The organism is Acetobacter sicerae (assembly GCF_011516765.1).
GTDB classification, from domain to species: domain Bacteria; phylum Pseudomonadota; class Alphaproteobacteria; order Acetobacterales; family Acetobacteraceae; genus Acetobacter; species Acetobacter sicerae.
The window spans coordinates 1-109,159 of the sequence record NZ_JAAABN010000012.1 but is presented as its reverse complement, the minus strand read 5'-3'; the positions used below and the strand labels follow the sequence as shown (position 1 = coordinate 109,159).

The following is a 109,159-nucleotide window of genomic DNA, read 5'->3' as shown; positions in this document are numbered from 1 at the left end:
ACTCTGTCTGCATCGGGTTTTCTTATAGCTTACGAAAATTTCTTTTCTACAAAACAGACTTTTTCATAATCTAACCCGATGTACAACCCTTCTGTGAGATTTCCGCGTCGAGAGACAGACATGCGCAAACCACCCTGCAAGAACAGGCGTGATCAGATAGCGGACCTGCGCTTTGGCGCGACGGATTTTTGGAAAGGCGAGAAGTTTTGACTTTTTTGGAAACAGGCAAAAAACCATAACTGCCACCAGATCGGTAGCATCTATTCCCGTTCCTCCCGAATGAACGATATGGCTCTTCTCGAACCAGTCCGCGACCATTGTGCCAACAGCCACGGAAACGACATCCAGACCGCGAACGGTCATTGCCAGAATACTATGGAGGTAGGGATAAGGCTCCCTCAATAACTGGCGTATAGCCGGGACCTCCACCAACGGCTGAGCGCCCTCGATGTCAGAAGCCACGTAACCTGAATCCACAACCAAGCGTCGGTCACTCATCAGCATCCACTCTCCCGACACATAGCGGACAGCTTATAACACCAAGATCAATCATCGTGACTGAACGGTTAAGAACGATACAACCCAGCTTCCAGCACCTCAAGAGATGTGGGCAGGCATGCCATTACCAAACCGTTTATAACCGTGTCTCTACACGATGCGAAACGAATATTTCAAATCGCTGAGACCTGTTTTTATCCTGACGCTTCAAAAAAAGCAGCTTAAAAAACGTCAAAAAAACATCCGCGCATTCATTTGTCTTAGTGCTGGTAAACTGCCCCCATTCTCAGGGAATTAATAAAAACGACGAAAGGGCAGCAGCTTTCCGCCGTTTTCACATAACCTGAGTTATTTCCTCAGGCATCAGCCCCCATACGGGTCTGATCGACAAATTTTTCAGTATCATCATCCAGAGTACGGGATTTGCGTCCCCCCGGACCGTGAACATACAACTCCTTGACGTTCATCTTATCAACCACATCCGGCTGGACAGGCATCTCATAACGCGGCCTGCGCATATGATCCGCCAGTTGCAGTTTGGGATTGAAAACGGAATTGAACTTCCAGATCATTTTAACAAAGTTCGTCTGCCCTTTGCTCAGCAGACGGGCTGCGATTCCGACCGTATCCCGAAGAGCTGACCACCCCATGTGCTTGGTGTTCAGAACCTGCTGGGTTTTCACCAGTTCCTCGTAGAACTCGGGCAGGGACAATGTCGTCGGTAAAACCGCATGCTGGATATCAAAAAGACGATAATCTCGCGTTGTGAGACGACGCGCTTCCTTGTGCCAGATCTCCGTACCCGGATAAGGCGTCGTCACCGAAATATTGACGATATCCGGAATCTCAAGACACCACTGACGGATCGTCTCAAACCGCTCTTTTGTCCATGACGGATCCGCAATGAGATTGATCGCCACCATCAGTCCCAGTGAACGGGCATATTCAAGCGCTTCAAAATTGCGGTCCACAGAAACACGCTTACGGAATTTTTTCAGTCCTTCCTCATCGACAGCTTCAAGACCAATGAAGATGTAACTGAGGCCGATCTCACTCCATTCCTTGAAAACTTCCTTGTTGCGGAGGAGGACATCCGCGCGGGTTTCAAGGTAATATTCCTTCTTGATCCCACGCTTGCGGATTTCCGCAGCAATCGCCAGACCGTGCTCTGCATGAACAAACGCGACGTCATCAACAATGAAGACGCCCGGCTCCTTCAGAGCTTCCAGTTCATCGGCGATAACTTTCGGATCAGCCGTGCGGTAGGAACGACCATAAAAAGTCCAGGCGCTACAGAACGTGCAGTCCCAGGGGCAACCACGCGCGAATTCGATGGAAGCTGCCGGATCAAGCGTACCAATAAAATATTTGTTCCGGTGACGTAGCAGATCACGAGCGGGCCGCACTTCGTCAAGACTTTTGACGAATGTCGGAGGCGGCCCCTCGAACTCCGTCGTCACAACGCCCGGCACCTGGGAAATATCACCATTCAGCCAGCCTTCAAGCAACGGACCGATGCTGGGCTCGCCTTCACCCTTGAGAATACAGTCGATCGCGCCTTCCGACAGACCAAGAACATCCTGCGGAATGAAAGAAACGGAATGACCGCCTACAATGGTGAAGCAATCCGGAAAACGATCTTTCGTCTCTTTACAAAGATCGACAATTTCGGGGATGTTCGCGAGATAATTTCCGCAGAAGCAGACAGCGTCAGGCCGAAATTCCTCGACCAGCTTCCAGTAATCCTTATGCTTCTCAACCTGCAGATCTATGAGCTGCACATCGTGACCTGCGTTTCTCGCAGCACCCGCCACCAGTTCCAGCCCAAGAGGCTCCAGTCTTAGAAACACTCTTGTGTACATCAATGCACTGGGATGTACCGCCAAAAGTTTCATGAGGTCGCCTCCGGGATTTCACTTCAGTATTCTTGTTACGTATTGTCGACCGAATAAGGAGCATTGTCACACGTTTTCGGGAAATACCTCCTATTCATTGACAGGTTACCGTGGTTTGTTCTGCCCTGAATCCGGTTTACCATATGTGACTTCAGTATCAGGGGTCGCATTGGACGTGCCGGGTTTCGGCAGCGCCGTGCCTGCATAAGGCGCGGGCTCATAGCCCTCCCTTACGCCACCCCCCGCAGGCGGCGTCTGATAATTCGCCTCCCGCTCATGGCGTTCCTCCGCTTCGGCTGCTTCAGGGATATTGCGACCGGGGCGCTCCGGCGGGACATCAATATTGTCACCGGCCCTCGGATCAGTGCCGGACAGTCCGCAGGACGCCAGAAAGGCGACAGGCGTGAAGATCAAAACCCATCGCGACACATTCATTATGGCCGGGCGACACATTGTACTTTCTGAACCGAAACGGTCCGGATCAAAGCTTGCGGGCTTCTTCCGGCAGCATGATCGGAATTCCATCCCGAACCGGAAAAGCCAGACCGGCACGCTCGCTGATCAGTTCCGAAGCCTCACGATCATAGATCAGCGGCCCTTTTGTCACCGGGCACACGAGAAGAGACAGAAGCCGCTGATCCAGAGGGGGTGAAATCTCGGTGGTCGTCATGACTGTCTCCAAAAAAAAACAAACAGAAATTCTATACAGGCCGGGCGCCGCCGTTCTGCGATCCGGAAAGATCAAGAAGAGACTGCAGCACCCGCGCCCGCTCGGTCAGCGTATCCGCCTCAAGCAATGCCTGCTTTTCCGGAGAAGGGAAAGGACAGATCATCGGCAGCGCAACCAGAAGGGCGTCATCCGCCATCTGATCGATCACTTCCCACCGTACGCCCATGCCGCGGGACTCAAAATACTCCTTGAGCGATTCCAGCAGCAGTTTCCGGTCAAACGGCGCGGAGGGAATCTCATTCAGATCACCCGCATAAGCGGAAACATCGATACGCGCGCGACGATATCCGCGCGCGCCTTCACTCTCACGCAGATAACGAAAACGGCTGATACCCGTCAGCGTAATGGCGTACGTATTGTCCAGTCGCTCCACGAAAGATGTGATTCGACCGATGCACCCCACCTCGAACAGATGTGGTTCCGCCGCAAAGTCCTCATCATCGTCAATCTCGCTGAATGGCTGGATGATGCCGATCAGCCTCTGATCAGCCAGAGCATCCTCGATCAGCCCGACATAACGCGGCTCGAAGACATTCAGCGGCAGCTTCCCCCGGGGCAGCAACAGAGTGCCGAACAGAGGGAAAAGCCCTATTTCCGCCGGAAGATCCGCCAGGGTGATGTCACCGAGGCGGGGAACTCTCCGCGGCGTATTGTCATCGAAAAAGTGAGAACCTGTAGCCAGACCCATTCCTCCTCAGGAGAACAGCATGGAAGAAAGACGACGACGCGACGACACTGTTGCCGGGTCCGTATGTCCCCACGCTTCAAAGAACTTGAACAGCAGCTGTTTGGCAGCGCCTTCTTTCCACTCACGGTCCGCCTTGATGATCGCCAGCAGTTCGGAAGCCGCCTCTTCGCGGTGACCGGCGACATTCAGCGCATTGGCAAGATCCATCCGTGCGTCAAAATCATCCGGGTTAGCCGCAATGCGCTTGCGAAGCTCATCAGCTTCACCCGCCACCTTCCGGCCCTCACGCTTCAGTTCCAGCTCCGCGCGAGCGCCTTCGACCTCCGGATGCGCTGTGATGGCCACAGGCACATCGGCCAGCGCCGCAGCCGCCGCTTCCTCATCGTCCAGCGCCAGCATGGCGCGGATGAGACCACCCCACGCCGCCGGATTCTCGGCTTCATCTTCCAGCACCGCGGAATAAAGCTCGGCGGCACGGGCAGGCTCTCCCGCCTCCATCGCCACACCGGCCTCCACCAGCAGATCGGCGCTCGGAAGCGTGCCGCCACCAGCGGCCTTCAGCACAGTCTCAACGAACTGCTTGACCTGACTTTCCGGAAGCGCGCCCTGGAACAGGTCCAGAATCTGACCTTTCCAGAAAGCCGCCACCATCGGGATGGACTGAAGCGGCAGCCCCAGACGGGTCAGCTGCGCGGCAAGGTTGCGGTTGGCTTCGATATCGACCTTGACGAGTCTGATCCGGCCCTTGGCCGCCGTGACAACGCGCTCGATGACCGGCGTCAGCTGCTTGCAGGGGCCGCACCAGTCCGCCCAGAAATCAACCAGAACCGGCACATTGCGGCTGGCTTCCAGCACGATCTGCATGAAATTGGCTTCGGTTCCATCCATGATGATGTCGCCGCCAGCCTTCTGACCGGGAGCCACCGAAGCCCCACCATGCGGGCCGGCTCCGCTACCGGCGGGAGGCGCTGAACGGTTCTGGCCGATTATATAATCCATCGTCTGCAATCCTGCCTTCCTGCAACCGTCACACGCCTGCCTGCACCAGGCTCAGGTTTAGCCATGGCTCAGGTTTAGCGCAGGGACGCGAAAACAGAAACCCGCCTTCAGAGCGAACGTCCTCCTCCGGCAGGCTTCCTCAAAACACCACTGCACCGCCACGCTCTTCAGAAAGAAAAACGAGCAGCGACAGTTCTGCCTTTCAGGTGGATTGAAGACAGGATCGTTTCAAGAGGGGGACAGCCATGACACGAAAGGCATATCCCCGCTCTTGCCGCAATCAGGCCAGCAGTCCGCCATCCACGGGGATGGCCGCCCCGGTGACATACCCGGCATCCGGTCGGGCGAGGAACGCCACCATGCGGGCAATGTCTCCGACATGACCATAAGCGCCGGTCGCGACGAAGCCTGCAAGCGCCGCCGCGCCCTCGGCATCCGCCGGGTTCATGTCTGTGTCGATCGGGCCCGGCTCCACTACGTTGATGGTGATGCCTTTCTTACCGAGGTCACGGGCAGCGCCCTGCGCAAAGCCACGCAGCGCGGCTTTGGTCGCGCCATAGAGAGACAGGCCGGGGAAAGGCAGACGCCCCGCAAAGGCCGACCCCATCAGGATGATGCGACCACCACTCTTCATGTGCTGGAGCGCTTCCCGTGTCTCGATCATGACGCCACGGACGTTGAGGTTCAGAACTTTCTCAATGTCTTCGATACTGGCCTGATCGATGGTTGTGTAAGGATAAGCGCCAGCATTGCACACCAACGCATCAATCCGCCCAAAATGCTTCACGGTTTCGGCGATGATTTTTTTGTTGCCTTCAACGGTCGCGCCATCGGCCTGAATGGCCTTGGCTTTCCGCCCGATCTGCTCGATTTTCCTGCACAACTCATTAGCCTGCGCTTCGCTCCGCGCATAGGAAAACGCGATATCGAATCCGTCTCTGGCGAGATGTTCGGCCACAGCCGCGCCAATTCCACGGCTTCCACCGGTAATGACAGCAACACGATCAGTCATGGTTGATATCCCTGTTCTCAATGATGTCGAGAGAGGCTTCTGGCCATAGGTATGATGAGAAATCCACAATCCCTGCCTTCCCGGCCACGCAGAACGGTGACAGGCAAGGTGGGACATCAATATCACGACACCTCGTTTCCTTGCCGTTTCCGCCTGTCCTCATGCTGTGAGGTTTGCGCTCAAAAGGCATGAATGGGATAGAATGATCTTCCTAAAAAATTGCCTGATTTTCCACAGCGCCAATCGCCCGGACTATTTTCATGACTTCTGATACCCTCAGAAAAATCCAGTCGCGCGTCGCTGCTCTCTGTCAGGATAAAGTCGTCAGGACCGCCATAAACTGCCTGACCCTCTATAAATCCGAGCGGAAAACCGATCCCGTTCTCTTCGTTTACGAACCCCGTATCTACATCGTCGTGCAGGGCAGCAAGCAGGTCTCTCTTTACGACAGAATCTACGACTATAACGAGCGTCAGTATCTCGTCTCAACAGTCGATCTGCCGGTCTCAGGCATGATCACAGAAGCCTCACCCGAAAAGCCCTATCTCGCAGCCTGCATCTCTTTCTCTCCACTGGATATTCTGGAAGTGATCGAAGCATGCGGCTCAGAGGCCCTGCCGCGTCCCTCTTCCCGTTCAGGCATGGGGCTCAGCGCATTGACCGATGATCTGCTCGATACGGTGCTGCGTTTACTGAACTGTCTGAATTCGGAACAGGATATCCATTTTCTCGCGCCTCTGATCAAAAAGGAGATCATTTACCGGATGCTTGCGGGGGAGCAGGGAAAAACACTGTATGACATTGCCAATGACAGAAGCGATCTGTCCGGCGTCAATCGGGCCATTGCCTTCCTGAGGCAGAGTTTCACTGAAAATGGAGACATGACCGCCCTTCCCCATCTTGCCGGGATGAGCCGCTCCCGATTCTACAAGAAATTCCAGCAGGCCACCAACCTCACCCCCCTGCAGTACCGCCTTCGCCTCCGGATGCAGGAAGCCCGCCGTATGCTGCTCCATGACGCGATGTCCGTGGCTGAAATCGGATTTCGCGTGGGATATGAAAGTCCTTCCCAGTTCAATCGGGAATACAGGAAGGTGTTCGGCCTGCCGCCTCATGCCGACATGAAACGTATCCGCACGATCGGCATCGACCGTTACAAGGATGAGAACGAAGCGATCTGGCGGTAGGGATTTTGTAGACTTTGCTCCTTCCTCACCAACGGCTTGCTTTTGGACACTGCTATTCCCGACTTATCAGGAGCACGCGCTCCTTGCTGGACGTGACCAGAGCCCGCATTGGCAAGAAACGGCCAGACGTCAAAACGCTTCAGCCCTTTTGCGATGATCGCTTTCTGCCACCCGCTTTCCGCTGGTTCGCCGGGTCATCCACGCGGTTCCACCAGCCGCCACCCAGCGATTGAAACAGCCCGACCGTATCGGACAATCTCGCGCCCTGCGCCTGCGCCAGAGCCAGTTTCGCCTGCAACTCGGCCTGCTGCGCATTCAGCATTGCCACCCGGCTGACATCACCCAGACGAAGCTGCGCCTGTGAGATGCTGGCGCTTCTCGTCGCCGCCTGCGCCGCGTTCTCTGTCTGGATCAGCATCTCGGAATCATTGTGAACAGCATTCAGACTGTCAGCAACGTCCTCGACCGCCGTGGTGATGGTCGAGCGATACTGCGCGGCCGCTTCATCGTAACGGCGGCGCGCCCCGGTTTCCTGATGCTGCAATTCAAATCCGTCGAAGAGCGGCTGACTCAACATTGCCGCCAGTTCCCACTGACCAAAGCCCGGCGCCGCCATCTGAGCGATGCTTGCCGCCGCAAAGCCCGGTGAGAACCCAAGCTGCACGTTCGGCAGACGGTTGGCGATCGCCACGCCCACATGCGCGCAGGCAACGTGATAGTAGGCTTCAGCGGTTTTTATGTCCGGCCGCTGATTGATGAGCTGTGCGGGCAGACTGACGGGCAGTTCGGCAGGCAGCGTAAAGCGGGCCAGTTCGAACTCCGGCGTCGGCTGATCCGGCGGATCGTTCGCCAGCGCCGCGATCTCGTCATGCAGGGCGTCCAGCGTCTGCCGGAGGGTCGGCAATGTCGCGCGGGTCTGCGCCAGAAGCGTCTGCTGCTGCGCCAGATCGGCCATCGACACATCGCCCAGCTTCTGCTGCATCTCCATGGAATGCAGCACCCTCTCCTGCTGGTCGATCAGCACATTGGTGACAGCGATTTCCTCACGCACCATCGCATAGGAAATGGCCGCATCCACGGCGGAACTCGTCAACGTGAGCCAGGCCGCTTCAAGCTGGTATTTCTGCGCCTCCCGCTCGGCAGCGGCAGCTTCGACCTGACGGCGCACCCCGCCCCACAGATCCGGCGAATAGGAAATATTCAGCTGCGCCGTATGCATGTTGTAAAGCCATGAATTGGCCATCGGCACGTTGGAATAGGCCCGAGACGTCTTGAAACGGGCCGGATTGAAGTAACCGCTGACCGACGGATACAGCGCGCTTTCCGAAGCCAGCTTGTCCTGCTGGGCGGCGTAGAGCGACTGTTTCGCAGCTTCCAGAGACGGATTGCGCGCCAGAACCCGTTTCAGAAGCTGATCGAGTTCCGGATAATGGAACAGCCGCCACCAGTCGGCGGGGATGTCCGCGCCGGGCTGGAAAACCTGATCGCCATCCTGCGCCGACTGTGATCCTGCCCGCCCACCGCTGCTCTTGGGCAGACCGCCCTGCACATAAGCCGTCACGGGCGCGGCTGGTCGGTGGAAGTCCGGTCCGACCGCACAGCCCGCCAGTATCAGGACGCTGAGCGACACTCCGACATAACGAGGCAGAGTGCTGAAACGGCCGTTCCACGTCATGACCGGTCTCCCGCGTCGCCGTTCTGGAGCGCGTCCATCCGGCTCTGACGCCGCCGTTCGAACATGGCTTCCATCTCGGCGTAATAGGTCGGCAGAATGAACAGGGTGAGGATGGTGGCGATCCCCAGTCCGCCCACCACGACCGTCGCCAGACCGCGCTGCACGTCCGTGCCAATGCCGGTTGCGATCGCGGCCGGCAGCATACCGACGGAAGCGACCGTCGCCGTCATCAGAACAGGACGGAACCGCTCGCCCGCTCCTTCCAGCACGGCGTCGCGCAGGGAATTACCTTCCGAGCGCAGTCTGTTGATGTTGGAAATCATGATGATTCCGTTCTGGATCGCCACGCCGAACAGCGCGATGAAGCCGACCACGGTGGCGACGTTCAGGGTCTCCCCGCGCACATGCAGCGCGATCAGGCCGCCCAGCGTGGCGAGAGGCACGACGGCCAGCACCAGCACGGCCTGACGGAACAGGCGGAATTCTCCAAACAGAAGCATGAGCATCACGGCGAACATGATGGCCAGCGCCACGCTCAGCCGGGCCTGCGCCCGCTGCTGCTGCTGGAAGGTTCCCGCCCATTCCAGACGATATTTCGTGGTGTCGAAATGCACTTCACGATCGATATGGGTCTGGGCATCCGTCAGATACTGTGACAGTGGCCGGTCGCCATTGTTCACGCGGATGGTGATCTGACGCCGGTTATATTCATGGGCGATATTGCTCTCGCCTGTTTCCAGCCTGATTTTCGCCAGCGCTTCCAGAGGAATGTGATCGCCCGACGTGCCGGTCAGAGGAAGGTGCCCCAGCTTCTGAAGATTGGCCGTCTCGTCAGGCTGGAACCGCACCGTCATGTTGTAGGTCCGGTCACCGACATAGACCTGCGTGACGGGCGCGTCGCCGATGCCGTTCTGGATGACCGCCATCACGTCTGATACCGAAACGCCATAACGGGCGATGGCCGGACGGTCCACGGCAATGGAGAGTTCCGGAATTTCCGGTCCCTGAAAGATCGAGGCGTCGCGTGTGCCGGGAACGGCATGCAGAATACGCACGATCTCGTTGCCGATCCGTCGCAACTCTCCGAAATCCTGACCATAGACACGCAGAACCAGTGGTGAATGAGCGCCGCCGACAAGGTCGTTCATGCCGTCTTCAATCGGCTGACTGATATCGAAGCTGATGCCGGGAATCTGCCGCAGCCGGTCGCGGAGACGGTGCTCGAACTGCGCCTTGGTCTCGCCAGAGGGCCATGTGCTGTAGGGCTTCAGCCCTACCGGCATTTCAATATGGGATGGCGTCCAGGGGTCTGTGCCGGAATCATTCCGCCCAAGCTGCGTGATGGCGTAGGAGATTTCAGGAAACTCCTTCACGGCCTTGCGGATTTCGCTCGCCATGGCGCTGGCCTTGTCGAGCGAGATGCCGGATGGCAGTCCCACCTGAAGCCACAGCGCGCCCTCGTCCAGTTCAGGCAGAAACTCGCGTCCGGTGCTGAGACCCAGCACGATCACCAGAGCAAAGGCCGCCCCACCCCCGAGATAGGCCAGAAACGGCCGATCCACGATATGACCCAGCCAGCGGATATACTGGTGATGCAGCCATTCCAGCGGCCGGTTGTGGAACAGCCGATGCGGATTGCGCATGGCCAGCCACGCGAGAGCAGGCGTAAGCATCGTGGCGCTGAGCAACGCACCGAACAGCGCGAAACTGACTGTGAAGGCCATCGGGCGGAACAGCTTGCCTTCCGCTCCGTCGAACGCGAACAGCGGGCTGTAGGCCACGATGATGATCAGCGTGGAGAACAGGATCGACCGACCGATATGGTTGGTGACGCCAAGAATGTCCTTCATCTGGATCTTCTGCGTCGGCCGCTCTTCGCGGATGCGCAGGATCGCTTCCGTCACCACGATGGCGCCGTCCACCACCACGCCGAAATCAATGGCGCCCAGCGAAAACAGATTCGCGGGCATCCCCGCCAGATCCATGATCACGAAGACCATCGCCAGCGCCAGCGGAATGGTCACCGCCGCCACCAGTGCGCTGCGCGGACTGCCGAGAAACACCAGCAGCACCACGACCACCAGCAGAACACCCTTGAAGACGGTGTCCATCACCTTGTCGGTGGTCGCGTTCACCAGCGTATCGCGGTCGATATAGGGGACGATCTTCACGCCCAGCGGATCAAGCTGCTTCTGCAGCAGCTTCACCTGCGCATGAACCTTTTCCAGCACCAGCGAAGCGTTCTGACCGCTGAGCATCGTCACGATGCCCTCGATCGTGTCCGGGTTGGAATCCTTGCCCAGAATGCCTTCCCGCACCTGATGCCCCATCTGGAGACGCCCCAGATCGTTCAGCAGGATCGGCACGCCGTGATGCTGGTTGACGGCAATCTCGCCCATGTCGTCCAGCGTCCGGACGAGGCCGGAACCACGGACCACGTAAGACTGCTCGCCGCGCGTCACCCGTCCGCCGCCGGCATTGGCGTTGTTGTTCTGCATCGCCGTGATGACGTCGTTCAGGCCGATGCCGTAACGCTGCAACGCGCCGGGATTGAGGACGAGCTGATATTCCTTGGTGAAACCGCCGAAATTATTGACCGCCGCGATGCCGGGGATCTGCTGGAGCGCCGGCATGACGATCCAGCGCTGGATATCCGAAAGCTGCATCAGGTTGGCGCGGTCGGATTCCAGTGTGTAGCGGTAAATCTCGCCGGATGGGCCTGTGACCGGCCCGAGGCCCGGCGTCGCGCCATACGGCACCGTGACCTGCGCCAGTTGCTCGGTCACACGCTGCCGGGCGAAATAGACGTCCGTGCCGTCCTTGAAGATCAACGTGATCAGAGAAAGCCCGAACGTGCTGCTGGAACGCGTGTCCACGATCCCCGGCGTGCTGGCGAGCTGACGCTCGAGCGGAATGGTGATCTGCTGTTCGATCTCCTCGGCGGCCAGACCCGGCACCTGTGTCGAGACCTGCACGGTCGCCGCTCCAAGATCGGGATAGGCTTCGATGGCGATGTTGCGCCATGCGAACAGGCCGGCGACAGCCAGAATGAACGCACCCAGAAAAACGAGTTTACGCTGACGCAGGCATCCCGCGATGATGGCGTTAATCATCGTTGAGCAGGATCGCGCCGGTGGTCACGATACGGGCGCCGGGAGCAAGCCCGGAGGTCACCCGGCACAGAGCGCCGTCATCATAAATGACCTGAACCTCCCTGCGCTCGAACACATGCGGGGCCGTCTCCACGAACACCGTCACCTGATCGTTGTTCATGACCAGCGCCGACTGCGGCACGGAAATGGTTTCCGGCTGCGGGGCCATGACCGTCATGTTGGCATACATGTTCGGATGCAGCTTGCGATCCAGATTCTGGAGAATGACGCGCACCATCAGCACCTGCGTATCGGCCTGCATGATCGGCTCGATACCCGACACGGTGGAATGGAAGATCTGGCCGGGAAAGGCGGGAAGCGTCAGATTGACGGCCTGCCCGAGTTCCACGTTGCGGATGTCGCGCTCGGGAACACTGGCGACGGCCCAGACCTCCGCGATGTTGGTCACCACCGCCAGAGGCTGCGTCAGATCCACGACATTCATGCCCGCCGTGGTGTTGACGCTTCCGACCGCGCCCTCGATGGGCGATCGCAGCGTGATGACGCCGCCCGCATTCACACTGGTGGAGAGGGATTCAAGATGCGTGCGGGCGCGCTGCTCTTCGGCCTGCGCCTGCGCGTAGCCGGTCTTTGCGGTCTCTACATCCTTGACCGCCTCACCTCCGGCGGCCAGCACGCCCTGCGCACGGCGAAGCGTCCGGCTGGCGAGATCGAGCGCCGCCCGCGCCTTCAGTTCGTCGGCGGACGCCTGCGCCGCGTCAGCCGAGAGAATGTGAGCGATTTCGTCTCCGACATCCACATGCTCGCCCACCCGAACAGCGACATCGAGCACCTTTCCGGCCGCAGGCGAGAAGACCGTGACGTTTCGGGACGGTTCCGCCACGATGACGCCGGGAGCGGTCGTGCCACGGTTCCAGTGACTGACACTGACCGCAGCAACCGCCAGTCGCCGGTCCACCGGCGAGCCTTCCGGCACCACGATCCGTCCGTCCGATCTGTGCTGCACGGGCGCCTGTCCATCCGCATGCGCCGAACCAATCGCCAGCACGCCCATGCACAGCAACGCGGCGGCCTGTCTGGCCATACGCATCAATGCCTGTCGGCTCCGGACAGACCAGCCGAAGACAGAACCGGCCGCCGAAAGAGCGACCTTGAACCGCACGATACAGGGGTCATGAGTCTTCATTGCAACCAAAGGGAAAACCAGAGAATGGAACATCGGGCGGAGCAAATTCTCTGATGCAATGGCCGGAGACCTGCCTGAGAATGTGTCCCTGCACCTAGAACACAGAGGCAGTCAGCGCAACGGGCGACCGGGCATCAGACTCGTATCACTGCTGCAACAACAATGACATTTACATGACGATCATGGTTTTCTGATGAACGCGGAACACCCCCTCTACCTTTTGGGCGCGATCATTTCCTTTTCAGGATAAAGGCAGTCTTTCGTCGCCGCGCAGCGCCAGCACTCAGGCCTCCGGGCTTTGCAGACATACCGTCCCTGCAGGATCAGCCAGTGATGCGAGTCCCGCAGCAGCTCACGCGGGATGCGCGCCTCCAGCGCGTTCTCCACATCCAGAACCGTCTTGCCACGCGCCAGCCCCGTCCGGTTGGCCAGCCTGAAACAGTGCGTATCAACCGGCATGGCCGGAAGTCCGTAGGCCACGTTCAGGATGACATTCGCCGTCTTGCGACCGACGCCGGGCAACGCCTCCAGAGCGTCACGGTCCGCGGGTACTTCGCCATTGTGACGCTCAAGCAGATCACGCGACAGGGCGACGATGTTCTTCGCCTTGTTCCGCCACAGGCCGATGGTCTTGATGTGCTCGCCGACCGCTTCCTCACCGAGCGCCACCATTTCCTTAGGACCGGGCGCGACCGCAAACAGCGCGGGTGTCGCCTTGTTGACGGAACTGTCCGTCGCCTGCGCCGCCAGCGCCGTCGCGACGAGAAGCTGATAGGGCGAGCTGAACACAAGCTCCGTTTCGGCATCCGGCCATGTCTTCGCCAGATCGGCCAGAAAGCGGATGATTTCCGGCTTTGTCATGTCGCGGGAGGCGATGGCGGTCCCGTTGGGGAGACGGGGAATGTCTGCTTTTACGGGTGCGGTTTTTTTGGAGCGCGTGGAGGCCATGCTGCTGTTATTGGTCAGAATGGAACGTTCGTCAAAAGCAGAAGAATGCGCATTTATTCCGGATGAATGGCGAACTTAGGCAGAGAGATATCGACCGCCTTATTTCCGGACGGGAAAACTATATCCATGCAGGCGAACTGGGCGAGTACATATGAGGCTGTGGTGCGGCCCAACCCTTCCCTCCAATTATTCGTCAGATGTCAATTCAATACGCCGCATATTACCAGAGCAAGAATCATGGAGAGTGACTGATGATGGATATCGAAGAGAAAAAAATAGACGACCGGTCTAATTTATATAGACACCTCATTCAGTCAGGCCTATACACATCATCATGAAGATCGCGGACAAACATCGCGCTGCTCGACAGCATATACTGGAAGCGGCCAGACCGCTGATCGGCCTGCGAGGTTTCTCTGCGGTTGGTCTGGCGCAGATACTGGATGTCGCAGGCATTCCCAAAGGGTCATTCTACCATTACTTCGAATCAAAAGAAGCCTTTGGCGAAGCTCTGCTACAGTCATACATCGAAGACTATCTGATAAAAATGGATGACATCATCAGAAATGATGATGAAAGCGCTATAGAACGGATCACGCGTTACTTTACATTCTGGCGTGATACACACATCGACGGGCAGATTGGAAACAAATGCCTGATCGTAAAATTGGCAGCAGAAGTATCAGACTTATCTGAACCCATGCGGGCTATTCTGAATATTGGCACGCGTGCTGTTATTGACCGCCTCAGCACCCTTATCGCCAGGGGTCAGGCGGAAGGGTCGATCCACAGCAAGCAACCCGCACAGATGCTGGCTGCGTCACTGTATCAGCTCTGGCTGGGCTCGACGCTTTTAGCAAAGATTACGCGCAACTCCCCGCCGTTTGATCATGCCTGGATGGCAAGCAGGCAACTACTGGACATCTAGCTTCCGAAGCAGAGCGTGGCAATTTGTCCTCTCATTTTAATAGACGACCGGTCTAATATAGTCGACCGGTCTAGTAGGTGTGAAAATGCAGAACTTTGAATTCTACAACCCCACCCGGATACTGTTCGGCAAAGGCATGATTGCCCGGCTTGACGAACAGCTTTCACCTGAAGCCCGCGTGCTCGTGCTGTATGGCGGCTCAAGCGCAGAACGCAGCGGCACGCTGGCCGAAGTAAGGGCCGCACTGGGCAGCCGGACATTCCGTGAATTTGGCGGCATCGAAGCCAACCCAACCTATGAAACCCTAATGAAGGCCGTGGTTCTGGTGCGGAAGGAAAAGCTCGACTTCCTTCTCGCCGTCGGTGGCGGATCAGTCATGGATGGCACCAAATTTGTCGCAGCGGCCGTGCCGTATGAAGGCGAGCCGTGGGACATTCTGGTCAGCAAGGGTGAAGCCGCGAAAAAGGCGCTCCCGCTGGGCACGGTCGTCACGCTGCCCGCGACCGGTTCCGAGATGAACTGCCTGAGCGTAATTTCGCGCCAGTCCACCGGTGACAAGCTGCTGTTCTCCAACCCGCTGGTCTATCCGCGCTTTTCCGTGCTGGACCCCATGCGCACCATGAGCCTGCCTATGAAGCAGGTCATCAACGGTGTGGTGGATTCATTCGTCCATGTGATGGAGCAGTACATGACCTATCCGGTCGATGGCATGGCTCAGGACCGTTTCTCCGAAGGGCTGCTGTCCAGTCTGGTCGAGATCGGGCCGCGCATTGTAGCGACACCGGATGATTATGATCTGCGTTCCAACCTCATGTGGGTCGCCACTCTCGCCCTGAACGGCCTGATTGGCGCAGGCGTGCCGCATGACTGGACCACTCACATGATCGGTCATGAAATCACGGCGAAATACCACATCGACCACGCTCGTACTCTGGCCACGGTGTTCCCTGCCCTGCTGAAGGTTCGGCGCAACGAAAAGCGCGCCAAGCTTCTGCAATATGCAGCGCGGGTATGGAACATCACCGATGGCACAGAGGATGAGCGCATCGACGCCGTCATCCGCAAAACCGAGGAATTCTTTGAAAGCCTCGGTGTACCGACCCGTCTGTCTGCCTACGACATCGGAGCCGAAGGCATCAACGATCTGGTCAGACAGCTTGAAGATCACGGCATGACTCATCTGGGTGAAAACGGTGATGTCACGCTCGATGTCAGCCGCAAAATTCTGGAAACCGCCGCCTGACCTGCAGATCACGACCATCGGGAGCGCGAACACACCCGTTCTCCCGACATCAATAAGTTGACAAGAAAGAGGCTTTAAATGGCTTACGCCACGACCAATCCCTATACCAACGAAGTTGTCGCGACCTTCTCCGATGCTACGGATACAGAAGTCCAGACCGCACTGACCGAGGCCCATGCCGCCTTCGAAGTCTGGCGTGACACGTCCTTCGCAGAGCGTGCGAAGGTGATGAACGCCGCAGCCGCCATCCTGCGTCGTGACATCGACAAATATGCCCGACTCGGCACGCTGGAAATGGGAAAACTATTTGAAGAATCAAAGAAAGAAGTGATTCTTTCTGCCGAAATTTTCGAATACTATGCCAATCACGCCGAAGAACTGCTTAAGCCTGAAATACTGCCTGTCGCTGATCCGGCTGAGGGCAAACCTGTTCTGGTTCACGAACCGCTGGGCATCGTGCTGGCGATTGAACCGTGGAACTTCCCTTTCTATCAGGTGGTTCGCATCATCGCGCCGCAGCTTTCCGCCGGTAACGCCGTCCTGCTCAAGCACGCCTCCAACCTGCCGCAGTGCGCCGCTGCCTTTGATACGCTGATGGCGGAAGCCGGTCTGCCCAAAGGTCTGTTCCGTAACCTCTATGCGGCACGCCCGCACACCGCCATGATCCTGAATGACCCGCGCGTCTGCGGTGTCGCCCTGACGGGATCTGAAGGTGCTGGCACGGTTATCGCCGGCATTGCCGGTAAAGCTCTGAAGAAAGCCACCATGGAACTGGGCGGCGCGGATGCCTTCATCGTGCTTGAGGATGCCGATGTGGAGAAAGCGGCTCGCTGGGCGGTGATCGGTCGTCACTGGAACGCCGGTCAGGTCTGCGTTTCCGCCAAACGCCTGATTGTGGCTGACGCCATCTATGATCGCTTCGTTGCTCTCTACAAGGAAGGTGTCGCGGCTCTCAAAGCTGGCGATCCGATGGACCCAACGACCACGCTGGCTCCTCTGTCATCCAAGGCAGCGGCCGATGATCTGCGTGATCAGGTAACACGAGCGATGGATCTTGGCGCAAAGGTTGAGGTGATTGGCGCGCCTGTTCCCGAACAGGGAGCTTTCTTCCAGCCGCTTCTGATGTCCAATCTGGATGAGAAAAACGCAGCTCGACACTGGGAGTTCTTCGGTCCCATCACACAGATCTACCGTGCGAAAGACGAAGCGGACGCCATTCGAATCGCCAATGACTCCCCGTATGGTCTGGGCGGCAGCGTCTTCACAAAGGACGAAGCCCGCGGCGCCCGCGTGGCTCGCGCCCTCCGCACGGGCATGGTGGTCATCAACCATCCGCTCTCGCCCAAGGCGGACCTGCCCTTCGGCGGCATCAAGAACTCAGGCTATGGCCGTGAACTGATCGGTCTGGGCATCAAGGAGTTCGTCAACCACAAGCTCATCAACGTGGTGGATATCGACGCAGCGTTCTGATGAGATCAGGGGGATCGGGCAACAGAATCAGTTCCCGATCCCTTCTACAATTAAAACCACTGCCTATCAGGGAATACTGGCGAATGTTCTGTGCGCGCCTTCGGGAAATTACGAGGGTCGCCGAAACAGCAATCACGCAATCCTCCCATGATCCGTACTTCGCTCCTGTTCCTGCAGGCTCCTTTCATTTACCGTAATCAGCATTGACCGGCCCAAACCATCGCATCCAAGTTTCCACGGAGCACACCATGAGCAAATCCTTCCCTTCAGACTCTTTCATGGACGCCTCCGTTGCTGATGCAGGCCATGAACTGGAACGCCTCATTCAGATCATGGCGCAGTTGCGTGACCCGGAAACCGGATGCGCGTGGGATGTGCAGCAGACACCGGCAACCGTGGCTCCTTACGCAATAGAGGAAGCCTACGAGGTGGCGGACGCCATCGAGCGGGAATCGTGGGATGAGACGGCGGATGAACTCGGTGATCTTCTGTTGCAGGTCGTGTTCCAGTCCCGGATTGCCGAGGAAAAGCAGCGTTTCGATTTCGCAGAAGTAACGCGCCGTATCGCCGACAAGATGGTGCGCCGTCATCCGCATGTGTTTGGCGAGGCGCAGGATATCCGCGACGACCGGGCCGCTCTGACCGCGCAGTGGGAACAGAACAAGGAGCAGGAACGGCAGAAGCGTTCGGAGCATGGCGCGCTGGCGGGCATTCCGCTGGCGCTCCCTGCCTTGCTCCGCGCCAGCAAGCTGGCGTCCCGGGCCGCGCGTGTCGGGTTCGACTGGCCGGATATCAGCGGAGTTGTCGCCAAGGTGCATGAGGAACTGGCCGAGGTGGAGGCGGAAATCGCGTCCGGCGATAAGGCGGCTCTTCAGGACGAGGTGGGCGATCTGCTCTTTTCCGTCGCCAGTCTGGCCCGCAGGCTCGATCTCGATCCGGAGACCTGCCTGCGACAGGCCAACGGCAAGTTCACCCGTCGCTTCGAGGCCGTCGAAAGCCTGCTCGCCCTGAAAGGTCTGACACCGGCGGAGTGCGATGTGGAAAAGCTCGACGCAGTCTGGAACGAAGTCAAGAAGCAGGAAAAATCCTGACACCTCACCGGATTTTCCGAATAATTATGGCGTACGACTGGCGATGAAGGATCGCAGAGCTTCCGCCACTCTGGCGATCGGTTCCCGCCAGGCGATGTCCGGTCTGTCCGCCGTTTCCTGAGCAAACAGCCGCGCCTGTGGATACCAGAGATGGCGGCCTGTCTGCCGGTCCCAGTTACCCCCCGCCCAGCGCCAGTCGCCGCCGAACCGGTTCAGGAGCCACAGCGGCGCACCCATCGCGCCCGCGAGATGAGCGATGGCGGTATCGACGGAAATCACCAGATCAAGTGTGCTGATTCTGGCGGCGGTCGCAGCCATATCGCCGTCTTCCGGCAGGAGTTCAAAGCCTGAGGGAGCCGGACCTCTGTTCAGAGAAACCCACTGCACACCCTCAATTTCCAGAAGCGGCTCAAGCAGGTCCGACGCAATCGAGCGTCGTCGATCGAAGCGGTAGCCGGGATTACCCGACCAGCACAGTCCGATGCGTGGCCGCTGTCTGTCCTGCGAAACGCGCGACTGTGCAGCACAGAGATAGGGCGCTGTTTCCGACGGTCGCCCCACGTTCAGAAGACAGGGCAAACTTAGAAGAGAGGCTTTCGCCACCACGGTTTTGTCACTGGCCGAGGTGATGAGTTTCAGCCTGCCGCCTTCATAAATCCGCTTCCAGACGGGAAGCGTCAGAGACTGCTCGACCAGTGCTGCCAGACTGTCCGGCGCCAGCAGATAGATGGGCGCGCGCTCTGCCGCCACCGGCACAAAACGCAGGAACTGAATGTAATCGCCCAATCCCTGCTCACCGCACAGCATGACCGGTTTTTCTGATGGACTGCCATCCCAGTCGGGGAGATCCGGCCGGGGAAGAGGCTGAAGCAGCAGACGCCGTGCTTCGAAATCCTGCCAGCCTTCAGGGAAACGGCCTTCTGCAAGCTCCACAGTAGCAAGATTGAAACGCGCTCTTGTCGCATCCACTGTTCCCGCAGCGTTTTTCATGACCTGCCGGAAGAGGGTCGCCGCTTCTTCCCGACGCCCCAGATCATTCAGCAGCGTCGCCTGATTGAGCATAACGCGGAGGTCACCGGGTCCTAGCGCAATCGCTTTGGAAAAATCTTTTTCTGCCTCTACAAGATGACCAAGCGCAATATGCACAAGCCCGAGGTTGGTCAGTGTCTCGGCTGTGGGCAGACCGAGCACCGTTGCCTCTTCCAGTGCGGCGCATGCGTCATCCAGACGACCGAGTTCAAACAGCATGGCTCCATGATTGGCCCATGCAGCCGGATCGTTGGGACGAAGGTTACAGATTTCCGCAAACCGCGTTTCAGCTCCAGCATGATCGCCTGATGCATTGAGCAGGGTTGCTTCGTGTTGCCGTGTCGTGACGTCATCGGCGGCTGCCAGTCGTGTGGCGCGCCGCGCCATGGTGAGCGCCTCGGCGAAATGACCATGTCGCGCCAGAAACTGCGACAGAACCAGCGGATAGCCCGCTTCCAGAGGCCGTAGATCCAGCGCCATACGGAGCGCCGCTTCTGCCTCGACAAGCTGTCCGGCCATCTCGCAGGCTTCAGACAGCGCCAGTTGTGCGGAGGGATTGCTCGGGTCCGTCAGCACGGCGACCCTGAGTGCGCCTTGGGCGGCTTCGACATGGCCTAATCGGAGAAGCGCCAGCCCGAGGGTGACGTGAAATTCAGCGCGGGGATCAGCTCTGATAGCCAGCCCCGCATAGCCGACGGCCTGATCGAACCGTCCCTGCGTGAAGGCCGCTTTCGCAATTCCATGCAGCAGAAGCGGATCACCGGGCTTCTGGGCCAGCAAAGCCTTCAGTTCATCATAGGAAGCTTCTTCCGCCATATCGAAGGAAGTCGGGAAGTGATCCTTCAATTAGGCCTCCACGAAACAGAAGGCTGTGCGTATAGCAGGTTTTTGGCGGGGTTTCGAGCGAAGGAGAGGCGTGAAGCGTCGCATCTCTCCGGACAGATGATGCACAGCGACACAGCCAAAAGGCTGAGATCGGAAACATATCAGTTTTCAGGGATTTTCATTGCTGGGGCGAACGACGGGGATTGAACCCGCGACAACCGGTACCACAAACCGGCGCTCTACCAACTGAGCTACGTCCGCCACACAGCGGGCCTGCTAATAGAGAATTGCGAGGCACCCCGTCAATAGAAAATTTGCTATTTTCTATCCCCGCCCGATGCGATCCCGCAAACGCGTGAGCGCCTGCTCCAGAATGATGGGCTTCTTGCAGAATGCAAACCGCACCAGATGGGAAGGAGCGCCCGGCAAGGCTCCGTCATAGAACGCCGAAACAGGAATGACCGTCACCCCGGCCTCAACCGTCATACGCCGACTCCATTCCAGATCGGTCTCGGCTCCTGTCATCAGTTCCCCGACCCCACGAATATCTGCGGTCAGAAAATAGGTTCCGTCACAGGGAAGCACGGAAAAACCCATCTCCCTGAGACCAGACGCCAGAATATCCCGCCGCAGCTGCATCTCGGACGCCAGCGTCTCAAAGTAGGCGGCATCCTGATCCAGCCCGACAGCCACGGCGCGTTGCAGATTCGGAGCCGTGGAAAAGGCGAGATTCTGATGGGCCCTGGCAATGACGGTCGCCAGAGCAACGGGCGCGGTAATGTATCCGACCTTCCAGCCCGTCATTGAAAAGCTTTTTCCGGCGCTGCCGATGCGGATGCAGCGTTCACGCATTCCCGGCAGGGTCATCAGCGGAATATGGCGCGCCCCGAAGGTCAGATGTTCGTACACCTCATCACACAGCGCATACACATCATGCCGGGCGACCAGCCCCGCGATGAACTGCAACTCATCCTCAGAAAAGACCTTCCCTACAGGATTCATCGGCGAGTTCAGAATGATCGCCTTGGTGTTCGGTCCGAAGGCGGCTGCCAGTTCATCGCGGGGCAGTGACCATTCCGGCGGCGTCAGGCGCACCAGCTTCGGGATAGCGCCCAGAAGCCGGATCATGGGGAGATAGGTGTCATAAGCTGGCTCAATGACCACCACCTCATCGCCGGGATTCAGCAGGGCTGCGAGTGATGAAGCCAGCCCCTCTGTCGCGCCGGACGTCACGATCACTTCACGCGCCGGATCGATCTGCAATCCATAAAAGCGTACGTTCGACCGCGCGACCGCCTCGCGCAACTCCGGCAGGCCCGTCAGAGGCGCATACTGGTTGCGACCGTCCAGAAGCGCCTGCGCCGCAACTTCAGTCAGATGGGCCGGTCCTTCCGTATCAGGGAATCCCTGCCCCAGATTGATAGCGCCATGTTCTGAGGCCAATGCGGACATGACCGTGAAGATGGTCGTCGGCAACTGCGTCAACTGATGGTTCAATGGCTTCACGGTGACCCCCGGGCCTGACTGATGAAAAGAAGGAGGCGTTCTCTGCGACATCCGCTCCACTGCGCTGAGAGCGGGAGGGACTGGAAATAAGCCCTGCGTTCAGGTCTCCGTCAACAATCGGCGGCTACCGCCCGGATGACAGGATTATTTCGGTGTCAACCCGATTGCCCGCAAGACAAACCCGTGCAACTGTTCTGCCTGAACCGCAGTTCAATCGCTGCCGTTCGCATGCTAGAAGCTTGGCCGCAACAGACATTGGTGTGACGACAGGGACATGAAGAAGATTGAGGCCATCATCAAGCCATTCAAACTTGACGAGGTGAAGGACGCACTTCACGAACTCGGTCTTCAAGGTATTACCGTGATCGAAGCGAAAGGTTTCGGGCGCCAGAAAGGGCACACCGAGCTTTATCGCGGCGCGGAATATATCGTTGATTTCCTTCCCAAGATGAAGATCGAAGTCGTCTGCCCCGATGATCTGGCGGAACGAGCGGTAGAGGCGATTTCCAATGCAGCGCGCACCGGACGAATCGGTGATGGAAAAATTTTCATCATTCCGGTCGATGACGCGGTCCGTATTCGCACAGGCGAACGCGGGGGAGACGCCATCTGACGGACAATCCGCAGGCTGGATGATTTTTGCGTCTTGCTAGGATGTCCGGCATAGGACAAAAAAGTTTCGGTGCGGTATCGATCGACCCTTCTCAGGATGGAACGGCGAACCGCAAATCTGAAGGCCGCGATGGCGGCGCTAACAGGCAGGTAGAGGCACTAATGGCGAAAAAAGAAACCGGTTCGACCAAAGCGTCGTCGGAAGCAGTAGCCCGGGTTTTTGAGCTCATTAACGAAAACTCCGTCGAGCTGGTCGACTTGCGCTTCACCGATCCTCGCGGAACGTGGCATCACACCACGCAGTATATTACGACGATCGAAGAAGACACCTTCACAGAAGGTTTCATGTTTGACGGTTCCTCCATCGGCGGCTGGAAAGCCATCAATGAGAGCGACATGGTCCTGCTGCCCGACCCGACGACAGCCGTCATGGACCCGTTCTCCGCAAAGCCGCAGCTGATCCTGATCTGCGACATCGTCGATCCGGCGACAGGCCAGCTCTACAACCGTGACCCACGCTCCACCGCCAAGCGCGCCGAGCAGTACCTGCAGTCCACCGGTCTGGGCGACACGGCCTTTTTCGGTCCGGAAGCTGAATTCTTCATCTTCGACAACGTCCAGTTCGGCACAGGCCCGAACTACGGCAAGTATCAGCTCGACAGCATCGAAGGTCCCGGCGCTTCCCTGAAGGAATACCCCGAGGGCAACCTCGGCCATCGTCCGGGCGTGAAGGGTGGTTACTTCCCCTGCGCTCCTGTCGACAGCGAGAACGATCTCCGCGCTGAAATGCTGACGACGATGGGCGAGATGGGCCTGCCGATCGAAAAGCATCACCACGAAGTCGCACAGTCCCAGCACGAGCTCGGCACGAAGTTCGACACGCTGGTCCGCTCGGCCGACTTCATGCAGATCTACAAATACTGCATCCACAACGTCGCTGTTTCCTACGGCAAGACGGCAACCTTCATGCCGAAGCCGATCTATGGCGACAACGGCTCGGGCATGCACGTTCACCAGTCGATCTGGAAAGCCGGCAAGCCGACCTTCGCTGGCAACGGTTATGCTGATCTGTCCGACACGGCGCTCTACTACATCGGCGGCATCATCAAGCACGCCAAGGCGCTGAACGCGTTCACCAATCCGTCCACCAACTCCTACAAGCGTCTGATCCCTGGCTTTGAAGCTCCGGTTCTGCTGGCTTACTCTGCCCGCAACCGTTCCGCTTCCTGCCGTATCCCGTATGCGACGAGCCCGAAGGCAAAGCGCGTCGAGGTTCGCTTCCCGGATCCGACCGCCAACCCTTATCTGGCGTTCTCCGCCATGCTGATGGCTGGTCTGGACGGCATCAAGAACAAGATCCACCCGGGCGACGCCATGGACAAGGATCTGTATGACCTGCCACCGGAAGAGCTGAAGCAGATCCCGACGGTTGCCGGTTCGCTGCGTGAAGCCCTTCAGTCTCTGGAAGCTGACTACGAGTTCCTGCTTGCAGGCGGCGTCTTCACGAAAGACCAGATCGAGAGCTACATCGAGCTGAAGTGGAAAGACGTGTATCGCTTCGAGCACACCCCGCACCCGGTTGAGTTCGAAATGTACTACTCCGTCTGATCCTTTCAGACAGAGTTAGACTTTCAAGGAACGCGGTCTTAACAGGCCGCGTTTTTTGTTGGGTAATGCGTCCTGAGCTTTCGGAATAAACATATCAATCCGATGAACGGACAGGGGCCTGTTTACTTCGGGTATTGAGCACAGACCACCGTCAGCGCCCAAGAAATACCAGCTTTTTGGAAAAATCGTCCGTCAGGTTTCATTCGAAACCAAAGATTCTGCTTCAAACATTTCTGGGCTACAGATGGCGTGCTGGCAGTCGCAGGCTCTCAGCAGCAGTCAGAATATTCAAATCCACCGAACAGCAGGATCAACTAAGTGCCGTTTCTTTTTTGCAAAAGTTAAACTGCTTCAAGAGAGTTTCAAAAGACCCCTGAATACTTTGCAGGATGATTTTCCAAGGTTTTGCTCCGGATCCCACAAAGGAACGCGGTCCCTTTGATCCCAATTGGTTAAATAAAGGGATGAAAAGGCAGAATCCTGTCTTCCCTCCTGTTTGCAAAACGAGCGTCTTACAAAAAAGCCCCTGCAACCATTTCCACAATCAAGCTTCTGCACTCCGTGGAAATGGTCCCGCAAGTCTGCCCTCTACCGGCCCATCAACCTCAGTTTCGGTCAGAACCCGTTGCATACCCACTGCCACGCGGGTCAACCCAGCCGAAGCAGTGATTACTGCCACCCGGCAATCCGTTGCGGCATGAAATCGCATTGGCGCGACCGTTAGCTGTGGCCGCCTTGATGTCTCCGGCCAGAGCGCCGGACAACGCGGCGCCAGCAGCGTCAGCCGCATCCGCCTGCCCGGATGCTGTCGCCGCTGCCAGAAACTCCCCTTCCTGATGCGCAATTCCGGCAGGCAGGATCGGACGGGGACGATGGGCGGCAGACGCTCCCAGCACGATACCGGTTGAGCCTGCGACACGCCCGGTGCCAAACAGATTGTTCATCGAAACAGCACAGGCGACAGCTTCACCCTTTCTGTCCACCACAGCAAAAGACGTCGAAGCCGGCAGGTTCGGCAGGCTGCTTCCTCCCGGCATTTTGCCGGAATCAAGCAGCGCCTGCGCACGAGCGGTCAGAGTAGAAATGGAAGCGCGGCCTTCTGCTGCACGCCAGCCTGCGACGGCCCGGGCTCCGGTATCTCCAGCAGTCTGGCCGTTTTCAACCGCTTTCCAGGCGGCGGCCATACCATAGCCTCCGTCTGCAGTAGGCGGCACAAAGGATACCTTCACATTGCCGATGGTCGCGGTCAGAGGCGTCGTTTCGATCGGAACAGCCCCTCGCAGCCCGACCATAGTCAGACCTCCGCCGGTTGTCTCATTCGACGCCACCAGAACCTGAGCCAGCGCACCAGTATAAAGATCACCCGAACCGGCCGACCGTATGCGCTCAAGAGTGCCGGTCAAATAACGCTGGGTGAAGATGTCTCCAGCCTTCAGCACGGTGCCGTCAGAGCGTCCGAAAATACGACGCGCGCCCTCATCCGCCAGAAGCGGCGCCTGCACTACGGCCAGATCAGCCGCCAGCTGTGAACCCACTTCGATACCGTTTCGGGCCAGCGTGATGGCCGGCTGTGTCGTCTCGGCAAAATCAACGCTGCCGTAACGCAACTGCATCAGGAAGAGACCACGTGCGAGCATGGGGATCGAGGCAGGCCTGTCGACGCGGTTCCTAACGCCCGACACAGGATCAGCCGGCGCATCGCCCGTCGGCATGAACAGAAAAGCACGGCCAGGGCCACGATCCTCGGGACGCCAGGCCACACAAGCGCCGCCAGAGCCGAGAGAGGCACGGGAAGGCAGTGTCACCGACAACGCCAGACCGAGAGCGGATGCGGCATCGGCCGCGTTTCCGCCCCGCTGCAGGACGGTCATCGCGGCCAGAGCGGCATGCGGCTCGTCAGCGACGACATTGCCCACATACCCCGTCAGCATCTTCGACCCGGCGCCATACAGGGAGAGAACCGGATGTTCGTCAGCCTCGCTCTGGGACGGTGTCCCGAATATCCACGAACAGCCGGACATCATGCCGGTCATGGCCAGCAGGAGGCCGATGCGCCGGGCCACCGCTACCTTCCGACCAGCGCCCCTCACAACAGGCGTCTCGCCGCACGAAACAGAACGAAAGCTTACGGGACGTTCACGCACGCGAGAGACACTCCATTATTGCTGCTGGCCATCATCACAGTTTGACTGCCCGACATCTTACTGAGGCCGGACAAGGCCTTTTGACTTGGTTAGCTTTCTTCCCGCAATGCGGCAACGGGGCAAGGCACGGTTTTCCCACTCCGGAGCAAAGCCATGCCCCGAAAAAGAGCCGTTCAACTCACTTCGATACAAAAGAAGCTGTCACCCCATGCTCACGGTTGTAGGCAACCTGCGTATGGTTGAGCTGGAATCCGACCTCAAAACGGTAATTGTTGTCGAGCGTGGTCGGCTTGATCGGCAGATCAACGGTCACAAGACGCGTATCGACCGCAACAGCATCCTGTCCGGCTGGAAACGTGACTTTCTGCTCGAAAACGTGTTTTCCGACAATCTTGTCATTATGCACCACAGCGACAAACCACGGCAGTGTAATCGTCTCTCCGGGAGCAGCCGGCCCCTTGCGGACCACCATGTGCACGCCCAGCCGGGTTCTCAGATTCTTGCGTCCGCTCGCCATGCAATCGCCGCTCAGACTGCTGAGACTCGCATGCGTCACCAGATGATCGAATGAAGGCCCCTTGGCGGAGTAATTATAATAATCCGCCACTTCCGAGGGGATATGCATCTCCGGGCAGCTTGGAGCGAAGACATTGTCATCAGTCTCCGTGCAACCGGTCAGCGCCAGAGGCAGCATCAGCGCAGCAAGTCCCGTGACGCCCCATTTCATGAACCACACGCGACTCGATAGATGATCACGCACCGCGAACGAGCGGAGAGAATGCAGAAACACAAGCGGAGACCGGGCCATGCGACAATCCAGACTGACAGGTTACACGACCTGACGCCACATTTCCCCTCACACGGAGGCGTCATGCAGCGGACACAGATCACTGCGCGAGTATCGACCAGAAATGCGTCCACGAAAACCGGGGCTGCCTGAAATCATGCACAAAAAAATAAACAGTCACATGAGATATGGGGCAAACGGCCTGTTTTGTGTCATAAGAGCAGGATAGCTCTTTATCACGATACGGCTTGCGCGATCCGCCCGTCTTGCGTAGGGCGGGGCAAAACAGATCCTGTGGCCAGCCGGTGCTTCTGCCGGTCGCCCCGTAATGTCGCCCGCCGAATGTTTGGGGAACACCATGCCCGACCAGTCCACTCTCTCCCTGAAACCTGTCGAAACGCAGGACCAGACACGCGCCCTGAAAGTGCTTCTGGCCGGTCCCCGCGGTTTCTGCGCCGGCGTCGACCGCGCGATCCGCGTGGTGGAGGAAGCCATCCGCGCTTATGGCGCTCCGGTCTATGTGCGTCACGAAATCGTCCATAACCGGACCGTGGTTGAGGAGCTTGAGGAAAAAGGCGCGATCTTCGTCGAGGAACTCGATGAGGTTCCCGCCGACGGCCATGTGGTCTTTTCCGCTCACGGCGTTCCCAAGACCGTTCCGGCCGAAGCCGTGCGCCGCAACCTGCTTTATCTTGATGCGACCTGCCCGCTGGTGTCCAAGGTCCACCGTGAAGCCGAGCGTCATTACGCCAATGGCGGACCGGACAGCCGCCACATCCTGATGATCGGTCACGCAGGCCATCCGGAAGTGATCGGCACGATGGGCCAGCTCCCTCCGGGCGCTGTGACGCTCATCAACGACGCGGAAGAAGCCCGGACGGTGCAGCCTGCCGACCCGACGCGTCTCGCCTTCATCACCCAGACGACGCTCTCGGTCGATGACACGGCTGAAATCGTGGACATTCTGCGCGACCGGTTCCCGCTCATCGAGGGACCGAAGCGTGAAGACATCTGCTACGCCACGACCAACCGTCAGGAAGCCGTGAAGGCCATCGCACCCGAGTGCGATCTGGTCATCGTCATCGGATCGCCCAACTCCTCCAACTCGCAGCGCCTACGTGAGGTTGCCGAGCGCTCCGGCACCAAGCGCGCCCTGCTCGTTCCCAAGCTGGCCGCCCTCGACTGGTCCGTGCTGGAAGGCGTGAAAACGCTGGGCATTACAGCGGGCGCCTCCGCGCCGGAAGCGCTGGTGCAGGAAATGGTCAACGAGCTTGCCAAGCGCTACACGCTGCAGATCGACGAGCGCACTGTGAAGGAAGAGAACGTCACCTTCCGCCTTCCCGCGCCGCTCGGCTAACGCAAAGAGACTCATGGCCGTCTACACAGAAATTACCGACGAGGAGCTTTCCGCGTTTCTCGTCGGTTACGATATCGGGCATCTGACAGCCTTCCGCGGCATCGCGGAAGGTGTTGAGAACAGCAACTTCCTTCTGCGCACCGAAAAAGACGGCAAGGAATCCGATTACATTCTTACGCTTTACGAAAAGCGTGTGAATCCGGACGATCTCCCGTGGTTTCTGGGCTTCATGCGTCATCTGGCGACCAAGGGCGTGTCCTGCCCCCTGCCCGTCTGCGGTCGGGATGGTGAAGCGCTCCGCACGCTGGCGGGTCGACCTGCCGCGATCACGACATTCCTCTCCGGTGTCTGGCCACGCCATATTCACAGTGAACACTGCCGTCCGCTTGGTGAGGCGCTTGCCCGGCTGCATGTCGCCGGGAGCAGCTACGCGCCAGTCCGCGCCAACAGCCTCGGTCCCGACGCATGGCGGCCTCTCCTGCAGGATGCCGTCCGGTCAGACCGGCAGACCAACGGGACGAAACAGCTTCTCGAAGAACTCGACCTCGCTCTGGATCGAATCCTCCCGGCATGGCCCGGTGTCGGCAGTCAGGCCGACCTGCCTCGCGGGCAGATTCACGCCGACCTGTTTCCCGACAATGTGTTCTTTCTCGATCACAAGGTCTCCGGCCTGATCGACTTCTACTTCGCCTGCACGGATTTCCTCGCCTACGATGTCGCCATCTGCCTGAACGCATGGTGCTTCAGCGAAGATGGCGGATTTAACGAGATGTTCGCCCGGCAACTGATCGCCGGCTATGAAAGCGTGCGTCCTCTCACTTCTCCTGAACGGGATGCCCTGCCTGTGCTTTGCGCGGGTGCCGCCATGCGTTTCGCCCTGACCCGGCTGTACGACTGGATCAACACGCCACCGGACGCGATGGTCACACGCAAGGATCCTATGGATTATATCCACCGCCTCCGGTTCCACCTCGCTACGGACAACAGCGGAGTTTACGGTGTCTGAAACACAGGACGCTCCGGAAACCGTTCAGGATGATGATGCCGTCGTCATGATCTGGACAGATGGCGGGTGCAGGCCCAATCCCGGACCCGGCGGCTGGGGCGTGCTGCTGCGCTACAAGGGTCATGAGCGGGAGCTGTCTGGTGGTGAGCCGGAGACCACAAACAACCGCATGGAGCTGACAGCCGCCGCCGAGGCTCTGGAAGCCATGAAACGGCCATGCAAGATTGCTCTGCACACTGACAGCGAATATGTCCGCAACGGCATTACGCGCTGGCATACGGGGTGGGTCCGTCGCAACTGGCGCAACGCCTCGGGTGACCCGGTCAAGAACATGGACCTGTGGCGACGCCTGCTCGACGCCGCCAAGCCGCACGACGTTTCCTGGCACTGGGTCAAAGGCCATTCGGGTGTGCCGGAAAATGAACGGGTGGATCAGCTGGCGACAGACGCCCGTATCGCGATCGAAAAAGGCTGACTGTTTCAATTGACAAGCAGTAAAAGGGGCTGATCCGGAAGTGTAAACGCCGGACTTGCCGGAAGCTGTCCGAAGTGACACTCTACCTTTTTGGTTTTTTAGTGAGTTTTCCAATGTCGATCCGCTTCCACTCCTCATCAGCCCTTCTTCTTCTGGCAGGCCTGTCGCTGGCTCCTGTTGCAATGGCGGCAGATGCGCCTGAGAAGCCCTGTGAGAGTGACCTTTGCCGCTCCGTGCGTCAGTCCTGGTCCTCGGTCAAGCACGGCACCACCGATGCTGCTCAGTGGACCAAGAAAGAAACCGTCAAGGGCTGGGACGCCACCAAGAACGACGCGACAAAAGCGGCCAAATGGACGGGCAAGACGGGAGAAAAGGGCTGGGACGCCACCAAGAATGGCACCAAGGAAGCCGCTCATGACACGGCTAACTGGACGAAGAAGACCGCACACGACATCGCCCAGTAAGGACCTGAACAGCTAAAAGGCTGCTGGTGGTCACAGACAAGGCGTCGATCGAAGAACAGTCTGTTTTTCGATCGACGTCTTAAGTCATTTTACTAATTGATGATCTTCATCTGGATTGAAGCAGAGCGTTCGACGACATTGATCGCAACCTCGTCACCAGCCCGTACAATCCTCACCGTCAGCCACTCCCCTCCTACGGCAAGATTGAACAGCTTGAGGGAATGAATGGCCTCCGGCAAAACGGGGCGGACGAATTCAACCGCGACATTGTCCGGATCATAACGTAGACCCATGACGGCCTGCACCAGCGCCGGAAGAGTTGCCGCCGCCCACGCCTGAGGTGAGCAGGCCACAGGATAGCGAACAGGTCCTTCAGCCTGACTGCGTGTAAATCCGCAGAAAAGCTCTGGCAAACGACGAAGGTCCGTGTGAAGCGCGGCGTCGCTCAATCCGCTGAATATAAGAGCCGCTTCCTTCCTCAAACCATGCTTCACAAACCCCATGGCGATCAGGGCGTTGTCATGCGGCCATACGGAACCATTATGATAGGCCATAGGATTGTATCGGGCCTCTCCTTCCGGAATGGTCCGGATTCCCCACCCCGAGAATGATTTCCGATCCATCAGGTTACGCACGACCTTATCAAGCCGTTCGCCCGGCACCATGTCGGTCAGCAACACATGGCCCGCGTTTGAAGACCGCACGACGCATTGCTTCTTTTTTCCATCCAAAGCAATGACGTACGTTCCGATATCATCGTTCCAGAACTTCAGGTTGAACGAGACCCTCAGAGCATCCGCTCTCGTATCCTGATGGGCCGCATAAGCGGTTTGGCCAAGTCTGCGTCCAATAACAGCCGCAGCGCGTCTCGCCGCATAAACGTATGCCTGCACTTCACACAGCGCGATCGGTCCTTCGGCCAGAGTACCGTCAGCGTGGAAAATACTGTCGTGACTGTCTTTCCATCCCTGATTGGCAAGTCCGTCCTTGTTCTTACGGCCGTATTCCACAAAACCGTCACCATCGCGGTCGCCAAACCGCTCGATCCAGTCAATGGCCCGCGTAATATGTGGCCAAAGGTGGCTGAGCGTTCCGACATCCCCCGTCCGGTCGAGATAGGCGCCAGCCAGCATGACAAACAGCGGCGTGGAATCAATCGAACCGTAGTAGCGCCTGAAAGGCACTTCCCTGAGTTCGGCCATTTCACACAACCGCACTTCATGCAGAATTTTGCCCGGTTCCGCATCGGCGAGAGGATCTTCACGATCAGCCTGATTGACGGCAAGATACTGGAGAACCCCCTTTGCGATCAGCGGATCGAGCCACAAGGTCTGCAGCGCCGTGATCAGAGCGTCCCGTCCGAAAACCGTGCTGTACCAAGGGATACCGGCGTAAGGATAAGGGCCGGTCTTTTTCTCCGTCAGCAGCATGTAGATATCGCAGATCGACCGTCGGATCGCTTCATTGAACGCTTCATTCGACGTCGCAATGGCGGAAGCCCGGGAAGACGCGTTTCTGAGCGCACGTCGTGCGGCCACGGCAGCAAAGAGAAAGGTCCGCGCCGGAATCTCGGTGCTCTGCTGCCTTTCCGAAGGATCACACTGAACCTCAAGATGAATAAGAACCTTTTGCCCAGGTTCGATGGAAAAGCCGAACGTCGCCCGGTCTGTCGACAATGTTTTCGGCTGAGGGCAGAACCGTAAACGCGTTGTCCGCGTGCGGTCATCCAGCCCCTTGTAGGACAGTGTGACCGTGTCGTTTTCTATTACGGGTTCAAGGGTTTCGCCCCGTCTGGCGCGTTTCATGCCTCTCGCTTCGAAAAGATCGGCGAAATCGGCAAAAAACCGCATATCACAGACGATTTCATGAGGGATTATATCGAAATTACGTATTTCGATCCGCTCGTAACACGCGCCATTCCACAGAAAGCGCGACCGCAGCACATGAAGCAGATCATGCGCAAGACGGGTCCCGTCGCGCAGCGACAAATTTTCATTCGTCAAATTGACTGACATCATAATGTTGTTTTCGCGAACAACAGACGAGAGGAGGATGGGCCTCTGGTCTTCCAGACGGAATGTCAGTCCGGACAGATAGCGTGTGTCACGGTAGTACAGCCCATCGGCAATGTCCTGTCCCCAGAGTATGTCTCCGGTCTGATCAAAAACGCCGAAAAGATCATCATTTTTCAGACAATGCAGACGTCGGTTCGACAGGATCGCACTGGCCATCGAACTCAGATCATCGGAAATGAGGCCGGTATGGAGCTGTTCATCGACAGAAGTATCAGTATGATCGGCAGAACCAGTAGGCTGGGCATCCATGAAAACATACTCCATTCTGTGTCTGGCAGGACAGCAGCAAAGGAAAAATGTATCAGCTCTTGCAGAAGGGCCGCTTTTCCGCCTTCTGATGCCTAACGCAGAATGAACGTGATGGTCGCCTCAAAGAAAGAAAAACTTCCTTACGGATGAGTTATCTTTCTTGTGGCAGCTCAGAACCTTGGTGGCAGGATCATGGCCTGACGCACCATATGCACGGGGTTCGCACGATAGGCTGCCAGCGAACGCCCTCCCCCTTCCCCACCGAGAAACGCTGGACGGGATACTGGAGCGGCATTCCCTCCTGACGGACCAGCAGCAACAGGGGCAGTTACATTTCCACCACCTCCTCCCATGGAAGCCATGGTGGCGGCAGCTCCCCGACTGGTCACATAGGGCGTGGTCGGTTGTGTGGACGGAGCCAGCGGTCCTACGTGATGGGGTGTCATCGAGACCGGGGTCGAAGGCCGCGACGATCCCACACCCGATGGCATCGCCCAGGATTCCAGCACCTTCCACTGATAGGTTGAACCGATGTTGGGTGTGAAGGAGTGATAGGCCGCTGCGGCTCTGGGCCAGCTTCCTGTCCGACTGAAGAGATCGGTCAGAAAACGCGCCGCAAACATGGCGTTTGTGGAAGGGTCGAACGCCGCTTCGAGTGACGGAAAAGCATCGGCATGCTGCTGAAGATTCACCTGCATGCAGCCCACGTCAATCGAACGGATGCCCTGCGCCTGAAAAGCGCGAACCGCCTCTATCGCCTGACGCTTGTTGTCATAGACATAGCCCTTGCCCTGCGCATTAACTGTCCAAGGCCAGGGCACAAGCTCACCATTGATATGTCGTCCACTCTCGACACGCGCCATGGCGACAAGAAACTGGTCGGGAATACGGGTGCTGCGCTCCGCCATCAGGATGGCGTTTGTGCACAGACGCGCATCTCCGGGCGCAATATTTCCCGCAGACTGGGTCTGGATCTGGGGCTGGGCTCCCGTCATCAGCGCCGCCCTGTCCGGGGTGCTCGCACCGGCTGGCGCCGAGCCTGCGCCTGACACGGCAAACGGCGACGGTGACCGTGCAGCCGACCAGAACGGCTGGGCGTTGGCGCTCCCCTGCGCAAGAGGCGGATGCGCTGCCCATGACGTGGCCGGAAGCGGGGTCTCAGCCCATGCCCCCGAAACCGGTCCTGATACACACCCAAAAGCAAGAAAAAGAAAACGCCGCATCCCAGCAGAATGCGGCGTTTTTCCTAACCAACCGTTAGCAGCGGATTACGCAGCTTTCAGAGCCTTCTGCAGACGGGTGTCGATTGCATCGAGGAACGGCTGCGTATCGAGCCATTTCGTGCCTTTTCCCACCAGCAGCGCCAGATCCTTGGTCATTTCACCCGCTTCAACAGCCTCGACGCAGACGCGCTCAAGGGTCTCGGCGAACGCCACCACATCCGGCGTTTCATCGAACCGGCCGCGATAGGCGAGCCCGCGTGTCCACGCATAGATCGACGCAATCGGATTCGTGCTCGTCGGACGGCCCTTCTGATGCTCACGGTAATGACGTGTCACCGTGCCGTGCGCTGCTTCCGACTCAACGATGGTGCCGGTCGGATCGAGCAGAACGGACGTCATCAGGCCGAGGCTGCCGAATCCCTGCGCCACGATGTCGCTTTCCACGTCGCCGTCATAGTTTTTACAGGCCCAGACATAGCCGCCTTCCCACTTCAGGGCGGACGCAACCATATCGTCGATCAGGCGGTGTTCGTAGGTGATGCCCAGTTTCTCGAAATCGGCCTTGAATTCCTTGTCGTAGATCTCCTGAAACACGTCCTTGAACATGCCGTCATAGGCCTTGAGGATCGTATTCTTGGTCGACAGATAGACTGGGAACTTGCGGTCACGGCCATAGCTTAGCGACGCACGGGCAAAGCCTTCGATCGAAGCGCGGGTATTATGCATGCCCAGCGCCACGCCCGGCCCCTTGAAGTCATGCACTTCAAGCTCAAGCGGCTCGCCGCCATCGGCGGGCACATAGTTCAGCGTCACCTTGCCGGGACCGGGGATCTTCGTCTCGGCGGCGCGGTAGATGTCGCCGTAAGCATGACGTCCGATGACGATCGGCTTGCTCCAGTGCGGCACCAGACGCGGCACGTTCGAGCAGATGATCGGCTCGCGGAAGATGGTGCCGTCAAGGATGTTGCGGATCGTGCCATTCGGCGAACGCCACATCTTCTTGAGACCGAACTCTTCGACACGCGCCTCATCCGGTGTGATGGTCGCGCATTTGACGCCCACGCGATACTTCTTGATGGCCTCAGCAGCCTCAACCGTGACCTTGTCATCGGTCTTGTCGCGATTTTCGATCCCGAGATCGTAATATTTCAGGTCAATGTCGAGATAAGGCAGAATCAGGCGCTCCTTGATGAAGTGCCAGATGATGCGTGTCATCTCGTCGCCATCGAGTTCTACGACCGGATTCTTGACCTTTATTTTCGCCATAGGACGTGCATTTCCTTCGATAATCGTCACAATTTCCGCCGTATTTCCGGCAGTGAAGAGACTTTTGCCCTAACACCCATAACGATGACGCCCAACGGTCGAACAGAGCTTTTTCACTCACATTTGCGATAGGCGTCATACCAGTGGCGTATGAACAGAGCTTTCCAGTTTCACGCTCGCGTGAGGCGCACTGAAGAAAGGAATGACATCCCGGGGTTCCGGACGTGCTGTTCAGAAAAATGCCCGTGTATTGCCGCCCGCAACAGCCTGCTGCACGCACATATAGCGTCCGTTCGGGGTTGCGCCGTACCAGAAGCTGCCCGGCATGTGATAGACATGGGTCTGCTGATTCACCCAGACTTTCACGCATGACTGGTTGTTACTGGCCTGCACAACATTCCGGGAAGCATCGCTCTGCTGGTTTGAGACATGCTGAATGACAGTGCGCTGCCGATCGGAACGTGTGGTCTGGCTGTCGGCAAAAGCTGCACCCGTCATGCAGGTCATGACACATAGAGCGGTGAGATAACGCTTCATAACATCTCTCCGGATTTGATTGAGGATTGAGGATTGAGTAAATCCTGTAAAATTCCGAGAGATATGACCAGTAACGGCACCGTTATGTTGAATAATAAATTTGTGTTCTCACATCTTCATTATCTTTATCACAAGCACGTCAGACAATTCCCGCACTTACCGAAGCGATAGAAGTAAAAACGATAAATGATTACTACACACCCGCTCCTTCAGGGGCAGGCGCGTTTATTTTCTGGTGACAATCTGATTCAGGCTCAATGAGAAGACTGGGGATGAGCGACCTGTAATGACGGACGAACAGATGGCTCTGTCTGCGGCCCTTTTCCAAAAAGCCACGGTCGACCGCGTGCTGATGACCCTGCGTGCTGAGCGGCACTATCCTTGTTAATCGGAATGGTCTGCGCTGGCGTGACGCATTTCGGCAGTATGCCTACGCAAAACGCTCTACAATCACATCGAAATCATGTTCGGACGTCTCAAGGACTGGCGATGTAGAACAACGCGCCATGACAGACGACTGACCCGCCTTCTCCTCGGTCATCTGCCTCGCTGCCGACCAGCATGTTCCAGCTATAAGCCCCAAGACAAGAAAAAACGGATTCATAGGGTGGTAAAAAAACAAAGGATTTTATAACTCTCTCTGAGCCGACGATTCTGGAGATCATCTAAAGGAGACAATGTCCCTTCAGTAAACGATCAGAAAAACTTATTTTCATGCTCCTTCCGACTGGATGCTTCCGGGCAGTGCCCGTCCGTCACGCGTCCGCTCTGCCATGACAGCACCAGAGCACGAACCTGTTTTTCGATGTCGTCAATGTCCTGAAGATGCGAGCCGCCAAACGTCAGTTTGATGGCGTGATCATAGACATACTGATCATGATCTTTTTCAAATAACGGGAAAACGGTGTTGCAGGTTCCGTATCGGCCCTGCGTTCTGTCAGTTCTGTTCCAGTCAGGCTGTTTGCGAATACCATCACAATAAAGGGCCTTTGTATTCATTCCAGATCCTCGAACGTAGATCCAGTTGGAATGCCATTTATAAATATCAAAATCCTTGTAATGCTCTTTTAATTTTACATAATAAGGATTAGGCGTCAGCATTCTGTCCTTCAAAGCCTGCCCAGAAACATTATCGACCTCATTCGAAGATAATATCATATCTACTGACCCTTTATCAAAAAATGGATTACTTCCATCCCGATCCGGATGGTACAATTTATACGCATTTGGAATGAGATCAGGCAATCTGGCCAAAAGCATCAACATGGAACCGTGCTGTTGCTCTGTCCAGCCGGTATACGTAACGGCGTAACCCGGAGGAACAGAATAGCAGTATCCGCCCACGATGTAGGTCTGCGACCTTGGTTTTTCCTGTGGCCACAGCACAAGAACGCCACCGGCCAAAACCAGCGCCACAATCAGAACACCCCAGGTCTTTCTTCTGCATCGTGGATTCTGAATATTGGTTTCAAATGGGTCTGCCAGACGACTATCTTTTGTCATGCTTCGTGATGACCCAATATGTAACAGAATTTGCAGATTGGAAGCAGGCGAAGGAAAAATACCCGTGTAACGACGGCCTTCATGTGATTGGACCCTGTTTACTGAGAATTCTCTTTATAATCTTGGGTCCATGTCTGTCCATTCTGAACATGGGAGATCGTTTCGGCAGCCCCCGAGGATGAGGAGACCATAAGCTCAAAGAGCTTTCAGCGGACCTGAATGAAATATACCCCGGAGAGCCATGTTCTCCGGGGATAAGGTGTAAAAATAGTCCAGAAGGACCGTACGCACTGACTTCGAAAGTATTTTTTACGCTTTCACCCGCTTGAAATGACCGAATGTCGCCGTTTTACGGGTGCCTTCAGGCCGTTTCAGTTCACCGCGCTCTACTTTCTCAACGAGATAACGGTACGTCTGAAGCGCCTGCGCCCACATGTGATCACCGATCATCATCGCTTCATAAGACGCGCCTTCCTTGTCGAACGCGGCAAGTGGCTTGATCTCGGTGTGATAATCGCATGCATAGAAGAGTGGAAAGGAATAACGCTCCTCACTGACTTTGCGAACGCGATGCGCTGTGGCGACAAATTCACCTGCTGTCATCACTTCCAGCATGTCACCGATATTGACGACGAAAGCTCCGGGAATGGGCGGCGCGTCGATCCAGTCGCCATGACCGTTCATGACTTCCAGGCCCGGCGCGTCAGCCAGAAGAATGGTGAAGCACTCATAGTCCGTGTGCGCACCGATGCCCGGAGCATCCTGAGCATCTCCGTCATAAGGATAATGGATCATGCGCAGCTTGGATGGCGGGAAATTGGCCTTGTCGTCAAATGCGTCTTCCGGCAGGCCGAGCGCCAGTGCGAAACCACGAAACAGGGTGCGTCCGAGATCAAACACCGCACGGTAATAAGCCTCGGCACGCTCACGAAAATGCGGAAGCGTCGGCCAGTTGTTCGGGCCAAGCAGCGGTGTTCCAGCCGTAACCAGCGGATTATCTGCCGGCACCTCATAACCGATGTCGAAGGCTTCCTTATGGTCGGGACGGTCACCGCCATACATCTCCTCGCCTTCCGGGACGAAACCCTTATGCGTGGCGGAAGTGCCGATATAGTATTTCATCTTCTCGTCGAAAGGTTCGGAGAAGAAATCCTTTGCCGCCGCCCGGACGCCGGCGATCAGGTCATCACTGACCTTATGGCCTTCGATATAGAGAAATCCGACCTTGCGGGCGGCGTCGCCAAGCTCGCGAGCGACCGCTTCTCGATCCGCCAGAGCGTCGGAATACAGTCCGGCGATGTTGACGCACGGAATGGATGTGAATGTTTCTGTAGCCGTCATGATTTATCAGTCTCAGCTTGTCCAAAGAGTGAACCGACGCTGCTGTTCAGCGCCGATCCAGCGATTGAGGTCCCAGAGATCCGCCACGGGGGCGTTGGTAAAGGGCAGTGTGTGAAGATACCCATCAGGCCCGAATTCGGGTGTCATGGTGGTGACGGTGTAGCCACGCCTTTTCTGCGATTCCCAGACAGACTGCCAGAACTTCTGATGGAACGAGAGTGCGGCGGCATATTCAGGAGCACCGGGATGCGTGACCTGTGGCCCCTGATCGTAGCCGACACGAGCCTGAAGATGATGGACCCGCTCGATAAAAGGCGTGAAATCATCGCATGGATCATCAAGGAGACGCTCGCACACGACAACCCAGTGGCTGATGTCGGCAGTAAACACAGCATCAGGACACTGGCGCAGCACATCCAGCGTCATCCATGGAGAAGACAGAATACGCGCACGATGCGTTTCAAAAGAGCAGGTAAATCCTGCTTCTTTGCCGAGTTCATCGGCCTTGTTGATAAACTCGGCCTGCTGGCTGGCGCACCAGCGGTCGTTACCGCCCAGCACGTTGACAAAGCGGGGGGCCATGACGGCCGCCCTGTCGAGGCATCCCCGAAAATCATCGATATGATCGGCGACCGTTGCGGATTGCCGCGGAATGACACCACCTCCGGTCATGGCGATGGCGATGTACGGAATTCCCTCCCCTTGCAGGATAGCCGCTTTTTCCGCAGCTTCCGATGCGGTCAGGGGAATACGCGCCTCCAGACCGGTAAAGCCGGCTTCACGCGTTTCCGGGATGATCTTCCCCCAGTCCCGCGTATCGCCCCAGAGTGTTCTGAACAGTTCCAGTTTCATGCAACAATCTTCAGAAGTTGTAGCGCAGATCACAGCCCACCCAACGGGGTGTCTGGAGATACTGCACGCGGCTGTTGTCGCTTCCCGTGTAGGAATAGGTGTTGCCGTGCTTGTTCAGCATGTTGTCGACATAGACAGCCGCCGTCCATTTTCCGGTCTTCGGACCGACCTCAAGCCGCATTCCCATTGAACTGATCTTGCTGGTCTGGCCATTCGGATCACCAAGAGCGACAAGCATGTTGTCTTTCCAGGTGTAGTTGACCTGCACGGTCGCACGATAATCACGGGTGACATTGATACCGTAACGGGCATAGGCGCTCCACGAGAAACGCGGTGCAAACGGCAGGGCGGAATGGGCGTCCACGTTTGAGAGAAGCGGCAATCCGGCAATATTGTTGACCGAAGAGATCGAGCGGCCATCCAGATAAGCGAACGAACCGTTCAGATCGAGGTTGGGGACCAGATTGTGAAGCGTTCCGCTCAATTCACCACCGCGCGTTCTTGCACGAGGGATCGGGCCAAGGCTGAGCGACGTGATGTTTCCCGGCATTTCAGCGACGAACAGCGTCTGACGATTGTGATATTCGTAGTCGAACAGGGACCCTTCCAGAATCACCTTGTCGTGGAATAGACTTGTCTTGGCGCCCACTTCATAGGCGATCAGGTTTTCGGGACGCACGTAATCCAGCGCACTCGGGGAACTGACCGGTCCGGCGAAGTAGGAGCCTGCCTTGTAGCCGTTCGAAATCGTTCCATAGACGAGCGTGCCCGGCACGATTGTGTAACGAAGGCCCACCTTGCCGGTCCAGCGCTCATAGGTGTGATTGCTGTTCAGATAGCTGAGCGAAGAGCCGGGAACGCCTGTCAGCACACCCCCATCATCATGGGTGCCACCGTGGAAGCCGCGCTCATCATAGGACAGACGACCTCCTGCGATGAAATCAAGACCTTTGACGATATTGGTGACTGTGTTGACGTACAGTCCTGTCGACAGGTTCTGCTGCACGAAATGATCCGTCAGGGTGCCGTTCGGACTGTCCAGCAGGTAAGAACGGTAGCTGGTGTAGGCGCCATTGATCTTGTCGTATGATTCAAACACACCAACAGTCAGATGAAGGCGGTCGGCGATCGTCGTGCGCAGATGCATGTCGTGCGACTGGACGATATAGGTATCGTTCCAGTGGTAATCACCGACATTCACGGATTCACCATCGTAGTTGTCATAGTTGCTACGACGATAGAAATCGATGCCGGTAGCCGACGTGAACGTACCCCAGTCGAATCGCCGCGTGAAGTTGAGCCCCACGCCGCCGCCATTTTCATCACGGGAGGCGCGGTTGGACCCGACATTCACTGCGTTGTTCCTGGCATTTGGACCAACACCATAAGTGCCGACGGGCACGTTGTTCATCTGGTCCGCATTCGTATCCTGCGGTGACATGGGCGTTCCGCGGTCACGGGTATAGTGAATGTTCAGTAGCAGGGATGAGCGGTCATCAAGATCAAAACGGGTCTGGTTGCGCAGACCGAGGATATCCTGTGCGCCGTACAGCTTGTGCGTGTTGATGTCATGCTGCCAGCCGTCACCCTTGATGTAGCTGAAGGAAAACCGGTTGAAAATATGATCGGTAATGGGGACGTTGATCGCGCCCTTGCCGGTATTGGTGTTATAGCTGCTGTAACCCCAGTTGAGAAAACCGCCGAACTTGCTTGATGGCTTGACAGATTCGACATTGATGGAGCCGCCCGTCGTGCTGCGGCCATATTCAAACCCCTGAGGTCCTTTCTCGACGCTGACCGTCTGCACGTCATACATCTGGCCATTGTAGAGAACAGGATAAGGCGCGAAGACACCATCCTGATAGATGCCGATGCCTCCCATGTTGGTGCCGATATAATCATCGAGACCGATACCACGGATGGAAAAAATCGGTGTGCTGCCAGAAACGGCGTTCACAGCGGTCACGCCGGGAACGAATGCCGCAATTTCCTTCGGGCTGACAATATGGAACTGCTCAAGCTGGCGACCGCTCAGCGTGTTCACGGTATTCGCCATCTGATGGAAACGGCGCGTGCGTGAACTGGTGACGGTGATGGCTTCCGGATCGGCTTTTGCCGCAACCCGCGTTCTTGGGGCTTTTTTTGCTGGCTGCGCGGAATGGGACACGGATGCCGGATGCGCAGAATTCTTACCCTGGCCGGTCGCTGCTGCCGCCGTAGCAATCGGGCTGGCTGCGCAGAGCAGGGAGGCGGTGAAGAGGGCGTGGCGAGGGGGACGGGAACGGAACACAACTCTCATCGGATGCCCTTGGCTAGCTGCTTAATCGTTTCGATTAGACAACAATAACCAATACGCTTTCGTTAAGAAGCTCCAAAAGCTCACTTTAGTGTCACAAATTCTTTCTGAAAAACGACACACAGTCTTTCGACACGAAAAAGGAATCTCCCCCTTCCCGCGCAGTGTAACAACTTATTTTTGGAAACAGGAAACCCGGATGACTGTGCATCCGGGTCATAAAAATCAGCTTAGGTAGTCGGGTTGTTCCCGACCGAGCTTGCGTTTGAGGGCGGCCCAGACAAGACCGCCCTGATCCTCGTCTTTTTCAAACTGCTCCCGCGCACGCAGGACGTAGCTTTCCGGGGGCAGAGCGGGCGGCACACCGGTCGATTGCACGGCTACCTGAATGCGACAGGCCTGCTCAAGATACCATGTCCGGTAGAATGTCTGCGCCACAGTCGAGCCGACCGTCAGCAATCCATGATTCTGAAGAATAAGACCGATATTGTCACCAAGATCTCGAACGAGCCGCTCGCGTTCGCTGAGATTGTCATCGGCAGCGATTCCTTCATAGCCATGAAAACCGACGCGACCATAGAATTCCATGCTCATCTGATTGACCGGTAGAATACCCGTAGTCTGGGCAGCGATCGTCATGCCCGCAAGTGTGTGCGTATGCATGACGCAGGCAGCATCTGGCCGGGCGCGATGCACGGCGGAATGAATGACGAATCCGGCGGGGTTCACCGGACAGCTTGTCGCCTGCTTCGGGTGTCCTTCCGCATCCACCACAACCAGAGAACTGGCTGTGATTTCCTCGAACAGAAGTCCATAAGGATTGACGAGAAAACGATGATCCTCGCCCGGCAGGCGCACCGAAAGATGCGTGTAGACGAGGTCCGTCATGTCGAACATCGCCAGCAGACGATAGGCTGCGGCCAGATCTTCGCGAAGAGTCTGTTCGTCCTGCGCGGACGACGCGGCGGGAGATGTCTGCATGTTCTTTGTCCTTACTCATACAGCGATGATTGTCTGATGCCGCTCAGTAGCCACGTTCCGGGCTATAAAGGAGCGGCGGCGTACGGCCTTCTTCCAGCTCCGAAATGGCGTGCGCCACATAGGCCGCCTGCGCATCCCGTGACGCTTCCGACGCCATATGAGGCGTCAGAGTGATGCGCGGATGGCTCCATAGGGGAGACGCGGCGGGAAGAGGTTCTGTCGCCACGACATCCAGCACCGCACCGTCCAGTTGCCCGGACTCCAGTGCTGCCAGAAGATCCTCTTCAACCACATGATCTCCCCGCCCCACATTGATGAAACCCACGTCCTGTTTCAGGTGGGAGAGGAACTTCGCATCAATGATATGGCGTGTCTGAGGCGTGCTGGGCAGAAGATTGACCAGAATATCGACGGATGGAAGAAAGTCGGACAGCCCTTGCTCACCGAAGAACAGCGGAATCTGCTTTTCTTCACGGGGACTGCGGCACCAGGCGGAAACGATGAAACCTGCCGCGGCGAGACGACGGGCGACGGCCGCGCCGAGATTGCCAAACCCGAGGATTCCGATCCGTGTTTCGGCGCTGTTGCGAAAAACAGGATGACGGCGCCAGACACGCTGCTCCTGCTGACGGGCCCAGCTTTTCGCATCCCGCAACAGCCCGATCGCCGCCCACATCACATAATCCGCCATCAGCACAGCAGTCTGATCGCCGCCCATACGCACCAGCGGCACACCCGCCGGAAAATCCGGTCTGTTGACCAGATGATTGACCCCCGCTCCCGTGCTCAGGATGGCCCGCATATTCGCCATGTGGGCCATTTCACCCGCGGGCGGCTCCCAAACGAGAACATAACTGGCGTCGGCGGGATCAAATGCCGGATCAAACCAGGAAATAGTGGGCAGGTCGGGAGCAACACGGGCGAAGGCATCCCGCCAGCTTTCCCAGGCGTCTGGCCCATCAGCGCTGACAGCAAGTCTTTTCATCCTTTTTCTCCCCGTCGCGCGTCATTCATTCTGATATTGCAACATACAGCAGAACAACCATGATCTGCATTTTTATAGAGCGCAATATGACTTTATCATTCCCTTAAGTGGACGCCTGAACCATCGTGTTGACCCAGCTTATGTCGCGCATTCACTTTAGCAATCACAAAAGTGAAGTCTTTCGATAGCAGTTGACGTCACCTGCCGGATTTTGTTTAACTTTCGGAACGACCTGAGATGCACCCGACAATGGAGACCGCTCTGAGCCGCATATCGTCCAGTTTTCCCAATCGCACCACCGGCTTTCAGGGCCGGATCGCAGAAGTCGATCTGCGACTTCTGCGCGTGTTCACCGCCGTCGCCGAGCATGGCGGGTTCGCGGCGGCGGAAGTGGCGCTCGGCAAGAGTAAATCGGCGGTCAGCATCGACATCTCGTCGCTTGAGAAAAGACTGAACACAACACTCTGTCATCGCGGCCGCAGCGGGTTCGCTCTGACGCCGTCCGGTGAAAGCGTGCTGGACGCCACCCGAAAACTGTTTGACGACATTGACAGCTTTCAGAAGCGTCTCAACGAGGCCAGCGGCACGCTCTCCGGTCGATTCCGTCTCTATCTCCCCGATACGATCCAGATTCATGGTGAAACAGTGCTCGTCCGGGCCATAGAGCGCTTTACCGTTCATTATCCCGACATTTACATGGATGTGCGCTCGGCGACACCGCGTGAAGTGGAATTCGCCGTGCTCAACGGTTCCGCGACGATGGGTATTACACTTTATCCGCACCAACGTCCTGAAATGCAGACGACCCCGCTGTTTCAGGAAGCGGCGTCCCTTTATTGCGGGCAGCGCCATCCTTTCTTTTCCATGACGGACGAAGATATTACGCGGGCCGACCTGACTGCGGCCCGCATGATCGAGGTCTCGGACGCCACCACCTCCCCGCGCTGGGACGAACTGCGCAGCGAAATGAATTTTTCTGCTGCAGCAGACAATATTGATTCCCGCACGCTTCTGATTCTTTCCGGCGTTTACATCGGTTTTCTTCCAGACCTGTTCGCCGAACCAATGGTGGCGGAAGGCCGTCTGCGCCGGATTGCGTTTGACGGTCTCGCTCTGACCAACAGCTTTTATCTGCTCGCCCGTCCCTCCCAGGACAGCGAACCGATGACAGCAGCCTTCCGCTCCGTTCTCAATGAGGTCAGCCGGTGAAGATTCATAATTTCATACGCCGGTCAGCGTCCTATCTGATCACTACGGCAGGATTGTTTGCTACGCTCTGCATGATGTCTCATGCGGGTCATGCCCAGAGCGAAAACGTGCCTTCTTTCGCCACGACAGGCCATTTTACTGTCTGCACCGATCCCACGCTTCCACCGATGACCTTCGTGAATGGGCAGGATACACGGGACCTTGCGGGATTTGATATTGATCTCGCTCGTGAACTCGGTCGAATGTGGCATGCCGACCCGACCATTCTGACAATGGATTTTGAAGGTATGCTGCCCGGCCTGTCGTCCCACCGGTGCGACATGGTGATCAGCGGCATCATGAAGCAGGCAGGCCGTGAAAAAAATTACGATGCAGCGGCTTATCTGGACTCATCCATTGTGGTCATTGCCCGCTCCGGCACCCCGCGCATCACCTCGCTGGATGATCTTTCCGGGCTGAACGTGGCCGTGCAGTCCGGCACCAGCTATGCAACTCTTGTCGAAAAGACCAACCAGCATCTGATACAATCTGGACGTGCGCCAATCGGTCTTCAGCAGTATCCCGCCGAGGATCAGGTCGTGCAGCAGGTCCTGCTTGGTCGTGCGCACGCGCTGATCACTCAGGATGTCGAAGTTTATTACCGCCAGAAACAGCTGGGCGGAAAAGTCACGATCATTCTGAAACCGGACAATCCTGATTTTCGGGAGTTCGGCGCTTATATCAGCAAAGATCCTCACAACAAGGAAATCCTGACGCAAACGGTCTCATCCCTGAAACAACAGGGAATTCTGGAAAACCTGAGCAGGAAATGGAATATCTCCAACGCACAGGAACAGGCGTTTACAGAAAAAGCGGCGCCATCTGCCTTCAGCCTTGAAGTCTTCTTCTCTGCTCTGACATCCATGGCTTTTGTAAAAGGCGCGGCGCTGACGCTGATCGTGGCGGTGCTGTCTCACCTGACCGCCATTGTCATCTCCATTCCTGTGGCGCTGAAACTCAACGGCCCCCGTTCCCCTTTGCAAATGCTGCTGTCCGCCTACGTTGCGGTCTTTCGTGGCGCGCCGACACTGTTGCAGCTTCTGTTCATCTGGAACGCCCTGCCCCAGTTCTTCCCGATCTTTCGTGAAAGCTGGTTCACACCATTTCTCGCAACATGGCTTTCCCTGTCGATCAATGAATCCGCCTATCAGGTGGAAATCAATCGCGCCGCCTTGCGGGCAGTCGATCAGGGACAGTTGGTCGCAGCCGACGCGCTGGGCATGAAGCGTTCGCAGATCTATCGGCATGTCATCTTCCCGCAGGCACTCCGCATCGCGCTTCCACCAACAATCAACGAGTTCATCAGCCTTCTGAAAACGACGTCACTTGCCTCGGTCATCTCGTTGCAGGAACTGCTGGCCGTGACGCAGATCCAGGTGGCGCGCACGTTCGAATTCACCGAGTATTATTCAGCGGCCCTCGTCTATTATCTGGCGATGGTATTCTTCTTCCTTTTCCTGCAGAAGCGGATTGAACGTCGTTTCTCCTGGGCAGACCGCAACAAGGCGACCGGCCATGGTCAGTGACACCGCACCCAATCCGGACATCCGGATCTCCATCCGCAATCTCAACAAGTTTTATGGTGAATTTCTTGCGCTTGATCGCCTGAGTCTCGACATCGACAAAGGTGAGAAGATTGTTGTTCTTGGCCCTTCAGGTTCGGGAAAATCGACTTTCATCCGATGCTTCAACCGCATTGAACCTCACGACAGCGGCACGCTGATGATCGACGGACAGGTCATCGATGACAGGACGGACCTCGCCACGCTGCGTGGTCGTGTGGGAATGGTATTCCAGAACTATAATCTCTTTCCACATCTGACAGTGCTCGATAACTGCACGCTTGCGCCGCGTTTGGTTCGGGGCACTCCCCGGGAGCAGGCGGAAGAAGAGGCGCGGCGTTATCTGGCGCAGGTAGGTATTGGCGAGCAGGCGGGGAAATATCCGATCCAGCTTTCCGGTGGCCAGCAGCAACGCGTCGCCATCGCCCGTGCGCTAAGCATGAATCCCGAGATTATCCTGTTTGATGAGCCTACTGCCGCTCTCGACCCGGAAGCCATTTCCGGGGTTGTCGCCATCATGGAAGATCTTGCCGCCCAGCAGATCACGACGATCTGCGTGACGCATGAAATGGGCTTTGCCCGTCGCATTGCGGATCGCATCGTGTTCATGGACAAGGGCAGCATTCTCGAAGTTGCACCGCCACAGGAGTTTTTTACGGCACCGCGCACGGAGCGCGCACGGGCGTTTCTCGATCAGATGATCCAGTTCTGAATTGGACGCCAAATGCTGCATGGCAGCGCCACACGATTTTTAAAGTCTTTAAAAAATTAGGGCTTTTTACTGCTTCCTCTCATACGCCCGGCGAACTGACACACAAAGCAGCCAGCATCCAGATATTGAGGTGACTGCCAGTATCCCTGCCCTTAAACGCAGAGAAGTTCAGATCGTGCCAGGCAGATTCTTGTTGGAAAGGGTCTCGACGCACATATCCAGAAACGCCGAAACCCGTAGCGGAATACGCTGACCGGTGACGGTAAAAAGCCCGTAGACCAGTGGCGCGCACTCATCTTCAAGACCCAGATAAGCCAGTGGTTTGCCATCAAGAGCGTTCTGATTGCGCGGACGGGCGTTTCCCAGTCCGAAGCCCACACCCCGCGCGGCCAGACTGCGGATCACATCCATGCTGGGATAATGGCCTGCAATGCGGGGAGCCACACCGGCTGAAGAAAAGAGCTGCAGAAAGTAATCCCGCGAGAAAGGCAGATCCAGCAGAAGAAACGGTTCATCCACGAGGTCCGCCAGCCGGACACATCCCGCTTTTGCGAGAGGATGATCGACCGAAGTGAACACGTAAGGCGGAAGAGCGGAAAGCGGCTGAAAGCTGATCAACTGCGGCATGGGCATGTTGTAGCCGATCATGACCGAGACCTCTCCATCACGCAGTTTCGCTGTCAGTTCCTCATGATGACCGGCAATGACACGCAAACGGGCTTCCGGGTACGTCGCAGAAAAATTCTGTATCAGATCGGGCGCCAGCAGAGGAAAGAGCGTGGTCATGCAGCCAACGGTGACCTCGCCCTGCACCCGTCCCAGCATACCGTTGAGCGAACTGCCCAGTTCCTGCGCCTGAGAGAGAAGCTCCCGGGCTTCCTGCAACACCATGCGGCCTTCCGGCGTGAGGGACAGCCCCTGCGCGTGATGGCGGATGAAAAGCGAAACGCCGAACACGCTTTCCAGATGGGCGATGGCTGCCGAGATGGCTGGCTGTGAAATCGGTACCTGACGGGACGCCTGCACGATGGACCCCGTTTCAGCCGTGGCGACGAAATATTCAATCTGTCGCAGGGAGAATTTCACTCTGGGCAACTCCTCGGAGATGGCGGAGAGCGTCCGCTATGCTGAAGTAGCAGTATCTTATCAGGAATCATGATGAAATAAATTTTGAAACCAGAGTGATGTTACATCACTATTCATCAATGGTCTCCACGAAACAACTTGCAGGTAATCGCCTACGTCCCTCCACAATCAGAACAAATAACTTCCAAACGATGAATGAACTTCTCTGGATTCCATTCAGGACCGAGGTCCGGAAACTGCTCGAAATGGAAACGCTACACGACTTATGGGATGGAACTGTATTCGCTTCCTGACTTTGCTGTCATCATGATACATCCTATTGAGGAAATTACCGTTGGCTCCGGGAAGAGAATTACGTTCTGGATAACGACACCTGCTTTTCTCATTCTCTACAATGATTCTTTCAGGGACGCTCCAGCATATCCACAACCTGCTCTACAAACCGCACACCCGCCTGCAACTCTTCTGGCAGGATGAACTCATCCGCCTTGTGGGCACGGTCGATGGAGCCAGGGCCGCAGACTACGACCGGCATGTCCAGATATTCGCTGAACAGGCCGCCTTCCGTTCCAAAACCGATGCGTGAAGGCGCATTGTCGCCCGTAATCCGCATGATTTCGTGCAGGAAGGCAGAACCGTCGGGCGTATGCAGACCGGGGTAAGTGTTAAGGGTCTCGATCTCGATGCGGGCGTGGGGCCGTTCCGCGCACAGTCGATCCGCTTCCAGCCGCAGCCGGTCAAGCAGAGACTTCGGATCAACACCGGGCAGCAGACGCATCTCGAACTGGACCTCGCACAGATCCGGCACGATGTTGAGCGCCACACCACCCCGGATCAGTCCGACCTGTATCGTGCTGAATGGCACTTCATAATGGTCGTCGTGATTACCGGTCTCTTTCAGCTCTTCCTGCAGGTATTCAATGACTTTCACCATATCCGTCGCCAGACCGATGGCGTTGCAGCCACGAGCCGGATTGGCGGAATGCGCCGCCAGCCCATGACAGACAATGCGAGCCGCAAGCTTGCCCTTGTGACCGGACACAGCCCGCAGGCCCGTCGGTTCACCGATGACGCAGCCGCGCGCCTGAAAACCTCGGGTCACCAGATCGCGCAGCATCGAATGCACGCCGACGCAGCCAATTTCCTCGTCATGGGAAATGGCCAGATGCAAAGGCGCGCGCAGTTCGGATTTGCTGGCGGCATAACGCGCCGCGACCAGCATGCAGGCGACAAACCCTTTCATGTCGCTGCTGCCACGTCCGTAAAGCTTTCCATCCCGTTCGGTCAGGGCAAAAGGATCAGTCGTCCAGGGCTGCCCCTCCACCGGCACCACGTCGCTGTGAGCCGACAGCACGATGCCGTCCGGCGTATCCGGCCCGATGCTGGCGAACAGATTGAAGCGTCCGGCCTCCCTGCCGAGCACACGGTGGCACCGTGCCCCGAGGTCGCGCAGAAAGGCTTCGGTCCAGTCGATCAGTTCCGCATTTTCCGTGCGACAGAGCGTAGGGAACGCAATCAGCCTCTCCAGAATTTCGCGGACGGAGAGATCGGACGGACTGGTCATGTCAGAGCTCCGAAAGGATCATGTCAGAGGCCTTGTCCCCGATCATCATCGTCGGCGCATTGGTGTTGCCGCTGATGAGCGTGGGCATGATGGACGTATCGGCCACACGCAGTCCTTTCAGACCACGCACCTTCAGTTCCGGCGTGACCACGCTGTCCGCATCCGATCCCATGCGACAGGTGCCTGAAGGATGAAACACGGTGCTGGCGGAAGCACGGAGATAGTCCATCAGTTGCGCGTCTGTTTCGAGATCGGCGGTCGGCGCCATTTCCTTGCCCCGAATGGCGTCGAACGGAGAGGCCCGCAGAATACGGCGCGCAAGCTTCACCCCTTCCAGCAGCACGAGCGCATCGCGTTCGTCGGAGAGGAAATTGAAGTCGATCTCCGGATTGCGGCTGCCGTCCTGTGTCAGGCGGATGCTGCCCCGGCTCTGGGGACGCAGCACGCAGGTGTGCAGCGCAAAACCGTGCCCCCATTCGAACAGCCGTCCCCGATGACTGCGATAGCCCGGCACGAAGTGGAACTGCACATCCGGCACGCCTTCGGCATAGCGGGTGGAGGCGAAACCGCCGGCTTCCACGTAGTTGGTGGTCAGCCAGCCCTTGCCCCGCAACAGAAATTGCAAAGGTGCGGGCAGCACTGAGCCGAGCGAAGCCCGTGAGAAACCGAGCGTCGTGGATGAATCCGAGCGGATGGTCACCAGTCCGTCGATATGATCCTGAAGGTTGCGGCCCACTTCCGGCAGGTCCGCCACGACAGGCACACCAGACCGTAGCAGTTCCTTCGCATGACCGATGCCAGACGACATCAGCAGATGCGGCGAGCCGATAGCCCCGGCTGACAGAATGGTCTCCCGATGCGCGCGCAGGACATGGAACTGTCCGTTGCGCTCCACGGTGACACCCTGCACCTCCCGCCCATCAGTCACGAGCGAGACCACGCGACAGCCGGTCAGGACATGCAGGTTCGGACGCGACCGCACAGGCGCGACAAAAGCGCGATAGGCGCTGAGACGTTTTCCATCCTTCTGCGTGACGTCATAGACGCCCACGCCCTCAAGCCGAGCTCCGTTGAAGTCGGTGTTCTCTTTCAGGCCGACTTCTTCGGCCGCCCTGATGAACAGACGCGACACATCCAGCGGATCACGCGGCTGATCCACCATCAGTTCACCGCCAGTGCCGTGAAAATGCGGGTCCTGATGAAGGCGGTTGTCTTCCTCGCGCATGAAGTATTTCAGCACCGAGTCATAGCCCCAGCCGGTGCAGCCCATCGCTTCCCAGCCGTCATAATCCGAGCGAGCGCCGCGGATGTAGATCATGCTGTTCATTGAGGAAGAGCCGCCCAGCATCCGGCCACGCGGCACATGAACGCGACGGTTGTCGAGATGCGTCTGCGGTGTGGAGTAATACTGGTAGGTATATTTCCGACTTTTGTAGAGCGAGATGGTCCCCGCGGGCACATGGATACGCGGCGTGTTGTCAGGACCGCCCGCTTCCAGCAGCGCCACACGCAGAGTGCTGCGTGCGCTCAGCCGGTTGGCGAGCACACAGCCCGCCGCGCCGCCACCCACAACGATGAAGTCGTAGTCTGTTGGGAAATCGTTCTGTGCGGTCATCAGTCAGCTCCACTCATGACAGGCTGGGCGTGACGCTCGTTGCGCATCATCCAGACATAGAACACTGTCACGACAATCAGTCCCACGATCCACGAAATATCAGCGCCGCCCAGCATGTTTGCGACAGGACCGGTGTAGAGACCGTTCGAGACAAAGGGGATCTGGATCAGAATGCCGAAGACGTAGGCGATCAGCGCGGGCCAGCAGTAGCGGCCATAGATGCCGCCATCGGCGCGGAAGAAGGAAGGAACGTCATACTCGCCATGCCGGATCAGATAGAAGTCGGCGAGGTTGATGGCGGTCCACGGCACCATCACGTAGAGCAGCAGAAGAATGAAGTTGGTATATTCTTCCATGAAGTTTGCTTCCGCACCCAGAGCGATCAGCAGCGAAAGACTGGCCAGAACGATCGCCGTGCCCGCACGTCCCACATGCGTCGCCTTCCATGATGGAATAATGGTCTGCACGACCGTGATGGCCGAGAGCGCGCCGCAGTAGAGGTTCATCGCATTGGTGGACGCGATGCCCAGCGACAGCACGGGCACGATGAACAGCGCCAGCGGACCGACCTGTGTGGTCAGCGTGGCCACCACATCGCCGCCTCCTGCGATCACGCCGAGCAGACCACCGAGAATCATGGGAAAGACCGAGCCGAGCACACAGCCCCAGTAGCTGGCCATGAACGCCTGACGGCTTCCGGTGCCGGGCGGCAGATAGCGCGAATAGTCCGAAACGTAGGGCGCGTAGGCGATCTGCCAGAGCGCCGCCGTGGACAGGCCGCCAAGGAAGCCTGACATGGTGAACGTGCCGTGCGACAGCGTTGCGGATGAAACGCCGTTCACGCAGAGGATCCACACGAAACACAGCGCCAGAGCGATGCCGGACACCACCGTCATCAGCCGGGTGTAGGCGTGAATCAGGTCATGGCCGTAGATCGTGGCCACAAGGCTGACGAGGCCAAGCAGGACGACACAGGCCTTTTCGGGCAGGAACGTCACCACCGTATGCAGGGACTCACCGCCCAGCACGAGGTTGGAGGCGAAGAAGCCGACATACATCACCACCACGAGGCAGATGACCGCCATCGCCCCCATGGAGCCAAACTGGCCGCGTGTCTGCACCATCTGCGGCACGCCAAGCTGCGGTCCCTGTGCGGCGTGAAGCGCCATGAACAGGCCGCCGATCATGTTGCCCAGCACCGCCGAGAGCAGGGCCGGCCAGAACGGCAGGCCGAATACGGTGGTGGCCAGCGCGCCGGTGATGATGGTCAGCATCATGATGTTGGAGCCGAACCACACGGTGAACAGATCACGCGGGCGTCCGTGCCGCTGGTCGAGCGGGATCTGGTAAATGGTATGGGCCTCAGGGCCTCGTGACTCTGGGCCCCGTGACTCTGGGCCTCGTGCCGTCGCAGCATCTGTCATGGGGGCGGTTCCTTCCTCTGGCGTCAGGCGTCGGGAGCGTGTCCGTGGGAATTTTGTGTCGAAATCGTAATATTGAGAGCCAGAAAAACCCCGCCGACGCCTATGGTCTGGCGGGGTGTGTGATCAGATCATTCGCGTTCGGCGATGACATCCACCTCGATCAGCCATTCCGGACGAGCGAGGGCTACGACCACAAGGCCGGTGAAAACCGGAAAGACGCCCTTGAGACGACGGCCCAGCACACGATAGGTCGCCTCGCGGTAGCGGATGTCCGTGAGATAGACCGTGACCTTGCAGATATCGGTCAGCTTGCCACCGGCTTCGGTCATCAGCAGTTCGATGTTGTCCATCACCTTCTCGGCCTGTGCGATCGGGTCACCCACGCCGACATTCTCGCGTGTGTCGAGATCCTGCGGCACCTGTCCCCGCAGATAGATCGTGTTGCGCGTGATGACGGCCTGACAGAGATCGTTGTCGAGCGCCTGTTCGGGATAAGTGTCCTTCGTGTTGAAGGGACGGAGGCGGGTATGGGCCATGGTCTGTGTCTCCCTGTAAGGGCTGGTGCGGATGGTCCTGCGCAACGGGAACTGGCTGGCGGCTATGGAAACGCTGAAAAATTTCCTGCCATCTTCCCGCATGATCCTGTTGCGAGTTTGAAACGATTTTGGCTTTCAGAAAAAGAAATTATTTCTGACGTTCTGCTTCAGTTAATCTGATTATTCCCTGTCCCACCCGGAGCAGGGAAAGGGGCAATCAGGGCAACCGGTCCTCATGCCGCTCCATCTGCCGGACGGTACGCCATGTAGCTACGCTGCTTGGCAATGTGATCCGCGACGTATTTTGCGTCATGCCACACGCCCCAGATGAAGGACGAACCGCGCCGTGTCTGCCAGGGCAGACCAAGGAAATAGACGCCCGGTTCGGAGGAAACACCGCGCTGGTGGTGAGGACGACCATTGTCGTCCAGCGCTTCCACTTTCAGCCAGCTGTAATCCACACCAAAGCCGGTCGCCCAGATGATGGTGCTGATGCCCGCTTCCTTCAGATCCAGCTCAAGTAGGGGATGCTTCACGCATTCCGGCTCCGGCAGGAAATCACGCGCCGATGGTTCTTCCGGCAGGTCCAGACCGTTGCGGGTGACATAGGCGTCCGCCTCGCCAAGAAGGGACAGATAGTTGGCGTCGCCTTTCGCAATGTTCCCGGCGAGGTCAGGAGCGAAAGTCAGTTTGCCATCCGCGAAATTTTCGGTGCGTCCGAGCAGGGTCATGCCCTCTGCGGCGAAACGACGGAAATCGATGGTGTGGCCACCATTGGCGCCACTGACGGCAATGGTCGTGTGCTCCACGCCCGGCGTGGCTTCCGCATCCCATTTGTTGAGAACGCCCAGCCACCACACGAAGTCACGACCGCGATAGCTGCGGGGCGGACGATCATGCGGGCCCACCGAGAGATAGACCTTCCGGCCACTGCGCATCAGTTCCTCGGCGATCTGTGCGCCAGAGGAACCCGCACCGATGACAAGGACCGCACCTTCGGGAATCTGGTCCGGATTGCGGTAAGTGGACGAGTGAATCTGGGTCAGTCCCTCGCTCTCCGGCACAACCGAGGGGATGACCGGAATCTGGAAAGGACCTGTGGCTGCCACGACACATTCGGCTTCGATCGCGCCTTCGGAGGTCTCGATATGAAAGCCGGTCTCTCCCTGCTTGCGGCGCACATCCCTGACTTCCACGCCACAACGGACGGGAGCCTCGATCTTCTGTGCGTAAGCCGCGAGATAGTCGGCCACCCTTTCCTTGGGGACAAAATCATCCGGGCCGTCTTCGGGAAAAGCAAGACCGGGAAAGCGGTCATGCCAGGCCGGTCCGTTCGCCACGAGGGAATCCCAGCGGCAGCTGCGCCAGCGCTCCGCCACCCGGTTGCGTTCCAGCACGACATGCGGGATGCCGTAGCTGCGCAGATGCTCGCTCATGGCGATACCGGCCTGTCCGGCTCCCACTACCAGGACTTCGGTTTTCTCGACAGACATGGCTGTCTCCTTGATTCATGACCGCAACCGAGTGCGGCATAATGTTTTTATATCGAAACAATAGAGCGTCAGCGCAGCCGCTTGAGGTGCGGCGCGCCTCAGACGGCGAAGGGATTATTCGTCGCCGGGAACGCCGTAAGACGGTGCCGCTTCGGGGTTGAGGCAGCGGGTGACGTAATCGTGCATCTGCGGTTTCCAGACGGACCATAGGGTCGCCAGACGCCCGATGGGATCATCCTCCCAGTCCACCCGGAGATCGGCCAGCGGCCATGCTTCCCGGTCAACCACCAGCATACCGGCGGAGCGCACGGGACCGGCTTCTCCGCCCGCGTGGAGACCTGCCTGCATGGCCTGCACGACCCGCTGTCCAAGCTCCATGCCCGAACCCGACTGCTCGAAGTTTCGCACGATGGTTTCCGGCACTTCCACCGAAGCCAGAAGATTACCCGCCGAAACCACGTTGACCCCTTCAGAGCTGGCGTTGATTCCGAGGGATTTCTCGCCCGACCACAGAGCAGTCCGGCCTTCCCTGTCGATCAGGGTCATCTGACGATAGGCGGGAAACGTGCAGGCGCGGGCGATGATGTCACGGGCCTCTCCTGCTGATGCGCCAGCCTGCATGAGATCGAGCGCCCACGGACCAAGGCGTGGATCGGTCACGTTCTGCGTGGTGACCGCCCCTACCCCGGCCCGCGCGAAAGCGCAGCGGGCGGCCACGGCAGGCGAGGATGAGGACACGGCGACTGCGAACTGGCCGGTACGGGAACAACGTGCAACGAGGGAAAAGGTCATGGCTTCGATGTCTCTCCGCAGGAAAACCCTGTCAGTCAGATGATTAATTCTGACCCTATGAAGAGGCTAACATCGTTGTTCTGACACCGTAACAAGGACTTTCAGAAGCGCTGCGTCCGTTTTTCTGAGGGTTATTTATCCAAGGATCAGAGAAACCGACATCAGGGATGAAGGAGACAGTCAGTAGCGCGTAGAAAACCACACACCCCTGTCAGACCGCCACTCCGTCCCCGCAAAAACGAAAAGGGGCAGTCCGTTAGACACGGTCCTGCCCCTGCGACGTCATCTTTCGGCTGGTAGAGCGTGCGATGCCCCCCTACCCTGCCGGAACGACCGTATGCTTCATTTCTTCTGCATGTAGGAACGCCAGCCACCGGTCGCGGTAATGTCCGTGCCACTGCGGGCGATGGCTTCGCTACAGAGAAAACCACAGACTTCCTTGCCGCTCGCAAGCGTGATGCGTCCAATGGACATCGGCTGCGGGACGGAAGCGACAAACCGCCCGAAACCTGCTGCATCCAGTTCATAAACTTCGACTTCCAGACCAGCGCCGATAAAGCCTCGTTCCCGCACAAGACCCGGCTTTGGCGGTGTCGCATCAGGCAGGGCAAAAAGCCTGTAGTCCGGTGCAGTCAGCGTCGTCTCCCGCAGAACCGCGTTCTCCTTTTCAAGCTGCCAGTGCAGTGGAAAGCCTTGTAGATGCGCCCCGACTACAGCCAGAAGCACGCGTCCGGAGGAGGATGAAGCAGCCTGCCCAGCAGGAGCCTCGGGCTTTTCGATGCGTGCAGCCCCGATGGCTTCACCCAGAGCCTCATGAAAACGTCCGGCCAGAGAAGCCAGATCCTCATCGGTGAAGGCCGGTGAGACGAACGTCACACCAAAGGGCAGGCCATCGGGCGCAAAACCGGCGGGAACAGCACAGGCCGCCATATCAAGCAGATTCACAAAGTTGGTGTAGCCGCCAAGAAGACTGTTGGCGGCGATGGGCTGCTCGATGACTTCCTGTTTCGTGACGATACGGGGAGCAGTCGGCAACAGCATGACGTCGAAATCATCCCACATGCGCTGTGCAATCTGCTGCAAGGCATGCTGACGGTAGATGCCGTCAAATACATCTGTGGCCGTATAGTTTGCTGCGCCATCAAGAATGGTCCCCACGGTCGGGTCCATATCCTTGCGATGGGAATGATAAAAGTCCTTTATGGCCGCCAGTCGTTCCACAACGAAAGGACCACTATAGAGCAGCGCGGCAGTTTCCTTCAGAGGCGCGAAATCCAGCTCGACAGGCGTGCCTCCAAGCTGCTCAAGGCGCTTTATGGCCTGAGCATAGAGAGCGGCATTGGCTTCGTTGCCATCAAAAAAGCGCTCGTCCTCCGGGAGAACCGCAAAACGGAACGTCGTCAGCGGCAGCGAACGCGGCGACAGGGTCCGCGAGAAAGGAGCCCGGGCGTCCGGAGCGCCAGCAACCTGCTCAACTTCCCAGGCATCGGCTGCTGATCCTGCAAAAACCGATATACAGTCGAGAGATTCACAGGCGGGAACAAGACCATAAGTGCTGAGGACGCCTCTCGACGGTTTGAGACCGACGATGTTATTGAACGCTGCCGGAACGCGGCCTGATCCCGCCGTATCCGTTCCGAGCGAAAACGACACAAGTCCAGCCGCCACGGCCACAGCAGAGCCGGAGCTTGAACCACCCGAGACATAGTCCGGATTGAACACGCAATGCGGTTGGCCATAGGGCGAGCGCATCCCGACAAGACCGGTCGCGAACTGATCAAGATTGGTCTTGCCAATAACAATCGCGCCGGCTGCCTCGAGCCGTTTGATCACTTCGGCGCTTTCCCGAGGCTCATAGGCAAAGGCCGGACAGGCCGCCGTCGTCGCCAAACCGGCGACATCGATATTATCCTTTACCGCAAAGGGAATGCCGTAAAGCGGCAGATCATCCGCGGGCAGTTTTTCCAGCTCCGCGGCGCGAGCCAGCAGCCGTTCCATTGGCACGCGACTGATCCACACTGCCGGATCTTTGGCGGCATAGGCTTCGACGCGTGCAGCGACTTCCCGCACGATGTCTGTGGGCGTCAGCGTTCCGGCGCGACAGGCGGAAAGCAGAGGCGTTATCTGCAACATGTTTGGCAGGGTCATGATTTTTTCCTGTTCGGTCAGCGTCGGATTATTCGTGAATATCAGTCTGTGCACACAACCATGATGCGTTCACCGCCACGCACTTCCCGTCCCTTGCGGCAGAGAATATCCGTGATGACGCCGGTTGCAGGCGAGACGATCTTCATTTCGGTCTTCATGGATTCAATGATGGCGACAGTGTCTCCCACCTTCACATGGTCGCCCACATTGACGGGAAGCTGCCACACACTGCCGGGTACCGGGCTGTCCACGCCCATGTGACCTTCAGGAAGCAGGGAGTCATCAGCCTGACTGTCGTTCGTTTCTTCCTCGAAGGTATCGAGACCTTTGGCGATCCACTCCTGCCGCTCGGCTTCAAAGGCTGCCTGCTGACGATTGCGGGCCGCTTCAATCTCGTCCTTGTTGGCCTCAAGAAAAGCGCGATACTCCCGCAGACTGAACTGCGTTTCCTCGATTTTCACGGAAAAACGGCCATACGGGAAAGCGGCGCGGGCCTCCATCAGTTCGTCGTGCGAGACGGGATAGAAACGGATCTGATCGAAAAACCTGAGAAGCCATGGCGTACCTTCGTGGAACACATCTGTTGTGCGCCACGTGTTCCAGACCTGTGTGGTGCGACCGAAAAGCTGGTAACCACCCGGTCCTTCCATCCCGTAGATGCACATATAGCTGCCGCCAATGCCCACCACGTTGTCCGGTGTCCATGTGCGGGCCGGATTGTATTTGGTTGTCACCAGCCGGTGGCGCGGGTCGATCGGGGTGGCGACCGGCGCGCCGAGATAGACATCCCCCAGCCCCATCACAAGGTACGAGGCATTAAAGATGATGTCCTTTACGGCATCAATCGAAGGCAGTCCGTTGATGCGCCGGATGAATTCGATGTTGGACGGGCACCATGGCGCGTTGGGGCGCACAAGTTCCTGATAACGCTGCATGGCCAGCCGGGCCTGTTCATCATCCCAGGAGACGGGGAGATACACGATGCGGCTTGGCACCACGATATCGTCGTCGCCAGACGGCAGCGCCTGCTCGATACCGTGCAGGATTTCCAGCAGGGAGGACAGGCTGATGACATCGGGATTGTAATGGACCTGCAGGGACCGGATACCCGGTGTGAGGTCGATGATGCCGTCCACAGCTTCGGTTTTCAGACGCTCCAGAACAAGCTGGGCACGCAGACGCAATGTCACGTCCAGTTCCGGTGGACCGAATTCCAGCAGCAGATAGCTGTCGCCCGCGCGACGATACACGACCGGAATCTCGCCTTCCGAACGGAACAGGATGGGACTGTCGCCCGTCACAGGGGCAGGCAGAAACGCCAGATTCAGCGGTTCAGGCTGCACGCGCCGGAAACGCACCTTGTCGCCCGGATGGAGCTGTCCCATTTTCCACAGCTCATCGCGTGTGAGCACGGCGGGGCAGACGAAACCGCCCAGACTTGGTCCATCAGGCCCCAGCAGGATCGGCATGTCGCCGGTAAAGTCGATGGCGCCAATGGCGTAGGCATTGTCGTGGATGTTGGAAGGATGCAGTCCCGCTTCACCGCCGTCCGTGCGCGCCCAGCGCGGCTTCGGTCCGATCAGGCGCACACCCGTGCGGGCGCTGTTGAAATGAACCTCGTATTCGCTGGAAAACAGCTCGTCGATGTCCTCATCACGGAAGAAATCCGGTGCGCCGTGGGGACCATACAGCACACCCAGTTCCCATGTCTGCGTCAGCGCCGGACGGTCTTCCAACGGGATGGAGGCGGTCTCTGCCGCATCAGCCAGAGGCGCAGCAAGCCTCAGAACGTCGCCAGTGCGCAGTTGTCCCGTCGCGTGACCACCGAACTGACCGAGCATGAACGTGGAGCGTGATCCGAGGTAAAGGGGCGCATCAATGCCGCCACGAATGGCGAGATACGTCCGATGACCCGCTCCCTTGATCTGGCCCAGAGACAGAACCTGTCCGGCTTTTACCTCGACCGGTTCCCAGTAAGGAACTTCTGAGCCGTCCAGTGTCGCTGGCATGAACGCCCCGGCAAGACCGATCGTGGCAGGCGCGTTGAAACGGAGAACCGGACCGGAGACCGTGAATTCCAGCGCCGCCACACCGTCGGCATTGCCGACAATGCGATTGGCGAGACGGAAACTGCGATCGTCCATCGGGCCATTGGGGGGCACACCCACATCCCAGTAACCGATCCGTCCCGGCCAGTCCTGCACCGTGGACTGAAGGCCCGGCGCAATCACTTCGATTGTCGTCGGCGTGTAGGCAAAGCTGTTGAGCAGGCCCGTAAAAACTTCTCCTGCCAGCACGGCTGGAGCGGCGGTGATGGCCCGCAGGTAATCGAGATTGCTTTCCAGACCACCGATGCGCGTAGCCGTCAGCGCTTCATTGAGGTTATGAAAGGCTTCTTCACGCGTGGCGCCCCGCGCGATGACCTTGGCCAGCATCGGGTCGTAATAGGGCGTCACCTCCGTACCGGTCTCGATCCAGCCATCCACGCGCACATTGGCCGGGAACTGAACTTCGGTCAGACGACCCGTCGAAGGACGGAAGTTTTCCGCAGGGTTCTCGGCATACACGCGGGCTTCCACGGCTGCGCCCTGTGGGATCAGGCTGTCCTGAGGTGGCAGGACCAGACTTCCATCCGCCTGACGCACCATCCATTCGACAAGGTCGATCCCGAACACTTCCTCGGTGACGCAGTGTTCGACCTGAAGGCGTGTATTCACCTCAAGGAAATAGAATTCGCCACTTTCGGTATCGTAGATGAACTCCACCGTACCCGCAGATTCATACGCAACCGCGGAGCACAGAGCGCGGGCGGCTTCACGCAGTCCCTTGCGTGTCGTCTCCGACAGGCCGGGAGCCGGTGTTTCTTCGATTACCTTCTGGTTGCGACGCTGGAGGGAACAGTCACGTTCGCCCAGCGTGAGAATGTTGCCTTTGCCGTCACCAAAGATCTGCACCTCGACATGGCGGGCGAAGGCAATGAATTTTTCAAGAAAGACGCGGGCGTCGCCAAAGTTGTTGCCGCCCATACGGGAGACCGCGGCGAAGCAGTCACGCAGTTCGGCTTCGTTGTGACAGACCTGCATGCCGATGCCGCCACCGCCAGCAGTACTCTTGAGCATGACCGGATAGCCGATGCGCTGGGCTTCGACTGCGGCCTCGTCAGCTGTGCTGAGAATATCGGAGCCTGGCAGAAGCGGCACATTGTTCTGCCGGGCCAGTTCACGCGCAGTGTGCTTGAGGCCGAACGCGCGCATATGCTCCGGACGCGGCCCCATGAAACGGATACCCCGTTCGGCCAGCTTTTCGGCAAACTCCGCACGCTCACTGAGAAAACCGTAACCGGGATGGACAGCCTGTGCGCCCGTGCTGGCGCAGGCGTCCAGAATGGCGTCCATGTTCAGATAACTGTCCGTCACCACAGACGGGCCAATCAGCACGGACTCATCGGCCTCCAGTACGGGAGGCGTAAAGCGATCGGCTTCCGAGCACACAGCCACGGAAGCGATATTCATGTGCCGGAGTGTACGGCTGACACGCCGGACGATTTCTCCACGATTGGCGATGAGAACCTTGCTGAACATGACAGGACTTCCGATGGATCAGATGGAGGCGGGATCACCGATGACCACGCGGATGGGCGTGGGTGTGAAGCCGTTGCAGGGATTGTTGACCTGCGGACAGTTCGACACCACGACGAGCGTGTCCATCTCGGCGCGCAGATCGACAAAACCGCCGGGCGCGGACAGGCCGTCATCAATCACCAGTTCGCCATTCTGCATGATGGGAACATTCATGAAGAAATTGACGTTATTGACGATGTCCCGCTTGCTCATGCCGTATTTTTCCACTTCCAGAAGGAAGTTTTCACGACACGCGTGCATGTATTTTGTTTCATGACCAAAGCGCACAGTATTGGATTCACAACTGCACGCTCCCGCCAGCGTGTCATGGCGTCCGCAGGTGTCTTCCACGACAGTCATGAGCACATTTCCCTCATTGGAAAACAGACGGCCACCCTTGCCGATATAGGCGGCTCCCTGATTCACAAGTGTATCCTGCGCACTGTAACGCTCGTGATAGGCATGGGCGTTGTAGAAAAGCGCATCTACTGCCTGCTGGCTTTCAAGATCGATGATGCGCAGGACCTGTCCCTTGCGGACCACGCCGGACCAGGGAACGCGGGCAGCCACGACCTGATCGAGAGTAATGGTCGAGAAGACCTTGCTGATGTCATATTCTGGCATGGATCGGACTCCCGGATCAGACAAAGAGAGGGTCGGTATTTTCGAAGCCACGACGGGCTTCTTCACAGAAAGTCCGGCACAGATCATCCGGTTTGATGGCGGGGGCCTGCCAGCGCACGGCCTCGATCGGTCCGGGCGCAAAGCTCTTTTCAGGAGCCAGAGGATGCGGACAGTTCGAGACCGCCACAAGAAGATTCATCTCCGCGCGCAGATCGACATGGTCACCGGCCCGGACATCGCCATCAATCCAGCGGAAGCTGCCGTCCGCCTGCGTGCTGATGTGAGAAAAGAAGGTGATGCAGGAAGTCACGTCGTGCTGCGCCATACCGTGCTTGCCTGCGATCAGACGCAGATTGTTGCGTGTATTGCGCAGACCCTCATTACCGAAATTCCGTGCATTGCTCTGCGGTGTGCTTCCCCCCACCAGCGTGTCGCTGAAACCACAGGAGTCACCGATGATGGAGGTCAGAACACGCCCCATGTCCGAAAATAGAACCCGGCCTGTTGTCAGGCAGGTCGTCCATTGCAGCTTGATGGTGTCACCAGCGTTGTAACGCTCACTGAGATCGTCCGCATTCCACAACCCGACGGAAACGCCATTATTGCCAGAGGTATTGATCAGACGCAGAGCCTGTCCACGCGGCAGGATTGTGCTCCAGTACCAACCACCCGGAATGGTTTCACGATGCAGCACACTGCTTTCGGTCATCTCGATTGGCGTAAAGGCAGGACGTGCGGCGCTTTCAGTGAGAAGGGCCTGATCGCGGAGCTGGTTATAGCGGGCGCGATACCACTCGGGTGTCTGTTGATCGATCTGCATGAAACGCTCCTTTTTATGGAGTAAGCTGGAAAACGCCGTTCAGCATGGCGTCATATCCAGCGAAGGGGGACGCCCCTTCTCATGAACGGGAGGAATGAGCGACGCGATAAGATGAAGCTTTCCGGAGATAACACCGGACTGCGTCATGAACTGGTCTGCAATTTCCTGAAGTTTTCTGACCTTCCCCTGCACGAGAAGCACTTCGAGCGTCTGACGACGCACGAGGTTGACGTGCAGGGAGCTGATGACTTCGGCAAGATTTTCGTATTGCAGTTCGGCAAGTTTCTGGGAAAGCCCGGTCGCCGCGTTGTTGTAGAAAAGAATGATGACCCCAGCCATCAGTTCATCCGCGCAGTCATTGCGCGAGGCCATCAGTTCCTGATGCAGGATGTTCTGAATGGCCTGCGAACGGCTGGCGTAGCCCTTCTCCGCCACCATGGCATCCAGCTCCTGCAGGATACCCGGCGGCAGCGAAATGCTCACACGACTGACCTGTTCCTTTGTTTCCCGTGTGCTCATTGCCTGCTTCCTACTCAGCCTTGTCCGTTACGAGGGTGAGGAGCGGAATGGTGAAATCATCCTCTCCTTCATCCGTTTCTTCAGTCGTATCACCAAAGGAACGGATGAGCCCCTCCAGATGGGCTTTGGTCGCAAGGAATTCGTCCGACATCATCTGTGCGGCACGACGCGGACGGGAAAGCGGCACCTCAATGACCTCTTCCACCCGACCCGGGCGAGGTTTGAGCACGAGGATGCGGTCAGCCAGATAAATGGCCTCGTCCAGATCATGCGTGATGAACACAATGGTGATATCGATCTTGCGCCAGATCTCCATCAGATAGTTCTGCATTTTCAGGCGGGTCTGAGCGTCCAGCGCGCTGAAGGATTCGTCCATCAGCAACACACGGGGGCGGGCTGCCAGCGCACGGGCAATGGCCACACGCTGCTGCATGCCGCCGGAAAGCTGATGTGGAAAGGATGTGGCGAACTGTTCCAGCCCCACAACCTGTAACCATTGCATGGCCTGCCGACGTGCTTCGGCCCGTTCGGCGCCACCCATTTCGATGCCGAACATGACGTTGCGGCAGACATCCAGCCAAGGAAACAGCGTATATTTCTGAAACACCATGCCACGGTCAGGACCGGGACCATTCACAGGTTTTCCATCCACAAGGATGCGACCTGTGGTCGTCTCCTCAAGTCCGGCAAGAATGCGGATCAGAGTCGATTTACCGCAGCCCGATGGGCCTACAACGCAGACAAACTCGCGTCGATGAACGCCGAATTCGATGTCTTCGAGCGCTACGGTCTGATGACGCTTCTGCGCGAAGACTTTTCCGACATGATCGATTTCCAGCACATACTCACGCTGTCTGATCTGCTCCATGCGTTCGGCCACATCTGCCGGAAGCGTGCGATAGTCGGGAAGCTGATGTTCAGTCATCCGTCGATCTCCCTTTTCCAGGCGAAGAACCGGCGTCCCAGCAGACCGAGAACCATGTCCGTTCCCAACCCTGCAATTCCGATGATGGCCATCGCTGCATAGACATTGTCGAAATGCTGGTATCGCGCCTGCTGCGTGATGAACCATGTGATACCGGAAGATGTGCCGATCAGTTCGGCCACGATCAGATATGTCCAGGCCCAGCCAAGAAGAATACGCTGATCGCGATAGAGATCCGGCAGAATGCCCGGAATCACCACCCGAAAGAGCAGCTTCAGCCCTTTCGCCCCAAGCGTACGGGAGGCTTCTATCAGCGCAAAATCCAGCTTGCGCGTGGTGTTGGCGATCACAAGAATCTGCTGAAACAACGTGCCGATAACAATGATGGCGATCTTTGGCGCGTCATAAATACCCAGAATGGCGACGGCGAGCGCGCCAAATGCAGGAGCAGGCAGATAACGGAAAAAATCCACCGAGGGCTCAACAAGTCGTGCCAGTCCCGGCAGGGAGCCGCACATCACACCCAGCGGCACGCCTATCAGGGAAGAGATGAGAAACCCCCAGAAAATGATCTGGATGCTGTGGCCGAAGGCCTGCGTGATCGAATGCTCAGCCCCCGTGGGAGCCGAAGACGTGAAGGCATGGACAAAAGCAGTCAGCACTTCGCCTGGAGACGGAAGATAGACCGGGTTCGCAGCAATCCCTTGCGGAACAGGCTCATTTTTTGACTGCATCTCGCTGACGGCACGACTGAAATCGGCGCGGTTCATCCGCATGCCTGATTCCAGATAATCCTCGCCACCCGGATCGGTAATGAGCACCTGCGGATGCCATACGAACGGCAGGTAACTTACGGCGCTCCATGCCAGCAGAGGCAACAGCACCGCCAGAACACCGAAAACCCCGCGCGATACTCCATCAGTCCGGCCGTATAGTCTCCACGAGGCGGCTAGGCCCTGCATGGCGGTCCCTCCTGCCTCTGCGTTATTTCACAGCCGCCACGAAAGACGGATCAATATAACTGTCCACGTTCTGCGGAGTCTTGTAGACGCTATAACGGACATTGAAGGAATCAGAGACGGATGAGGAGCCGTAGAGCGAGTCCAGCCCTTCTTTTTTCGTGAAGACAGCCTTGTCGTCAGCGACCGTCAGCAGATGCGTTCCCTTGAGAAAACGCTTGTAGGCATCGGGTGAAACACCAGTCCGCGTCGCCATGATACGCAATGCGTCCGGCTGTGTTTTCGGATCCTTGATGTAGGAGACGACATGATCCCAGATACCGACCAGCTTCTGCCACTGTTCCCGGTTGTCATGCAGGGACTGAGGGTCCACCACGATGGTGTCATAGATCAATCCCGGCGCTTCATGAGAGGTGAACACGGGACGTGCGCCCGGCACCATATGCAGCGCCTGTCCGGCATTGGGCTGCCACGCAGCGACAGCAGCCACTTCGCCAGAAGCAAGCACCTGCGGCGTTTCATTGGTCTTGGTGTTGACCAGCTTCACATCCTTCTCGCTCAGACCGGCTTTTTCCAGACCTGTGAGCAACAGAAGATGATCGACCAGCCCCTCCTCAACCGCGACGGACTTGCCCTTGAGGCCTTTCATGTCGGTGATGCCGGGCTGGGCCACGACCATATCATTGCCGTCGGAATAATCCGTGGCGAGGATCATTTCCCCTTTATGTCCATTCGCGCCCGTTACTAGCGCATCACCGTTCGTGGCCATGACGGCGTCGAGCTTGTGAGCTGAAAACGCATCAAGCGAGGCACTGTAATCGAACCACTGAAAGTCGGCATCGACACCTGCTTCCTTCAGCCAGCCCTTGTCGATGGCCACCTGCCAGGCGACCCAGCCGGGCCAGTCACTGTAGCCAATCTTCAGTGTCGCGGCGGAGGCGGAAGTAAGCGTCGCAGCGGCACAGACGCCGGCCAACAGGGTTTTCCGAAGAAACGGGAGCAGGTGCATGGTCAGCCTCCAGTAATACGAATCCACAAAATCGTATTACTCATTCTCTGACGGAACCCCGTTAGTTGCAACCTAAAAATGTTCCTGAAACGCAACTACATCCTCATACGCACACTAAGCGACTGATTTTATGCCGCTTATTTCGGAAAAATTTTCTCACAAAATTGGATACTGAACGGATCGGGACGCCATAATCCCCCACGAAACAGGCTGACTGGCCCTTTCGAAGGAGAAGGCGGTCATTGCGAAAGCCGATCTGACGACGTGTTGCTAAAGCGCCTGCGTCCTCGGTTTCCGGTCAATAAAAACCCGAAAAGCACGAAAACAATGGCATATTTACTGCCTTCGGCACATGAGCATGTGGAGGCTTATAACCACTATAAATTCAGAATTATCTTTTTATTTTCAAGTGAATTCCAAATCCTCTGATACCCTTCCGGCGATCCCATTCACTCTTCACGACAAGCCCGTCGCGGTTTCAGTCCGTGCTTTTCCAACTGTTCCAGTTGGGACCGGAATATGAAATCACACAGTCGCTTTCATTTCTGGAAATCGGCAGCCTGCCAGTCCGGCACGTTCCAGATGACAGGCAATGCTGAACAGTTTCTCTTCACATCCCGGAGCCGCCACAAGCTGGAGTCCAAGCGGCAGTCCCTCGGACACCAGCACGGGCACAGTCAGAACAGGCACACCAGGCAGACTGAGAGGCTGGGTAAACAGACCAAGGTTGGCACGTGCCGAGACCTCTTTTCCTTCCACGATGACGGTGGGTTCATCCAGCCTCGGCGCTTCTCCCATCACGGCCGGTGCAATCAGCACGTCAGCTTCGTTGCGGAATACGGCATGAATCTGGTCGCGGAACCAGCTACGAAAGCGTTGCGCCCTGAGATAAGTGTCCGCGGGAAGCATGGCCCCTGCCAGCAGACGGTCCCGTGTGGCGGGATCATACGCATCGGCCTGTTCTTTCAGGCGTGGGAGATGAAGATTGCCGCCTTCCGCAGCCGTAATCAGGAAGGAACTGGCGCGGGCGGTAGCGACTTCCGGCAGGGAAATCCCTCGCGTCACTCCCAGTGCGGCACAGATACTTTCAAGCGCCCGGGCCATTGGTTCCGACAGATTGTCGGCAAACCAGCCCTCCAAACGAGCAATGCGCAGCGTTTCCCATGAGTCTGCGCCAGACGGTTCCGGAATACTGTCGTACCCATCCATAATATAAAAACTTGCGGCAAGATCAGAAACATTTCTGGCGAAAGGACCAACGACATCCAGACTGGCCGCGAAGGGATAGGCTCCCTCTCTGGGAAGACGTCCGAACGTGGGTTTCAGCCCCCATACTCCGCACAGAGATGCGGGAATACGGATCGACCCATTGGTGTCCGATCCCAGAGAATGCGGAAGAAACCCGGCGGCTACGGCAGCCGCCGACCCGCCGGAAGACCCTCCCGCCATGCGCGACGTATCATGCGGGTTGAGTGTCGTGCCGTAATGGGCATTCTGTGTCGCAAACCCGTAGGCAAACTCGTCCATGTTCAGTGTTGCGACAGGAATGGCTCCCGCTTGCCGCAGTCGCTGCACGACCGCAGCATCCTGTTTCGCAGGAGGATTATTGCGAAGAACAACCGACCCCGCCGTGGTCACATGACCTGCGATATCGAACAGGTCTTTCACGCCAAAAGGCACGCCCGCCAGCGGAGGAAGCGTCTTTCCCTGCTTTCGGAGAGCGTCGACAGCGTCAGCCTGTCGACAGGCTTCATCGGAAAACAGATGCGTAACACTATGAATAGCCCGATCCTTGGTGGAAAGGGTTTCCAGCGTAGCCTCAATCACACTGCGGGCCGTCTGCTCTCCTGCACGAATGGCAGCAGCGAGCTCAAGTGCGCCGGGAGGGGTGGGAATATCTCTCATGGCACATACTCGAAAGCCGGTTCACACTCATCGGAAAAAACATGATGATTCAGCAGATCGGCATACTGGCTGAGCAGGTCCGTGTTGGTTACCACGCCGGGCAGACAGCAAGCGGAAAGATCAAGACCGATGGCAGCGGCGCGGGCCTGAACAAGCAGTGTCGTGTCAGGATGGGATTCTTTCATCGCGGAACCTCTCTGTTCAACACTCTGCAACGATATTTTGTAAAAAGATCAGCGCCACGCTGCACGCGCAGCATCAATGGCGGCACCTCGTGAACAGTCAAAGCCCTCGGAGGACAGCGCTGCTTCCAGTGCTCCCAATGTGGTCAGCACGTTCGGCTTGCACGCATTGTATCCCATGGTGCCGATCCGCCAGATGCGACCGGCCAACGGACCAAAAGCCGTGCCGATCTCGATGCCGAAATCTTCTCGCATAACGGAACGAATGGCCTCACCGTTCACACTTTCAGGAATCCATACGCCCGTCACATTGGCCATGCGGTGTGCGTCATCACCGAAGATGGACAACCCCATGGCGCGCAGCCCTGCAATCAGCGCCCCGCTGGCGCTTCTGTGACGAGCGAAACGGGCTTCCAGTCCTTCCTCCAGCACGATCCGCGCCGCTTCCCGCGCACCGTAAAGCATGGTGGTGGCTTCCGTATGGTGGTTGAGGCGTTTCTCCGACCAGTAATCCATGATCATGGCGAGATCAAAATAGTTCGAAGGGATCCGTGAACGTCCGCCATTCGTCTGATCCGTTCCACGAATACCGGCCTCGACATGACGGCGGCTCATGATGAACTCCGCCGCCCGGTCGGAAATCGTGATGGGTGCAGAACCCGGCGGCCCACCCATGCACTTCTGCAATCCGCCTGACACAACGTCGATTTCCCACTGATCCACACAGACAGGCACGCCGCCAAGCGTCGCTGTAGCATCGACATAGGACAGGACATCATATTTCCGGCAGAGAGCACCAACCCCTTCCAGCGGTTGCGCCATGGTGGTGGACGTATCGCCGTGAATACAGGCGAACACCTGCGGACGATGCGCCTTCAGGGCTTCTTCAATCTGATCAGGAGTGGCGACTTCTCCCCACGGCAGATCAAGCGTGCGGATGTCAGCGCCAAGACGTTCTGCAATTTCCGAAAGAAGCAGCCCGAAACGACCGGCGCGCACGATAAGAACCCGGCTTCCCGGTTCCACCAGTGAGACCATGGCGGCTTCAATACCAGCCCGCGCTGTGCCATCCACGAGAAAGGTCCAGTGGTTCCGCGTCATGAAAACCTGCCGGTATAGCGACATGGTTTCGTTCATATACCCGGTCATTTCTGGATCGAACTGCCCCAGCATATCGGCTGACATGGCGCGCAGCACACGGGGGTGAACATTGATTGGCCCAGGTCCCATGAGAAGGCGATGCGGCGGATCGATCTGTCGGAAAAGGCTGGAAGTCACGCGGACATCTCCTTGAGGGGAATACAGGACTGGCGAAAGAAATGATCGATCAAACTGTTTATGGAGGGAGACACCGTTTCGACATCACAGTCGGACAGAGTTTCCACGGCGTCATGTCAGTGTCGTTCCCCGGCTTTTGCATAGTCATCGGTCACAATATGAGCGGAGGAAAGACTGGCGCGCACAGGTCATCGTCCATATTGAAAAGTCCGGCACCTCATTTTTATGAATATTAGAAAATCTTGTGATAAAAGAAAAAACTATGAAAATTTTATTTGTCCTTTTCGTCGAATAAGGTGGATTTTCTGACTGACCACAGGATGGTTCAAGGTCACTTTAAGTAGTCACGTGCGTTCTCACAAAAGTAAAAAAGACAATTATTCGTTGCTTTTTTGCGCACACGTTCCGCTCTATAAAAAGCAACGAAAGAGTGTTTTTTTACTTCTTTTAGAGAACGAGACTCCCTGTATGTATCGATACCGCAACAGGTTTGGTGTGGAGACGTAACAGGTGCACATGGTGCTCACAGCAAGGTTTGTCAGTAATGGTCCCCAGATGGTGTGCATCCATACATGATGCGTCGTGCCCTGATGAGCGACTATGTCGTCCGCTCCTGTATTCTCGCCATGTCCGGGTGGGCGCTGTCAGAGATTGGAAACGGTGCTGATATCGTCTCTCATGCCCATGCGGCAGCCATCGTCAGATCGGGTGCCGGTGGAAAGCAGAGCACGCGCCCGATGATCGACGATGCAGATTCTCCCAGTTCCCTCCAGACAAGCGAAGAGGTCGAACAGCCTTCCTCTCCCGATGAAGAGAACAAGGAAGTGAGGGAACAGCACGAGGATCATAAGGAACAGCGCAACCACGCCCGTTCCTTTACCGACATGTTCATTCAGGGCTATTTTTCAGGCTATTTTCGAACGCTGTATTATTCGTCACGCAACGCATTTTACGCTGCGGGCGTCAATCAGGACACCGTCAGCTATGGCGGCAAGATAGGTTACAACACCCTGCCCTGGCATGGTTTCTCGGCTGGTGTCAGCGCCTTCTTCCAGCGCGGCATTGCTCATTCGCGTAACCCTGAAAAGGTGAATTCCTACCTTGCGCCCGATCTGACGACGATCGGTGAAGCCTATCTCCAGTACGAGGGATACGGCCTGAAGGTTGTCGGCGGCAATCAGGCGCTCGATGTGCCGTTTGCCTCCTCCTATGACTGGCGTATGGCGCCGCAGCTTTATCAGGGCATTTCAGCCCGCTACGGCGATGCGGACAATTTCATTCATGTCTTCAAGATGTTCCGATATAAGTCCTACACCTATAACTCCTTCAAGAATCATACGAATTACAATTCCGATTTTGACGCCTATTCCAGCATCGGCAATGCACCGAGCGGCGGGTTCTGGGGGGCTGGTGTCGGACATCGCTGGGAGATAAATCCGGTCGCCATCTCTGCGCAGGGCTGGTACCAGACCTATCAGGACTACGCAAAGTTTGGTTATGTCGAGGGGCAGGTGATCCGCTCTCAGGGTGAATTCAAGCCGTTTCTTGCCCTGCAGGGATTTCGTCAGGTGGGCGATGGCCGTCGGCTTCTCGGACATGTCAACGTATTGGGCGGCGGCGCACAGATTGGTCTCAAAAGGCGCTCCCTGACCATCAGTCTCGGCTTCGACCGGATGGACCCACATGCCGGCTCTTTCCGGAATGGCGTTCTGGTGACGCCCTACGCCCATAACGTCGCCTCCGGTCCGCTGTTCGCACAGCCACTCCTGACCAGTGCTCAGGATCTGGGTGGCGGCAACGCCTATGCGCTCAACATTACCGGCGCACCTGCGAAACACTGGTTTGTGGCAGGCCGTTATTCCTATATGGATCTGCGAGAACAGCGGGGCACACCGAAAATCGATCAATCGGAATATCTGTTCCTCGCAGCTTACAGTTTTGGTGGCGCGCTCAAGGGACTGAGCATCTCCGAGCTTGCCGCCCTTCAGGTTTCACCAGCACGGGACAAAAAATATTTCGAGAACCGTCTGACGCTGCAATATGAGTTTGGCGGTCCTGAAAACTGATGGAATGACATATGCAGTTCAATAACGACAGGACGGTTCAGGAAATCGCAGACTACGCCGATCGCTACGAGAAGGCTCTCGCTGACAATGACGTTGCGGCGCTGGACAGTTTCTTCTGGGAAGGACCGGAAGCCGTCCGTTACGGTGTTGGAGAAAACCTTTACGGCGGCGAAGAGATTGCGGCATTCCGCCGTGCACGGCAGGGTGGCTCGCCCCCGCGGACAGTTCTGCGCCGTCATATCACCTGCATGGGTGACGACATCGCTGTCGTCAGTCTGGAATTCAGGCGCGTGGGAGGCCAGCGAACTGGCCGACAGATGCAGACATGGGTTCGGGTGGACGGACAATGGAAAATAATCGCGGCCCATGTGTCCCTTATGGAGCAGCAGTCAGAAACCGTGGGACCGGTTCTGTCATAGACTCCGCATAAAGAACGTTTCTATCTCCGCCATGATCAGACGGGCGGCTACGGAAAGCTGTCTTGAGCGATCCACGCAGAGAGCAAGGCTGAGAGGAAGAAGCTTCTTGTGACTGATTTTCACAAAAGAAAGCTGTCCACGGGAAATTTCGTCATAAGCATCGAGATAGCTCAGGATACCGATCCCTACCCCTTCCTGCACAAGGGACTTGATCATCTGGATGTTGTCCGCGCGTGCGACAGCCGCAATCTTGATCCCCGTTTCCGCTTCCAGAAGACCGATCGGACGCCATAACGCCAGTGGCGGCGTCGGAATAATGGTCGGATATTCCGTCGCCAGACTGAATGGGCCTTCCTTCATATTGGCGATGGGATGCGAGGGCAGACACAGGAAACCAAGCGGCACATCCTTGTGCACACGGACGGTCAGTTCCCGCATATGGTTCGGGTTGAACATCAGGGCGAAGTCGGCATGGCCCTTGACCAGAAGCTCACCCATGTTCTGGCTTTTCCTGATATGCAGGCTCACCACAATACCCGGATGGCTCTGTCTCAGACGACCAAGAAGCTGCGGCAGAAAGCCCTTTGTCAGCGCATCGGGAATCAGCACATCCACCGCGCCCTGTCTCAGTCCCTTGAGACCATCGATCTGCGTCCTGACGGTATTCATGTCCCGTGACCAGCGATTGCAGGCCGTCAGCAGCAACTCGCCCGCCGCAGTCAGGCGCAGGCCGGTCGGGAGCCGTTCGAAGAGAAGCGTATCAAGCGTCCGTTCACCCTGAAGAATCTGACGGTCGATGGCGGATGCCGCGATGTGCAGTTCATCGGATGCTTTCCGTATGGAGCCGTGCTGGGCGACACTCATGAAATACCGAAGAAAACGGGAGAAAACTGGCATCCTGGCTTGCTCTCATTTTGCGAACACATCATGCTGAATTAAAACATATACAAGAACGCTTCGGTTGTGAAACATTAACTTCAGAGTTGCAGGCGCTACCGGGAATGTCCGCAAAGAGCTTCTCTGATGGCACAATGAGGATTGATAAGCCCAAATGGAACAGCTTGACGAACAGGTTAAGGCAGACCTGCAGAAAATTGAGTATGCAACAGGCAACTGGAGCATTGCGCGAGAGAAGGATGGCCAGAAGGTTCTGGATGTCGCCATTATCGGTGGTGGTCAGGGTGGTATCGCGACATGCTTTGCGCTCAAACGGCGCGGTATTTCCAACAGCTGCATTTTTGACGCCGCTCCACGCGGTGGAGAAGGCCCGTGGATCACCTTTGCGCGGATGCTCACGCTTCGGACACCCAAATATGTGACGGGGCCTGATCTGGGGATTCCCAGTCTGACGCCGCAATCATGGTATGAAGCGAAATATGGCGCGCAGGCATGGAAAGATCTGAACAAGATTTCCCGTCATGACTGGCAGGCCTATCTCGACTGGCTGCGCAATGTGCTGGAATTGCCTGTCCGGAACGAACATCGCCTGGTGAACATGGAATGGCAGGATGGGCTGCTGCGTCTGTCTTTTGAATGTGCCGGCGGAGAGCAGAAAAACGTCTGGGCCCGCAAGATGGTCCTGGCGACCGGTATCGATGGCGGTGGCCGATGGTATGTGCCTCCCTTCATTTCCGATGTTCTGCCATCCTCCTGTTATGCCCATACATCGCAACAGATCGATTTTGAAAAACTGCGGGGCAAGAGAATTGGCGTTCTGGGAGCTGGCGCTTCTGCTTTCGACAATGCAGCAACAGCACTGGAAATGGGCGCAGCCAGTGTCGATCTCTGCCTGAGACGCAAGGAAATTCCTTCAGTCAACCCCTATCGCTGGATGGAAAATGCCGGTTTCCTAAGCTTTTTCTCGGAACTGCCCGACCTCACGCGCTGGCGTTTCATGCGTCGGATCTATGATCTCAACCAGCCGCCTCCGCAGGACACCTTCTGGCGGTGCCGTCGCCATGAGAATTTCACGTTTCATACTGGCGCACCGTGGACTTCGGTGAGCCGGGATGGGGATGACATCGTTGTCGCGACGCCCAAAGGTGAAATGCGGTTTGATTTCCTGATTGTCGGAACCGGTTTTACCATTGATATGGCCCTGCGTCCTGAACTGGCAGGTATCGCCAGTCACGTCGCGCTCTGGAAAGAACGTTTTACCGCGCCGGAAGATGAACCGAGCGCCGTTCTTGGGGATTATCCTTATCTGGGAAAGAAGTTTGAATTTCTTCCCAAGGATGAGAACGATCCCCTCGCTCCAATGCTATCCGCCATCCATAATTTCACCTTTTCCGCCACACCCAGCATGGGACTGTCCGGCGCATCGGTGAGCGCCATGCGTTTTGGCGTCGAGAAACTCTCTTTTGCCATTGGTCGGGATCTCTTCGTTGAAGATGGAGATCTGCATCTGAAAAGTCTGCTGGCCTATCAGGTGGATGAACTGGTCAGCCTGGAGCCGCCTCCTGAGTGAATGGCAGTCCAAAACTGCCCATTCCAGATGAGGCTGGATTTTCAAGGGACAATATACTGTGGAAACATCAGAAAAAATCAGCAAGGACGTTCATCCGGTCGATGAAGTCCTTCCTTTTTGGCAGCTTGGATTTTACGGCCTCCAGCATGTTCTGACATTCTACGCATCAGCCGTCATCGTACCGATCCTGCTTGCAAGTGCGCTAGGGTTGTCGCGTGACGTGCTGGAGCATCTTATCGAAGCTGATCTGTTCACCTGCGGTATAGCGTCCCTGCTGCAATGTGTCGGCTTTGGCCCGATCGGGGTCAGGATGCCTCTTTTGCAGGGCGTCACTTTTGTTGCTGTAGCGCCAATGATTACAATCGGCCTGTCTGCGGGAGACGGGGTGGATGGGCTGCGTCAGATATTCGGCGCCGTCATTGCTGCCGGTCTGTTTTCCTTTTTCGCAGCGCCGCATTTCGCAAAACTTGTGCGTTTCTTCCCGCCCGTTGTCACCGGTTCGATTATTCTTGTTATCGGAATCGCACTTCTGCCTGTAGCCGCCAACGATATTGTCAATGGCCACGGCACATCCGTCATGCAGAACCCCGTGAATATGCGGAATGTGGCTTACGGATTGGGCACACTACTTGTCATCCTGTTCATGCAGCGCTTTTTTACCGGTTTCTGGCGGGCAATCAGCGTGTTGCTGGGATTGATCAGTGGTACGGCCCTCGCATGGTGTCTTGGTGACGCGCATTTTGACACGGTCACTGCAGCGCCGGCCCTTACCATGGTGACACCGCTTTATTTCGGCATTCCTTCTTTCCACATTATGCCTGTTCTCTCGATGATCGTCGTCATGATGATCGCCATGCTGGAAACGGTAGGTGATGTGTATGCGGCTGGAAAAATTGTAAACAAGCCAGTTGGACCAAAAGAAATTACACAGGCTATCCGTGCAGATGGCGCGGCCACCATCCTTGGCGGACTTTTCAATTCCTTTCCCTACACCTGCTTTGCCCAGAATGTCGGTCTGGTTCGTCTGACCGGCATCCGTAGCCGGTGGGTTGTCGCAGCGGCTGCCGTGATCATGATGGTGCTTGGCTGCGTGCCAAAACTGGCCGCCATGATGGCGTGCGTGCCATTGCCGGTCATGGGCGGAGCCGCTCTCGCCATGTTCGGCGCCGTTGCCGTTGTCGGGATTCAGACGCTTTCACAGGTCAATTTCGAACATCAGGGCAATACAGTGGTGGTCGGGACCAGTCTCGGACTTGGAATGCTGCTTGTATCCCAGCCGCATATTACGGACCATTTTCCAGCCTGGATGAAAATCATCTTTGGAAGCGGGATCACACTCGGTGCTACAGCAGCGATTGTCCTGAATTTCATCTTCAACCGTCAAGATCCTCCGCCCATTTCAGTGGAGGGCGAAGTCTGGAATGTGGGTGTGCAGATTTCAAAAGACCCGGACATGCTGGAATTGCACGGAGCCAATTCATCCGCCGGATAATTCGTCCCCAGACAATCAGAGACAGCACTCACGGCTCCACGCGCGGCCAGCAGCATTCCACATCTCTGCCACAGCAGGACGCCTGTTATCCCCCCGTTATGGTCCCGTCTCTCCAACGCGGTTCGTCTGCCTCTCTCCAGTCCAGCTTTTCTTCTGAATGCCCACACATCCGAAGAAAGAAAACCGGCCTCCTGAAAATAAAAAGAACAGGAGCATAAGACATTCAATCTATTGCCTTCCTCCTGCATGACAGACCGGAAAATTCCCGTGTCGCCGCTCCGCGTCAGAAAAGAAGCCTCCAAAATGTTTTGACAACGTATCATTACGCATGACATCATAATCCAGACGCATCAGCTCTTAACGTATCCATCAACGACGGTGGATAAAGTGGGCGATGACAGAGCCAGCGATGACACCCGGATGACCAATGAGGGTCTCTGTGCCTGATAGTGGCGCATCTGCCTCTTGCAAGCAGATGCTGGACGTTATGACGTGGACAAAGGATTCCTCAAGGCTGGAAACCCGCGCACCCTTCTTGCGGCGTTCCTCTACTTCGACGTGTCATTCATGGTCTGGGTTCTGCTTGGACCGCTGGGGATTTCCATCTCCCATGACCTGCATCTCAACGCCGGCCAGAAAGGACTGCTGGTAGCCACACCGGTTCTGGCGGGCGCCCTGCTGCGTGTGCTGGCCGGTGCGCTGGTTGACGTGTTCGGACCACGCCGTGTCGCCATCGGCGCACAGGTTTTCGTGATTGCCGGACTGTTCCTCACATGGCTGATTGCGCCGCACAGTTATGCCGCCCTCTTCGGCGTGGCGCTGGTGCTGGGCGTAGCTGGCGCTTCCTTTGCCGTCGCACTGCCCCTCGCCTCCGCATGGTATCCGCCGCAATATCAGGGCACAGCGCTCGGCATCGCTGGAGCCGGAAATTCGGGAACGGCCCTCGCTTCTCTCTTCGCTCCAGGTCTCGCGGCGCTTTATGGCTGGGTGAACGTGCTGGGGCTGGCCACTCTACCCCTGCTCGGCGTGCTGATCGCCTTCCTCTTTCTGGCCAGCGAACCACCCAATCGCCGTGCAGCCGGAGGTTTCAAAACCTGGCTCCCCGTTCTGCGTAGCGGCGACTGCTGGGCCCTGATGTTCTTTTACGGCGTGACCTTTGGCGGTTTCGTCGGACTGGCCTCGTTCCTCACCATCTATTTCAACGACCAGTACGGCCTGTCTCCCGCTGTCGCCGGAACCTGCACAGCCTTTGTGGTGTTCGTCGGTTCTTTCGTGCGGCCTCTCGGGGGCGCAATCGCTGATCGCATCGGCGGCGAGCGCACCCTGACCATCCTTTATGGACTGGCTGCCGCCATTTTCGCAGTCATCGGGTTCGGACTGCCCACCATCTGGCTCGCCTTCCCCGCGTTCTTTCTGGGAATGCTGGTGCTCGGCCTCGGGAACGGCGCGGTGTTCCAGCTTGTGCCAAACCGCTTTCCGGCTCAGGTCGGTATTCTTACCGGTCTGGTCGGCATGAGTGGCGGTGTTGGCGGGTTTTACCTTGCGTCATCGCTCGGCGCCGCCCGACAGGCGACCGGCTCTTACGGTCCCGGCTTTCTGGGGTTCGCGATCATCGCGCTGCTGGGGCTGGCCTGCGTCAGCCTCTGCCGCAGACGCTGGAAAGCCGAACGGAACGTGTTTCCTGCCGCCGCCAACGCCTCGGCGTCTCTGTAACCGTCCTCTCCTTCCATCAGCAGGAACGCGCACAGTGACTCCTCGCATGCCTCTTTCCCGTCCGTTTCGCTTCAGTGCAGGACCGGCCGCCCTGCTCGCCGGTCTTTGCATGGCGCAGACCGCATGGGCCGACACTCCCTCCACCACTCAGGTTCTTTCTTCTTCCCAGCAGGGGAAAGCGTCATCATCTCCCAGGAAACTCCCTCCGCACAGTCCTGACTGGGGCGTCTTCAACGCTGGCAAGGGTGCTGCCGCCGGTTTCGGAACGGTAGGCGGTTTCGGTCAGGCCCGCTGGGCGGAAGACTGGAGCGATATCGTCAATACACCACCTGAAAAACGGAAGAGCGACTGGTTCAATCGACTGAAACACATCAGTCTGACTGACAAGGGCGATATCTGGCTCTCCATCAATGGAGAGGAACGGCTGCGCTATATTTTCGAAAACCAGCCGATGATGGGAACTGCGGGCAAGACCAATGCCAGCCGCGTGCTGCTGCGCAACATGTATGGCGCAGACCTGCATATTGGCGAACATGTACGGGCCTACGCCGAATTCCTGTGGGGTGTGGCGGGAGGCTCCAACTATTACGGTTATCAGGCGGGCACACAGCGTGAACGCCTTGATCTCCAGCAGGGCATTCTTGAAGTAAAGGGAAACCTGCTCGGCGCCAAGATGGGTGTGATGGGTGGGCGGCAGGTCTTTCTTGATGCTCCCGTTTCCATGCAGTCCGCCCGCGATCTGACCAACGTTCAGCAGACATGGGACGGTTTTCGCGGCTATGCAGTCTGGAAATCGTTCCGGCTGGACATCTTTGATTTCATGCAGACGAACAAATTGCCCCGTAACGTCTTTGCCGACGGCACGAACTACAACGCCCGGATGTACGGAATCTACACATCCACGGCGCTTCCCACCTTTTCCGTCATGAACCAGAAAAGCCAGCTTTTCGCTGATGTGTTCTTCATCGGTTATCTCTTCAATGGCGCACCCGCCGCCATCCCGACCATGACCGGCACACAGGCCGGTTCGACCCGCCGCGACAATGCTGGGGCACGGTTCTGGGGCAATGTCGGCCCCTTCGACATCAGTCTGACCGGTGTGTTTCAGGGGGGTGAATTCCGCCCCGCCGCCAATCAGGGCGCAACCCGCCCCGTCCGGGCCTACGCCGTCAACGGCTCGTTCGGCTGGACGGCAAAAAGCCTGAAGGCGAAACCATCCATCGCCCTTCAGGCAGATCTGTTCTCCGGCGGTTCCTATCACAGCAAGGACGGCGCGGTCGGCACATTCGCCACCCCCTATTTCCCGCTGCCTTACTATAACGATGTGACACTCGCCCTCACCTCCCAGAATCTGATCGGGGTTGGACCTGTCGTCACCGCTGCCCCCTTTGCGAACCTGCATCTGAAACTGCACGTACCGGTCTTCTGGCGTGAGAGCACGCAGGATGCCGTCTATGGCACCGGGAAAATTTATAGCTACCGCAACAATCTTTCAGGCGGCTTCCTCGGCGTCACACCACAGACGCAGGTAGCATGGAACTTTGCGCCTCACTGGACATGGACCCATGACATCGCCGGGTTCCTCGCCTCGCAGGGAATGCATCACGCAGGCGCCAGGGACGGAGCTTTCTACATGCAGACCATGGAATTCAAGTTCTGAGCCCAGCACAGAGACATTGTTCGACAGGAGACACGACCATGACCAAGGCAGGCAACATCATCATCATCGGCAACGGCATGGTTGGTCACTACTGCGCCGAACAGCTCGTGATGCACGGGCTGCACGAAACCCACACAATCCACATTTTCGGCGATGAACTGCATGACGCCTATGACCGCGTGCACCTCACCGAGTATATGAGCGGCAGGGACGCACTGGCGCTGCGGCTCCATGTCGAAGATTTTCACGCGGCGCATGAGCTTACCCTGCATCGTGGCGTGCGGATCACAGGCATCGACCGTGCGGCGCAGACCGTGGAAAGCGCTGAAGGATCTCTGCCCTACGACACCCTGATCCTCGCCACCGGCTCTACACCTTTCGTACCGCCGGTTCCCGGCAACACTGGCACGGCGGGACTGGTCTATCGCACGCTGGATGACCTCGACATGATCCGCGCCGCCGCTGAAGATGCGACACATGGCGTGGTCATCGGCGGTGGCCTTCTGGGACTGGAAGCGGCAAACGCCCTTGCTGGCCTTGGTCTTTCAACAGCCGTGGTCGAATTCGCGCCCCGTCTCATGCCGGTGCAACTCGATGAAGAGGGTGGAGCAGCGCTGAAACAGCGTATCCAGGCGCTCGGGATTGAGGTTCTGACTGCGCACGCCACGCAGGAAATTGTGGCTGGTGAAACCCACAGGCACCGTCTCGTCTTTGCTGATGGCACTTCGCTGGAAACCGATCTGGTGGTGTTTTCAGCGGGTATCCGCCCACAGGACCGATTGGCCCGTGACTGCGGTCTGGCCGTCGGCGCACGTGGGGGCGTCGTCATTGACGATACTTGCCGCACCTCCGATCCTGATATTTTCGCCATCGGGGAATGTGCCTGCTGGAATGGACAGGTATTCGGCCTCGTCGCGCCGGGCTACACCATGGCCCGCACAGTCGCCTCCTCGCTGGCGGGTGAAGAAGCGGCCTTCTCCGGCGCAGATATGTCCACCAAGCTCAAGCTGCTGGGTGTGGATGTCGGCTCCATCGGCGACGCACATGGCGCAACACCGGGCAGTCGCAGCTATCGCTTCATCGGGGAAGTGGACGGCTCCTATCGTCGTCTCGTTCTTTCGGAAGACAGCAGTCAGGTGCTCGGTGCCGTACTGGTGGGCGACAATGCCTATTACGACACGATCCTTCAGTATGTGCAGAACAGCATCAGGCCGCCCGCAGACCCTGCGGCGCTGATCCTTCCGCGTGGTGAAGGCGCGGAACTGCTCGGAGCCGACGCCCTGCCGGATACGGCCATGATCTGCTCATGCCACAATGTCACCAAAGGCGCGATCTGCACCACCATTGATGACGGCTGCGCAGATTTTTCTTCCCTGAAACAGTGCACCAAGGCCAGCACGGGCTGCGGCGGTTGCGCAGGTCTTCTCAAAAGCGTGTTCGAGACCGAACTGGAAGCGCGCGGCATCGCCGTAGACCGCAGCCTGTGTGAGCATTTCTCCTACACACGACAGGAACTTTACTCTCTGGTCCGTGTTCACGGCATCCAGACATTTGAAGATCTCATGGCGCAGTATGGCAATGGTGGAATCGGCTGCGATATCTGCAAACCTGCCGTCGGTTCCATTCTGGCTTCCGCATGGAACAAGCCCATTACGGACCCGCTCTACATTCCGCTTCAGGACACGAACGACACGTTCATGGCCAACATGCAGAAGAACGGCACTTACTCCGTCGTTCCCCGCATCGCAGGTGGCGAGATCACACCTGAAAAGCTGATCGTTCTTGGGCAGGTCGCAAAGAAATACGATCTCTACACCAAGATCACAGGCGGACAGCGCATCGACCTTTTCGGTGCGCGACTTGAGCAGTTGCCCGATATCTGGCTCGAACTGCTCGACGCCGGCTTCGAGACCGGACACGCTTACGGAAAATCAACCCGCACCGTGAAATCCTGTGTCGGCAGCACATGGTGTCGCTACGGCGTGCAGGACAGCGTTCGCAAGGCGCTGGATCTGGAAAACCGCTACAAGGGCCTGCGTTCTCCTCACAAGCTCAAATTCGCCGTTTCCGGTTGCACCCGCGAATGCGCGGAAGCGCAGAGCAAGGATGTGGGTGTGATCGCCACGGAAAACGGCTGGAACCTGTATGTCTGCGGTAATGGCGGCATGCGTCCCCGCCATGCGGAACTGTTCGCCACAGATCTGGATGCAGATACGCTTCTGAAATACATCGACCGTTTCCTGATGTTCTATATCCGCACGGCAGACAAACTCCAGCGCACTTCCGTCTGGCGGGAGAACCTCGAAGGCGGGCTGGATTACCTCAAGGACGTCATCATCAACGACAGTCTCGGCATCTGTGCGGAGCTGGAAAGCCAGATGCAACTGGTCGTTGACCGCTATCATTGCGAATGGCGTGACACCCTGACAGATCGTGAAAAACTCAAGAGATTCCGTACATTCGTCAATGACAGCCGTCCCGATCCGAATATTCGCACAGTGCCGGAACGCGACCAGATCCGCCCGGCTGACAATCTGCCGGAAACCGTTTCCCCGGCGGGGCCGTCTCACTGGACAGCACTGTGCGACAAGGGCGATCTCGTGGAAAACTCGGGCGTCGTCGCCTGGCATGACGGAAGTCAGATTGCACTGTTCTATCTGCCCGCTACGGAAAACACTGCTGCCCACGTCTATGCCATCGACAATCATGATCCATTCTCCAGAGCCAATGTCATCGGCCGCGGCATCATGGGGGATCTGAAGGGACAGCTTGTGGTGGCTTCTCCACTCTACAAGCAGCATTTCCGTCTGGAAGATGGGCAATGTCTGGAAGACCCCACCGTCCGGCTGCGGACATGGGACGTCCGGATGGAAAATGGAAAGATCGAGATCAGAGCAAAGGCCGGGACGAACGCGCTGGATCTCGTGACGGCCTGATCCGATATGGCGAAAGAGGAAATCCGCACCGTCTGTCCCTACTGCGGGGTAGGGTGCGGAGTGATTCTGGAAGTCGAAAATGAGCGTATCGTCAAGGTGCGCGGCGATACCGCACATCCTGCGAATGGCGGCCGTCTCTGCACTAAGGGCAGTTCCTGCGACAAGCCTCTCCTGTCCGACCAGCGACTGCGTCAGGCTCTTGTCCGCTCCGGTCGTGCCGAAGAAGCGGTTCCGGTTCCCATGCAACAGGCCATCGCGACCACAGCGAAACGCCTGCGGACCATTCTCGACGAGCATGGTCCGGACGCCATCGCTTTCTACGTCTCGGGGCAGATGTCTCTGGAGGCGCAGTATCTGATCAACAAGCTGGCCAAGGGGTTTGTGCGCAGCCAGTATATTGAATCCAATTCCCGGCTCTGCATGGCCGCCGCCGGAACCGGTTACAAGCTTTCGCTTGGAGCGGATGCTCCGCCGGGCAGCTACGAGGATTTCGACTGCACCGACCTGTTCTTCGTCATCGGCGCAAACATGGCCGACTGTCATCCCATCCTGTTTCTACGACTGATGGATCGCAAACGAAGTGGCGCCAGACTGATCGTTGTCGATCCGCGCCGGACAGCCACAGCCGAAAAAGCCGATCTTTATCTTCCCATCCGTCCCGGAACCGACCTCGCCCTTCTCAATGGACTGCTCCATCTGCTCGTCAAAAACGACGCCATCGACAGGGATTTCATCGCACGCGCCACCACAGGGTGGGACGCCATGGAAGCTTTTCTTGAGGACTACGCGCCTGAAACCGTAGCGGAGATTACAGGCCTGCCTGCCGAGGACATTGTAACGGCGGCCCGCTGGATCGCGGAAGCCGGTGAATGGATGAGCCTGTGGACCATGGGACTGAACCAGAGCATCACCGGCACATGGAACACCAACGCAGTGTGCAATCTTCATCTGGCTACCGGGGCCATCTGCCGACCCGGTAGTGGTCCTTTCTCGCTCACCGGACAGCCCAACGCCATGGGCGGACGCGAGATGGGCTATATGGGCCCCGGTCTGCCCGGCCAGCGTAGCGCACTGGTCGCATCGGATCGGAACTTTGTCGAAAAACAATGGAACCTTTCCCCTGGAACCTTGCGTGATACAGGCGGTGACGGGGCAATCGCGATGTTTAAGGCGATGGAACAGGGAGAGATCAAGGCGTGCTGGGTCATCTGCACCAATCCTGTTGCGACAGTCGCCAACCGCAAGCATGTGGTGCGCGCTCTGGAAGCCGCGGACTGTGTCATCGTGCAGGACGCGTTTGCGGACAGTGAGACCACCCGTTTTGCCGACATTCTGTTGCCTGCGACGCTGTGGGCGGAAAGCGACGGCGTGCAGGTCAATTCCGACCGCACCATGACACTTGCCCGACAGGCTGTGCCACCACCGGGGGAAGCGCTGGCGGACTGGGACATCATTGCCCGCGTGGCCTGCGCCATGGGATTCGAGCAGGATTTCACCTTCACATCCGCCGCCGACGTGTTTGCCGAAGCCAGCCGGTTCACCAACCCGAAGACAGATTACGATATTGCGGGCGTCAGTCATGCCCGCCTGCGCGAGGGACCCGTGCAATGGCCCGCTCCGGCTGGTGACACGCATCCCCGGCATCCCATACGCTATCTTCCGCCCGATGGTGACGGTCCTGTCTTTGCGACAGCAGATGGCAAGGGGGTCTTTTTCGCCCGCCCATGGATGCGGCCGGAAGAATGGCCGGATGACGAATTTCCCTTCGTGCTGAACAGCGGTCGCCTCCAGCACCAGTGGCACACACTCACCAAGACCGGACGGGTAGAGAGTCTCAACCGTCTCAATCCGGGGCCATTCGTCGAGATCGGAAGTGAGGACGCCGCCACGCTTGGTCTGACGAAGGATGATACCGTGCGCATCACCTCCCGGCGCGGACAGATCGTTCTTCCCGTGCAAATCTCGTCACGCGTGCGTTCCGGCACCTGCTTCGCTCCCTTTCACTGGAATGACAGGTTCGGGGAGAACATGACGGTCAATGCCGTCACACCGGATGCCGTCGATCCCATCTCGTTGCAACCCGGCTTCAAGGTCTGCGCCGTCGCGCTTGAGCGCGTGGAAAAACCGGCCCAACCCGCCTCCGTGAAACCGGACAAGGAAGGATCTCACACCATGACCTTGCGGTCTCTCGTCACCCATTTTGGTCTGGATTCTTCGGCTTCTGTTCCCCTCCCTTCCCTGTCCGAAGAGGCGCGGGCATGGTTGTCCGGTTTTCTTGAAGGGCTGAAAATCGCGCCACCTGAACCGGGTGAGCTTCCCGCCGTCCCCGCCTCCGCGCCCCTGCCACCACAGACGCGGACTCATCTCAGCGGAATTCTTGCCGGGCTGTACAGCAGGACCCGAACGGAAGTCCCCGCACAGGAGGACGCATCACCATCTGCCTCTGCCATCAATGTGTGGTGGGCTTCCCAGACCGGACGGGCAGAAGGACTGGCTGCGACCATTGTGACATGGTTGCGCGAGGCCGGGCATCCGGCAGAGGCGAAGTGTCTGGATGACTGGGAATGCGGACATCCCGTTTCCGGTACGGTGCTGTTTGTGGTCTCCACTTTCGGAGATGGCGATCCGCCAGACTGCGCTGCGCCCTTCTGGGATGCGGTGAGGTCGCAGGAGACCTCTTTGCCCGACCTGACCTACGCCATTCTGGCGCTGGGCGATTCGTCCTATGCCAGCTTCTGTGGATTCGGGCGGGCGCTGGACGGACGACTGCGCGAACTGGGTGCAACACCGCTTCTGGAGCGTGTGGAATGCGAACCCGATTTTGAAGACACGGTCGAGGCGTGGCGCGGCACCCTGCTGACGACACTCAACGGGACGACTGCTCAAGCAGCCCCCAGCGTCGTCGAAGCTCCGCAGATCGTGGCGGGCACACGGGATGCGCCGGTCGTGGCGAGGCTGAGCATCAACGAACGCCTCTGCTCATCCGGCAGCGAACGGGATACGCGCCGTATCGGTCTTGATCTGAGCGGAACAGAGCTGACATGGGAGACGGGAGATGCGCTAGGCGTGTGGCCCTGCAATACAGCGGAAAATGTAGAACTCGCTCTGCTTGCTCTGAAACTTCCCGAAGATACCCCCATCGTTCTGAGGGGGCATGGCACAGTCGGATTGAGAGACGCGCTGATGCGTCATCTGGATCTGTCGCGGCCTAATCCGGCCATGCTGGCAGCTCTCGGTGGACGAGAAGCAGGTTTTCTGCCTGAACTGCTTAAGGGAGCGTCTCTGTCAGTCACAGCTCAGGAGGTACCTTCCCTGTTCCGGCGCATGCAGCCACGCCTCTATTCCATCGCGTCTTCACCGCAGATCACGGGCCGAGTGGTGGAACTGACTATGGGCGTCAATTTCACGCCTTGGCCGGGTGTATGCTCGAACTGGCTTGCCGGGCTGGAAGCAGGCCATGAAGTGCCGGTCTTTACCCAGCCCACAACACATTTCCGGCTGCCTCAGGATAACACAACGCCGGTGATCATGATCGGTCCCGGCACCGGAATTGCGCCTTTCCGCGGCTTCCTTCAGGAGCGCGCCGCCCGCAAGGCGTCCGGGCGCAACTGGCTTTTCTTTGGCGAACGCAACGCTGACGAAGGATTTTACTATCGTTCCGAACTGGAATCCTTCCAGACTGAAGGCGTGCTGACGCGACTGGACACGGCTTTTTCGCGGGATCAGCCAGCGCGGATCTACGTGCAGGATCGTATGGAGGAGGCAGGTGGGGACGTGTGGAAGTGGTTGAATGACGGTGCTTCTGTCTATGTCTGTGGCGACGCCAGCCGGATGGCTCGCGACGTGGATGCCGCCTTGCGCCGCATCGTGGCGCGTCATGGCGGCCTGTCCACAGCAGATGCAGATACGTTCGTGACGAACCTGACACGCGAAGGCCGCTATCTGAGGGACGTCTATTGATGGGAGACGGACGTCCTGCACTGGTTGTTCTCGTCGCGGACGCCAACCCCAGACGCGGTTCTGCTTTGTCGGAAACCCTGCGTGGCGACAGTTCACTACGTGTTCTGACGGTTCCGGCGGAGATGGCCCTGATTGACGCTGTACAACTGCACGCTCCTGATGTCGTGCTGGTGGATATGGCGAGAGCCGACCGTGATGCGCTGGACAGTATCCGCGCCCTGTCCCAACCCGCTCAGGAACGTCCCATAGCGCTGTTTGTCGATGAAGACGACGCCGCCCTGATGGAAACGGCCTTCGATACAGGCATCTGTTCCTACAATGTGGTCGAGACACCACCGCGTGACGTCAAGCCGCTCCTGCGCGCCGCCATCGCGCTCTATTCCCGTTTCCGTCGGACACGTGAAGAACTGAGCGAAGCCCAGCGTATCCTTGCCGAGCGCAAACTCATTGATCAGGCCAAGAGGTGTTTCATGAAAAACGAAAAAACAAGCGAAACCCAGGCTCATCGCTGGCTGCAACGTCGGGCCATGCAGACGTCCCGTCGCATTGCGGCTGTTGCAGAGGAATATCTCGCCGCCCAGAAAAAGGATGACCTGTCGTGAATGCCCCAATCCGCATCGGTGTATTGCGACTGGCCGACAGCGCGCCCGTCATCATGGCCCACAGGCAGGGACTGTTTGCCCGGCATGGTCTGGAAACCGAGATCGTGGTCTCTCCTTCGTGGGCCAATATTGCCGATGGTCTTGCATGGAAAAAACTCGATGCAGCCGTAATCTTTTGCCCGCTGGCGATGATGACGGCGCTGGGCAGACGTGGGCATGACGCCTTCCTGCGTCCTCTGACTACGATCAGCCGGGGCGGCAATACGATCATGTTGAGGGGCGTCAATCCGGTTGAGACGATCTGGCATGCTGGATCACACGGACGGCGCGCCTTTGATGTCTGGCGCAGCAGCATCGGACGACGTCCACGTATTGCCGTCGTGCATATCTATTCCACCCATCTCCTCATTCTCAGACGATTTCTGAAAATGATTGATGTGGACATGGAAAGCGATATTGAACTCGTGGTCATGCCGCCAGTCGACATGATCCATGCTCTCTCTGAAAAGAAGATCGATGGCGGATGTGTCGGTCCGCCATGGGGTGCGGAAGCAGAAAGGCTTGGTGTGGCTTTCCGGGTCGGAGGTTCGTCCACCGTGTTTCCTGACCATGTCGAGAAAATCATGGTGACTTCCGGAGGACTGTCCTGTTCCGAAGAGCAGGCGCAGGCGATGACACTCGCCCTTCAGGAAGCCATCACCTTTTGTCAGACGCCGCACTATCAACAGGACGTCACCGCTGCACTCGCAGCTCCCCTTCCGGCTGGAGGTCTCGCGCTCCCGGCAGAGGCTACGCGTTCAGTGCTCCCCGGAGGATCGGAGCAAGAAGCGATCAACTTTGTTGCCGGAGCACTTCAGAAACACGATATCGAGTGGATCATCAACGATATGGTGGCTCTTGGATGGCTGGAAAACTCTGAACAACAGACACTTATGCGCTGGAGTGCATCCAACACAATGGCGTCGGCCCCTTTTATTCCGCTCTGATTTTCGGACACGCAATACCAGAGGCTTTCCGCCATGCTGTTCAACTTCGAAATGGACTTTGCTGATTCATTACGCTGCATCCCCATGATGGTCAGGATGAAGCTCGATCTGTGCGGCGTAAAGGTCAGTCTCCGGCAATGGAGCCGTTTCACACGGGAAGATCGGACGGCGCTCTTGGCCCGTCCGGTGGAAAACACTACGCAATGTGAGATGTATCGGGCCTTTCTTGTTGACCTCATCAGACGACGCGCTGAAGAAGAACCCGCATTTCTTCCCCCGTCTCCATCCAAGGCATGGCAGGAAGCTGACGACATACCGCAGAGTATCCGGTTAGCGGCGGCCTCTCATAGCGTAATGACGCCGACTTTGCATCAGTGGAACCATCTTTCCACGTTGCAACGCTTCGCACTGCTCAAACTCACGAGACCGGGACATGAGAATCAAAATTTCGTTCCAGCCTTAAAAGAATTTTTCGAGAGGAATGATTGTTAATTTTTTCACAGTATTCTGTGAATTATGCTGCTGATATATTCTTTGAAATGAGAGACGAGATTTTACGCTATATGGATGGCGAACATATATTCATGAGTGTTCAGATTATATCCAGTTATCCAGGCACTCCATTGATTCTATTGGCGTTAAACCTCCGATACACCAATAAGTTGCCTCTTTCCTACATATAGAAGATCGATCAGAAAAATATTTATCCCCTTGAAATTCATTGGGGAGCACCAACAGCACAACAGAGAAGAACTGGCACCCTGATCCATATAAAACTCATTCGATGATACCCATGTACATCTGATAAAATTCATAATACACAACAAAAAATATTCAAATATCATCACACCATAAACGTTCTATTTCCTTTGAGATTTCTGAATTGCATTTTCGAGCAAAGAAGCACGGCGATGAAAGAATTTCCGGCAAATCGTTCTTATTCAATTTCCGCAGATCAATAGGCTCAAAAAGTTTTTGTCTCAAAGTCCGGTCGGCAGGAACAGTCTTTTTAATATAATGCGTTCCCTGCTCAGTCGCACCCGGAAGTATTTTACAAAAATCTTCTCCAGACTGGCGTAAATATCGGACATATAAAGTATTAAAGTAAATTTCATCGGGAGCTAAACTCCATCTTAGAATATGATCTAAATCAGGATGAGATTTTACAAACCATTCTGCGACCGCCCTGCTTGCGGCAAAAAACTGAGATCCCCGCCAAAGATCTGACAACGAAACTTTTCTCTCCAAGGGAATTTGGCTGGATATTTTTTTATAAAAATTCCACACTCTGGAATGAGCAATACTTTTTTTGGGATTGAGAATCTCAACATCGCATGGTTGAAATTTTGTTACAGAATAGCGACCAAATCCTTCTGATGATAAATTCTCTGGATCAATTTCACCCCATACAGAAAATATATTCCCATTACTGCGCAACAACTCGTCATTGATCTGAACAGGAATCTTTATTGGAAAACACGATCCACTTATAAGAACAAAACGATCACTTCCTGTATCTTTGAGCGCTTCGTGAATTAAGTTTTTCATAGCATGCACCATGGAAAACCCTCCCCAATTCACTCTCACTCTGTTTTTTATAAAAACAATTCTATCATCTTGAGAAAACAAATCATTATTATCAATTTCCACTTTTCCATCAAGATGAATATAAATAACAGATCTAACGTCAGACAAAAGAGATTTAATTAGTAAGTTTAACTGCGCACCAATCTCATGGGCCATAATCATATACGATATTTTTTCTTCTTTTATATTTACATTTTTATTTTTTAATAAATCTATTTTTTTAGTGTTTTTGGGAGATTTTTTATATACATGAGTAGGCTTGATTTCAAGAAGCCCGTAAAATCGGTCATATTTCGAGTGTTTTTTTCTATAATCCGTATCGATGTCATCTCTTTTTTGCATACGCTTCACCAAAAGATCATTAATTATTTATCTTTTCTTTACACTATACCAACAAGAGAATGAATTAGCATTACATAACGAATCATTTCTTTGATGTATCTTATTTGTAAATTCTGAAAAACAAATTATCTCTTTTAAGAAAATGAGATTAATTTTTATTTAATGATACAGAAACAAATTTCTATATACAATTACAAATAATATTTCCACTTTATGGGAACTTCTAAATTTAAGCGGAATCTCTGAATTGATTTAACTGCATGTTTTTACGTTTTTTCTAATAAAAGAAACTATCTTTTCTTATAGGTGGCAACCGACGCAAACCTCCGGTCTTCGAGCTTTTTAATGAACGGATCGGCGTCATAAGCCTTGTCGGCGATAAAAGTTTCAGGATCGCCTTCACCCAGAAGAAGTTCTGCTCCTGTGAGATCGTCTCTTTTCTCAGGTATCAGGAAAAGATACCATAACTTTTCCCGCAACAGCGACAATAACATGAATTTCCGTGGTCAATTCGCCACTGGCCCAACCCAAGGCCTGATCCGCTTCTCTTTTTTTTTCGAACTCTGCAGTATGTTGATGAACAGGGACAATCTACTGTCCAGCGCTCACACCATACCTTCGCATCCGACCCTACGGCGTCCCATCAGTTAAAGCCTGAGTGTGATGCATGAGGGTTGTACCTTCTGACTTCCTGCTGAGACTGTTTCCCTGTTTTTTGGGAAGGCAGACAGAATGCGGGATTACTCCGGTCATCCCGTCAAAGAGCAACAGAACGACACGAGGGGAAACGGACTTCGTTCTTTACAGGGAGGGAGATCTTATTGATCAGTTCTTCAATAAACTTAAGCAGTTCCTCGGCATAACAACCTGATAAGACAAGTTCAAATCCACTTGCCTCTCAGCCGTTCAGTTCGTCTCAATCGTCATTCTGCTTAACTGACGACACGCCGTAACCGAACTCCAAAGCTGCCCCTTGTCGAGCCCCATGAATACATGTCGGCCAGTGGACAAGAACCGAAGATCAATTGGAACGTGGAAACCTATCCATAGGATTGCTCTGGCTCCTGCATATGGCGATAGTCCCGGTTGGATTTCGCGTTACGTCACCAGCGTTCTGTGGTTCATTCGGAGAGACTACCGCGACCCCAATGCCCCTACTTGATTACGCATTCCTTCCCGCCTGTAGAAAACATGGACCACCAATCCCGGGAGCTAAACACCAAACATCCTAATTTCAGGAAGAGCCCCGTCATACCTCCAATCACACCGGGAATGCTGACCAGGATGCCACCACAGCGTGACGTTCAGGAAACTGTCAGCTTCATCTGATAGACTGAAGATCAACTCATTCTCATGACAAGACAGAAAGCCGACTGAATTTCATGCATGTTCGCCATGCCGCTCATCAAGACCGCAGCAGGAGAGTTTCAGTAAGCGTCAGAACCGCTGCCGTCAGATATCGGAGGCGGATTCTGGCGCTTTTCTGCCTTTTTGCTGCGCTTCTACAGCCCACATTGGCGGCGGAAAACGAACAGATCATCACAATGGAAGCGGCTGCGCAGGCCAACGCCGCCCTGACAGTCTCGGCAGTGCAATCTGGCGTGCTCGGAAAAACTCTCGACGCAATGGGAACCGTCATGTCCGAGGCGAGCCGCGTCGTTCGCATTCATCCGGCAGGCTCCGGAAAAGTCATGACTATAGCCGTTGTTCCCGGACAGCACGTCCACAGGGGCGAGGTTCTTCTCACATATCAGGACCATTCCCTGCATCTGGTCCGCCTTGAAATGGCCAGAGCGCGATCGGCGCTGGCGACGGCACAGGCGGCCTACCAGAACGCCGCCGCTTCCTATAACCGGGGTCATATGCTCGAAGGAGCAGCGGTTGCTGCTGGCGAGACCAAGCGTCGTCTGGCGGTATTGCAGGCAACAAAAAACGATATTGCCGCCCGGCAGGCCGATATCGACACGCTGAACCATCAGCTCAGAGAGGAGTATAATTCCGTTACGGAATCCGACAGGGTCCAGACCAGCACATCGGATGAGACATCAGCGATCATCGCGCCTGCCGCTGCGGAGGTGCAGGACGTGTCCGTCGGTGTTGCGGACGATGTCTCTCCTGCGACGGAACTGATGACCCTGTCCGACATCTCCTCCGTCTGGATTATCTCGGACATTCTCCCGCAAGACGCCGCTCAGGTGGTGGAAGGCGGCGAGCAGACCACGGAACTCGTGTCGGACGCGGGAAGGACGTTGCTGACATCGAAGATAACGTCGGTGGGTGACATGGCGGACCCGACCACGGGCCTCGTGCGTGTCATAAGCGTGGCCCCCAATCCGGATGGCCGCCTTCATCCCGGCCTGTTCCTCAATACCCACCTACCAACACGCGAAAAGACGGCAGGCATCATTGTGCCGGAGAGCGCTGTCACGGACATCAACGGCGCAAGCACCGTGTTTGTGCCGGTGGGTCCAAACCGGTTTCGGCCACAGGAAGTGCATGTCGGTGCTACGGGCAATGGACAGAAAGTCATTACCTCCGGCCTCTCCGCAGGAGAGCGGATCGTGACGCACGGCGCATTCGCCCTGAAGGCGGTGATGCTGGTGTCAGATATGGATGACGGAGACTGAGAACACCTCATGCGCAGCTTTCTCGTCGTTCTCCAAACCCGACGCTGGCTGGTTCTCGGGGTGCTTGGCCTGATTTTCATCGCCGGATGCGTCGCCGTGCGCGGCCTTCCTGTCGAAGCCGTGCCGGACATCTCCCCCCAGCAGGTGCTTGTATCCGTCGTTGCGCCGGGCCTCGCCACGGAAGAAGTCGAGCGGCTCATCACCTTTCCGATCGAGGCCAGCATGGCGGGCATCCCGGAGATGACGGATCTCCGGTCGGTCTCCCGATCCGGCGTCTCCGTGGTTTATCTCCAGTTTGCCGACGATACGGACATCAATCTCGACCGCGCCCGGGTACAGGAACGGCTCCAGCAGGCCAGAGAAGCGATATCCGTGCCCGGAATCAGCGTGAATATCGGACCGCTAGCGACAGGCCTCGGCGAAATCATGCAGTTGCAGATCAAGGGCGACGGTTATTCGCTAATGGATCTGAACCGTCTGATGACATGGACAGTCGCGCCTCAACTGAAGCTGGTTCCGGGTGTCGTGGACGTCAACGTCAATGGCGGTGCGGAACAGACCTTTCAGGTGGCCCTCGATCAGGCCCGCCTTCTGGCGCTCGGTGTATCCGTCGATGATGTTTTCCGGGCGGTGGACGGCAACAACTCCGCATCCGGCGGCGGCTGGATCGAACATGGTGAGGAACAGCAGATTGTCGTCGGGCGTGGCCTGATTGGTTCGCTCAACGATTTCGGGTCTATCCCGGTCCGGACCAACGCCAACGGTTCCGCCATTTTCCTGCGGGATGTCGGGCGCATTTCCATGGGACCGAGAACACGGCTTGGCGCCGTCACGCGGGATGGTCAGGGCGAAATCGTCATCGGCGTCATCATGATGCGCATGGGAGCGAGTTCCGACGCTACACTGGCCGCCATCAATGCGGCGCTTCCGGATATTGGCCGATCGCTTCCCAAAGGTGTGACGCTTGATCCCTACTATGTCCGCTCGACGCTGACAGACAGCACCATCAGAACGGTCAAGGAAAACCTTGTCGTCGGAGCGCTTCTGGTAATCGGCGTCCTGATCGTGGTCATCGGTGACTGGCGGGCGTCACTGGTCATCGCCTCCGTCATTCCGTTTGCGCTCGTCTGCGCCATGACCGGGATGCGCTGGTTCGGAATTTCCGCCAATCTGCTCAGTCTCGGCGCCATCGACTTCGGGATGATCGTCGACAGTTCGCTTGTCGTGGTGGAAAGCCTCATGACCCACCGCGCCCGGGATCAGGCCAGCGGGCAAAAGACGCCGCTGGTCACGCTTGCGATTTCATCGGCGTCGGAAGTGCTACGGCCCGTGAGCTTCGGCATTCTTGTCATTGTCATGGTCTATCTGCCGATCCTGACCCTGCAGGCCATTGAGGGCAAGATGTTCCGGCCCATGGCGCAGACAGTCATCATGGCTCTGCTGGCCTCGCTCTTCTACTGCATCGTCGGCGTGCCGGTGCTTGCAGCGCTGGTGATGAAATCTGTCGGGCGTCACGATGATACACGTCTGGTCGCAGTTCTTCGTCGTGGATACGGCCCTCTCCTGAACTGGTGCGAGCATCGACCCCGGATCCTTTTCGGCACGACGACGGTCATTTTTGCATTTTCCATCTGGGTCGGGTTGCATCTCGGCGGGGAGTTCATTCCCTCTCTTGGCGAGGGCGCACTGACAGTGACAACGACACGACTGCCCAGTATCTCACTGCCTCAGGCATTAAAGGAAGTCGGCATTCAGGAGCATATCCTGCGCCGGTTCCCCGAAGTGACCGCCGTTGTCAGCAATACGGGAACCTCGGCCATCCCGACCGATCCAATGGGGGTCAACGAGACAGACAGTTTCATTTTCCTGAAACCGCCTTCCCAGTGGACCACGGCACGGACACAGGAAGGACTGGTGACGGCGATGAGCCGGGCACTGAGCACTGAGTTGCCGGGCGTGGCGCAATCATGGAGCCAGCCCGTAGAAATGCGGATGGATGATCTTCTGGCCGGTGTCCGGAGCCAGATTGCCGTCTCGATCTATGGCGATGATCTCGACACACTCGCCCGGTTGGGAGACAGGGTGGCGGCCGTCCTGAAAGCCATTCCCGGAGCAGCCGACGTTGCGCCACAGGGCAAGGGAAGCCTTGCGTTCATCCATATCGATATAGACCGCAGACAGGCTGCGCGCCTTGGCATCTCACAGCAGGAACTTCTGAATGTGGTTGAAGCGGTAGGCGGCCATATCGGAAAGCCCGTCACGGTCGGCGACGCTCTGATCAGCACGCAGGTTCGTTATGATCCGGCTCAGGTCGGCACACGGGACCAGATTGCTCGCCTCCGGATACGTCGTGCGGACGGACGCGGCGCGGTTCTGCTTTCGGAGGTGGCGAAGGTCACGGTGCAGGACGGCCCACCCCGCATTGGTCGGGACAACATCCGCCGTCGTCTGATCGTGCAGGCCAATGTGCGCGGGCGTGATCTGAGTTCTTTTGTGACGGCAGCCCAGAAGGCCGTCAGCACGAAAATCCGTCTGCCTGCGGGCTATCGCATTGTGTGGGCGGGACAGTTCCAGAATCTCCGCTCAGCCATGGCGCGTCTGGAAGTTGTCGTGCCGATCGCTCTGGTGCTGATTTTCGCCCTGCTTGTCGCCGCCCTGAATTCGGTGTGGCTGGCCGGTCTTGTTTTCATCAATCTGCCCGTCGCCGCGACAGGCGGGATTCTGGCGCTCGCGCTTCGCGGCCTGCCATTCAGCGTCTCGGCCGGGATCGGCTTTATCGCTCTTTTCGGCGTGGCGGTTCTGAACGGCGTGGTGCTCGTCACCGCCATAAGCTCCCTGCGTCTGGCGGGCAGAAGTGCGTCGGAAGCAGCGTTCGAAGCGGCGAAAGAGCGTTTCCGTCCGGTCATGGCGACCGCTCTGGTGGCCAGTCTGGGCTTCATTCCCATGGCTGTCTCGACCAGCGCCGGCGCTGAGGTCGAACGACCTCTGGCTACAGTTGTGATCGGAGGACTGATCTCCTCGACCCTTCTGACGTTACTTGTGCTGCCATCGCTCTATGCTCGTGTCATGAAAAATCGCATCGCATGAAGATCCTGATCATCGAAGATGAAAGCGCGCTTGGCTCGGCTGTCAGAGACCGCATCCGGCAGGCGGGGCATGTCGCCGACTGGTTCAGAACCCTCTCGGATGCCCGTGCGGCGCTGCAGGCCTCCTCCTATGATTTCCTGCTACTGGATCTCGGTCTTCCGGATGGCAATGGGCGGGACCTGCTGCGGGACATCCGTCGCGATCGTTCGCCTCTGGCAATTCTGATCACGACAGCCCGGGATCAGATCAGCGACAGGATCGCGGGATTATCGGACGGTGCGGACGACTATATCGTCAAACCCTATGATCTGGATGAACTCGTCGCCCGTATCGAGGCCGTCGCCCGACGTTATGTGGCTCTGCCAGACAATATCGTGACGACTGGTGATATCGAGATTGATCTGTCCCGGCGGCAACTCAGACGTAACGGACAGGATGTCGATCTTTCCGCACGGGAATGGGCCATTGTCGAGCTTCTCGCCCGTCGACCGGGGGCGCTATGCAGCCGTGAGCAGATTGAAGACGCTTTGTATGGTCTCAGCGATGATGTCGAGAGCAACGCTATTGAAGTTTTTATCAGCAGGATACGCAAGAAAACAGAAGCCGGTCTGATCGTGACGGTCCGTGGTCGGGGTTACTGCCTTGCAGGAACGACCTCACGATGAAGCGCTGGAGTCTGGCGTCCCGCATCGTATCCGGGACACTGATTGTCGTGCTGGGCGCACTGGTGCTTCTCAGTGTTCTTGTCGCGGCCTTTACCCGTTATGAAGTCACGGAGCGTCTCGACAATTCCCTGCAGGAAGTAGCGGAGCGTCTGGAGTTCGTCATTGGTGAACTGGATAAAAGTGACCAAGGCTCCGTCACGCCGGGAGGACAGGTCGCTCGCCTGCCCGGTGTGAACCGGCGCACCCTGGCCTATCAGATTGCTTCAACGGATGGTCAGCTTGAGGTCCGGTCGCAGAATGCGCCGGAAACATTGTTTGTTCCTCATCTGGAAACGGGGTTTTACAATCTTCCCGAGTTCCGGGTGTATATCGCTCCTTCTCTATCCGGCCATCATTATATTCTGGTGGGTGAGCCGACTTTCCACAGAAATGAAGCGGTCAGGCGGGCTATTCTGATTTCAGTTCTGCCGATGGTGATCTTCTTCCCGGCCATCTGGCTTCTGGTCCGGTGGCGTGTGCGCCGCGCCATGCAGCCTCTTACAAGTCTTCAGCATGAGATCAGAAGCCGGGGCGGCGCAAATCTGGCTCCTATCCCGCCGCTGGATCTGCCCGAAGAGCTTGTCGCGATCCACTCTGCCGTCAATCTCCTGCTGGAGCGCCTGAAAATGGCGCTCTCGACCGAACGTGCGTTCGCCGCCAATGCCGCCCATGAACTCCGGAATCCGATCGGGGCGCTTCTGGCGCAGGTACAGATTCTGAGAGGCATGCTTCAGCATTCGGAACATGAAGAACGCGCGACGATCATCATGCATCAGGCCCGCAGGATTGGCCGGATGATGGAAAAGCTGCTTCAGCTATCACGCGTCACATCAGGGATCGCCCTCACGGAAAACAGATTTGATCTGGTGCCTGTCATCCGGTTCCTGGCTCAGGAACTTGAGCGGGAAAAAGGTCAGATTATCGAACTTTCGGGAGCGCCTCACCTTATGATACGGGGCGACATGGATGCAGCGGGTATCCTGTTTCGCAACCTTCTGGAAAATGCAGTGCTTCATGGCTCCTCGCTACAGCCAGTAAGTCTGGCTGTCACAGAAGACTCTGAAGTCCTGATCTCCAATGACTGTGATCCGCTCACACCGGAGACTTTACAGGATATGGAAAAGCCTTTCGTGAGAGGCACGACAGATGCGGAGGGAAGCGGCCTCGGTCTTGCAATCGTTCGGCAGATCTCGCTTCAGCTTCGGGCAGATATCACGATCACCTCTCCTGCCCCGGGTAGGACAAGAGGCATTATCGTTTCCGTCCGGTTCCCGCCCGATGAGACCTCAGCCGGCATCAGAAACCAGATGTAGAGAGATATGGTTCGCTGCTTTTCATAGCTTCATGTTGAGAGACGGAATATCATCAACGAACCAAGGTGTGGACTTCCGTGTTTCGACGCTTGAGCAGATCCATATCGTCTGTTCCCTGCTCTCTGAGCTTTTCGACGACGGGATATTTGTAGCTGTCGGCATGCGATAAAGATATTGACGTGGTCTGATCAAAGCAGGGATGCCCGTCTCTTACCCGGACGTCAGGAAAGAGCTAGCACCTTTCCCAAAAACTGCGTAAGCTTTGGCACTCACGACGCCTGCTCCGTTCTCTTTTGCCTTCCTTATGATGTTGGAGAAAGAGACAGAGCAGACCCTGAACGATCACTTGCACACAATTATAGAGACATATAAAAACAGGAAAATAATCATTAGTGAATAAAAATGTCTCTTTTATCATTAGATTCTGCAAGTATACCTCAATCCGTTAGTTCAAATGTAAATATAAAAGATGCTAACGGCAATGCGCTTATCCCATATCATGTTAAAATAATAAACTCGCGACTATCAGAGGCGTGCACTTTCAACGCAACTATACCTATAGATACAAAATACAACAGCATTCCATTTTTTGAAGATGGCAATTCCGTTGATATTTATGCAAAAACTACTTCGTCCGGGTCTGGAAATACAACCAGTGAAGACAAATTGTTTTCCGGAAAAATTGACAGATCAACTTTTAATCCACCAAAACGGATCCTAAATTTATCCGGGCGGGACTGGTCAGCCAGCCTCATAAATTATGAGATATCGGGCGAGTCATTTTTAAACATGACAGCATCCGATGCCATAAGCTACCTCGCAACCCAGGTAGGACTATCAACAGACATTGATAAAACATCTGGTTTTATTGGCCAGTTTTATCAATACGAACATAAAGCACATGGCCTCTCCGGCATGCACAGATATCAGACTGCGTGGGATCTGTGTGTCGGCATGCAGCATGAATATGGATATGATCTCTGGGTTGATAACAAAACTTTATATTTCAAAAAAAGGCAGGAAAACGATAATATCGTCAACCTGGAATGGAACAATCAGACAGAAAATTCCGACAGTTATCAGAGAGCCATTCTTGATATAAATTTACTGAGCAATCAGATTTACTCTGAAGATATATACGTAAAAATATCTTCGTGGGATGCTCGCCAAAAAACAACACATTCTGCACAATATCCAGAGGACATCACCTCCGGACATGCTTTCAATTTCACTGCACCCATTGGAACAACGACAGACCAATGTAAAAATCTCGCTCAAAGACGATACAATGAGATTATGGCTCATGGGAAGAATGTAGAATTACATCTCCACCCTTATTTAAATATATCTACAAGGCAGCTTGTAAAACTAAATGGCACAGGAACTTCTTTTGATTCTGTAGTTTATACCGTTGATCAGGTGATCATTGAATATAGTGGGAAATCGATAACGAAAAAGGCAATTCTCCGCCCTAGATAGACAGAGAAGATCAACAAAATGACACAGCTGCATAATTCCATAAACATGCTTATGCATTCGCATATGAACAGAATTGGACGTGCGAAATTCGGCATTGTGAGCGCATTGGATTATAAAAATGGGTTGGTAAAAGTACGATTACAACCAGAAAATTGCGAAACTGGATGGATATGTGATGCAGCAATCTCTGTTGGAGAGGCTACCATTTACTCTCCATCACCTGTAGGAACGCATGTTTTTGTTGATACAGCCCATGGAGATGGGGATAATTATGTCGTTGTAAGCCGTGTTTTTGATTCTACGACACCGCCACAAACATTTACCTGTCTGGACAATCAGCCTGTCTCAGTCGGGCAGTTTGGTATAAAAACAGGAAATATTGAATTTTTTGTCGATAAAGGTGGAATCAAAATAATTTCCAATGTCGAAATCACTGGAAATGTAACTGTTTCTGGTGATGTGAAAGCATCAGGTATTTCGCTTGCAGATCATACACACTCAGGGGTGAAGGCCGGCACAGATTCCACAAGCCCACCACAATAAAACAATGGTTAGGATATAATAAAAATGTCCGATATATCTCATACATTTGGTTATGATATAGATATTTCAGAAACTGGTGATCTGGCCATAGTGTCTGGTTCCGATATTGGAAAACAACGCATTACGCGACGCTTATGCACCAACCCAGGTGAGTATATTTTTTGGACTGACTATGGAGCCGGTCTTCCGCAACGGATAGGAAATACTGATACATTAGGTGATATTACATCTGTTATATTAGAACAAATGAAAATGGAATCGGCAATTTCAGAATCACCCACTCCCTCCATAAAAATGTATAACTTAACTGATGGAACAAAAAAAATCAGTATACAGTACTCCGATTCAACAACGGATGAAACCACGTTGATGGAAATTTAGCATGAATCTATCTTTACAGAATTTTTCAACATTAGTTTCAAATTCATGCACGGCGGCCCAAAGCGCATGCGCGTCATTGATGGATTTCACAGCAGGTTCAGTTTCAAGATCAATATTTGAAGCCAATGCGACAGTTGCACTCTGGATACAATACTTAATTCTTCAAACCTTATCTGTCACAAGGCTTGGAACATCGTTTGGAGATGACGTTGATTCCTGGATCGCTCAATTCGGAATTTCCCGCCTACCCGCAGCTTCCGCCACCACGACAGAAACATTTATCAGTTTAACTCCCGACTCTTCATCGGCAACGGTGCCTGTCGGGGCCATCGTCAAATCATCTGACGGAAGCATACTGTTTTCTGTAACAAAAGATCAGACAAATCAATATTGGTCGGAATCATCAAACGGTTATATTCGTCAAAATGGCGTTGCATCCATTACGTGCCCTGTAGAATGTACTGTGGCAGGATCTGTCGGCAATGTCATGTCTGGCGTTCTCAATACCTTAGGAACCCAAATCTCCGGGATCGACACCTGCACAAATCTGTCAACTGTCAGTAATGGCTATGATGAAGAAACAGATGAATCCGTAAAATCACGTATTAATCTATGGTTTTCCTCACTATCATCAGCAACTTTATCGTCCATAGAATATGCGATAGAGAGCACTTCGCCAAATATTTTCTATCAGATCATAGAAAATAAGGATCCCTCTGGTTACTATAGGCCCGGTTTTTTTTATGTAGCTGTTGATGATGGATCTGGTGACATATCACTGGACAATATCAATAAAATAAAAACCTCCATAGATGCCGTTCGTGCTTGTGGCGTGGAATTTTCTGTTATTCGATCAACTACAATTTCTGTATCGGTTGTTGTTCCCATCACAGTACAGACTGGAACAGACACGACGAGCATCGAAAGCACGATTACAACCAGTATATCCGATTACATCAACAGCCTGACAGTGGGCGCTGTATGCAGCTACACAAAAATATCCAGTGTCGCTTTTTCTGCTGCCGAAAATATCGTGGAATCCATTGGAGTCATAACTGTCAATCAGCAATCCGTTGATGTCGGCGGCCAGACTGGCAGTGTAGTCCGGTTAAAAGATATTGAATTTTCTGTCTCTTATACTTAAGGAAAGACAATGGCTACCGGTGACAATGAAGATATTTTCAAACGCATTCGCTCAACATTACCTCAGTCATGGTTTCCTTCATCATCCGAAAATGCAACTCCTGTACTCGATGGCATCTTAACCGGACTGGCATGGCCCTGGGCTATGCTTTATAGTCTTCTGGAATATACCAACAACCAAACCCGCCTTGATACCAGCAGTGGGAATTTTATAGATCTGGCTGCATCTGATTATTTTGGCAGCACCTTGCCGCGCCTGACTAATGAAAGCGATTCATCGTATATAAATCGAATAAAACAGGAGTTTTTCGTCAAGCGTAATACGAGAGAAGCCTTTGAGGCGGTAAAAGCTGCAGATAGCACTATCGAAAAAATTACTGAACCGTGGAGTGCCGTAGATTGTGCCTGTTATGGGCGTGATCAATACGACGGCGCCAGTCTTTGCTATGGGTCAAGAACTGCTCCCGGGACAGTTTTCGTAGAAATTTCCAAAGATGCGTCGCTTTCTGTAGTATCCCATGAACTGACTGATATAAAATCAGAGGGAACGGATGTCGTCCTTGTAGTCAACAATTCCAATTGATCCGTATCTCACATTATACAAAATCAGAAACGGGGAAAATAACCAGAAAGCAGACCCCTTTTTCAGGGCGTCCAGGCTGGGCATCGAGAATCTTTAATTCCGCATTGTGCAGACGTAAAATCGAAGCCACAAGACTCAAACCCAGACCGCTGCCTGGAATATGTCGACTTTTATCAGACCGGTAAAAGCGTGATAGAACAGCCTGCCGCTCGTCGGGCTGTATACCTATGCCTGTGTCTTCGACTGCAATGAAAGGATGATGGCCGGTCATACTGACGGAAATCCGGACCCGTCCTCCCGCAGGCGTGAATTTTATTGCATTATCAACGAGGTTTCCTAGCATTTCGATCAGAAGATCCCTGTCACCATTTACAGAAATCTTTTTCTCTGGACAAAGCCCCAGAAACTCAATGCCTTCACTCTCCGCAATAGGCTCGTAGAGATCAACGATATCATACACAAGCGCCGCCAGATCTATCTTTGCAAATGCAGCACGTCCCTTGCTGTTATCTATCTCTGTCAGCCTCAGCAAAGCGGTAATAATGGAAAAGCATTGATCCAGATTGCCGATGGCACGTTCAATGACAGCCCGCAGATCTTCTGCTGATAAAGCCTGCGGCCCGGAAAGGGCTCTTTCCAGCCCCACACGCACGCGGGCCAGAGGTGTGCGCAGATCATGGGCAATATCATTGCCTACACTCCGCATGTCACGCATGAGCTGTTCCAGTCGGTCAAGCATCCGGTTGACGCTACCGGCAAGCCGTTGCAACTCATCCTGCTGAGTGCCGGCAGGCAGCCGTTCATGGATATCACCCTGCATGATCAGGTCGACAGCCTCATGCATTTCCTTCACCCGGGTCAGAGCCCGGTGGCTCAGCCAGGTTCCCGCCAGCAAGGCGAAGAAGACGATGGGGACTAGAGTGACAAGCGAAGCATGCCGGAGCATGAGTTTCTGCTCATCCAGAACATGCAGGCTACGCCCAAGGACCAGAATATGCCCGTCCGGCGTACGTGCCGCGAGGAACCTCAGCGTGTAGGGACTTCCCTCCTCCGGCTCCATCACAATATTATGGAGTTTGCCATCCGCGACCAGACCGTCAGGCCATGTGCGCAATTCGCCCGCGATGGGCTGATGGGACGCCGTAAAAATCCCGGCCTCATTAACGACAAGTCTCAAATCATCGGTGGCGCGCTCACGGATGACATACTCCAGGTGCTCCGGCGTCATCGCCAGCAGCAGCTTCATTTCTCCATTCAGAACCTGACCGGATCTCCGAAATTCGAATGATGTCATCTGGGTGTAGGTCAGACTGAACTGCACGACGATGGTGCCAAGCATCGCCAGAGCAAACGCCAGTCCCAGCTTGAAACGGGCCGTACGAAACAGAGCCAGCCGGTCACTCTGAAGAAGTTTTTTCAGCAAGATGGTCCTAATCCGAAGACTGAAGGGTAAAACCCGCTCCCCGAATACTGTGAATCAGGGTCTGTTCGCCGGGAGCATCCACCTTGCGGCGTAATTTCCCGATATGCACATCCACCAGATTGGTCTGGGGGGTGAACCGATAATTCCAGACTTCCTCAAGAAGCATCGCTCGTGTCAGAATCTGTCCCGGACGACGCATCAGATACTCAAGCAGGCGGAATTCTCTTGGCAGCAGTTCGATTTCACGATCATCGCGCTTCACCGTGCGGTCAATGAGATCCATCGTGAGAGGACCAACACGCAAGATGGTCTGGCGCGTATCGTCCGGACGACGCAGCAGCGCTTCAATCCGCGCAATCAGTTCCACCATGGCGAACGGCTTTGTCAGATAATCATCACCACCCGCCTTGAGACCATTCACCCTGTCATCAACGGCTCCGAGCGCGGACAGGACCAGAACCGGGGTCCGTCCACCCTTCTGTCGAACCGTCTCAATCAGGGAAAGCCCATCAAGTTCAGGCAGCATACGATCAACGATCATGACATTATACTGGCCGGTAAGCGCCTGCTCCAAACCTGCGCTCCCCGTTTCCGCGACGGTCACGCAGAAATCACGACTTTTCAATTCTGCTGAAATCTCTTCAGCAATATCAGTGTCATCCTCAACAAGCAGAACCCGGATCTCTTCGGCGCCATCAAGCGATGTAACGGTCATATCTGTCATCCTTCACCGATGCCCTGCACATGCTGACCTGACCACTAAAATCCTTTTCAGAATCAATCCGGGCGCCACACCCCAAATCATTCCATCCCTGTGCAGGAAAATGTTCTTGATGCTCTGCCTCATCAATTCCAATTCTTGCATCGGGAGCAAATCAACATTGTGAATAAACGATCGACATCCTCACGAAGACTATCGGCAGCCAGCCTGTAGAACTTCCGTCCCATCCGGATGACCTGCACATCACGATCTGCGGCAGACGATCGTTCTTTCATGACACAGCGTTTTCTCATCCACCCACGACAGGAAAGCCGGCAGCAACAAAGACACCCATCTGCCGCCAACGCATTCCGAGCAACGAAGCTTCAAAGTGATGATGCAGAAAATGTATCGCACTGCCTGATATCACCAGAGCTGAGCCCCCGGCGGAACCATGTGACACGCTGTGCGGAAGTGCCATGTGTAAAGCTGTCCGGGACAACATAGCCCTGCGTTTCTTTCTGAAGCCTGTCATCGCCGACTGCCGCCGCCGCGTTCAGGCCGGACTCCACATCACCATTTTCCAGAATATGTTTGGCGTCGTCGGCACGCTTTGCCCACACGCCCGCAAAACAGTCGGCCTGCAATTCCAGACGGACCGATTGGCTACCCGCACCCCGTTGAGCCGCACCATACTGTTGGTTCATCTGCTGCATGATGCCCAACTGATTCTGAACGTGATGCCCGACCTCGTGCGCCACGACATACGCACGGGCAAATTCACCACCCGCGCCGAGGCGATCCTGCAACTCCTGGAAGAAACCAAGGTCGAGATAGACTTTCTGATCAGCCGGACAATAGAACGGACCTGAAGCCGTCTGTGCATAGCCGCACGCCGAGTTGGTGCCGCCGCTGAAAAGCACCAGATACGGCGCATGATAGGTTTTCCCCATCTGCGAGAAGTAACTGGTCCAGACATCTTCCGTGGAAGCGAGCACACGGGCAATGAACTGCTTCTGGGCGTCATCGGCCGGAGAAGGCGCCTGCGCTACGGTCTGGCTGTTTTCCGTGAGATTAGCGCCGCCTTCCAGAAGATTCAGAACAATCTGCGGGTCGACGCCAAAATAGAGCGCCCCAAGGATCAGCACGACACCACCAATGCCGCCGATACGCAGTGGCATGCGACCGCCACCCCCAGAACCACGCACATCTTCAATATTGGTGCTCTCGCGTTCATCATCCAGACGCATGGATACAGGCTCCGTCGTATCAGTTTCAGTTTCTCTGTATCACTTATCAACGTTATTGAGGAAAGGCGCCTTCGCTTTCCGCTCAGCCGGATTGGTCTTCTGGCGTCATCTCTGAAGAGACGCATTACGGCGAGCCGGGCGATCATGCGCGAACCCGCATATTCCTTGAGAAAGACAGTCACGATCCGCCCCTCCTGACTGGCGGATCGTGCGCGAACCTCTTTTATCCCGGTGGACATGAGTGTGCGCGATAACAGGCATGTTTCCTCTTGCATTCCGATTTTCAGCACCCATATCCTTCAACAAGATCAAGACCATGGCCGCGCTGCCTCTTTGTAGGGGCGCCCTTCATGGCCCTGACCGTCGCCTCACTTCAAAGGGACAAACAGGAATATGGACATCCAGAAATTTACCGAACGGAGCCGTGGCTTTCTTCAGGCCGCGCAGACGATTGCGCTCCGTGAATACAATCAGCAGCTCACGCCGGAACACCTGCTCAAGGCGATGCTGGACGACAATGAAGGCGCTGCCTCCTCGCTGATCAAGGCCGCTGGCGGCAACCCGCTCGGCGCACTTTCCGCTGTGGAAGAAGCGCTCGCCAAACTCCCGAAAGTTCAGGGAGGCGGAGCCGGTCAGCCGCAGGCTACCCCCGATCTCGTGCGTCTGCTCGACAACGCCGAACAGGCTGCCCAGAAGGCCAATGACTCGTTCGTGGCGCAGGACCGTCTCCTCGTCGCGATTGCAGCGTCTGACACAGCGGCAGGTCGCGCTCTGAAAGACAATGGCGCTTCTGCCGATGCGCTTGAGAAAGCCGTCGCCACTGTGCGCAAAGGCCGCACCGTCACCAGCGAGAACGCCGAAGCCGGGTTCGACGCGCTGAAGAAATATGCTCGCGACGTGACCGCCGTGGCGCAGGCAGGCAAGCTTGATCCGGTCATTGGCCGTGACGAGGAAATCCGTCGCGCCATTCAGGTGCTCGCACGCCGCAGCAAGAACAACCCCGTCCTGATCGGTGAGCCGGGCGTCGGCAAGACCGCCATCGTGGAAGGTCTGGCCCAGCGTATCGTCAACGGTGACGTGCCGGAGGCGCTCCGCAACAAGAAGCTGCTTTCTCTCGACATGGGCGCGCTGATCGCCGGTGCGAAATATCGCGGTGAGTTCGAGGAACGCCTGAAGGCGGTTCTCAAGGAAATCGAGTCCGCCGAAGGACAGGTCATCCTGTTCATTGACGAAATGCACACGCTTGTCGGCGCGGGTCGTTCCGATGGCGCGATGGATGCGTCGAACCTCATCAAGCCCGAACTCGCACGTGGCACGCTGCACTGTATCGGTGCGACGACGCTCGACGAGTATCGCAAATACATCGAGAAGGACGCGGCGCTCGCCCGTCGTTTTCAGCCGGTGTTTGTGGGCGAACCTTCTGTGTCCGACACGATCTCGATCCTGCGTGGCATCAAGGAGAAATACGAGCTCCATCACGGTATCCGTATCGCCGACGGCGCGCTTGTCGCTGCCGCCACGCTGTCGAACCGTTACATCACCGACCGCTTCCTGCCGGACAAGGCCATCGATCTGATCGACGAGGCCTCCAGCCGTCTGCGGATGCAGATCGACAGCAAGCCGGAAGAACTCGACGAACTCGACCGTCGTGTCATCCAGCTCAAGATCGAGCGCGAAGCGCTGCGCAAGGAGGATGACTCCGCCAGCCGCGAGCGTCTTGAAAAAGTCGATGCCGAACTGGCCGAGCTGGAAGAGAAATCCGACGCGATGAACGCCGCCTGGCATGCGGAAAAAGACCGGGTCAACGCTGTTCAGAAGCTCAAGGAGCAGCTGGACGAGGCACGGTCTCAGGTGGAAGTCGCGCAGCGTAAAGGCGATCTGGGTCGCGCTTCGGAGCTTATGTACAGTACCATTCCGCAGCTTGAAGCCAAGATCACAGAGGCCCAGAACGAGGAGCAGACCAACTCCGCCACTGACCTTGTCTCACAGGCCGTCACCGAACAGAGCATTGCCTCCGTCGTGTCCCGCTGGACCGGCATCCCCGTGGATCGCATGGTCGAAGGCGAACGCGCCAAGCTGCTCCGCATGGAAGATGAACTGCGCAAGCGGGTCGTTGGTCAGGAGCCCGCGCTCAAGGCCGTGGCCAGCGCCGTGCGCCGCGCCCGCGCCGGATTGCAGGACCCGAACCGTCCGATCGGTTCGTTCCTGTTCCTCGGCCCGACCGGCGTCGGCAAGACCGAACTGACCAAGGCGCTCGCCGAATTCCTGTTCGACGACGAAAAAGCTCTGCTCCGCATCGACATGAGCGAGTTCATGGAGAAGCACTCCGTGGCCCGTCTGGTCGGCGCGCCTCCGGGTTATGTCGGATACGAGGAAGGCGGCGTTCTGACCGAGGCCGTGCGGCGTCGTCCGTACCAGGTCATCCTGTTCGACGAGGTGGAGAAGGCCCATCCGGATGTCTTCAACATCCTGCTTCAGGTGCTTGATGACGGTCGTCTGACCGACGGTCAGGGTCGCACGGTGGACTTCCGCAACACGCTGATCGTGCTGACCAGCAACCTCGGTTCCGACGTTCTGGCCAACCAGCCGGATGGCGAAACCACCGACATGGTGCAGGCTCAGGTCATGGAAGTCGTGCGTGCGCACTTCCGTCCCGAGTTCCTGAACCGTCTGGACGAAATCGTCCTGTTCTCGCGGTTGCAGAAGAAGGACATGGCGCGGATCGTGGATATCCAGATCGCCCGCCTCCAGTCGCTGCTGACCGACCGGAACATCGTGATCAAGCTGGACGATCTCGCCCATCAGTGGCTGGCGAACGAAGGCTACGATCCGGTTTACGGCGCCCGTCCGCTCAAGAGGGTGGTGCAGCGGAGCCTGCAGAATCCGCTCGCGGAACTGCTGCTCGAAGGTACGATCCACGATGGCGAAGAGGTCAAGGTCTCTGCCAATGGCGACGGCCTGATCATCAATGGTCGCGAGGCGGCGACCGTTCTCGCCTGATCGCCCCGTTGAATGACCTCCTGAAAGAGGCTCCCGTTTTCGGGGGCCTTTTTCTTTTGGGGAAGCAGCAGGTCTCGTGAAGCCTGTGTGTGCAGGAACTGTATTCCTCATCGGTCTCTTGCGTCTTCGTCCGCAGTCTGGGAAACCGGCCTCCTTCATCGGCGCGACAGGAACTCCTTCTCATGATCGAACGCTATACGGATCACGCCGCGAATGAACGCACCTTTCTCGCCTGGATACGGACGGCGCTGGCGCTGGTCGCTTTCGGCTGCGTTCTCGCAAAATTCGATCTGTTCCTGCGTCTTCTGGCCGCACAGCACGCCATGCCCCTCCATCAGTCCTTCGCGTCCACCTCGCAGGTGGGTATCCTTACTGTGCTGGCGGGCATTCTGCTGCTTCCGGTTTCTTACTGGCGTTTCTGCAAGGTGAGAACGGCGCTGAATGAAACAAAATCCATGGATATTGCTCTGGCGAAGGTCGAGGGCGTCCTGACCATTGTCCTGATCGCCCTCTGTCTGGCCGTGTTCGCCGTGCTGCTGCCTGCCGTTACAGGCTGACAGCCGGATCGCCTTTGTGCGGAGCGTGGTCAGCGATAGACCATTCCTCCATCGATCAGAATCGCCTGACCAGTCATGTAATCAGAATCCGGTCCGGCAAGATAGGACACGAGCGCCGCGACATCATCGGGCGTTTCCGGGCGACCAAGGGCTATGCCTTCCACATATTTATTGAAGGTTGCTCCTTTTTCAGCCCCTGTGAGCTGGGCAAAAAGACTGTCGATTTCGACGCGGATTTCTCACACTTGAGGCAATTTCGGGTCATTTTGTAGAATTCAGTCATCCCACAGGAGCCCGATCTGGAATATTGACGATATTCTGCTTCTGGCGGCGG

General features: G+C 56.6%; 86 protein-coding genes, 1 tRNA gene and 2 pseudogenes. 38 read left to right on the top strand and 51 right to left on the bottom strand.

Translation table 11 applies throughout. From position 1 onward, the window contains the following. Window positions 1-63: 63 nt before the first annotated feature. From GVI59_RS13425 to GVI59_RS13395, 7 genes are all read right to left on the bottom strand, one after another. Window positions 64-498, bottom strand: a complete 435-nt coding sequence (locus GVI59_RS13425; RefSeq protein WP_242013101.1) for a hypothetical protein — start codon at window positions 496-498, stop codon at window positions 64-66. A 356-nt stretch (window positions 499-854) separates the two neighbouring features. Then, entirely contained in the window at window positions 855-2,393 is a 1,539-nt protein-coding gene (hpnR, locus tag GVI59_RS13420) for a hopanoid C-3 methylase HpnR (protein ID WP_173574710.1), read from the bottom strand. Window positions 2,394-2,498: 105 nt separating this feature from the next. Beyond that, window positions 2,499-2,822 carry a hypothetical protein gene (locus GVI59_RS13415; RefSeq protein WP_338422103.1) on the bottom strand — a complete coding sequence of 108 codons (324 nt, stop codon included), beginning with the start codon at window positions 2,820-2,822 and terminating at the stop codon, window positions 2,499-2,501. 52 nt (window positions 2,823-2,874) lie between these two features. Further along, entirely contained in the window at window positions 2,875-3,063 is a 189-nt protein-coding gene (locus GVI59_RS13410; RefSeq protein ID WP_173574709.1) for a Trm112 family protein, read from the bottom strand. 31 nt (window positions 3,064-3,094) lie between these two features. Further along, on the bottom strand, window positions 3,095-3,811 hold the full coding sequence (locus GVI59_RS13405; RefSeq protein ID WP_173574708.1) for an LON peptidase substrate-binding domain-containing protein: 717 nt from the start codon (window positions 3,809-3,811) through the stop codon (window positions 3,095-3,097). A 6-nt stretch (window positions 3,812-3,817) separates the two neighbouring features. After that, window positions 3,818-4,810, bottom strand: a complete 993-nt coding sequence (locus GVI59_RS13400; protein ID WP_173574707.1) for a tetratricopeptide repeat protein — start codon at window positions 4,808-4,810, stop codon at window positions 3,818-3,820. A 280-nt stretch (window positions 4,811-5,090) separates the two neighbouring features. Then, complete coding sequence (locus GVI59_RS13395) at window positions 5,091-5,822, bottom strand: SDR family NAD(P)-dependent oxidoreductase (protein WP_173574706.1); 732 nt, start codon at window positions 5,820-5,822, stop codon at window positions 5,091-5,093. A 260-nt stretch (window positions 5,823-6,082) separates the two neighbouring features. Here GVI59_RS13395 and GVI59_RS13390 point away from each other — a divergent pair, with 260 nt between their 5' ends. Next, window positions 6,083-7,009, top strand: a complete 927-nt coding sequence (locus tag GVI59_RS13390) for an AraC family transcriptional regulator (RefSeq protein ID WP_173574705.1) — start codon at window positions 6,083-6,085, stop codon at window positions 7,007-7,009. A 139-nt stretch (window positions 7,010-7,148) separates the two neighbouring features. Here GVI59_RS13390 and GVI59_RS13385 read toward each other — a convergent pair whose 3' ends face one another. The 4 genes from GVI59_RS13385 to nth all read right to left on the bottom strand — a co-directional run bounded on the left by GVI59_RS13385 (window position 7,149) and on the right by nth (window position 13,931). After that, window positions 7,149-8,684 carry an efflux transporter outer membrane subunit gene (locus GVI59_RS13385; RefSeq protein ID WP_173574704.1) on the bottom strand — a complete coding sequence of 512 codons (1,536 nt, stop codon included), beginning with the start codon at window positions 8,682-8,684 and terminating at the stop codon, window positions 7,149-7,151. Continuing rightward, on the bottom strand, window positions 8,681-11,797 hold the full coding sequence (locus GVI59_RS13380) for an efflux RND transporter permease subunit (RefSeq protein WP_173574703.1): 3,117 nt from the start codon (window positions 11,795-11,797) through the stop codon (window positions 8,681-8,683). Before GVI59_RS13380 ends, GVI59_RS13385 begins: the two co-directional genes overlap by 4 nt. Continuing rightward, window positions 11,790-12,959 carry an efflux RND transporter periplasmic adaptor subunit gene (locus tag GVI59_RS13375; RefSeq protein WP_338422102.1) on the bottom strand — a complete coding sequence of 390 codons (1,170 nt, stop codon included), beginning with the start codon at window positions 12,957-12,959 and terminating at the stop codon, window positions 11,790-11,792. The genes GVI59_RS13380 and GVI59_RS13375 overlap by 8 nt, the downstream gene beginning before the upstream one ends. Before the next feature lie 237 nt (window positions 12,960-13,196). Then, entirely contained in the window at window positions 13,197-13,931 is a 735-nt protein-coding gene (gene nth / locus GVI59_RS13370; RefSeq protein WP_242013100.1) for an endonuclease III, read from the bottom strand. A 334-nt stretch (window positions 13,932-14,265) separates the two neighbouring features. On the opposite strand from nth, the gene GVI59_RS13365 reads away from it, so the two are divergent. From GVI59_RS13365 to mazG, 4 genes are all read left to right on the top strand, one after another. After that, entirely contained in the window at window positions 14,266-14,859 is a 594-nt protein-coding gene (locus GVI59_RS13365) for a TetR/AcrR family transcriptional regulator (protein WP_173574701.1), read from the top strand. Between the two features lie 85 nt (window positions 14,860-14,944). Continuing rightward, window positions 14,945-16,102: an iron-containing alcohol dehydrogenase gene (locus tag GVI59_RS13360; RefSeq protein WP_173574700.1), complete on the top strand. Its 1,158-nt coding sequence runs from the start codon at window positions 14,945-14,947 to the stop codon at window positions 16,100-16,102. Between the two features lie 78 nt (window positions 16,103-16,180). Beyond that, complete coding sequence (locus tag GVI59_RS13355; RefSeq protein ID WP_173574699.1) at window positions 16,181-17,572, top strand: NAD-dependent succinate-semialdehyde dehydrogenase; 1,392 nt, start codon at window positions 16,181-16,183, stop codon at window positions 17,570-17,572. Between the two features lie 248 nt (window positions 17,573-17,820). Continuing rightward, entirely contained in the window at window positions 17,821-18,663 is an 843-nt protein-coding gene (mazG, locus tag GVI59_RS13350; RefSeq protein WP_242013099.1) for a nucleoside triphosphate pyrophosphohydrolase, read from the top strand. A gap of 24 nt (window positions 18,664-18,687) precedes the next feature. Here the strand turns inward: mazG and GVI59_RS13345 are convergent, their stop codons facing one another. The 3 genes from GVI59_RS13345 to GVI59_RS13335 all read right to left on the bottom strand — a co-directional run bounded on the left by GVI59_RS13345 (window position 18,688) and on the right by GVI59_RS13335 (window position 22,023). Continuing rightward, window positions 18,688-20,538, bottom strand: coding sequence for a tetratricopeptide repeat protein (locus GVI59_RS13345; protein WP_242013098.1), 1,851 nt, complete (start codon window positions 20,536-20,538; stop codon window positions 18,688-18,690). A gap of 164 nt (window positions 20,539-20,702) precedes the next feature. Next, window positions 20,703-20,778: transfer RNA gene (locus GVI59_RS13340), tRNA-His, on the bottom strand. 63 nt (window positions 20,779-20,841) lie between these two features. After that, window positions 20,842-22,023, bottom strand: coding sequence for an aminotransferase (locus tag GVI59_RS13335; RefSeq protein ID WP_173574698.1), 1,182 nt, complete (start codon window positions 22,021-22,023; stop codon window positions 20,842-20,844). Between the two features lie 274 nt (window positions 22,024-22,297). Here GVI59_RS13335 and GVI59_RS13330 point away from each other — a divergent pair, with 274 nt between their 5' ends. Next, the gene (locus GVI59_RS13330; RefSeq protein WP_010666746.1) at window positions 22,298-22,636 is read left to right on the top strand and encodes a P-II family nitrogen regulator; all 339 of its coding nucleotides are present in this window, start codon (window positions 22,298-22,300) and stop codon (window positions 22,634-22,636) included. A 161-nt stretch (window positions 22,637-22,797) separates the two neighbouring features. After that, a complete protein-coding gene (gene glnA, locus GVI59_RS13325) occupies window positions 22,798-24,243 on the top strand; it encodes a type I glutamate--ammonia ligase (RefSeq protein ID WP_077813332.1) in 1,446 nt (481 codons plus the stop codon). Between the two features lie 605 nt (window positions 24,244-24,848). On the opposite strand, the gene GVI59_RS13320 is transcribed toward glnA, so the two are convergent. Then, window positions 24,849-26,387, bottom strand: coding sequence for a gamma-glutamyltransferase (locus tag GVI59_RS13320; protein ID WP_173574697.1), 1,539 nt, complete (start codon window positions 26,385-26,387; stop codon window positions 24,849-24,851). 178 nt (window positions 26,388-26,565) lie between these two features. Next, the gene (locus tag GVI59_RS13315; RefSeq protein WP_173574696.1) at window positions 26,566-27,195 is read right to left on the bottom strand and encodes a hypothetical protein; all 630 of its coding nucleotides are present in this window, start codon (window positions 27,193-27,195) and stop codon (window positions 26,566-26,568) included. Window positions 27,196-27,532: 337 nt separating this feature from the next. Between GVI59_RS13315 and ispH the strand changes: the two genes are divergently transcribed. The 4 genes from ispH (at window position 27,533) to GVI59_RS13295 (ending at window position 30,476) form a co-directional block, all read left to right on the top strand. Further along, window positions 27,533-28,531 (top strand): 4-hydroxy-3-methylbut-2-enyl diphosphate reductase, encoded by a 999-nt coding sequence (gene ispH / locus GVI59_RS13310; RefSeq protein WP_173574695.1) that lies wholly within the window; start codon window positions 27,533-27,535, stop codon window positions 28,529-28,531. Between the two features lie 13 nt (window positions 28,532-28,544). Continuing rightward, window positions 28,545-29,537: a homoserine kinase gene (locus GVI59_RS13305; RefSeq protein WP_173574694.1), complete on the top strand. Its 993-nt coding sequence runs from the start codon at window positions 28,545-28,547 to the stop codon at window positions 29,535-29,537. 46 nt (window positions 29,538-29,583) lie between these two features. Continuing rightward, complete coding sequence (gene rnhA, locus GVI59_RS13300; protein ID WP_173574716.1) at window positions 29,584-30,012, top strand: ribonuclease HI; 429 nt, start codon at window positions 29,584-29,586, stop codon at window positions 30,010-30,012. 113 nt (window positions 30,013-30,125) lie between these two features. After that, a complete protein-coding gene (locus GVI59_RS13295; RefSeq protein ID WP_173574693.1) occupies window positions 30,126-30,476 on the top strand; it encodes a hypothetical protein in 351 nt (116 codons plus the stop codon). Between the two features lie 92 nt (window positions 30,477-30,568). Here GVI59_RS13295 and GVI59_RS13290 read toward each other — a convergent pair whose 3' ends face one another. The 4 genes from GVI59_RS13290 to GVI59_RS13275 all read right to left on the bottom strand — a co-directional run bounded on the left by GVI59_RS13290 (window position 30,569) and on the right by GVI59_RS13275 (window position 35,826). Further along, a complete protein-coding gene (locus tag GVI59_RS13290) occupies window positions 30,569-32,800 on the bottom strand; it encodes an amylo-alpha-1,6-glucosidase (protein ID WP_173574692.1) in 2,232 nt (743 codons plus the stop codon). A 170-nt stretch (window positions 32,801-32,970) separates the two neighbouring features. After that, window positions 32,971-34,023: a transglycosylase SLT domain-containing protein gene (locus GVI59_RS13285; protein WP_173574691.1), complete on the bottom strand. Its 1,053-nt coding sequence runs from the start codon at window positions 34,021-34,023 to the stop codon at window positions 32,971-32,973. Window positions 34,024-34,068: 45 nt separating this feature from the next. Then, window positions 34,069-35,289, bottom strand: coding sequence for an NADP-dependent isocitrate dehydrogenase (locus tag GVI59_RS13280; RefSeq protein WP_010667410.1), 1,221 nt, complete (start codon window positions 35,287-35,289; stop codon window positions 34,069-34,071). A gap of 231 nt (window positions 35,290-35,520) precedes the next feature. Continuing rightward, window positions 35,521-35,826 (bottom strand): hypothetical protein, encoded by a 306-nt coding sequence (locus GVI59_RS13275; RefSeq protein ID WP_173574690.1) that lies wholly within the window; start codon window positions 35,824-35,826, stop codon window positions 35,521-35,523. A 286-nt stretch (window positions 35,827-36,112) separates the two neighbouring features. Between GVI59_RS13275 and GVI59_RS13270 the strand changes: the two are divergent. Then, window positions 36,113-36,266: pseudogene (locus tag GVI59_RS13270) on the top strand (transposase); the annotation flags it as partial. Window positions 36,267-36,522: 256 nt separating this feature from the next. Here GVI59_RS13270 and GVI59_RS13265 read toward each other — a convergent pair. The 6 genes from GVI59_RS13265 to GVI59_RS13240 all read right to left on the bottom strand — a co-directional run bounded on the left by GVI59_RS13265 (window position 36,523) and on the right by GVI59_RS13240 (window position 43,784). Beyond that, window positions 36,523-37,329 carry a hypothetical protein gene (locus GVI59_RS13265; RefSeq protein WP_173574689.1) on the bottom strand — a complete coding sequence of 269 codons (807 nt, stop codon included), beginning with the start codon at window positions 37,327-37,329 and terminating at the stop codon, window positions 36,523-36,525. Window positions 37,330-37,638: 309 nt separating this feature from the next. Further along, window positions 37,639-38,670 (bottom strand): isopenicillin N synthase family dioxygenase, encoded by a 1,032-nt coding sequence (locus GVI59_RS13260; RefSeq protein WP_173574688.1) that lies wholly within the window; start codon window positions 38,668-38,670, stop codon window positions 37,639-37,641. 12 nt (window positions 38,671-38,682) lie between these two features. After that, a complete protein-coding gene (locus GVI59_RS13255; protein WP_173574687.1) occupies window positions 38,683-39,522 on the bottom strand; it encodes a sugar phosphate isomerase/epimerase family protein in 840 nt (279 codons plus the stop codon). A 10-nt stretch (window positions 39,523-39,532) separates the two neighbouring features. Continuing rightward, the gene (locus GVI59_RS13250; RefSeq protein ID WP_173574686.1) at window positions 39,533-41,821 is read right to left on the bottom strand and encodes a TonB-dependent receptor; all 2,289 of its coding nucleotides are present in this window, start codon (window positions 41,819-41,821) and stop codon (window positions 39,533-39,535) included. A 222-nt stretch (window positions 41,822-42,043) separates the two neighbouring features. Further along, a complete protein-coding gene (locus GVI59_RS13245; protein WP_173574685.1) occupies window positions 42,044-42,799 on the bottom strand; it encodes a class II aldolase/adducin family protein in 756 nt (251 codons plus the stop codon). A gap of 43 nt (window positions 42,800-42,842) precedes the next feature. Further along, window positions 42,843-43,784 carry a 2-hydroxyacid dehydrogenase gene (locus GVI59_RS13240; RefSeq protein WP_173574684.1) on the bottom strand — a complete coding sequence of 314 codons (942 nt, stop codon included), beginning with the start codon at window positions 43,782-43,784 and terminating at the stop codon, window positions 42,843-42,845. Between the two features lie 249 nt (window positions 43,785-44,033). Between GVI59_RS13240 and GVI59_RS13235 the strand changes: the two genes are divergently transcribed. The 3 genes from GVI59_RS13235 to GVI59_RS13225 all read left to right on the top strand — a co-directional run bounded on the left by GVI59_RS13235 (window position 44,034) and on the right by GVI59_RS13225 (window position 47,306). After that, window positions 44,034-44,993 carry a LysR family transcriptional regulator gene (locus tag GVI59_RS13235; RefSeq protein ID WP_173574715.1) on the top strand — a complete coding sequence of 320 codons (960 nt, stop codon included), beginning with the start codon at window positions 44,034-44,036 and terminating at the stop codon, window positions 44,991-44,993. Window positions 44,994-45,064: 71 nt separating this feature from the next. Then, window positions 45,065-46,558 carry an ABC transporter substrate-binding protein/permease gene (locus GVI59_RS13230; RefSeq protein WP_242013106.1) on the top strand — a complete coding sequence of 498 codons (1,494 nt, stop codon included), beginning with the start codon at window positions 45,065-45,067 and terminating at the stop codon, window positions 46,556-46,558. Then, window positions 46,548-47,306, top strand: a complete 759-nt coding sequence (locus GVI59_RS13225) for an amino acid ABC transporter ATP-binding protein (protein ID WP_173574683.1) — start codon at window positions 46,548-46,550, stop codon at window positions 47,304-47,306. The genes GVI59_RS13230 and GVI59_RS13225 overlap by 11 nt, the downstream gene beginning before the upstream one ends. A gap of 168 nt (window positions 47,307-47,474) precedes the next feature. On the opposite strand, the gene GVI59_RS13220 is transcribed toward GVI59_RS13225, so the two are convergent. The 5 genes from GVI59_RS13220 to GVI59_RS13200 all read right to left on the bottom strand — a co-directional run bounded on the left by GVI59_RS13220 (window position 47,475) and on the right by GVI59_RS13200 (window position 53,531). After that, window positions 47,475-48,392, bottom strand: coding sequence for a LysR substrate-binding domain-containing protein (locus GVI59_RS13220; protein WP_173574682.1), 918 nt, complete (start codon window positions 48,390-48,392; stop codon window positions 47,475-47,477). Window positions 48,393-48,795: 403 nt separating this feature from the next. After that, a complete protein-coding gene (gene argE, locus GVI59_RS13215; protein WP_173574681.1) occupies window positions 48,796-49,956 on the bottom strand; it encodes an acetylornithine deacetylase in 1,161 nt (386 codons plus the stop codon). A gap of 1 nt (window position 49,957) precedes the next feature. After that, window positions 49,958-51,571 carry a GMC family oxidoreductase gene (locus tag GVI59_RS13210; RefSeq protein ID WP_173574680.1) on the bottom strand — a complete coding sequence of 538 codons (1,614 nt, stop codon included), beginning with the start codon at window positions 51,569-51,571 and terminating at the stop codon, window positions 49,958-49,960. After that, window positions 51,571-52,995, bottom strand: coding sequence for a purine-cytosine permease family protein (locus GVI59_RS13205; protein ID WP_173574679.1), 1,425 nt, complete (start codon window positions 52,993-52,995; stop codon window positions 51,571-51,573). Before GVI59_RS13205 ends, GVI59_RS13210 begins: the two co-directional genes overlap by 1 nt. 128 nt (window positions 52,996-53,123) lie before the next feature. Beyond that, complete coding sequence (locus GVI59_RS13200) at window positions 53,124-53,531, bottom strand: RidA family protein (RefSeq protein ID WP_099348441.1); 408 nt, start codon at window positions 53,529-53,531, stop codon at window positions 53,124-53,126. Between GVI59_RS13200 and GVI59_RS13195 the strand changes: the two genes are divergently transcribed. After that, complete coding sequence (locus GVI59_RS13195) at window positions 53,523-53,711, top strand: hypothetical protein (RefSeq protein WP_173574678.1); 189 nt, start codon at window positions 53,523-53,525, stop codon at window positions 53,709-53,711. The genes GVI59_RS13200 and GVI59_RS13195 overlap by 9 nt on opposite strands. 53 nt (window positions 53,712-53,764) lie before the next feature. Here the strand turns inward: GVI59_RS13195 and GVI59_RS13190 are convergent, their stop codons facing one another. The 13 genes from GVI59_RS13190 to GVI59_RS13130 all read right to left on the bottom strand — a co-directional run bounded on the left by GVI59_RS13190 (window position 53,765) and on the right by GVI59_RS13130 (window position 69,757). Further along, window positions 53,765-55,024: a flavin-containing monooxygenase gene (locus GVI59_RS13190; RefSeq protein ID WP_173574677.1), complete on the bottom strand. Its 1,260-nt coding sequence runs from the start codon at window positions 55,022-55,024 to the stop codon at window positions 53,765-53,767. A 114-nt stretch (window positions 55,025-55,138) separates the two neighbouring features. Further along, window positions 55,139-55,816, bottom strand: coding sequence for a DUF1028 domain-containing protein (locus GVI59_RS13185; RefSeq protein ID WP_173574676.1), 678 nt, complete (start codon window positions 55,814-55,816; stop codon window positions 55,139-55,141). Between the two features lie 342 nt (window positions 55,817-56,158). Next, window positions 56,159-57,964, bottom strand: coding sequence for an allophanate hydrolase (atzF, locus tag GVI59_RS13180; RefSeq protein WP_173574675.1), 1,806 nt, complete (start codon window positions 57,962-57,964; stop codon window positions 56,159-56,161). 41 nt (window positions 57,965-58,005) lie between these two features. Continuing rightward, entirely contained in the window at window positions 58,006-61,545 is a 3,540-nt protein-coding gene (gene uca, locus GVI59_RS13175; protein WP_173574674.1) for an urea carboxylase, read from the bottom strand. Between the two features lie 18 nt (window positions 61,546-61,563). Further along, a complete protein-coding gene (locus GVI59_RS13170) occupies window positions 61,564-62,208 on the bottom strand; it encodes an urea amidolyase associated protein UAAP2 (protein WP_173574673.1) in 645 nt (214 codons plus the stop codon). A gap of 16 nt (window positions 62,209-62,224) precedes the next feature. After that, window positions 62,225-63,028 (bottom strand): urea amidolyase associated protein UAAP1, encoded by an 804-nt coding sequence (locus tag GVI59_RS13165; protein ID WP_173574672.1) that lies wholly within the window; start codon window positions 63,026-63,028, stop codon window positions 62,225-62,227. Window positions 63,029-63,067: 39 nt separating this feature from the next. After that, entirely contained in the window at window positions 63,068-63,547 is a 480-nt protein-coding gene (gene nikR, locus GVI59_RS13160; RefSeq protein ID WP_173574671.1) for a nickel-responsive transcriptional regulator NikR, read from the bottom strand. A gap of 10 nt (window positions 63,548-63,557) precedes the next feature. Then, window positions 63,558-64,472, bottom strand: a complete 915-nt coding sequence (locus GVI59_RS13155; protein ID WP_173574670.1) for an ABC transporter ATP-binding protein — start codon at window positions 64,470-64,472, stop codon at window positions 63,558-63,560. After that, window positions 64,469-65,434: an ABC transporter permease gene (locus GVI59_RS13150; protein WP_173574669.1), complete on the bottom strand. Its 966-nt coding sequence runs from the start codon at window positions 65,432-65,434 to the stop codon at window positions 64,469-64,471. The genes GVI59_RS13155 and GVI59_RS13150 overlap by 4 nt, the downstream gene beginning before the upstream one ends. 22 nt (window positions 65,435-65,456) lie before the next feature. Then, entirely contained in the window at window positions 65,457-66,440 is a 984-nt protein-coding gene (locus GVI59_RS13145; RefSeq protein ID WP_173574668.1) for an ABC transporter substrate-binding protein, read from the bottom strand. Between the two features lie 525 nt (window positions 66,441-66,965). Further along, window positions 66,966-68,345, bottom strand: a complete 1,380-nt coding sequence (locus GVI59_RS13140) for an AtzE family amidohydrolase (protein ID WP_173574667.1) — start codon at window positions 68,343-68,345, stop codon at window positions 66,966-66,968. Next, window positions 68,342-68,530, bottom strand: coding sequence for a DUF4089 domain-containing protein (locus GVI59_RS13135; RefSeq protein WP_173574666.1), 189 nt, complete (start codon window positions 68,528-68,530; stop codon window positions 68,342-68,344). The genes GVI59_RS13140 and GVI59_RS13135 overlap by 4 nt, the downstream gene beginning before the upstream one ends. A gap of 48 nt (window positions 68,531-68,578) precedes the next feature. Continuing rightward, window positions 68,579-69,757: a pyridoxal-phosphate-dependent aminotransferase family protein gene (locus GVI59_RS13130; protein ID WP_242013105.1), complete on the bottom strand. Its 1,179-nt coding sequence runs from the start codon at window positions 69,755-69,757 to the stop codon at window positions 68,579-68,581. 620 nt (window positions 69,758-70,377) lie between these two features. Here GVI59_RS13130 and GVI59_RS13125 point away from each other — a divergent pair. After that, window positions 70,378-71,871, top strand: coding sequence for an OprD family outer membrane porin (locus tag GVI59_RS13125; protein WP_242013097.1), 1,494 nt, complete (start codon window positions 70,378-70,380; stop codon window positions 71,869-71,871). An 11-nt stretch (window positions 71,872-71,882) separates the two neighbouring features. Further along, window positions 71,883-72,290 (top strand): oxalurate catabolism protein HpxZ, encoded by a 408-nt coding sequence (hpxZ, locus tag GVI59_RS13120; RefSeq protein ID WP_173574664.1) that lies wholly within the window; start codon window positions 71,883-71,885, stop codon window positions 72,288-72,290. Here hpxZ and GVI59_RS13115 read toward each other — a convergent pair. Then, complete coding sequence (locus GVI59_RS13115) at window positions 72,285-73,187, bottom strand: LysR family transcriptional regulator (RefSeq protein WP_173574663.1); 903 nt, start codon at window positions 73,185-73,187, stop codon at window positions 72,285-72,287. The genes hpxZ and GVI59_RS13115 overlap by 6 nt on opposite strands. Before the next feature lie 154 nt (window positions 73,188-73,341). Between GVI59_RS13115 and GVI59_RS13110 the strand changes: the two genes are divergently transcribed. From GVI59_RS13110 to GVI59_RS13070, 9 genes are all read left to right on the top strand, one after another. Further along, on the top strand, window positions 73,342-74,757 hold the full coding sequence (locus GVI59_RS13110; RefSeq protein WP_173574662.1) for a flavin-containing monooxygenase: 1,416 nt from the start codon (window positions 73,342-73,344) through the stop codon (window positions 74,755-74,757). 58 nt (window positions 74,758-74,815) lie between these two features. Further along, on the top strand, window positions 74,816-76,249 hold the full coding sequence (locus tag GVI59_RS13105; RefSeq protein WP_173574661.1) for a solute carrier family 23 protein: 1,434 nt from the start codon (window positions 74,816-74,818) through the stop codon (window positions 76,247-76,249). A gap of 492 nt (window positions 76,250-76,741) precedes the next feature. Next, a complete protein-coding gene (locus GVI59_RS13100) occupies window positions 76,742-77,962 on the top strand; it encodes an MFS transporter (RefSeq protein WP_173574660.1) in 1,221 nt (406 codons plus the stop codon). Window positions 77,963-77,996: 34 nt separating this feature from the next. After that, window positions 77,997-79,622, top strand: coding sequence for an alginate export family protein (locus GVI59_RS13095; RefSeq protein ID WP_408736623.1), 1,626 nt, complete (start codon window positions 77,997-77,999; stop codon window positions 79,620-79,622). A 38-nt stretch (window positions 79,623-79,660) separates the two neighbouring features. Further along, window positions 79,661-82,558: a nitrite reductase large subunit NirB gene (gene nirB / locus GVI59_RS13090; protein ID WP_173574659.1), complete on the top strand. Its 2,898-nt coding sequence runs from the start codon at window positions 79,661-79,663 to the stop codon at window positions 82,556-82,558. 6 nt (window positions 82,559-82,564) lie between these two features. Further along, the gene (locus GVI59_RS13085) at window positions 82,565-86,518 is read left to right on the top strand and encodes a bifunctional nitrate reductase/sulfite reductase flavoprotein subunit alpha (protein WP_173574658.1); all 3,954 of its coding nucleotides are present in this window, start codon (window positions 82,565-82,567) and stop codon (window positions 86,516-86,518) included. Then, complete coding sequence (locus GVI59_RS13080; RefSeq protein ID WP_173574657.1) at window positions 86,518-87,120, top strand: ANTAR domain-containing response regulator; 603 nt, start codon at window positions 86,518-86,520, stop codon at window positions 87,118-87,120. The genes GVI59_RS13085 and GVI59_RS13080 overlap by 1 nt, the downstream gene beginning before the upstream one ends. Beyond that, window positions 87,117-88,106, top strand: a complete 990-nt coding sequence (locus tag GVI59_RS13075) for an ABC transporter substrate-binding protein (RefSeq protein WP_173574656.1) — start codon at window positions 87,117-87,119, stop codon at window positions 88,104-88,106. The genes GVI59_RS13080 and GVI59_RS13075 overlap by 4 nt, the downstream gene beginning before the upstream one ends. 33 nt (window positions 88,107-88,139) lie before the next feature. Beyond that, window positions 88,140-88,598, top strand: a complete 459-nt coding sequence (locus GVI59_RS13070) for a nitrate reductase associated protein (RefSeq protein WP_173574655.1) — start codon at window positions 88,140-88,142, stop codon at window positions 88,596-88,598. A 342-nt stretch (window positions 88,599-88,940) separates the two neighbouring features. Here the strand turns inward: GVI59_RS13070 and GVI59_RS13065 are convergent, their stop codons facing one another. After that, the gene (locus tag GVI59_RS13065; protein ID WP_242013102.1) at window positions 88,941-90,035 is read right to left on the bottom strand and encodes a beta-1,6-N-acetylglucosaminyltransferase; all 1,095 of its coding nucleotides are present in this window, start codon (window positions 90,033-90,035) and stop codon (window positions 88,941-88,943) included. A 290-nt stretch (window positions 90,036-90,325) separates the two neighbouring features. Further along, the gene (locus tag GVI59_RS13060) at window positions 90,326-90,529 is read right to left on the bottom strand and encodes a hypothetical protein (RefSeq protein ID WP_173574653.1); all 204 of its coding nucleotides are present in this window, start codon (window positions 90,527-90,529) and stop codon (window positions 90,326-90,328) included. Between the two features lie 1,050 nt (window positions 90,530-91,579). Here GVI59_RS13060 and GVI59_RS13055 point away from each other — a divergent pair. From GVI59_RS13055 to GVI59_RS13015, 9 genes are all read left to right on the top strand, one after another. Continuing rightward, window positions 91,580-92,662 (top strand): efflux RND transporter periplasmic adaptor subunit, encoded by a 1,083-nt coding sequence (locus GVI59_RS13055; RefSeq protein WP_242013096.1) that lies wholly within the window; start codon window positions 91,580-91,582, stop codon window positions 92,660-92,662. A 9-nt stretch (window positions 92,663-92,671) separates the two neighbouring features. Further along, window positions 92,672-95,749, top strand: coding sequence for an efflux RND transporter permease subunit (locus GVI59_RS13050; RefSeq protein ID WP_173574651.1), 3,078 nt, complete (start codon window positions 92,672-92,674; stop codon window positions 95,747-95,749). After that, the gene (locus GVI59_RS13045; protein WP_173574650.1) at window positions 95,746-96,414 is read left to right on the top strand and encodes a response regulator transcription factor; all 669 of its coding nucleotides are present in this window, start codon (window positions 95,746-95,748) and stop codon (window positions 96,412-96,414) included. The genes GVI59_RS13050 and GVI59_RS13045 overlap by 4 nt, the downstream gene beginning before the upstream one ends. Continuing rightward, a complete protein-coding gene (locus GVI59_RS13040) occupies window positions 96,411-97,766 on the top strand; it encodes a sensor histidine kinase (RefSeq protein ID WP_173574649.1) in 1,356 nt (451 codons plus the stop codon). Before GVI59_RS13045 ends, GVI59_RS13040 begins: the two co-directional genes overlap by 4 nt. Before the next feature lie 402 nt (window positions 97,767-98,168). Next, entirely contained in the window at window positions 98,169-99,245 is a 1,077-nt protein-coding gene (locus GVI59_RS13035; protein ID WP_173574648.1) for a hypothetical protein, read from the top strand. A gap of 18 nt (window positions 99,246-99,263) precedes the next feature. Then, complete coding sequence (locus tag GVI59_RS13030) at window positions 99,264-99,788, top strand: hypothetical protein (RefSeq protein WP_173574647.1); 525 nt, start codon at window positions 99,264-99,266, stop codon at window positions 99,786-99,788. A gap of 24 nt (window positions 99,789-99,812) precedes the next feature. Further along, the gene (locus GVI59_RS13025) at window positions 99,813-100,169 is read left to right on the top strand and encodes a phage tail protein (RefSeq protein ID WP_173574646.1); all 357 of its coding nucleotides are present in this window, start codon (window positions 99,813-99,815) and stop codon (window positions 100,167-100,169) included. Between the two features lies 1 nt (window position 100,170). Further along, entirely contained in the window at window positions 100,171-101,313 is a 1,143-nt protein-coding gene (locus GVI59_RS13020; protein ID WP_173574645.1) for a baseplate J/gp47 family protein, read from the top strand. Between the two features lie 9 nt (window positions 101,314-101,322). After that, on the top strand, window positions 101,323-101,895 hold the full coding sequence (locus tag GVI59_RS13015; RefSeq protein WP_173574644.1) for a hypothetical protein: 573 nt from the start codon (window positions 101,323-101,325) through the stop codon (window positions 101,893-101,895). A gap of 13 nt (window positions 101,896-101,908) precedes the next feature. Here GVI59_RS13015 and GVI59_RS13010 read toward each other — a convergent pair whose 3' ends face one another. From GVI59_RS13010 to ypfJ, 3 genes are all read right to left on the bottom strand, one after another. Continuing rightward, window positions 101,909-103,234: a sensor histidine kinase gene (locus tag GVI59_RS13010; protein WP_408736624.1), complete on the bottom strand. Its 1,326-nt coding sequence runs from the start codon at window positions 103,232-103,234 to the stop codon at window positions 101,909-101,911. Between the two features lie 91 nt (window positions 103,235-103,325). Further along, window positions 103,326-104,033: a response regulator transcription factor gene (locus tag GVI59_RS13005; protein WP_173574643.1), complete on the bottom strand. Its 708-nt coding sequence runs from the start codon at window positions 104,031-104,033 to the stop codon at window positions 103,326-103,328. A gap of 371 nt (window positions 104,034-104,404) precedes the next feature. After that, window positions 104,405-105,268, bottom strand: coding sequence for a KPN_02809 family neutral zinc metallopeptidase (gene ypfJ / locus GVI59_RS13000; RefSeq protein ID WP_173574642.1), 864 nt, complete (start codon window positions 105,266-105,268; stop codon window positions 104,405-104,407). A 393-nt stretch (window positions 105,269-105,661) separates the two neighbouring features. Here ypfJ and clpB point away from each other — a divergent pair, with 393 nt between their 5' ends. Together clpB and GVI59_RS12990 are read left to right on the top strand one after the other, a co-directional pair. Then, window positions 105,662-108,268, top strand: a complete 2,607-nt coding sequence (clpB, locus tag GVI59_RS12995; protein WP_173574641.1) for an ATP-dependent chaperone ClpB — start codon at window positions 105,662-105,664, stop codon at window positions 108,266-108,268. 182 nt (window positions 108,269-108,450) lie between these two features. Continuing rightward, a complete protein-coding gene (locus GVI59_RS12990) occupies window positions 108,451-108,825 on the top strand; it encodes a YidH family protein (protein WP_173574640.1) in 375 nt (124 codons plus the stop codon). 29 nt (window positions 108,826-108,854) lie between these two features. On the opposite strand, the pseudogene GVI59_RS12985 reads toward GVI59_RS12990, so the two are convergent. Beyond that, a pseudogene (locus GVI59_RS12985) lies at window positions 108,855-109,055 on the bottom strand (SDR family oxidoreductase); the annotation flags it as partial. Between the last annotated feature and the right edge of the window lie 104 nt (window positions 109,056-109,159).

Bases quoted from the DNA above. Each gene is read 5' to 3' on its own strand.
- GVI59_RS13025 (WP_173574646.1), top strand. From the start codon at position 99,813: ATGTCCGATATATCTCATACATTTGGTTATGATATAGATATTTCAGAA.
- GVI59_RS13255 (WP_173574687.1), bottom strand. From the start codon at position 39,522: ATGAAACTGGAACTGTTCAGAACACTCTGGGGCGATACGCGGGACTGG.
- GVI59_RS13395 (WP_173574706.1), bottom strand. From the start codon at position 5,822: ATGACTGATCGTGTTGCTGTCATTACCGGTGGAAGCCGTGGAATTGGC.
- clpB (WP_173574641.1), top strand. From the start codon at position 105,662: ATGGACATCCAGAAATTTACCGAACGGAGCCGTGGCTTTCTTCAGGCC.
- GVI59_RS13005 (WP_173574643.1), bottom strand. From the start codon at position 104,033: ATGACCGTTACATCGCTTGATGGCGCCGAAGAGATCCGGGTTCTGCTT.
- GVI59_RS13140 (WP_173574667.1), bottom strand. From the start codon at position 68,345: ATGAGAGATATTCCCACCCCTCCCGGCGCACTTGAGCTCGCTGCTGCC.
- GVI59_RS13165 (WP_173574672.1), bottom strand. From the start codon at position 63,028: ATGCAGATCGATCAACAGACACCCGAGTGGTATCGCGCCCGCTATAAC.
- atzF (WP_173574675.1), bottom strand. From the start codon at position 57,964: ATGACCCTGCCAAACATGTTGCAGATAACGCCTCTGCTTTCCGCCTGT.
- GVI59_RS13400 (WP_173574707.1), bottom strand. From the start codon at position 4,810: ATGGATTATATAATCGGCCAGAACCGTTCAGCGCCTCCCGCCGGTAGC.
- hpnR (WP_173574710.1), bottom strand. From the start codon at position 2,393: ATGAAACTTTTGGCGGTACATCCCAGTGCATTGATGTACACAAGAGTG.
- GVI59_RS13390 (WP_173574705.1), top strand. From the start codon at position 6,083: ATGACTTCTGATACCCTCAGAAAAATCCAGTCGCGCGTCGCTGCTCTC.
- GVI59_RS13245 (WP_173574685.1), bottom strand. From the start codon at position 42,799: ATGCAGACATCTCCCGCCGCGTCGTCCGCGCAGGACGAACAGACTCTT.
- GVI59_RS13125 (WP_242013097.1), top strand. From the start codon at position 70,378: ATGATGCGTCGTGCCCTGATGAGCGACTATGTCGTCCGCTCCTGTATT.
- GVI59_RS13380 (WP_173574703.1), bottom strand. From the start codon at position 11,797: ATGATTAACGCCATCATCGCGGGATGCCTGCGTCAGCGTAAACTCGTT.
- GVI59_RS13275 (WP_173574690.1), bottom strand. From the start codon at position 35,826: ATGAAGCGTTATCTCACCGCTCTATGTGTCATGACCTGCATGACGGGT.
- GVI59_RS13045 (WP_173574650.1), top strand. From the start codon at position 95,746: ATGAAGATCCTGATCATCGAAGATGAAAGCGCGCTTGGCTCGGCTGTC.
- GVI59_RS13060 (WP_173574653.1), bottom strand. From the start codon at position 90,529: ATGTTATTGTCGCTGTTGCGGGAAAAGTTATGGTATCTTTTCCTGATA.
- GVI59_RS13040 (WP_173574649.1), top strand. From the start codon at position 96,411: ATGAAGCGCTGGAGTCTGGCGTCCCGCATCGTATCCGGGACACTGATT.
- GVI59_RS12990 (WP_173574640.1), top strand. From the start codon at position 108,451: ATGATCGAACGCTATACGGATCACGCCGCGAATGAACGCACCTTTCTC.
- GVI59_RS13265 (WP_173574689.1), bottom strand. From the start codon at position 37,329: ATGACAAAAGATAGTCGTCTGGCAGACCCATTTGAAACCAATATTCAG.
- GVI59_RS13230 (WP_242013106.1), top strand. From the start codon at position 45,065: ATGATGTCTCATGCGGGTCATGCCCAGAGCGAAAACGTGCCTTCTTTC.
- argE (WP_173574681.1), bottom strand. From the start codon at position 49,956: ATGACCAGTCCGTCCGATCTCTCCGTCCGCGAAATTCTGGAGAGGCTG.
- GVI59_RS13285 (WP_173574691.1), bottom strand. From the start codon at position 34,023: ATGCGGCGTTTTCTTTTTCTTGCTTTTGGGTGTGTATCAGGACCGGTT.
- GVI59_RS13385 (WP_173574704.1), bottom strand. From the start codon at position 8,684: ATGACGTGGAACGGCCGTTTCAGCACTCTGCCTCGTTATGTCGGAGTG.
- GVI59_RS13050 (WP_173574651.1), top strand. From the start codon at position 92,672: ATGCGCAGCTTTCTCGTCGTTCTCCAAACCCGACGCTGGCTGGTTCTC.
- GVI59_RS13425 (WP_242013101.1), bottom strand. From the start codon at position 498: ATGAGTGACCGACGCTTGGTTGTGGATTCAGGTTACGTGGCTTCTGAC.
- GVI59_RS13185 (WP_173574676.1), bottom strand. From the start codon at position 55,816: ATGACCTTTTCCCTCGTTGCACGTTGTTCCCGTACCGGCCAGTTCGCA.
- GVI59_RS13330 (WP_010666746.1), top strand. From the start codon at position 22,298: ATGAAGAAGATTGAGGCCATCATCAAGCCATTCAAACTTGACGAGGTG.
- GVI59_RS13305 (WP_173574694.1), top strand. From the start codon at position 28,545: ATGGCCGTCTACACAGAAATTACCGACGAGGAGCTTTCCGCGTTTCTC.
- GVI59_RS13200 (WP_099348441.1), bottom strand. From the start codon at position 53,531: ATGGCCCATACCCGCCTCCGTCCCTTCAACACGAAGGACACTTATCCC.
- GVI59_RS13085 (WP_173574658.1), top strand. From the start codon at position 82,565: ATGGCGAAAGAGGAAATCCGCACCGTCTGTCCCTACTGCGGGGTAGGG.
- GVI59_RS13170 (WP_173574673.1), bottom strand. From the start codon at position 62,208: ATGCCAGAATATGACATCAGCAAGGTCTTCTCGACCATTACTCTCGAT.
- GVI59_RS13055 (WP_242013096.1), top strand. From the start codon at position 91,580: ATGGAAGCGGCTGCGCAGGCCAACGCCGCCCTGACAGTCTCGGCAGTG.
- GVI59_RS13190 (WP_173574677.1), bottom strand. From the start codon at position 55,024: ATGTCTGTCGAGAAAACCGAAGTCCTGGTAGTGGGAGCCGGACAGGCC.
- uca (WP_173574674.1), bottom strand. From the start codon at position 61,545: ATGTTCAGCAAGGTTCTCATCGCCAATCGTGGAGAAATCGTCCGGCGT.
- GVI59_RS13130 (WP_242013105.1), bottom strand. From the start codon at position 69,757: ATGGGACCTGGGCCAATCAATGTTCACCCCCGTGTGCTGCGCGCCATG.
- GVI59_RS13365 (WP_173574701.1), top strand. From the start codon at position 14,266: ATGAAGATCGCGGACAAACATCGCGCTGCTCGACAGCATATACTGGAA.
- GVI59_RS13155 (WP_173574670.1), bottom strand. From the start codon at position 64,472: ATGACTGAACATCAGCTTCCCGACTATCGCACGCTTCCGGCAGATGTG.
- nth (WP_242013100.1), bottom strand. From the start codon at position 13,931: ATGGCCTCCACGCGCTCCAAAAAAACCGCACCCGTAAAAGCAGACATT.
- mazG (WP_242013099.1), top strand. From the start codon at position 17,821: ATGAGCAAATCCTTCCCTTCAGACTCTTTCATGGACGCCTCCGTTGCT.
- GVI59_RS13295 (WP_173574693.1), top strand. From the start codon at position 30,126: ATGTCGATCCGCTTCCACTCCTCATCAGCCCTTCTTCTTCTGGCAGGC.
- GVI59_RS13195 (WP_173574678.1), top strand. From the start codon at position 53,523: ATGGGCCATGGTCTGTGTCTCCCTGTAAGGGCTGGTGCGGATGGTCCT.
- GVI59_RS13225 (WP_173574683.1), top strand. From the start codon at position 46,548: ATGGTCAGTGACACCGCACCCAATCCGGACATCCGGATCTCCATCCGC.
- GVI59_RS13035 (WP_173574648.1), top strand. From the start codon at position 98,169: ATGTCTCTTTTATCATTAGATTCTGCAAGTATACCTCAATCCGTTAGT.
- GVI59_RS13280 (WP_010667410.1), bottom strand. From the start codon at position 35,289: ATGGCGAAAATAAAGGTCAAGAATCCGGTCGTAGAACTCGATGGCGAC.
- GVI59_RS13030 (WP_173574647.1), top strand. From the start codon at position 99,264: ATGACACAGCTGCATAATTCCATAAACATGCTTATGCATTCGCATATG.
- GVI59_RS13315 (WP_173574696.1), bottom strand. From the start codon at position 27,195: ATGGCCCGGTCTCCGCTTGTGTTTCTGCATTCTCTCCGCTCGTTCGCG.
- GVI59_RS13355 (WP_173574699.1), top strand. From the start codon at position 16,181: ATGGCTTACGCCACGACCAATCCCTATACCAACGAAGTTGTCGCGACC.
- GVI59_RS13015 (WP_173574644.1), top strand. From the start codon at position 101,323: ATGGCTACCGGTGACAATGAAGATATTTTCAAACGCATTCGCTCAACA.
- GVI59_RS13240 (WP_173574684.1), bottom strand. From the start codon at position 43,784: ATGAAAAGACTTGCTGTCAGCGCTGATGGGCCAGACGCCTGGGAAAGC.
- GVI59_RS13250 (WP_173574686.1), bottom strand. From the start codon at position 41,821: ATGAGAGTTGTGTTCCGTTCCCGTCCCCCTCGCCACGCCCTCTTCACC.
- GVI59_RS13145 (WP_173574668.1), bottom strand. From the start codon at position 66,440: ATGCACCTGCTCCCGTTTCTTCGGAAAACCCTGTTGGCCGGCGTCTGT.
- hpxZ (WP_173574664.1), top strand. From the start codon at position 71,883: ATGCAGTTCAATAACGACAGGACGGTTCAGGAAATCGCAGACTACGCC.
- GVI59_RS13205 (WP_173574679.1), bottom strand. From the start codon at position 52,995: ATGACAGATGCTGCGACGGCACGAGGCCCAGAGTCACGGGGCCCAGAG.
- GVI59_RS13235 (WP_173574715.1), top strand. From the start codon at position 44,034: ATGGAGACCGCTCTGAGCCGCATATCGTCCAGTTTTCCCAATCGCACC.
- GVI59_RS13260 (WP_173574688.1), bottom strand. From the start codon at position 38,670: ATGACGGCTACAGAAACATTCACATCCATTCCGTGCGTCAACATCGCC.
- GVI59_RS13115 (WP_173574663.1), bottom strand. From the start codon at position 73,187: ATGCCAGTTTTCTCCCGTTTTCTTCGGTATTTCATGAGTGTCGCCCAG.
- nirB (WP_173574659.1), top strand. From the start codon at position 79,661: ATGACCAAGGCAGGCAACATCATCATCATCGGCAACGGCATGGTTGGT.
- GVI59_RS13360 (WP_173574700.1), top strand. From the start codon at position 14,945: ATGCAGAACTTTGAATTCTACAACCCCACCCGGATACTGTTCGGCAAA.
- GVI59_RS13065 (WP_242013102.1), bottom strand. From the start codon at position 90,035: ATGCAAAAAAGAGATGACATCGATACGGATTATAGAAAAAAACACTCG.
- GVI59_RS13405 (WP_173574708.1), bottom strand. From the start codon at position 3,811: ATGGGTCTGGCTACAGGTTCTCACTTTTTCGATGACAATACGCCGCGG.
- rnhA (WP_173574716.1), top strand. From the start codon at position 29,584: ATGATCTGGACAGATGGCGGGTGCAGGCCCAATCCCGGACCCGGCGGC.
- GVI59_RS13010 (WP_408736624.1), bottom strand. From the start codon at position 103,234: ATGCTTGGCACCATCGTCGTGCAGTTCAGTCTGACCTACACCCAGATG.
- GVI59_RS13210 (WP_173574680.1), bottom strand. From the start codon at position 51,571: ATGACCGCACAGAACGATTTCCCAACAGACTACGACTTCATCGTTGTG.
- GVI59_RS13410 (WP_173574709.1), bottom strand. From the start codon at position 3,063: ATGACGACCACCGAGATTTCACCCCCTCTGGATCAGCGGCTTCTGTCT.
- GVI59_RS13135 (WP_173574666.1), bottom strand. From the start codon at position 68,530: ATGAAAGAATCCCATCCTGACACGACACTGCTTGTTCAGGCCCGCGCC.
- ispH (WP_173574695.1), top strand. From the start codon at position 27,533: ATGCCCGACCAGTCCACTCTCTCCCTGAAACCTGTCGAAACGCAGGAC.
- GVI59_RS13020 (WP_173574645.1), top strand. From the start codon at position 100,171: ATGAATCTATCTTTACAGAATTTTTCAACATTAGTTTCAAATTCATGC.
- nikR (WP_173574671.1), bottom strand. From the start codon at position 63,547: ATGAGCACACGGGAAACAAAGGAACAGGTCAGTCGTGTGAGCATTTCG.
- ypfJ (WP_173574642.1), bottom strand. From the start codon at position 105,268: ATGCGTCTGGATGATGAACGCGAGAGCACCAATATTGAAGATGTGCGT.
- glnA (WP_077813332.1), top strand. From the start codon at position 22,798: ATGGCGAAAAAAGAAACCGGTTCGACCAAAGCGTCGTCGGAAGCAGTA.
- GVI59_RS13150 (WP_173574669.1), bottom strand. From the start codon at position 65,434: ATGCAGGGCCTAGCCGCCTCGTGGAGACTATACGGCCGGACTGATGGA.
- GVI59_RS13080 (WP_173574657.1), top strand. From the start codon at position 86,518: ATGGGAGACGGACGTCCTGCACTGGTTGTTCTCGTCGCGGACGCCAAC.
- GVI59_RS13290 (WP_173574692.1), bottom strand. From the start codon at position 32,800: ATGGATGCCCAGCCTACTGGTTCTGCCGATCATACTGATACTTCTGTC.
- GVI59_RS13070 (WP_173574655.1), top strand. From the start codon at position 88,140: ATGCTGTTCAACTTCGAAATGGACTTTGCTGATTCATTACGCTGCATC.
- GVI59_RS13110 (WP_173574662.1), top strand. From the start codon at position 73,342: ATGGAACAGCTTGACGAACAGGTTAAGGCAGACCTGCAGAAAATTGAG.